The organism is Phytohabitans maris, assembly GCF_031085175.1.
In the GTDB taxonomy this organism is placed as follows: Bacteria; Actinomycetota; Actinomycetes; order Mycobacteriales; family Micromonosporaceae; genus Phytohabitans; species Phytohabitans maris.
The window spans coordinates 1-115,343 of record NZ_JAVHUY010000012.1 but is presented as its reverse complement, the minus strand read 5'-3'; the positions used below and the strand labels follow the sequence as shown (position 1 = coordinate 115,343).

Sequence of the window (115,343 nt, the reverse complement as noted above, 5' to 3'; positions counted from 1 at the left end):
TGGCCAGCGCGCTGGACCCCGGCGCCCGCCCGTCGTGACCCGCCGCCTCCTCGCCCTCCTGGCCGCGGTGGCGCTCGCCGCCGGCTGCGCGCCGGACCCACCCACCGACCTGCGCGACCGCCACCTCGTGCTCGGCACCGGCAACACCAGCGGCGTGTTCTACCAGGTCGGCGGCGCGTACGCGGACGTCATCACGACCCACCTGCCCGGCTACGAGGCGATCGTCGCGCCCACCGCCGGCTCGGCCGACAACCTGCTGCGCCTCGGCCGTGGCGACGTCGACGTCGCGCTGACCTTCGCCGACGTGGCCGCCGACGCGGTGCGCGGGCGGGGCGCCTTCGCCGACGGCACCCGGCCGCTGCGCGCGCTCGCCGTGGTCTACCACAACTACACCCACCTGGTCGTGCGCGCCGACGCCGGCATCCGGACGCCGGCCGACCTGCGCGGCAAGCGGGTCTCCACGGGAACCGTCAACTCCGGCACCGAGTTTCTCGCGCTGCGCCTGATCCGGGCCGCCGGCCTCGACCCCGACCGCGACATGGAGCGTTCCAGCCTCTCGCTCGCGGCCACCACGCGCGGGCTGGCGGACGGCACGCTGGATGCCACGTTCTGGTCCGGCGGCCTGCCGACGGTGGGCATCACCGAGCTGATGGGCGCCAAGGCGAAGATGCGCTTCCTGCCGCTCGACGGATTGCTGCCCGAGCTCGACCGGCTCTATCCCGCGACGTACGTGGCGGGCAGGATCCCGGCCTCGGCGTACGGGCTGCCCGGCGACATCCCGACCGTGACCGTCGGCAACCTCGTGGTCGTCGAGGCGGACATGCCCGACGATCTCGCCCACGACCTGACCGCGCTGATCTTCAAGTACCGGCAGGAGTTGGTCAACGGCCACCCCGAGTGGGGCTCGATCGACCGGGGCGGCGCCGGACGCACCGGCGTCGTGCCGCTGCATCCCGGCGCCCAGCGCTACTACCAGGACGGCTGACCGCGGCCCGCCAGGGTCCTTTCACGCCAGCAGACCGTCCAGGAGCCGCCCCAGGCCAAACCCGAACCATCCGTCGAGGTCCGCCTCGACATTGGCCGGGTCGGCGCGGCGGGCCGCCGCCAGCCACGGGCGCCCCTCGGTGCGGCCGGTGCGCTCCAGCCGGTCGAGGGTGGCCGACCACCACGCGCGGTACGTGGTGCCGGCCGGCTCCCGCTCGATCAGCAGCGCCATGCCCTGCACGTACCCGCTGAGCACCAGGTATCCGTTGAACGCCGCCCGCTCGTCGCGCCCGGCGCGGGTCAGGGCGGCCACCGTACGGTCGACCATGGCCAGCACCGCCGGGCCGGTGGGTGGCCGGTTGGTGGCGAGGATGCCCAGCAGCCAAGGGTGGCGCCGGTACATCGCCCACTCCTCGCGGGCCAGCCGCTCCAGCTGCTCGCGCGGATCGGGCGGCGCTTTCGCGCGAGCCGGCCGGCGGGCCGCGATCACCCGCTCGGCCATCGCGGCGAGCAGGTCGCTCCGGTTGCGCACGTGCCGGTACAGCACGTGCGCGGGCAGCCCGGCGCGCTGCGCGAGCGCGCTCATCGAGACCGCGTCGAGGCCGGCGCCGTCGGCGATCTCGACGGCGAGGCGGACCAGGTGGTCGCGGGGATCGCCGGTGGCCGCGGCGGGCCGGCGTCCGGCGGAGGCGCGCGGAGCGGTCCGGCCGGCAGAGCCGCGGTCGCGGCGCCGCCGGTACGCCCTCGCCTGGCAGCCGCGCGAGCAGTAGCGCCGCGGGCGTCCCCGGCCGGTCGCCGGTGGCAGGCCGCCGCCGCACTCCGCGCACCGCACGGCACACTCCTTTTCCTCACGCGAGGTCGTGTGACGAAAGTACTCCCGGGCGCGCCGCGTGCGAGCGCAGGCTCGGGAGCATGGGACAGCACACACGCCGGGCGCTCATCCGCGCCGGGGCGGTCGCCTCGGCCGCCGCCCTCTATCCCGCGCCCGCCTCCGCCGCCGCGCCCGCCTCCTGCCCACCGCCGCTCGGCCCGGTCTCCGTGCGGCCCGGCGACCCCCGGTACGCGGACCTGGTCCGCCGGGGCAACCGCCGCTTCGTCGGTACCCCCGACGAGGTACGGGTGGTTGGCTCGACCGGCCAGGTGGTCGAGGCGGTGCGTGACGCGGTACGGCAAGGGTGGCGGCTCGCCGTGCGCGGTGGCGGCCACTGCTTCGAGGGTTTCGTCGACGACCCGGCCGTCCGCCTGGTGATCGACCTGTCCGGGCTGACCGGCGTCTACCGCGACCCGGCGCGGTCGGCCTTCGCCGTCGAGGCGGGCGCGACGCTCGGCGAGGTCTACCGCCGGCTGTACCTCGGCTGGGGCGTCACCCTCCCCGGCGGCTCCTGCCCCGGAGTGGGCATCGGCGGCCACGCGGCGGGCGGCGGCTACGGGCGCCTGTCCCGGCTGCACGGACTGGTCGCCGACCACCTGTACGCGGTGGAGGTGGTCGTGGTCGACCAGGCCGGCACCGCCCGCGCGGTGGTCGCCACGCGCGAGCCCGGCGATCCGCACCGCGACCTGTGGTGGGCGCACACCGGCGGGGGAGGGGGCACGTTCGGCGTGGTCACCCGCTACTGGTTTCGGTCGCTGCCGCGGCCGCCGGCGCGGGTGCTCACCTTCACGGTCACCTGGCCCTGGGAAGGGCTGGACGAGCCGGGCTTCCACCGCCTCGCCGCCAACTTCGGCGCCTGGTGCGCCCGGCACAGCACGCCCGGCGCGCCCGAGAACCGGCTGTACAGCGAGCTGATCCTGTCCCGCCGCACGCTGGGCGGGCACACGCTGGTCGGCCAGGTGGCCGGCGGCGACGAGCGCCTCTTCGACGCACACCTGGCGGCCCTCGGCGCGGGCGTCGGCGTCACCCCGTCGGTCACCCGGGAGACCCTGCCGTGGCTGGCGGCCACGCTCGGCAGCGAGAGCGACGACGGCAAGGGCTGGCGGCTGAAGGTGAAGTCCGGCTTCCAGCGCGGGCCGCTGACCGGGCGCCAGATCGCCGCCGCGTACCACCACCTGACCCGCACCGACTACGACGCGCCGGCCGGGTCGCTGAGCCTCAACACGTACGGCGGGGCGGTCAACGCGGTCCCGCCCACCGCGACCGCCAGTGCCCAGCGTGACGCCACGATGCTCCTCTTCTACCTCGCCGGCTGGACCGACCCCGCCGAGGACGACCGCCACCTGGCGTGGATCCGCGAGTTCTACGCCGGCATGTACGCCGAGGAGGGCGGCGTGCCACCGGCCGGCGCGTACATCAACTACCCCGATGTCGACCTCGCCGGCGGCAGCACGCCGTGGCCGGATGTCTACTTCGGACCCAACGCCGCCCGGCTGCGCCGCGTGAAGGCCCGCTGGGACCCGCGGAACGTCTTCCACCACGCCCTCTCCGTACCCTCGGAGGGGTGATCTGGCCCGAGGGGCAGGCGCTGCCGCACTTCCAACACCCGGACCGGCTCGACGTGGTCGACCTCCGGGCCGCGCCGGCGGCCGACACGCTGCTCGCCCTCACCACCCAGGGCATCGTGAACCGGAGCCGGCCGCGGATCTGGCTGCTGCGCGACGCCGACGAGGGGAGCCACACCTGGCTCGACACGCTCGCCCTCCCGAGCGCGCCGGTCGAAAGCGTGGACGCCCTGGTCGCCCGGCACCGGCCCGAAATCCGGGGCGCGGTGCTGGCCGACCCGGCCGTGCCCGCCACCGTCAACGTGGCCACCACGCTGGCCGGACTGGAGGACGCCGTCGTCGCCGAGCCGGACGCGGCCGAGCGCCTGGGCCTGCCCGTGGTGGCCGATCTCCGGGGTCGATTCGGTGACGGCGCCGAAGCGTACCGGTGGGGGGTCGAAAGGTTGTGGCCGCGCACGACCCGGCGCATGCTCGTCGGGATCGACCACGACGGGCCGGGTTTTCTGCGGGACTACGCGGTCGCCTGCCGCGCTTTCGTCGTCTGGGCCGACCCGAGCGCCCGCCGGGAGCGCGCGCTGCTGAGGCGGCTGCTCGGGGCCATGCCGGCCAACTCGCCGTACGTGGGCTGGTGGCCGGGCGGCGTCTCCGGCGAGAGCCGCGGCACCGAGCTGGCCTCCCGGCACGCGGTGTACGTGGTGCCGGCCGACTTCGCGCACAACCTCACCGTCTTCGGCGGCGCGCGGTCTCCGATATGGTCCATTGTAGACTCCCACTCGGTGCCGCCGCTGGAGGAGGAGCGTACGTACGTCACGTTCACCATGACCGACGGCGACAATCTCCAGTACTGCCAGCACGCCATGCGCCGCCTCTGGGACCTGCCCGAGCGCGGCCGGGTCCCTCTCAACTGGACGGTCAGCCCGCTGCTGCGCGACGCCGCACCCGCGATCCTGGCGTACTACCAGCGCACCGCGACCCCCAACGACCTGCTCGTGGCCGGCCCATCCGGCGCCGGGTACGCCTACCCGGGGGCGTGGCCGCGCGCCGAGCTTGCCGCGTTCACCCGGCAGACCGGCGAGTACCTGCGCGACCTCGGGCAGCCCGCCGTGGTCAACGTGCTCAACCGCGCGCACCGCATCGACCGCGACCTGACCGCACGCCAGGTAGCCGCGTACGCGCGCGACGTACGGCCGGTCGGCCTGCTCCAGCACTGGACCTATCGCCACCGCACCAGGATCCTCGCCGGCCTCCCGGTCGCGACCGGGCAGCTCGTCTCCACAGTGGACGAGTGCCGCCGCCTGCTCGCGAAGGCAGCGCAGCGCGGCACCAGGTTCGTGTCGATCGGCGTGCTCGCCTGGTCACTCACCCCGGCCGACGTCGCCTCGGTCGCGGCCGAGCTGGACGACCGGTACCGCGTAGTCCGCGCCGACGAGCTCCTCCACCATGTCAGCGAGGCCGCGGTCAGGTCTTCGTGAGGATCGCCCGGACACCGTCCTGAATGGACGACGGAGAGGCAGCGTCGATCGCGTTGACCGGTTCGGCAGGTGTGCCGCCGATCGCGAACTGACGGATCTCGGGAAAGTTCGTCGCCACGGCCGCGGCCGGGCTCGCGGCGGCGGTCGCGGTCGGAGCGCTCTGCGCCACCGGCGTGGGCTGCCTTATCGTGGCGGGCGCAGTCGCCGGCGCGATGGCCTCCGGCGCCGGCTACATGGTGGACGTCGGCCGTGGTGACCAGGAGTTCTCTTGGAGCGGCCTGGCCGGCACGATGATCGAGGGCGGCCTGGACGGCGCGCTCAGCGCCGGTATGAGCCGCTTCACCGGTGGCCTGACCCGCGGCCTCACCTCCCGCCTGCCCACACCTGGCCTGCAAGCGAAGCCCTCCGGCGGTGGCCGGTCACCGGCGGCCACCGGCGGTTCTTCCGGCGGCGGCTCGGGCGGATCCGCCACACGCTCCGGCGGCGGCGGCCCCCGACCGGCCGCCGCGGGTCCGCGGCGCGATAGCGGGGGCGACCCCGGCTGCGTGGACCGGCACAGCTTCGACCCAGCCACCCTGGTGCTGATGGCGGACGGCAGCGCCAAGCCGATCGAGGACATCGGCCTGGGCGACGAGGTCGCGGCCACCGATCCGGAGACCGGGGTGACCGGACCGCGCCAGGTGACGCGCCTGCACATCAACCTGGACAGCGACCTGACCGATGTCACGGTCCGCGCCAGCGACACCGGCGAGACGACGACGCTGGAGACGACGCAGCATCACCCGTTCTGGGACGCCACGGACGGTCGGTTGGTGGACGCGGGTGAGCTGAAGGTCGGGCACCGCCTGCTGGCGCACGACGACAAGCGCTTGGAGGGCGACGGCTCGGGCGCGGGCAGCGGCGGCGGTGGCCCACCAGTCGAGGTGACGGTCGTCGAGGTCGTCACGGTCGCCGGCACCGAGCTGATGCGCGACCTCACGGTCGCCGACACCCACACGTACTATGTGCTCGCCGGTGACACGCCGGTGCTGGTTCACAACAACAACGGCTGTAAGAAGACGGCCGTGTTCGGGGTCCATGACGCAAGTGAAGGCCTTGCTCGGGAGCTGCGCCAAGCAAATCCAGGAAGGGTATTTGAGACCTACTTGACGGCCAAGGAATTCCATTGAATTGTGCGACGTGCTGGGAATTAAGACAGGTCGCTCGAGCGGTAGGTGGTGGCGACCGGGCCGCAGATAGCGTCAGATTCTTCAGTAAAGAGTTTGACCTTACGGACTTTAATCCGTTCGACTAGAGAGTGACGGTGGCCCGCCAACAGAGTTGGCGGACTATCCGAGGTCCGCGCTGGTGAGAGGTGAGTGAGTTGGTGACCTACGCGGTTGAACCGGCAGCGGTACCAGATCCTCTACGCGACGTGCTCGTCGCTAGCTACGGCTGGGCGCACTTTCATGCCTTCACTCGACTCCTGGCAAGTGAGGAAGGCATAGAGCTATCTAGAATGTGGAATTACGGCGGGCATATCCCGTGGACATCGACCGACACACCTCTTCGCCCATTCTTTGATATTGATTGCTTCGAGGACGGCCGATTGCCGGCGGACAAGTGTGATGGGATGCGGTCGCGGCTGCGGGAAGTACTCGGCCTATGGTCTCGCGGCATCTACGCGGGAGATGCGGACGATGGCATGAAGGTTGACCAGTCGATAACCCTCAGGAGTTTGCTGGCTGTAATTGATGCCTGCGTTGAAACCGGACGGTCTTTGCTTCTCCGCTGAGGCGGCTACTGTCTGTATATGCCGCGTTCGCCTACTGTTTGTGAGGGCGTTGCCTCGATCGAGGTGCCTATGAGGAAGACAATCCGGTCGAGGTCAACTCTGTAGGTGAGGCAATTGAGTTGGCGGTAGCGAAACTCGATCAGCGTTGGCGACTCGTCGATGTGCGCGATGGGACGCGCATCGCGGGCGTCAGCGGCCGTCCGCGTAGCCGCGCCGCCAGGACGCGGCCCGTCGGGCAGCTCTCCTGCCCGGCGGGCGTCCCGGAGGTGGCGGTGCAGGTCGAGCCGGAACCGCCGGTCCGGGCAGGGATGGGGATGGTGGCCGCGCGGTCCGTCCCGGCCCCAGAGCGCGAGGCTCATCCGCTGCCCGGCGCTGGCCCAGCCCGGCCGGGTCCGCACCACAGAGGTGCACCCCGCCCGGCTCGTACGTGGCCTGGTAGAGCATGTGCGAGCGCAGCAGGTCGGGGGCGAGGTGGTGCGGGTCGGCCCGGATCCGGGCCGCCAGCTGACGGCCATCGGCCCGGGCGACGGCGCGGTGGTCGAGGTCGACGTGCGCGGCCCGCCAGGTGTCGAGGTGAAGGTCCAGTGTGGAGCCGCTCTTTGCTACACGTGTCGAGCGGGTCGATCGATCATTGACAGGCCAAGTCGAGGCCATTCAAGATGATCAAACCCACGGCTTCGTCGCCTCGACAAACCTCTATCCACAGTGGATGACGGTGCCGTTGCGCTGCAGACGAAAGGTACCAGAATGTCTCCTTCTTCTCAGCCACGATGGCGAAGGGGTCTCGTCGCGGCCATCGCCGCGACGGCCGCCTTCCTCCTGCTCGCCGGTCCGGCCACCGCCGTGCCCGCCCCCGCACCGGCCGGTGCCGGTGAAGCCCCCGCCGCCCTCGAACGGTTCGCCGGCGAGGAGGCCAGCGTCGTCGAGGTGACCGTCGCCGACCGGGACGCGCTGGACCGGCTCGTCGCCACCGGCGTCGACCTGGACCACCACGTCTCCCACACGCAGGCGGGCATCGTGGTCCACGCCGTCGTCACCCCGAACGAGGTCGAGGGCCTGCGGGCGCTCGGCTACTCGGTCGGCTCGACGCTCTTCGACCCGGCTGACAGCGACGACCGGATCGCCGAGCGCGAGGCGACCATCGCCGAGCACAGGGCGGAAAACCAGGCGTTCAGCGCGAGCCTCGCCACGAGCCCGACCGCCTCCGACGTCAAGATCGTCCGGGCCGACTACTACACCTCCGGCACCAGCCAGGTCCTCTCCGTCGAGGCGAAGTGGGCTCAGGGCCAGACCTCGACCAGCACGCTGACGGTCAGCCGGGACAGCGGCCCGGGCACCCCGATCGGCTCCGGCGGCACCCAGACCATCTCCCGGTTCGTGGACGCCGGCGTGTACCTGTACCACCGCGGCGCGTCCACCGTCACCAGCCGGCCCGACAAGATCCAGATCACCAGCCCGACCGGTGACGTCGCGGTCGCCCAGGTCAAGGAGTGGCTGCCGATCGACGGGGAGTCGCCCGAAGGGCCGGGGTACCAGAAGGACTTCGTCACCAGCTACCTCACCCCGACCGAGCTGTACGACCGGATCAAGCGGCTGGCCGCCGAGTACCCGCAGCTCGCCGAGATCGTCGAACTGCCGTACAAGACGAACGGATACCGGCGCAAGGCGCAGGTGGTGCTCGGCTCCGCCAACGCCAGCCGGATCGCGGTCGACTCGCTCGCCTGGGGTCACGAGGGCGGCAACGACATCACCGTCGAGCTGGCCAACCCCGGCGCCGCCAACCAGCCCCTGAACGCCACCGTGACCGGCAAGGCGATCCGGGTGAGCCTGGCCACCGACGCCGCCGGCGCCGTCACGAGCACCGCCGCCCAGGTCGCCGCGGTCGTCAACGGCGCGGCCGGCAGCCTGGTCAAGGCCTACACCTACCGCGGCAGCGCCGGCGACGGCGTGGTCACCCCGGTCGCGGCCACGCCGCTCACCGACGGGCTGAGCGCACCGGCCACCGTCTCCCGCGACCCCCATCCCGTGTACGCCATCCGGATCGGCAAGTTCCGCGACGGCTCGCGGACCGGTGTGCTCGCCTACGCGCAGGAGCACGCCCGGGAGTGGGTGCCGCCGCTGGTGACGATCGAGACCGCCGAGCGGTTGCTGCGCAACCAGAAGCACGACCCCAAGACGCAGGAACTGCTCCGTACGCTCGACATCTGGATCGTCCCGTCGATCAACCCCGACGGCGGGCACTACTCGTTCTACGACTTCAACTCCCAGCGCAAGAACATGACCAACCACTGCCCCGAGGGGGGCGAGACCGACGCGCTGGGCCGCAACTCGTGGGGCGTCGACAACAACCGCAACTACACCGAGTACAGCCTCTTCGACGGTTACTCGGGTGCCTCGTCGAGCTGCACCAGCGGCACGTACGCCGGCCCGAGCGAGCTCTCCGAGCCGGAGGACAAGAACCTGGACTGGCTGGCCAGCCGCCCCAACATCAAGTTCTCGATGAACCTGCACTCCTCCGGCAACTACTTCATGTGGTCGCCGGGCGCCTACTCCCTGCCGGACCGGGTCTCCGCGCCGCGGCCGACGCTGGGCGAGGAGTCGTTCTTCTGGGGTGCCTCGTCGCGGATCCTGACCGCCATCAAGCGCCACCGGAACATGGCGGTCACCCCGGCACGTACCGGCCCGATCGCCGACGTGCTCTACTCGGCGGCCGGCAACTCCGGTGACATGCTCTGGTACAAGTACGGCATCTACGCCTGGAACTTCGAGGTCGGCACCTCCTTCCAGCCGGCCTGGGACGAGGCGCACGCCGAGGCACTGGAGTTCTCCAACGGCCTGGTCGAGCTGATGCGGGTCGCCCGCGACTACGACAAGGACAAGAAGCGCCCGACGAGCACGCTGGTCACCGCGGCCAGCGCGACCGAGGGCATGGTCGACGTCACGTTCGACGTGAGCGAACCGGCCGCCGTCTTCTACACACTCGACGGCAGCAAGCCGACGTTCGAGTCGACCCTGTACGCCTCGGCCGGTGTCCGGGAGGCCGGCGAGACCCTGACCGTGCCGTACGGCACGAAGGTCTTCTGGTTCTCGGTCGACGCCGCCGGCAACATCGAAAACAACTACCGCCCCGACACCGACGCCAAGAACTGGAACCGGGCCTACGCGGTCGTCTCCGACAGCTGACCCGAGGCTCAGCACCACCGCGGGCCGGGGCACTCGCTGCCCCGGCCCGCACTGCTCCTCCGACCTGGGGACTTTGGTCCTGTGGAGGTGGGGAGTTCCGGCTCAGGTGCCGGCGGTCGGTTCGGGTGAGGCTGTGGGTGTCAACGAAACGAAGGCGCGATGAGGCTTCCGGAGGCGGCGATGACCACCACCAACAGTGGTCCGGTGAAGGTGCCGGCCCATGCTCTTGAGACTGCTGAGGCTCCTGGGCACATGCTCACCACGACCGCTGCCCGTGCTTTGGCGGTGTTGCGGGTCGGTACCGGGTTTGTGTTCCTGTGGGCGTTCTTGGACAAGACGTTTGGTCTGGGGTTTTCCACCCCGGGTGAGCGGGCCTGGATCAACGGTGGCTCGCCGACCAACGGGTTCCTGTCCCACGTGCAGGTGGGGCCGTTCCAGTCGATCTCGCATGATCTGGCCGGCCTGTGGTGGGTCGATGCCCTGTTCATGGTCGGGATGGCCGCGGTCGGGCTGGCGTTGATCGCCGGTATCGGTCTGCGGGTCTCGGCCGCCGCCGGTGGTCTGATCATGTTGATGATGTGGGCCGCGGAGTTTCCCCCGGACCGGTACACCGCCGCTGGTGAGGCGTCCGGGTCGACCAACCCGTTCATGGACTACCACCTGGTCTACGCCATCGTGCTGGTCGTGCTCGCCCTCACCTACGCCGGGCACACCTGGGGCCTGGGCCGGATCTGGGCCCGCCTGCCCCTCGTCCAGAAGAACCGCTGGATGATCTGACCCCCCTCCGGGAGCGCGTGCCGGGCCGCCTGTGGCGGCCCAGCCGCGTTTCGCGCGCGGCCCGCGCCCCCATCCGCGTCGATCAGGGAGATCGTGGGCGTGTCGGTCGGCGCGCCGCCTCACCAAGTCCCTGATCGACCGCCCGAGCGGCCGGCCGTCGCCGTGGTATGACGGAGGTTTGATGTACCGGCGTCGATGTGTGGGGCCTAGGCTCGGGGGATGTCGCGCAGGTTCGTTCATGTCGCCGTCCGGTGTCTGGTGGTCGCCGCCGGGCTGCTCGGCGCCGCCGGCCCGGCGTCCGCATCGCCGGCCGCGCCGCAGACCGACGTCTACGGCGGCGACCCGTTCCGGACCGCGGCCGGCGGGCGGTGTGCGGTCTCGTTCACCGTGGAGGGCGGGTTCCTCACCGCGCGGCAGTGCGCCAGCCAGGTCGGCGAGCCGGTGTACACGCCGGGCGGCCAGCGGATGGGCGAGGTCGCCGCGATCGGGCCGGCCACCTCCGACTACGCGTTCGTGCGCCTCGACGCCGGCTGGGCGCCGGTGGGCAAGATCCGCGCCGGCGGGTCGGTCGTCCCGGTGGCCGGCGCGGTGTCCGCCCCGGTCGGCGCCGGCGTCTGCCGGTACGGCAACACGACCGGCTGGCGCTGCGGCACGGTACTGGCCAAGAACGTGACCGTCTCCTACGCCGGCGGCGTCCTGCACGGGCTGACCAGGACCAGCGTCTGCTCGGAGCCGGGTGACTCGGGCGGCCCGTTCATGGCCGGCTCGCAGGCGCAGGGGATCACCTCCGGCGGCTCCGGCAACTGCACCGCCGGCGGCACCACCTACTTCCAGCCGGTCGCGGCCCCGCTCGCCGCTCTCGGGCTGACCCTGCTCACCTCCCCGTAGGGCACCATGGACGCTCGCCGGGTGACCGGCGGCCCTCGGCGGCTGGTCGCCGGAGCCGGCGAAGCCGGTTGGTGGCCACCGCACCGGGCGCCGGCGGCGCAGCGGGTCAGGAGCGGCCCGGGGTCTCGGCCAGCGTGGTCGCGCCGGTCATGATGGCGACCGCCTCGGACATCGTGTGCGAGGCCGGGGTGACCACGCCGGCGCGGCGGCCGAGCCGCTGGATGTGGATGCGGTCGGCGACCTCGAAGACGTGCGGCATGTTGTGGCTGATCAGGATGACCGGCAGGCCGCGCGAGCGCAGCTCCCGGATCAGCTTGAGGACCTGGTTGGACTCCCTGACGCCGAGCGCGGCGGTCGGCTCGTCCAGCACGATGATCCGGCTGCCGAACGCGGCGGCGCGGGCGACCGAGACCGCCTGGCGCTGGCCGCCGGAGAGCGTCTCGACCGCCTGCGACATGTTTTGCAGCGTGCCGATGCCCAGGTCGGAGAGGGCCTGGGCGGCGTCGCGGCGCATGCCCTTCTTGTCGAGCATCCGCAGCGCCGAGCCGAGGAACCCGGGGCGGCGCCGCTCCCGCCCGAGGTACAGGTTGCTGGCGATGTCGAGGGCGGGCGCGACGGCGAGCGTCTGGTACACGGTCTCGATGCCGGCGTCCCGGGCGTCCTGCGGGCGGCGGAAGCGGACCGGCTGCCCGTCGACGGCCATCTCCCCGGCGTCCGGTACCAGGGCCCCGGTCAGGCACTTGACGAGCGTCGACTTGCCGGCGCCGTTATCGCCGATGACGGCGAGGACCTCACCCGGGTACAGGTCGAGGTCGACGCCGTCGAGGCCGACGACGTGGCCGAACGTCTTGACCATGCCGCGGGCGGAGAGGACCGGGGTGGGGGTCATGCCTTCACCTTCCTGATCCACTGGTCGACCGCGACGGCGAGGATGACCAGCAGCCCGACGGCGAGCACCCGGTACTGGTCGTCCACCCCGGCCAGGGAGAGGCCGCTGCGGAAGAAGCCGACGATCAGCGCGCCCAGCAGCGTGCCGAGCACGGCGCCCCGGCCGCCGAAGAGGCTGGTGCCGCCGATCACGACGGCGGTGATGCTCTCCAGGTTGGCGTCGGTGATCGCGTTGGGGCTGGCGGCGCCGGCGCGCCCGACGAGGATCCAGGCGGTGAGGCCGTAGATGGCGCCGGCCACCGTGTAGACGCTGAGCAGCACCCGGTCGACCCGGATGCCGGCCAGCCGCGCGGCCTCCTTGTCGTCGCCGACGGCGTAGACGTGCCGGCCCCAGGCGGTGTTGGCCAGCGCGAAGCCGACCACCACGTAGAGCGCGGCGACCAGCACGACGCCGGTGGTGATCCGGAAGTCGCCGATCCGGAACGACTCGCCGGTCCAGTTGAGCAGGTCCGGCAGGTCGACGGCCTGGACGCTCTGGCCGCGCGAGTAGAGCAGGCCGATCGCGGTGAAGACGCTCAGCGTGCCGAGGGTGACGATGAACGGCGGCAGCTTGATCCGGGTGACCAGCGCACCGTTGAACAGCCCGGCGCCGATGCCCAGCCCGATGCCGACCGCGACCGCGGCCGCTCCGGGCAGGCCACCCCCTTCGGCCAGCTTCGCCGCGACCATCATGGAGAGGATCGTGATCGCGCCGACCGAGAGGTCGATCCCGGCGGTCAGGATGATCAGCGTCTGCCCGACGGCGAGCGCGCCGATCACGGCCACCTGCTGCAGGACGAGCGAGAGCGAGTTGGCCGAGGAGAACCGCGGGTTGATCGCGGAGAAGACGGCGAACGAGATGACCAGCACCAGGAACGGGCTGATCGCCGGGTACGAGTGGAGCAGGTGCTGGACCCGCTGCACCGGCGAGCGGCTGCGCCGGGCGAACTGTTCGGTGGCGGTGGCTGGTGGTGCTGTGGTGGACACTCCGCTCCCTTCCGGCGGCGCCCGGCCGCGGCACCGTCGGGCGCCGCGGCCGGGCGAGGTGGGTCAGGCCGCGCCCCAGCAGATCTTCGCGCCCTCGGTGCTGTCGATGCTCTCCACGCCGGTGGCCGGCTCGTCGGTCACCAGGGCCACGCCGGTGTCGTAGAAGTCCAGGCCGCTGGTGACCGCGGGCTTGGCCCCGCCGGTCGCGATCTGCTTGATCGCCTTGACGCCGAGCTCGGCCATCTTCAGCGGGTACTGCTGCGACGTGGCGTTGATCAGACCGTTCTTGACCTGCTGTACGCCGTTGCAGCCGCCGTCGATGGAGACGACGATGACGTCCTTGCTGCCGGCGGCTTGCAGTGCCTTCTGCGCGCCGACCGCAGCGGGCTCGTTGATGGTGTAGACGACGTTGACGTTCGGGTTCTTGGCGAGGCAGCGCTCCATGGCGGTACGCCCGCCGTCCTCGGCGCCGTCGGTCGGCTCGTTGCAGACGATCTGGTACGTCCCGCCGGAGTAGCTCCCGCTCGGCGCCTCGTCGCCGTTCTTGCGCTTGTCGCCGGTGGGGATGCCCATGCCGGCGAGGAAGCCCTGGTCCCGGTTGTAGTCGACCGAGACGATCTTGTCGTTGAAGAGGTCGAGCAGGGCGATGGTGGCGGCCTTGCCGCCGAGCTGGGCCGCCGTCCACTTGCCGATCAGCTCGCCGGCCTTGAAGTTGTCGGTGGCGAACGTGATGTCCACCGTGTCCGCCGGGTCGGGCGGCGTGTCCAGGGCGATGACGTACAGGCCGGCGTCGCGGGCCTTCTTGATGGCGGGGTTGACGCCGGGGCCGTTCGGCGTGATGAGGATGCCGGCGTCGCCGCGGGCGATCGCGTCCTCGATGGCCTGCACCTGGCCGGCCTCGTCGCCGTCCTCCTTGCCGGCGGCGACGGTGAGCTTGACGCCCTCGCCCTCCGCGGCCTTCCGGGCGCCGTCCTGCATGGTGACGAAGAACGGGTTCGTGGAGTTCTTGGTGATGAGTGAGACCGCCACACCGTCGTCGCCCGCGTCGTCGCCGCCGCAAGCGGTGGCCAGCAGGCTCAGGGCGGCTACGGCGGCGAACAGGCGCGCGGCCCGCCGGCCGGTGCGCTTCCTCATGTCCGCTCCTTCGGTCGGGGTGTCTCGTCGCCGAGGACGGATTCGACAACGATGTCGAGGAGGTTAACCCTTGCGTTCTGGCGTATGTCAATAGTTGAGTACGTGCCGGTACGTTACATCTTGACATCGTTGTCGAGCGCATGGCCGGAGGGATGACCCGTGACGCAGGAACCCGCCCGCGTACCGGCGCGCCGCCCCACGCTGCGCGACGTCGCGCTGCTCGCCGGCGTGAGCACCAAGACCGCGTCCCGGGTGGTCAACGGCGAAGGCGGCGTCGCCGCGGCCAAGGTCGCCGCCGTCCAGCAGGCGGTCGCCAAGCTCGACTACCGGCCCAACTTCACCGCGAGCAGCCTGCGCCGGCTCAACGGCCGGACCGCCGCGATCGCCGCCCTGCTGGAGGACGTCGCCAACCCGTTCTCCTCCGCCCTGCACCGCGCGCTGGAAGACGTCGCCCGCGACCGCGGGGTGATGATCCTCGCGGGCAGCGTCGACGAGGACCCGGAGCGCGAGCGGGCACTGGTCCACGCGTTCACCACCCGGCAGGCCGACGCGCTCGTCGTGGTGCCGGCCAGCGAGAGCCAGCGCTACCTCGCCGGCGAGGTCAACGCCGGCACCCCGGTCGTCTTCGTCGACCGCCCGCCGGTCGGCGTCGACGTCGACGCGGTCCTGGTCGACAACCACGCCGGCGCGGCCGAGGCGGTGCACCACCTCGTCGCGCACGGCCACCGCCGGGTCGCCTACCTCGGCGACCTGCTCTCCATCGCCACGGCCCGGCAACGGTTTCAGGGCTTCAAGGAGGCCCTCAGCGACCACGGCATCCGGCCGTCGCCCGAGCACATCGTGCACGACCTGCACACCGAGGGCGACGCAGAGCGGGCCGCGCTCCGGCTGCTCGCCGGCGAGGCCCCGCCCACCGCGCTCTTCACCGCGCAAAACCTCGTCACCATCGGCGCGGTGCGCGCGCTGCGCGAGCTGGGCCGGCACCACGAGGTGGCGCTGGTCGGCTTCGACGACTTCCCCCTCGCCGACCTGCTCCAGCCGCCGGTGACGGTCGTCGCCCAGGACCCGTCGGCGATGGGGCGGCTCGCCGCCGGGCTCGTCTTCCGGCGGCTCGACGGCGAGCACTGGACACCGACCGTCCACTTCGTACCGACCCGGCTCGTCGTCCGCGGGTCCGGCGAGATACCGGGCCCGGCGCTCAGCCCACCGGCCCGACCCGGACGTTCTGGATGAGCGCGGTTCCGTTGTAGACGTTCAACCCGAACTGTCCACTGGGGATCGTGTCGTCCGTCGCGTCGATCACCGGCGTGGTGCCGCCGTCGAGGTAGACCCGCAGCCGCGGCCCCTCGGCGACCACCTTGAGGTGGTAGGTCCGTCCGATCTGGACGTCCAGCGGGTAGGTGGCGATGTCGCGGCCGGGCCGCCAGAGCTTGACCACCCTGGCGAGGGCGTCGACGTTGGCGGTGTAGTGCCGGGTGGCGTCCCGGTTGGCGCGGAACGTGACGGCCGCCGCGACACCGGAGTCGAGCCGTACGTCCGCCTCGTACGTGAAGTCGTCGCCGCCGCGGGTGTTCAGGTAGAAGGCGTCGCCGCCGCCGGTCCCCTTCTTGCCGCCGGTCGCGTCCGACCAGACCCCCGAGTCCGTGTACCACTGGCCGCCGAGGTTGTCGACCAATGTGGACTCGCCGCCCCAGATCGAGCCGAGCCCGTGGAAGGTCAGCCGCTCCAGCCGCACCCGGCCGCCGGTGAAGAGCTCGACCGCGTCGCCGCCGGGCAGGCTGTCGAAGTTGACGTTGAGGCTGCGGTAGAGCCGGCCGTTGTTGCCGAAGATCTCGACCTGGCCGCGGTCGACCAGCAGCCGGAGCGTGACCCGCTCGTCGATCGGCGGCATCGGCACCCCGTCGAGCGTCCCGGCCGCGGCGTCGTAGGTGACCTCGTGGTCGTACCAGCCGTCCTGCCCCACCCCGAGCCGGAAACCGAACCTCGGCCCGGTGCCGCGCGGGATCCGGAACTCGGCCTTGATCTCATAGGTGTCCGCCTCGACGCCGTCGAGCAGGGCGCGGGCGCTCGCGGTGTCGAGCGTGCGCCCGGTCCAGGTCCTTGTCGAGGTGCGCAGGCGGTCGATCTCGGCGATCGGGGTGCTCAGCACGCGCGGCTCCCCGTCGACCGTCACCAGGCGCATCTCCACCGGGAACGTGAGGTTGCCGGTCCAGATCGTGCCGGCGTTGCCGGGCTGCCACGCCATCGACACGATCCGGTCGTCCGGCAGGTTGGTGAACGTCAGGCCGGCGTAGTAGCTGCCGTCGCCCGAGTTCTGGCCGTGGTTGAACCTGCGCGGCTGGGTCCAGTCGGTGCTGAACCGGGTGCCGTCGAACGTCCCGACCACGTACTCGCCGCTGGCGTCGCTGAGCACCCAGCGCGGCTTCGACGGGTCGCCGTTGAGCGGCATCGCCACCATGTCCGGGCATTCGAAGAGCCAGCCCGCCTGGTACCGCGAGGCGAACGTCCAGTGCAGCAGGTCGGTCGAGGTGTAGAAGTCGACGCCGTTGCCGCCGTGGTCCGACCAGACGACCATGCCCCAGCGGCCGGAGGCCTCGTCGCGAAACACCTTCGGGTCACGGCTGGTCCCCTGTGGAACGACGACCGGCCGGCCGCCGCCGTACGTCTTGAACGTGTATCCGCCGTCCGTGGAGTAGAACACCGTGACGCCGTCGGTGCCGGAGTACACGACGATCGGGTCCTGGTCGCCGTCCTTGAGGCCGCTGACGTTTCCGGTGTCGACGACGCCGCCGCCGGACCAGAGGTTGCCGGGGTGCACGCCCGGTTCGAGCGCGATCGGCTTCTGCTGCCAGTGCACCAGGTCGGTGCTGGTCGCGTGCCCCCAGTGCATGGTGTCCCAGCGCAGCCCGTGCGGGTTGTGCTGGTAGTACAGGTGGTAGACGCCGTCGTGGAAGAGCGGCGCGTTGACGTCGTTGATCCAGCCGCCGCGGGCGCTGAAGTGGTACTGCCCGCGGTTGTCCTCCTGGTAGTTCGTCACCGGGTAGGGGAACTCCGGGTAGTCCTGCGGCGTACCGGCGGACGCACCGTGGACCGCCACCGCGGCCAGGCCCGCCGAGACGGCCAACACTGACACCGTTGTCATCGCGGTGCTTCGAACTCTCCTGAGCATTCGTCTCAGCTCCCATACGGGTAGTCGACGGAGACGGAGCGGATCGTGGTCGGCGCCGGGGCCACGTTTGACAACCTTGTCGGATGAGTCTGAGCGATGGTCAGCTATGTGTCAACGCCTGGTTTCCACCTTGTTACGGCGCGTCGGCGTGCGCCCGCGCGGGCGTGGCGCTGACAAGCTTGTCAGAATGTTGTGGTGACACAGAGCGATCCGGTCGCCGCGCCGTACCGGCAGCGGGCCACCCTGCGCGACGTCGCGGCGATGGCGGGCGTCAGCATCAAGACCGTCTCCCGCGTCGTCAACGGGGAGAGCGGCGTGACTCCGGCGAAGGTCGCCGCGGTCACCCGGGCGATCCACCAGCTCGACTACCGGCCGAACGTCTCGGCCAGCGCGCTGCGCCGGGCCAACCGCCGCACCGCCGTCATCGGCATGGTGCTCGAAGACCTCGCCAACCCGTTCTCCAGCGCGCTGCTCCGCGCGGTCGAGGACACCGCCAACGAGCGGCAGGTGCTGATCCTCGCCGGCAGCGTGGACGAGGACCAGGGCCGCGAGCGGACCCTCGTGCGCGCGTTCAGCGAGCGGCGGGTGGACGGCCTGATCGTCGCGCCGGTCGGCGAGGACCAGGGGTACCTGCGCGCCGAGATCGAGGCCGGCACGCCGACCGTCTTCGTCGACCGCCCGCCGCAGGGCATCCGCGCCGACTGCGTGCTCTGCGACAACGAGGGCGGTGCCCGGACGGCGGTGCACCACCTCGCCGACGCCGGCCACCGGCACGTCGGGTACCTCGGCGACCTGCGGATCATCCCCACCGCGCAGCAGCGCTTCGCCGGATACCAGCGGGCCTGCCTGGAGCGCGGCCTGCCGTGGCGCCCCGCCGACCACGCGCACGACCTGCACACCGTCGAGGAGGCGACCGCGGCGACGGTACGGCTGCTGCGCTCCGCCGACCCGCCCACGGCGCTGTTCGCCAGCCAAAACCTCGTGACGATCGGCGCCATCGCCGCGCTGCAGCGCCTCGGGCTCGAAGGCACGGTGGCGCTCGTCGGCTTCGACGACTTTCCGATGGCCGACCTGCTCAAGCCCCGGGTGAGCGTCATCGCCCAGGATCCGGCGCGGATGGGCCGGGTCGCCGCCGAGCTGCTCTTCCAGCGCCTCGACGGCGACCGTAGCGGCCCGCGCCGGACCGTGTTGCCGACCACGACCATCCCGCGCGGCTCCGGCGAGATCCGGCCGCCGTCGGGGGCGCGCTGACCGGCGCGGCGGCCGCACCGCGACCGCCGCGCCGTTTTCGGGAGGATCAGGCGATGATGCGGTTGTACGTGTTCCAGCCCTGGCCGATCTGGCGTACGTCGCTGTAGGGCCGCCCGCCGTCGCGGACGAAGTTGTTGGAGTAGAGCCACATCGTGCCGTCCGGCTTGAGCGCCACGAGATCGGTGAACCCGTCACCGGTGGCGTCCGAGGCGACGATCCGGTCGAAGCCGTTCCAGCCCTGGCCGATCTGCCGCACATCGCTGTAGGGCCAGCCGCCGTCGCGCTCGAAGTTGTTGGAGTACAACCACATCGTGCCGTCCGGCTTCAGCGCCACCAGGTCGGCGTACCCGTCACCGGTGGCGTCCGAGGCGACGATCCGGTCGAAGCCGTTCCAGCCCTGGCCGATCTGCCGCACATCGCCATAGGGTTGGCCGCCGTCGCGGACGAAGTTGTTGGAGAACAACCACATCGTCCCGTCCGGCTTCAACGCCACCAGATCGGTAAACCCGTCACCCGTCGCGTCGGCCGCGATGATCCGGTCGTACGCGTTCCAGCCGTGGCCGATCTGCCGCACGTCGCCGTACGGCCAGCCGCCGTCACGGACGAAGTTGTTGGAGAACAACCACATCGTCCCGTCCGGCTTCAACGCCACGAGGTCGGTGTAGCCGTCGCCGGTAGCGTCGGCGGGGACGAGCCGGTCGTACGCGTTCCAGCCGTGGCCGATCTGCCGCACGTCGCCGTACGGCCGGCCACCGTCCCGGGCGAAGTTGTTGGAGTACAGCCACATCGTCCCGTCCGCCTTCAAAGCGGCCAGGTCGGTGTACGTGTCGCCGGTGATGCTGTGCCCGACCTGCGGCTCCGGTCCGGTGATGGCCCAGACCGCGTTGGCGATGGCGATGCCGTCGTTGGTCGCGGTGTAGTACCGGTCCGGGAAACCGGAGCGCTGCACGTCCTGGCAGATCCGGCCGATCGGACCGGTGCGCCAGTCGCTGATGCCGAGCATCGCGTCGATGAAGCGGTTGGTCGCGTAGACCGGGTTCATGATCTGTTCCGGGGTGCCCCAGCCCTGGGACGGCCGCTGCTGAAACAGGCCCAGGCTGTCGCGGTCGCCGGCCGTGTAGTTGTGGATGGTGGACTCGACGACGGTCGTCGTGATGGCGATGTGGGCGGCCCGCACCGGCAGGCCGCGGCCGTTGATGACGGTGGCGATCGTCCTGGCGCACGAGACGTTGTAGGCGGTCATGTTGCCGCGCATCCCGCCGGTCAGGGTCTGGTTGAGGCGGCGGGCGACGTTCGCGTCGCTCGCGGTCGTGCCGTTGGGGTCGCAGGGACGGGTGCTCAGCGCGTGGGCCGGGGAGCTCACCAGCACGATCGAGGCGAGCACCATGGACGCGGTGACACCGAGGTAGCCGAGAAGTCTTCTGATACGCACAGCGATTCCTGTCAGATAGGGGAGGTCGGCGGGGTACGCCGGCCGCCGCGCGGCCCGCGCTTCCCGAGGGGAGGGATCAGGCGACGATCCGGTTGAAGGCGTTCCAGCCCTGGCCGATCTGGCGCACGTCGCCGTAGGGCCGGCCGCCGTCACGGGCGAAGTTGTTGGAGTAGAGCCACATCGTGCCGTCGGCCTTGAACGCGACCAGGTCGACGTAGCCGTCGCCGGTGGCGTCCGAGGCGACGATCCGGTTGAAGTTGTTCCAGCCCGTACCGATCTGGCGCACGTCGCCGTAGGGGCGGCCGCCGTCACGGACGAAGTTGTTGGAGTACAGCCACATCGTGCCGTCCGGCTTGAGCGCCACCAGGTCGGTGAAGCCGTCACCGGTGGCGTCCGAGGCGACGACGCGGTCGAAACCGTTCCACCCCGTGCCGATCTGCCGCACGTCGCCGTACGGCTGCCCGCCGTCACGGACGAAGTTGTTGGAGAACAACCACATCGTCCCGTCCGGCTTCAACGCCACCAGATCGGTAAACCCGTCACCCGTCGCGTCGGCGGCGACGATCCGGTCGTACGCGTTCCACCCGTGGCCGATCTGCCGCACGTCGCTGTAGGGGCGGCCGTCGTCGCGCTCGATGTTGTTGGAGTAGAGCCACATCGTGCCGTCCGGCTTGAACGCGACCAGGTCGGCGTACCCGTCGCCGGTCGCGTCGGCCGCTATGACGCGGTCGAAGCCGTTCCAGCCCTGGCCGATCTGCCGCACGTCGCTGTAGGGCCAGCCGCCGTCACGGACGAAGTTGTTGGAGTAGAGCCACATCGTGCCGTCCGGCTTGAACGCCACCAGGTCGGTGAAGCCGTCGCCGGTCACGTCGGCGAGGCCGTGGTCGTCGGGCGGAGTCGCCTCCACGCCGGGCGGGGTGACGTAGCCGGAAATCAGCACGTCGCGGGCACCGGCCCGGGCGGTGACCGGGTCGATGGTCCGGCGGGCCACCCGGTTGTTGTAGTTGCCGTCGATCGTGGTGATGCTGCCGTTGGGGTTCACCGAGTACACGATGGACACATGGCCGCCGGTGCCCGAGCCGGGCGCGCCGTAGACCACGATGTCGCCCGGCAGGGGCTGCCCGCGGCCCCCGGCGGGGCGTGGCTTGAACAGCCCGCGGTCGGCACCCCACCGGCCGACCTCCGTCGCCACATACGTGCCGCGCGGGGCGCCCACGACGCCGGCGCGCTCCCACACCCAGGTGACGAACATCGCGCACCAGTCGGCGCAGAGCGGCCCGTACTTCTGGCACTGGTTGCCGTCGCCGGTCGTACCCACCTCGGCGTTCGCGGTGGCCGCGATCGCCGACCGGGTCGGCGCGGCGTACGCGTACCGGGCGCCGCCCGCGACGTCGTGGACGGCACCGGCCGCCACGGCGGTGACGGAGAGCGCCGCCGCGGTCGCCGCCGCGCCGAGCAGCCGGCGGATGGTCCCGGGCGGCCGCCTGCGAGGCGGGCTGGGTCTGCTGGTCATGTCGTTTCCTCCCGTGAATGCGCGACGATGCGGTTCGTCGCGCACCACAGTGGAGCCCGCTGCTGCAGCCGCGCTGTACCGCGCCTGCATTCCCGCCGCACCGGCCCGCGTGCGGCTCAGGACGCCGGCCGGGCCGCCAGCTCGTGCCGCTCGCGGCTGCCGTACCGCTGGAAGGTGGCCAGCGCCCGCGCGTGCAGTTCGCCGGCGGTGGCGAGGTCGCCGCGGCGCCGGTGGACCTCCGCGAGGTCGCGGTCGGTGCGGGCCCGGAAGAGGTCCAGGCCCATCGCCACCCAGTGCTCGCGGGCCTCGCCCAGCCGCGCCTCGGCCGCCTCCAGGTCGCCGGCGGCCAGGTGCAGCTCGCCGATGGTACGGGTGACCAGCGCCGCGCCGAAGCGGTCGCCGAGGTCGGCGCAGACCCGCAGCGCCGCGCGCAACGGCTCCTCGGCCAGGCCGGGCCGCCCCTGCCTGATCCGCACCTTCGCCAGGCACTGCTGGCCGTACGCGGCGAGCAGGTCGTCGCCGATCTCCTCGAACACCGCCACGGCCCGGGTGGCGAGCGGCTCGGCCGCGTCGAGCTCACCCCGGGCCCGGTGGACCATCGCCATCGACCGCAGCGTCAGCCCCTCGCCACGCCGGTCGCCGATCCGGCGGTAGGCGGCCAGCGCCCGGCGCAACGCCGCCTCGGCACCGGCGAAGTCGCCCACCTCGCGGTCGACGTACCCGATGCCGTAGGCGCACTCGGCCAGCCCGGCCGTGTCCTCCAGCCGGGCGCAGGCGCGGCTGGCCTCGTCGAGCAGCCGCAACGCCTCGGGAAACCGGCCTTCCTCGCGGTGCGTGGAGGCCAGCCCGATCAGGCAGTCGGCCTGGCCGCGCAGGTCGCCCAGCTCGCGGAACGCCTCCAGGGCGCGGCCGTAGAACTCGGCGGCGTCGTCCAGCCGGTCCTGCTCGTACCGGAGCTGGCCGAGCCCGCGCAGCAGGTTGGCCTCGCCGAGCCGATCGCCGGCGGCCCGGGCCGCGCCGAGCGCGGCCTGGTGGGTGCGCCACCACGCCTCGAACGCGTTGCGCAGCCGGAACGAGACCCGTACCGCCGTGCAGAGCTCGCCGGCGAGCCGGTGCAGGCCGAGCCGGCTGGCCCGTTCCACGGTCTGGACCAGCAGCCACCGCTCCTGGTCCAGCCACGCCTGCGCGTCCGCCGCCGGCCCGCCGCCGCTCGGGACGCGGGCGCGCAGGTCCGCGATGGTGGCCAGCAGGCGCCGGCCCAGCCGCTCGACGGTGTGGCGCTGGTCGGCGGTCGGCTCCTCGGCGTCCGCCCGCTCCTGGGCGAAGAGCCGGATGAGGTCGTGTACGCCGTAGCGCACCTGCCCGTCGAGCCCGACCCCGGTGGCGTCCACGAGCTGCGCGTCGGCCAGCCGCTCCGCGAAGTACTCGGCGCGGGACTCGGCGACGTCGAGCAGCGGCTCGAGCAGCCAGGGCGAGAACTCCCCCACCCCGGCCACGCCCAGCCGGCGGAACGCCAGCCGGGTCGGGTCGGGCAGGCCGGAGTAGCTCAGCTGGAGGCTGGCCCGCACCTCCAGGTCGCCGGCGACCAGCTCGTCGAGGCGGCGGTGCTCGTCGCGCAGCCGGGCGGCGAGCACGCTCAGCGGCCACCGCTGCCGTACCGCCAGCCGGGCGCCGGCGGTGCGCACGGCCAGCGGCAGACCGCCGCAGAGCCGGACGATCTCGTCGGCCGCCGCCGGCTCGGCCGCCACCCGTTCGGCGCCGACCAGCCGGGCCAGCAGCAGCAGCAACGCGTCGCCGGGCTCCAGCACGTCGAGGCCGAGTGTCCCTTGTGGATCCAGGCCCATCAGCGCGGTACGGCTGGTCAGCAGCACCGCGGACCCGCCGTGCGCCGGCAGCAGCGGCCGGATCTGGGCTTCCGGCCCGGCGTTGTCCAGCAGGATCAGGATCCGCCGCCCGGCGATCCGGCTGCGGAACAGGCCGCTGAGCTCCTCCACCGACTCCGGCAGCCGGGACGCGGGCTCGCCCAGCGCGCGCAGGAACGCGGCGAGGATCTCGCCGCTCTCCCCGGCGTCCGCGCTCCGGAAGGCCGCGTAGAGGTGCCCGTCGTCGAACACGTCGCCGGCCGCGTGCGCGGCCGCGACCGCCAGGGCCGTCTTGCCGCTGCCCGCCTTCCCGGTGATGGCGCAGCAGACCGGCTGGCCGGCCGCGGGCGCGCGGCGCAGCAGCTGGCGGAGCCGCTCGATCTGCCGGTCGCGCCCGATCAGCTCACCGATCGCCGGCGGCAGCTGGCGGGGGACCGCCTCCGCCGCCGGCTCCGGGCCGGGGGCGGGCTCCGGGCCGGTGACCGCGACCGGGTCGCTCGGCGGTGGGCGCAGCGCGGGGTCGCCGGTCAGGATCGCCTGGTGCATGCGGCGCAGCTCCGGGCCGGGATCGATGCCCAGCTCCGCGCGGAGCAGCTCGCGCGCCTGCCGGTACGCCTCCAGGGCGTCCGCCTGGCGGCCCAGCCGGTACAGCACGAGCATCTGCTGCGCGCGCAGCGTCTCCCGCAGCGGGTGCGCCCCGACGAGCGTGGCCAGCTCGGCGGCGAGCGAGCCGGACCGGCCCAGCCGCAGCTCGGCGCCGATCCGCTCCTCGACCATGCCGAGCCGCTGCTCCTCCAGCCCTTCCGCGGCCTGCCGCAGCACCGGCGTACGCAGGCCGTCGAGCGCCGGGCCGCGCCAGATCGCCAGGGCCTGCCCCAACGTCCGTACCGCCTCGCGGTCCTCCCCCGCGGCGGCGGCCGCCCGGCCGGCGGCGGCCAGCGACTCGAACCGGCTGACGTCGAGGTCGTCGTGCCCGACGTCGAACAGGTAGCCCGGCGGGCGGGTGAGGATCACCGGCCGGCCACCGGGCAGCAGCGCCCGGCGCAGGTTCGACACGTACGTCTGCACCAGCGCGGCCGCGGTCGCCGGTGGCGCGTCGCCCCAGACGGCGTCGACGAGGACCGATGTCGACACCACGCGGTTGGCCCGCAGCAGCCCGGCGGCGAGCAGGGCCATGGGCTTGCCCGCGGTCAGCTCCACCTGCCGGCCGTCCACCCAGACCTCGGGTGCGCCAAGGAGACGGAATTCCACCGAGCCCCCCGTGAGACGATCCCCTTGCCTCGGGCGTCCGGGAGATCGGGCGTCCCGGGAGATCAGTGTGATTGACGGACGCGGAAAATATCAAGCGCGCTCGATCGGCCGGTCAGTGCGGCAGCGGACCGTACCGGGCCGCCGCGCCGCCGGTGACGAATGCCCAGTATCGGTCCCCGACCGACCAGTGCCACCACTCGGTCGGGTAGTTGACGAAGCCGGCGCCGGTCATCGCCGAGCGCAGCGCCGCCCGGTTGCTCCGGGCCTCGCCGGAGATGTTGTCCGCGTCGGTGTAGCAGGCGCAGTCGCTGTCCTCGGGCGAGGCGTTCACCTCGGTGCCCATCCAGCACAGCCGGCCGTCCGGGCCGCGCAGCGTCAGGTCGAGCGCGCCACCGGTCACGTGCGGCGCCACCGCCGGCGGGGAGATGTACCGGCTGGCCTCCCGGCGCAGGCGGGCCGCCGGCCAGTCCGGGTGGCGCCCGCGCAGGAGGGCGACGTGCTCGTCGAAGTAGCGCGCCTGCAACGCCGGCGGCCGGTACCCCTCGACCACCACCATCCGGTACCCGGCGGGCAGCGCGCGCTGGGCCCGTAGCAGCAGCCGCGCGGCGCCCGCCCGGACCCGCGCGTACGCCCCGGCCGCGTCGGCCTGCCGGCCGTCCACCTCGACGCCGGCGACCGTGCGCAGGTCCACCAGCGGTTCGCCGCAGTCGCTGACCGGCACCGCGGAGATCCGCTCGTCAGCCAACAGCACCACCTCGGCCACCGGCCCTCCTGTCCCACTCGGCGCGCCAGTCCGGCGATGCTCGCGCCGGCCGCTGCAGTACCGCTGTAGTTCCCCTTCAGCGCCGCCCGGGATAGGCGTGCAATTACGCTGCGTTACAGAATCGCTACACATATACCCCGGCCTTCTCGCACCGACAAACGCCAATGTAACCAGGCGAAGCTTCGCCATTACGTAGCGTATATTTCGACAATCGGCACTGCGAGATTTTCCGACCCGGTGACCGTTTTTCGCGGCCGCCGATCGAACGCCACGATTGCTGTGATCGAAACCACGGCGCCCTCCCAACTGTCCCATGCGGCCCCGGCAAGCGCAGGAGTACGCCCAGGTCACGGGTGGTTTGCGGAGTGGCGTACCGGATCGGGCGCCACGCATCGGCGGTGACGGCTTTCGGCCCGGGTGCGCCAAGAGTGCCGCGCTGGTGATCGCCGTCCGAATTAGCGCTGCGTATACAGCCGCACTCGACCTCTCGGCCCGGTGCGGCAGGCCCTTTGGCCCGAGTCCGAGGCGACAAATACGCGCAATTCTTGCTTCAGCGAGATTTCTCAGACCATGTCGGAACCAATCCGCTTGATCGTGAGAAAGGCAATTTTGCGCCTTTTTCGGGAGGGCCGATCAAATGACCACATCACCTGTTCACGGCCGTGGCCGGCCAGCGCGCCGGCCGTCGGTCAGCGTCGTCGTCCCCACGCTCAACGAGGAGCGAAACCTGCCCGCCGTGTTCGCCCGGATCCCGGCCGACGTCGAGGTGATCCTCGTCGACGGCGGCTCCGTGGACCGGACCGTCGAGGTCGCGCGGGAACTGCGTCCGTCCATCGTGATCACCCAGCAGACCCGGGCCGGCAAGGGGAACGCGCTCGCCTGCGGGTTCGCCGAGGCTCGCGGCGACATCATCGTGATGATCGACGCGGACGGCTCGACCGACCCGGGCGAGATCGACCGGTTCGTGGCGGCCGTCCACGGCGGCGCCGACTTCGCCAAGGGCTCGCGCTTTCGCGAGGGCGGCGACAGCTACGACATCACGCCGCTGCGCCGGCTCGGCAACCGCGGCCTCAACGGCCTGGTGAACACGCTCTTCGGGACCAGGTTCACCGACCTGTGCTACGGCTACAACGCGTTTCACCGCTCGGTGCTCGACCACCTCGACCTGCCGTCGATCGACGCGCCGGCGCCGGCGGGGGGCCGGCTCTGGGGTGACGGCTTCGAGATCGAGACGCTGATCAACATCCGGGTCGCCGCGGCCGGGCTGCGGGTGACCGAGGTGCCCAGCGTCGAGGCGCCCCGCCAGTACGGCGAGAGCAACCTCAACACGTTCCGCGACGGCATGCGGGTGCTGCGCACCATCGTGTCGGAGTACCGCCGCAACGCCAAGCGGTCCCGCGTCGCGACCCCGGCTCCGGTCGAGGCCCCGGTGCCGCTGCCCGTCCGCCCGGCCGGCGCCGCCGAGCCGGCCGGCGAGAGGCGGGCGGCATGAACACCTACATGGCCCCGGTCAGCGTGGTCATCCCCACGCACGACGAGCGGCGCTGGGCGCGGCTCGTGGCCACCGTACGGTCGGTGCGGGAGCAGTCCCCCGCCCCGGCGAAGGTCGTCGTCGCCGTCGACCACAACCCGGAGCTGCTGGCCCGGGTCCGGCGCGAGCTGCCCGGCGTGACCGCGGTCGGCAACGAGCACGCCCGCGGCGTCTCGGGCACCCGCAACACCGGCGTCGCGCACACCGGTACCCCGGTCGTCGCGCTCCTGGACGACGACACGGTCGCCCACCCCGGCTGGCTGGCCGGGCTGGTCCGGCCGTTCGCCGACCCGCGCGTGGTGGGTACCGGCGGGGCGATCATGCCGGGCTGGCAGCGCCGCCCGGACTGGTTCCCGGACGCGTTGCTCTGGGCGGTGGGCGCGTCGGAGACCGGCGTCTCGCCGATCCCGGCGACCGTCCGCAACGTCTGGTCCGGCAGCATGGCCGTGCGCCGCGAGGTCTTCACCGCGGTCGGCGGCTTCCGGGTCGGCTTCGGCAAGGTCGGTGGCCGGTCCCGGCCGGAGGACACCGAGCTCTGCCTGCGGATGAGCCGGCACACCGGCGGCCACTGGGTGCACGTGCCGCTGGCCCGCGTCGACCACTCCATCCCGGACGGCACGGTCAGCCTCCGCTACCTGCTGCGCCGCTGCTACCACGAGGGGCGCGGCAAGGTCGAGATGTCCCGGCTGCTCGGCGGGCGGGACAGCCTCTCCTCCGAGCGGGAGTACCTGCGCCGCACCGTCCCGCTCGCCGTCGGGCGCGACCTGGCCGGCGCGGTGCGCGGGACCGAGCGCCACGGCCTGGCCCGCGCCGGCACGGTCGTCGCCGGCCTGGCCGCCGCGGCCGCCGGCGGCGCGGTGGAGTGGCTGTCCAGCTCCGGTACGCGTACCCGGAGGACACCGTGACCACGATCGAGAGCACCTTCACGATGAGCGCGCCCACCGGCGTGGACCGGATCCCCGCCGTGGTGCGGGACGTGGACGTCGCCGGCCCGCTGCCGACCATCCCAGGGTCCACATCGGACGGACACCGGGTCGAGCGGGTCTGGCTGCTGGTCCGGGCCTTCACCGAACCGGTCGGCAGCCTCGACCTCGCGCTGCCCGCGTGGGGCCTGGCGCCGGACCGGCTGGCCGCGGCGATCGACCGCGACCTCGGCCCGGCGATCCGGGAACGGGTCCGGGCCGGCGGCGGCGACCTGGACGGCCCGCTGACCGCCGCCGGGGTACGGGTGCCGGGGCAGGCGCCGTTCCTGGCCGGCCGTGCCCGGGTGCTGCGGGACGCGCCGCCGATCACGGTGGTGGTCTGCACCCGCGACCACCCCGAGGAGCTGGCCCGCTGCCTGGACAGCCTGCTCGCCCAGGAGTACCCGCGGTTTCGGGTCCTGGTCGTGGACAACGCGCCGAGCACGAACGCCACCGCCCGCGTGGTCGCGGCGGCCGCCCGCCGCGGCCCGGTCGACTACCTGCTCGCGCCCGAGCCCGGCCTGTCCCGGGCCCGGAACGCGGCCGTGGCCGCCGCCCCGGGCGAGATCCTCGCCTGGACCGACGACGACGTGGTCGCCGACCCGCACTGGCTCGCCGAGGTGGCCCGCGCGCTGGCCGAGCACCCGGAGGCCGGCGTGGTCTCCGGCGTGGTCGTCCCGGCCCAGCTCGCCACGCCCGCCGAGGTCTGGTTCGAGCAGTACGGCGGGCACAGCAAGGGGCGCGGCTTCACCCCGGCGGTCTTCTCGCCGGCCACCGCGCACGAGCAGAGCCCGCTCTACCCGCTGCCGCCGTTCGGCGTGGGGGCGAACATGACGTTCCGCCCCGGCGTGATCGAGTCGATCGGCGGGTTCGACCCGGCGCTCGGCGCCGGCAGCACGGCCATGGGCGGCGAGGACACGCTGGCCTTCACCCGGGTGCTGCTCGACGGCGGCACGATCGCGTACCAGCCGACCGCGCTCGTGCGCCACTACCACCGCCCCGACCTGGAGGGGCTGCGCCGCCAGCTCGTCGGGTACGGGACCGGGCTCACCGCCGCGTACACCAGCCTGCTGCTGAGCCGGCCGCGGACGCTCGGGGCGCTGCTGCGGCTGGCGCCGACGGCGCTGCGGGACATCCTCGGCCCGTCGCCGGCGCGCGAGGTGGGGCTGCGCGACGACTTCCCCCGCGAACTGCTGAGCGCCAACCGGCGCGGGATGGTCCGCGGCCCGCTGGCGTACCTGCGGGGGCGCCGCCGGGAAAAATCCGGACAGGGGTGAGCCGGATGGTGCGCAACGCGTCCGCACTCATGGCGTCCACAGTGGCCACCGCCGCGGCGGGGTTCCTGTTCTGGGTCGTCGCGGCCCGGTTCTTCCCCGCCGCCACGGTCGGCCGGGCCTCCGCGCTCATCTCCGCGATGACCCTGCTGGCCGCCCTGGCGCAGCTCAACCTGGTCAGCCTCTTCGCCCGCTTCCTGCCCACGGCGGGGCACCGCACCCGGTGGATCGTGTTCGGCGGGTACGCCGCCTCGGCCGGGATGGCGCTGCTGATGGCCGCCGGATACCTCGGCTTCGGCCTGGGCACCGGGACGGCCGGCACGTCGGTGCCGCTCTTCGTCCTCGCCGTCGTCGCCGGCGCGCAGCTGTTCATCCAGGACGGGGTGCTGGCCGCGCTCGGCAAGGCGGTCTGGGTACCGGTCAAGAACGCGCTCCTCGCCGGGCTCCGGCTCACCCTGCTGGTGGCGCTCGCCAGCGGCGCGACGGCCGGCCGGATCTTCGTCGCCTGGGCCGCCCCGGCCATCGCGGTCGCGCTGGTGGTCGTGTACTGGGTGGTGTTCCGGCTGGTGCCGGCGCACGGGCGGACCCCGGCCGGCCCGGCCGGCGGCGGGATCGCCAGCTTCGTCAGCGCCGAGTACGTCAACGGGCTGATCTCCAACGCGGTCTCCTTCGTGCCCCCGGTGCTCGTCGCGACCGCGCTCGGCGACGTCGCCAGCGCCCACTTCTACCTGCCGTGGATCATGGGTGTCTCGGTCACCACGCTGCTCTGGAACCTGGTCACGTCCTATGTGGTCACCGCGTCCGGCTCGAAAGCCGCCTCCGGCGCCCACAACCCCCGCGCGCACCTCGACCGGCTGGTCCGGCTCGGGCTGCTCGTGGTGGTACCGAGCGCGCTGGTGCTGACCCTGGCGCCCGGCCCGCTGCTGCGGATCTTCGGACCGGAGTACGCGGCCGAGGGCGCCACCGCCCTGCGGCTGATCGGGCTGGCGCTGCCGTGCACCGCGGTCGTGCTGCTCTACGCCGCGTTCGCGACGATGGCCAAGCGGATGTGGCCGCTGGCCGCCGTGCAGCTCACCGCCGCGACCGTGTTCCTGGCCGGCGCGGCGCTCGGCGTGGGCCCGCTCGGCACCACCGGGCCGGCCCTGGCCTACCTGGTCGCGCAGGCCGGCGCGGCCCTGCTCGTACTCCCCGCGGTGGTCCGGCACCACCGCGCCGCGACGGCGGCGACCGCCGTGACGCCCGTACCGGTAGTGGCTGGAGGGACGCCATGAACCGATCGATCACCATGGTCCGCTCGGCGCGCCCCGCGCCGCACGACGTCCGGGACCGCCGGGTCCCGCTGGACACCCGCCTGCCGTACGCCGGGCTGATGCTCTCGGTCGCCTTCGCGGCCGCGGTGGCGGTACCGGCCCCGACCGCGCTGCGCCTGCCGCTGGTGCTCGCCTTCGCCTGCCTCGCGCCGGGCGCCGCGCTGGTCGGACACGCCCGGATCGCCGAACCGGCGCTGCGCTGGGCGATGGCCGTCCTGCTCAGCCTCGCCACCACGGTCGCCGTCGCGTGCGGCGCGATCTGGCTGCACGCCTGGCACCCGGTACCGGTGGCGCTCGGCACCGCCGCGGTGGCCGCGCTCTCCTGCGCGGCCGCGCTGGTCCGGGCCCGGGCCGTCCCGGCGCCGGAGGCGGCCCCGGCCGCGCGCCGCCCGGTGCGGTGGCGGCTCACCCTCGCCGACGCCGGCGTGCTCGGCGGGGCGCTGGCCCTGTGGGGGTACGCGGTGGCGCACACCGACGCCGCCGGGGTCGGGCAGTTCGGCCTGCTCGCCGGGATCCACCCCGCGTTCTTCGCCGCGCTGCTGCTGTGCTGCGCCGGCTTCGTCGCCGAGATCGTGCGCGGGGCCCGGCGGATCGGCGCGCTGGCCGGGTACACGGTGGTGCTGATCCTGCTCCTGCACGCCACCGCGCCGCTGCTGCTGCCGGAGCCGGAGTACGCGTGGACGTTCAAGCACGTCGGCGTGATCGACCTCTTCCAGCAGTACGGGCGGGTGCTCGACTCCGGCGACCTGTACCAGCGCTGGCCGGGCGTCTTCGCGGCCACCGCGCAGATCTCGGAGCTCTCCGGCGTCTCGGCGCTCTCGCTGGCCCGGTTCGCGCCGGTGCTGTTCAACCTGCTCGACGTCGTGGTGCTGCTGGCCATCGCGCGCACGCTCACCACCGACCGCCGGGTGGCGGCGCTGACCGTCTTCCTCTTCGTCTGCGCGAACTGGATCGAGGAGGACTACCTGTCGCCGCAGGCCCTGGCGCACGTGCTCGCCCTCGGCGTCATCCTGGTCGCCCTGCGCTGGCTGCGCTCGCCGGGGAAGCCCGCGCCAACCAACCGGTTGCTTTCCTGGTTGCGGGCCGGTGAGCCCGGCGCTCCGGCAGCGGTCTCCACCGCCGGGACGGCCGCCGCGCTGGGCGCGCTGGTGCTGCTGGACTTCGCGCTGACCGCCACCCACCAGCTCTCGCCGTACCTGGTCGCCGCCCAGGTGGTGCCGCTGGTCCTGCTCGGCCTGGTCCGTCCACGGTGGACGGCGCTGGTCGTGGTCGCCGTCCCGGTGCTCTTCCTGGTGCCCCGGTACGGGCTGGTCTCCGGCTCGTTCGACATCTTCGAGAGCCTGGACGTCTTCGGCAACGCCAGCGGCAACGCCGACGGGTGGGGCACCACCGGCCAGGCGTTCTCCGCGATCGTCGTACGCCTGCTGGCGCTCGGCGTGTGGGCGGCGGCCGCCGTCGTGGTCTACCGGGCCGCCCGGCGCGGTCGGGCCGGTGCGGTGCTGATCACCACGGTCCTGGCCGCGGCGCCGTTCGTGCTGCTGTTCGCGCAGAGCTACGGCGGTGAGGCGATCTACCGGGTGTACCTGTTCTCCGCCCCGTGGTGCGCGCTGCTGATCGCCGGCGCGGCGGTGCGGCTGGGGGCCCGCTGGGCGGGCGGCCGGCACCGGCTGGACCGGCACGTCCCGCCGCGCCGCCGGGCGGTGCCGGTGCTGGTCGGCGGGGTGGTGCTGGCCATGCTGGCGCTCGCCACGCTGCAGGGGCGCCAGGGGCAGTTCATGGTCAACCGGCAGGACCCGGCCGAGGTCGCCGCCGCGGAGTACCTGTACGCGCACGCCGAGCCGGGCTCGGTGATCGCGCTCGCCGCGCCGAACTTCCCGAGCCGGCTCACCGCGGAGTACCGCGAGTTCAACCGGAGCGTGCCGGTCGGCGAGCCGGACCTGGTCCAGGGCGCGGGGCTCAAGCACGTCTGGCTCAACGACGCGTACCTGCCGAAGATCGACGAGTTCGTCCGGTCGTTCGGCGGCGACGGCACGTCGTACCTGGTGGTCAGCGACGGCATGCGCCGGTACGCGGAGTACTTCGGCCACCTGCCGGACGGGTCGCTCGACGCGCTGGACCGCACACTCGCCACCGCACCGGGCTGGACGCTGTTCTACCGCGCCGGTGGCGTGAGCATCTACCAGACGGCCGGCGCCACGAATCCCTCCTCGTGACGCCGGTCATCCGGGCTTCTCGCTGCCCGGATGAGGGTCGCGCGGCCCACCCCGGGATCGGGCCGCGCGACCCGCTCGCCGCCTGCGTGTGATCGAAGCTCCCCTCACGTCGCTAGAACGACTTGGGGGGAGCTTCGATCACCGGCGGACCCTGCTTGTAACCGGGGGTTGACCGTCCCGTAGCCGCGCGCTAGCGTGTGCACGACCTTAGAAAACCGATTTTCTAAAGGGAACGACGGAGGTCACCATCCCACGAAGGAGTCAACGATGACGGCACGGCGATCCCCGCGCCTTTTCGGGCGCAGGGGAGTCATCGCGAGCCTTGCGCTTTTCGTCAGCACGGCCGTGCTCGCCACCGCCTGCGGTGGCGGGGACAGCGGGTCGAGCGACGCGGTACGCCTCACGGTGTGGACGTGGAGCAACGAGGCCGCAACCGCCTTCAAGGACCGCATCGCGGATGCGTTCGAGAAGGCTCACCCGGATATCGAGGTCGAGGTGGTCGCCCAGCTCGACAAGAACTACGAGACGCTGCTGACCACCGGGCTCGCCGGGTCGCAGAGCCCTGACGTCGTCGCGTTGCGCTCCTACGGTGTGCTGTCCAGCTTCGCCGACAGCGGCAACATCGTGCCGCTCGACGACGTCGTCAAGGACTGGAGCGGCTTCAGCAAGCCGGCCCTGGCCGGCGCGAAGCGCAAGTCGGACGGCAAGCTCTACGCCGTGCCGCAGGGCATCCAGACGGCACAGGTGTACTACAACAAGAAGGTCTTCGCCGACCTCGGGCTGGGCGTGCCGGCGACGTGGGACGAGTTCCTCGCGGCCGCGCAGAAGATCAAGGACTCGGGCACCGCACCGATCGTGGTCCCCGGGGCGGTCGCCGCGCAGATCTCCCTCGCGTCCGAGATCCTGGGCAACGCGCGGCGCGGCGCCGGCGACTTCCAGCAGGCGTTCCTCGCCGGCCAGAAGAACCTCACCGACCCGGACAGCGTCGCCGCGATCGGCCTGACCGAGCAGGTCAAGCCGTTCCTGGTCGACAACGTCACCTCGGTCAGCCTCGACGAGGCGGTCACCCTCTTCGCGACCGGCCGGGCCGCCATGTTCCCGTCCGGGACGTGGCAGGTGACGACGTTCAAGAACCTCGGCGCGAAGATCGACTACGGGACGTTCGACGTGCCGGCCAACCCGGACTGGCCGTCCAAGGCCGTGACGGTCAGCTACGCCGACGGCGGGTGGGCGCTGGCCAAGCGCAGCCAGCACCCGGACGAGGCGGCGACGCTGCTCAACTGGCTCGCCGGCACCGAGTTCGGCAACCTGTACGCCAACGCGATGGGCACGATCCCGGCGCGCGACGGGGTCACGCTGGAAAACCCGCTGCTGGCCGAGATGTACCAGCGGTACCAGGCCACGCCCTCGGCGTACCTGGGCGCCGCGTACCTGCGGTACGGCTCGCCGTCCGGCACCGATCTGCTCGGCGAGCAGGTCCAGAAGATCTGGCTCGGCGAGACCACGCCCGCCGACGCCGCGAAGAGTGTCCAGACCGGCATCGACGCGTGGTTCAAGCCGGCCGACTTCGCGCACGAGTAGCGACGTGCGGGCCTCCCGCCTTCCGGTGGGAGGCCCCGCACGCACCCGACCCAGGAGCCCACCACCCATGGCACGTACCGCGAGGAAGGCGTCCAGCGTGCAGCGCGCGCCCGCGACGGCCGTCCTGCTGTTCATCCTCCCGGCCTTCGCGTTGTTCGCGGTCGTCCTGCTCTACCCGATGGTGAGCGCGCTGGGCTACTCGCTGTTCGAGTGGCGCGGCGGCACGAACCTCGCCGGTTTCAACTGGTTCGACAACTTCGTGGTCCTCTTCACCGAGCAGCCGTTCGTCGAGCAGATGCCCCGCGCCTTCCTGCACAACCTGGCGATCTTCGCCGGCACGCTCGTGCTGCAGAACTCGATCGGCCTGTTCCTGGCGGTACAGCTGCACCGGCTGGGGCGGATGCGGCGGGTGTTCCAGGTCCTCTACACCACGCCGTACCTGGTCAGCCCGCTCGTCGTCGGCTACCTGTGGACGCTGCTGCTCTCCCCCACGTTCGGCCCGGTCAACGCCGGCCTCCAGGCCGCCGGCCTCGACTCGCTGGCCCTGTCCTGGCTCGGCGACCCGACGACCGCCCTGCCCGTGCTCATCCTGGTCAGCGTCTGGCAGTGGATCGGGTTCCCGGTCCTGCTGTACGGCGCGGCGCTGGGCGGCATCCCGCCGGAGCTCGACGACGCGGCCAGCGTCGACGGGGCCACCGGGTGGAGCCGCTTCCGCCGGATCACGCTGCCGCTGCTCACCCCGGTCATCGGCACGGTGTCGATCCTGACCTTCATCGGCGCGATGGAGACGTTCACCCTCCCGTACGCCTTCGGCGGCGCCACCGGCTCGCCGGCCGGCGCGACCGACGTACTGAGCCTGCTGTTCTTCCGGGTCTCCTTCCAGTCCGGGGCGAGCAACGCGCTCGGCGTCTCGTCGGCCCTCGCCACGCTGCTGTTCCTGTTCATCCTCGGCGGCGCGCTGCTCGGCCGGCGCCTGCTGCGCGCACAGGAGGAGAGGCTCTCGTGACCAGCACCGCACTCGCCTCCGCACCCGCCACGCCCGCGACCGGTGGCGCCACCCCGCCCCGCCGCCGGCGCCGGCGCTGGAGCGCGGAGAAGGTCGTCGTGATGACCGTGCTGTGGCTGTACGCCGCGATCTGCGTCGCGCCGCTGATCACGATGGTGCTCAACTCGTTCCGCACGCACCTGCAGATCGCCAGCGACCCGTGGCCGTTCCCCACCGATCCGACGGTGGAGAACTACGTGAGCGCCTGGACCGAGGCATCCTTCGGCCGGTACGCGCTCAACTCGATCCTGATCACGGTCGGCTCGGTGGCCATCTCGACGGCGGTCTCGCTGCCCGCCGCGTACGCGATCGCCCGGTGGCGCTTCCCCGGCCGCGGCGCGCTGGAAGGGCTGTTCATGTCCGGGCTGCTGATCCCGTTCATGCTCGCCATCCTGCCGATGTTCTACCTGATGGACGCGTTGCGGCTGATCGACTCCCCGCTGAGCCTGATCCTGATCTACTCGGCGAACGGGGTCCCGTTCACCATCTTCGTGCTCGTCTCGTTCTTCCGGCAGCTCCCCGCGGAGCTGGAGGAGGCCGCGTTCCTGGACGGCGGCGGCCATTTCACGGTGTTCCTGCGGGTCATGATGCCGCTGGTGCGGCCCGCGATCGCGACCGTGGTGGTCTTCCGCTTCGTGCCGATCTGGAACGACTTCCTGATGCCGCTGGTGATGCTCCGCAACCGGGAGAACTACACGCTCGGCGTCGGCCTGACGACGTTCTTCGGCGAGTACCAGAACGACTGGGCCTCGCTCTTCGCCGGGCTCGTCATCGCCACCGTGCCGCTGCTCGTGCTGTTCGTCTTCGCCACCCGCCAGATCATCCAGGGGCTCACCGCCGGAATCGGCAAGTAGCGGCCCACGTATGAAGGAACCTCAGAACCAATGACCACACCACAGGACGTCGACGCGCTCGTCCGTGACCAACTCCCACCGCTGGCGGGCGTGAGCCCGATGGGCCGGGTCGCGATCACCCGGCCGACGGCGGAGATCGCCTCCTCGCGACTGGGCATCGGCTTCGAGACCCTCGACCGGTGGATGTTCACCCCCGAGCCGGTCTACCCGCACCTGGCCCGGCTGGGCGCCACCTGGGCGCGGGTGCAGACCGGCTGGAGCCGCTGCGAGACCGCCGAGGGCCGGTACGACTTCGAGTGGCTCGACTCCATCGTGGACAGTCTGGCCGGCGCCGGGGTGCGGACGATGTTCAGCGTCACCTTCGGCAACAAGCTCTACATGCCGGACGCGCCGCACGAGTCCGCCGTCGGGTACGTGCCGACCTACTACGAGCGCGCGCTGCCGGCCTGGACCGCGTACGTGCGCGCGCTCGCCGCCCGGTACCGCGGCCGGGTCACCCACTGGGAGGTGTGGAACGAGCCGAACATCCCCCAGTTCTGGCAGCCCCGCCCGGTCAGCGGCGCCGACTACGCCGAGCTGGTCCGGGTCACCGCCGAGGCGGTCCGGGCGGAGATCCCGGACGCCACCGTCATCGGCGGCGCGACCTCCCTCGTCGACCCGGCCTTCCTCGTGGGCGCGCTCCGCGCCGGGCTCGCCGGGTCGATCGACGCGTTCTCGTTCCACCCGTACCAGATGGTGCCGGAGCACAACCTGCGCAACATGCGCGACCTGCTGCGCCGCCTCCTCGACGAGCACTCCCCCGACCGGCGCATCGCGCTCTACCAGGGCGAGAACGGCTGCCCCTCCCAGCTCTCCGGGCACCACGACGACTGGCTCGGCATGTACACGATGGACCAGGTCGTGCAGGCCAAGTGGATCGCCCGCCGGTTCCTGGCCGACCTGGAGCTCGGCTTCGACAAGATCTTCTACTTCCACGCCGTCGACCTGATGGAACGCCCGTACCGGCAGGCCGGCGACAAGGTCAACGCGCCGGTGATGATGGGGCTCATCCACGGCGGCAGCTACACCCCGAAGGTCTCGTTCGAGGTGGCCCGCCGGGTCTGCCACCTCTTCGACGAGCGGACCCGGCGCACCGAGCTGATGTGCCTGTTCACCGAGCGCGACCCGGCCGCCCCGCAGCGGGCCACGCTGATGGCCGCGCCGCACGTGGCCACGTTCGAGCGGGACGGGGCGCCGCTGTTCGCGTACTGGCTCGCCGAGGACCCGCAGCAGCGGGCCGGCCACGCCACGATCGACGCCGAGCTGTGGTGGGACGACCGGCTCGCCATGCCCGAGCCGGTGCTGCTCGACCTGCTCACCGGCGAGGTGTACGCGGTCGAGCGGCCGCCCGAGCTCACCCACACCGACTGGCGCACCCGCGGCCTGCGGTACCGGCTGCCGCTCACCGACTACCCGCTGGTGCTCACCGACGCCGCGGTCGTGGCCGGGCTCGGGTTCGAACGGCGGGAGCCGTGAGGCTGCGCGCGCTCACCACGTACGTCGCCGACGCGTACCGCACCAACTGGGTGCTCGTGCGGCTGGAGACGGACGAGGGGATCGACGGCTGGGGCGAGGCCACCCTGGAGTACCGGGAGCACACCGTCGAGGCCGCCGTCCGGGCGCTGGAGCACGGGCTCGCCGGCCGGGACCCGCGCGACATCCAGGGCTGGTGGCAGGACGCCTACCGGGACGCGTACTGGCGCGGCGGCCCGGTGCTGACCAGCGCCCTGTCCGCGGTCGAGATGGCGCTCTGGGACATCAAGGGCAAGGCGCTCGGCGTACCGGTGTACGAGCTGCTCGGCGGCCGGGTCCGCGACTCGGTCGAGTGCTACGCCAACGGCTGGTTCGCCGGCGCCAAGCACCCGCGCGAGTTTGCCGACAAGGCCCGCGAGGCGGTCGAGTGGGGGTACCGCGCGCTGAAGTGGGACCCGTTCGGCTCGGCGTTCCGCACCCTGCCCCGGGCGGCGCTGCGGGACGCGCTCGCCGCCGTTGAGGCCGTGGCGGAGGCGGTCGACGGCCGGGCCGAGGTGATCGTGGAGGCGCACGGCCGCTTCGAGCTGCCCGCCGCGCGGCAGGTCGCCAAGGCCCTCGAACCGTACGGCGTGCTCTGGCTGGAGGAGCCGCTCATCCCCGGCAACCTGGCCAACTACGCCACCCTGCGGGAGAGCACCTCCACCCCGATCTCGCTCGGCGAACGCCTCTACACCCGGTGGGACTTCCGGGAGGTCTTCAGCCGCGGCTGCGCCGACGTCGTACAGCCGGACGTCTCGCACGCCGGCGGCATCTGGGAGACCCGGACCATCGCCTCGCTCGCCGAGCTGTGGCAGGTCTCCGTCGCCCCGCACAACCCCTCCGGCCCGGTGGCGAACGCGGCGACCCTGCAGCTGGCCGCCTGCACCCCCAACTTCACCTACCTGGAGACCATGGCGACCGACGTGCCGTGGCGCGCCGAGATCGCCACCGAGGGCTGGAGCGTCGTGAACGGCGTCGCGCGCGTCCCGGACCAGCCGGGGCTCGGCGTCCAGATCGACCCGGAGGCGCTGCGCCGGTACCCCTACGTCCGCCACGACCTGCGCCACTACACCGGCGCCCTGACCGAGATCCGGCCGCCGCACGAGGTGGCGCTGCACACGAAGGACAACGGATGAGCCGCCCCCGCACCGCCCTCGTCACCGGCGCGAGCCACAACCTCGGGTTCGCGATCGCCCGGCAGCTCGCGGCGGACGGCAACCGGGTGGTCGTACACGGCCCGGACGAGGCGGCCGCGGCGGCGGCCGCCGCCATCCTCTGCGCCCAGATCCCCGGCGCCAGCGTCCACTCGATCGGCTTCGACCTGGCCGATCCCGGGGCGATCGAGGCCGGCTTCGCCACCCTCGCCGAGCGCGGCCTGGCCCCGACGGTCCTGGTCAACAACGCCGCCCACCTCGGCCTCGGCCCGGACGACGTGCTGGACGAGACGGCGCGCTTCTTCCGGGACGTCTTCGAGGTCAACCTCTTCGCCGTCCACCTCTGCTCGATGCTCGCCGCCCGGCACATGGCGGCGGCCGGCGGGGGCGTCATCGTCAACATCTCCTCGCTCGCCGGCGAGCGGGCCATCCCCGGGCGGACCGCGTACAACGCGAGCAAGGCCGCCGTCGACGGGCTCACCCGCAGCCTCGCGGTCGACCTGGCGCCGCGCGGCATCCGGGTCAACGCGATCGCCCCCGGCTTCGTCTGGAGCATCCGCTGGAACGGGATCAGCGACGGCGAGGCGAGCGCCCGCCGGCACCGCATCCCGGCCGGCGAGCCGACCGCCCAGGAGGAGATCGCGCACCTCGTGGCGTTCCTGGCCGGCGGGGAGACGCCGACGCTCACCGGTGCCCGGATCGTCATCGACGGCGGCATGAACGCCCTTCAGGTCCCGCCCGACTTCGGCTGACTACGCTCACGTGTGCGCCGCTGGGTTGTCTGGGAGGGAGGGCAGGTGAAACGCTCCGCGCCTGACCGGGTGCGCCTCATCGACGTCGCCGCCGCCGCCGAGGTCACCAAGAGCATCGCCTCGCGGGTGCTCAACGGCGACCCGACCGTGGCGGTACGCCCGGAGACCCGCCGGCGGATCCTCCAGGTCGCCCGCGACCTCGGCTACCAGCCGCACGCCGGTGCCCGGGCGCTGGCCAACTCGCGCACGATGGCGCTGGCCCTCATCGCCCCCTCCACCGACAACCCGCCGTACATCACGATCGCCCGTGGCGCCTACCGCCGGGCCGGCGAGCACGGGTACCTCGCGCTGCTCGCCGAGGACTTCGAGGAACAGCCGGCCGGCCGATCGCTCGTCGACGGCGGCCGGGTCGACGGGCTGCTCATGGGTTCGGCCGTGCCCGGCCACCCGCTCGTGGCGCACCTGGACAGGACGTCGTTCCCGCACGTCTTCGTCAACCGCGCGGTCCCCGGCTCCAACCGCAACATCACCATGAACGTGGGCCGGGCCGGCGAGCTCGCGGTGGAGCACCTCACCGGCCTCGGCCACCGGCGGATCGCGCACCTGGCCGGCCCGGCCGAGGTGGAGCAGAGCTCGGACCGCCTCGCCGCCCTGGACCGCGCCATCCGCGACCGCGGCCTGCCGGTGATCCCCCCGCTCTTCGGCGACTTCACCGAGGCGACCGGCTTCGCCTGCGCCCCCGCGCTGCTCGCCGCCCGGCCGACCGCCGTCTTCACCAGCTCGCCCGGCCAGGCCATCGGCGTGATCCGCCACCTCAGCGACGCCGGCGTCCGGGTGCCGGAGGAGATCTCGGTCATCGCGTACGGCGACTTCCCCTCGGCCGGCTTCACGGTCCCGAGCATCACCACGATCGCCCTGCCCCTGCTGGAGCTCGGCGCCGCCGCCGTGGACGAGCTCGTCGCCCAGCTCGACGGCGAACCCCCGCGCGACCTGGTCATCCCCGACGCCCCCCGCCTCCACCCCCGGCAGTCGACCGGCCCCGCCCCCGCCGCGGACTGATCCGGGCGGCGGCCGTTGAGATCGTGGTACCGAGGTGCCCTCGGAGGGGCACTGGATTACCACGATCGGCGCGGGCTGACCAGCGTTGCGTCGCCACCGCTGGCGGCGGGGTTACGTACGCTCGTCCTGGCGGGGTTCGGCAGGCAGGGGGCACCGATGCGGATCCGGGACAGTGTCGCGCTGGTCACCGGCGCCTCGTCCGGCATCGGGTGGGCGACCGCGGTCCGGCTCGCCGGGGCCGGGGCGCGGGTGGTCGTGCACGGGCGCGACCGGGAGCGGCTCGCCGCGCTCGCGGACGCCGTCGGTGGCGTGCCGCTCGCCGGCGAGCTGGCCGATCCGGACCAGGTCGAGCGGCTCGCCGCGGCGGCACTGGAGGTCGCCGGGCGGGTCGACGTCGTGGTGCACAGCGCGGGCGGCGGCTGGGCCGGCCCCTTCGACCGGATGCCGGCACCGGAGATCGGCCGCCTGGTCGCCGTCAACCTCGCCGCGCCGATCGGGCTGACCCGGGCGCTCCTGCCGGGGATGCGGGCCCGGGGCAGCGGATACCTGATGTTCGTCACCTCGATCGCCGGCCGCCTGGGCGTGGCCGGCGAGGCGGTGTACGCGGCGACCAAGGGCGGCCTCGACGCCTTCGCCGAGAGCCTGCGGCTGGAGCTGCGCGGCACCGGCGTCGGCGTGGGAGCGCTCGCGCCGGGCGTGGTGGAGACCCGCTTCTTCGAGCGCCGCGGGCAGCCGTACGGGCGCGGCCGCCCCCGCCCCATCCCGGCGGAACGGGTCGCGGACGTCCTGGTCCGGTCGATCGCGGCGGAGCGGGACGACCGGTACGTGCCGGGGTGGCTGCGCCTGCCGGTCGCGGTCCGGGCCACGGCGCCCGGCCTCTACCGGCGGCTCGCCGGCAGGTTCGGCGGGAGCTGACGCCCGGATCGCGGGGCCGGGTCGTGGAAGGATCAGGACCGTACCCGTCGCCTAGCCTCTGGGGACCGCCGTGCCGCTCGCCGTCAGCCTGAGCCTGGTGGCGGCCTTCCTCTTCGCCGCCGCCGCGTCCCTGCAGCAACACGGCGCCCAGGCGGCCAACAACTCACTCGAGCCGCCGCGCACCCGCGGCCGGGTCCGCGCGACGCTGGCGCCCCTGCCCGCCCTGGCGCGCCGCCTGGTCCGCAGCCGGGTCTGGCTGGCCGGCTGGGTGGTCAACCTGGTGGGCTTCCTGACCCAGGCGGCGGCCCTGCACTTCGGTTCGGTGGCGCTGGTCCAGCCGCTGCTGGTGACCCAACTGCTGTTCGCGCTGCCGCTGGCGACCGCGTGGAGCCGGCGGATGCCCAGCCGGCTCGCCTGGTCCTCCGCGGCGGCGATCACCGGCGGCGTCGCGCTCTTCCTGGCGGTACGCGGCGCCGCGCCGGTTGAGGGGGACCCGAACCGGGAACACATCATCTTGTCGGGGCTCGCCACGGTCGTGGCCGTCGCCGGGCTGGTGCTGGCCTCGGCCGGCCGGCGGGCGCTGGTACAGGCGACGTTGCTGGCGGTCGCGGCCGGGCTCTGCTTCGCGATGAGCGCGGTCCTGATGAAGTTGACCGCGGCGGACCTGATCGAGCGCGGGGTCGGCGCGACGGCCCGGGACTGGGTCGGGTACGCCCTGGCCGGCTCGACACTGGCCGGCCTGCTGCTCGGGCAGTGGGCGTTCGCGACCGGCTCGCTGGCCGCCGCGGTCGCCGCGATGACCATCACCAACCCCATAGCCAGCTACCTGGTCGGGGTGTTAGCGTTCCACGTCGCGCCGCCGACGAGCCCCGGCGCGCTGGCCGCGGTCGCCGGCGCCGGAGCACTGATCAGCGCCGGCGTGTTCGGGCTGTCGCACTCCTCGATCGTGCGACCGGCCCGGGAGCGGACGCCGGCCATGGCCGCACGGGAGCCGGACCGGATCACCCAGGACGGATGATGACGCAGACCCACCCGCACGTGGTTATCGAGATCGGCGAGCTGCGCCCCGCGCTCGGCCGGGCCGCCCGGCTGTTCCTCGAGACGGTGCTCGTCCCGACCGCCCTGCTGTACGTGCTGCTGCACACCGCCGGGCTCGCGGCGGGGCTGGGCGCGGTGCTCGGCTGGTGCGCGCTGACGGTCACGGTCCGCTGGGTCCTCGGCCGGCACCTGCCCGGCACACTGCTGCTCTGCGTCGGCATGCTCTGCGGCCGGGCCTGCGTGGCGCTGGTCCTCTCCAGCGCCTTGGTGTACGTGCTGCAGCCGGTGGTCGGCTCGATCTTCATGGCCCTGCTCTTCCTGGGCAGCGCCGCCGTGGGCCGCCCGATCACGATGCGGCTGGCCCGGGACTTCGTCACGCTCCCCGCGCACCTGTTCCACCGCCCCGGCGTGCGCCGGATGTTCACCCAGGTGGCGCTCCTCTGGGGCGGCTCCCGGCTGCTGGACGCGGCGCTGACCCTGACCCTGCTCCGCTTCGGGCTGGACGCCGGCCTGCTGTCCCGCGGCGTGTTCAGCGGCCTGCTGACCGTCCTGACCATCCTCGCCTGCACCGGGTGGGGCTGGCGGTGCCTGCGCCGGCTGCCGGGCATCTCGGTCCACCTCCGCGCGCCCGTACCGGCCGCCTGACGGCGGCGTCACGCCCGATACCGCCGGGCGTGTGCCGCAAAACGTGCTAGAAGTCTGAAGGTGACCATCGGGGGCAAGCCGGAGCGCCCGCCGTGGGTCCGGGAAATCGCGATCGGGCTGGCGGTCTTCGCCGTCTACGCGATCGCGGCCGGCCTCGACTGGCCGGGCCGGCGGGCCACGGCCATGGCGCACAGCCGGCGGATCTTCGACCTGGAACGCGCCCTGCACATCGACGTCGAGCCGGCCCTGAACCGCTGGCTGGTGCCGCACGACACGCTGCGCGTGATCGCCAACTACGAGTACGCCACCACGTACGTGATCAGCGCGTTCGCCCTGCTCTTCTGGCTCTACCTGCGCCGGCCGGCGGTCTACCGCTGGGCCCGGAACTCGTTCATCCTGGTCAACCTGCTCAGCATCGCCTGCTTCGCGGTGTATCCGGTGGCGCCGCCGCGGCTGGTCGGCGACCTCGGCTTCGTCGACACGGTACGCCTCGGGCACACCTGGGGCTCGTGGGGCTCGCCGATGGTCGCCCACGCCAACGAGCTGGCCGCCATGCCGTCGCTGCACTTCGCCTGGGCGGTGTGGGTCAGCGCGATGCTCGCCGCGTACGCCGGCGGCCGCCTGGTCCAGGGGGTCAGCGCGGTGCACGTGGCGGTGACCGCGCTGGTGATCATGGCGACGGCCAACCACTATCTCCTCGACGCCGTTGCCGGCACACTCGTGGTCGTGCTGTGCGTGACGGTGACGAGACCCCGGACCCCACCCCGGCGGGGCGAGCGCGTCGCCGCGCCCGACGCCTTCTTCCTGCACGTCGAGTCGGCCGCCGCGCCCCAGCACGTCGGCGGGCTGGCGGTGCTGGACGGCGGTGACCGGACCGACCTGCGCGACGCCGTCGAGGCCGTGGTGCGGGCGCACCTGCACGAGCTGCCCCGGTTCCGGCAGCGGCTGTCGGCGCCCTCGCGCTGGCGCCGCCCGCGCTGGGTGGACCACCCCGACCTGGACTGGGCCTGGCACGTGCCGGAGCGCCGGCTCGACGGGGCGGAGGGCGACGCGGCGCTGGACGCGCTGGTCGCCGAGATCGCGCAGACCCCGCTGCCCCGCGACCGCCCGATGTGGCGGTTCTTCGTCGTCTCCGGGCTGGCCGGCGGGCGGGCCGCGGCGATCCTGGTGGTGCACCACGTGGTGGCCGACGGCATCGGCACCGTCGCGCAGGCGCTCAACCTGCTCGAGCCGGTGCTCCCGCCGCGGGCGGTCGGCCCGGCAGCGGGCGGCGGGCGGAGCCCCGGCCGGGTGCGCACCGCCTTCGGTACCGCCGCCGGCCTGGCCCAGCTCGCGACCGACGGCCGGCCGGCGAGCCGCTACCCGACCAGCGACACCGCGCGGCGGCGCTTCGGCACCGTGGAGCTTCCGCTCGACGCGGTCCGCTCGGCCGCCGCCCGGCACGGCGCCCGGGTCTCCGACGTGCTGCTCGCCGCGGTCGCCGGCGGGCTGCGGCGGGTGCTGCCCGACCCCGACCACGCCGGAACGCGGCTGCGGGTCGCCGTGCCGCTGACGGTGCGCGAGCCGGGCACCGCCGCGGAGGGGAACACCACCGCGGCGGTGATGATGGACCTGCCGCTCGGGCCGCTGCCGGAGGCCGAGCGGCTGGCCGGGGTCGCGGCGGGCAGCCGCCGGCTGCGCACCGGCACCCGGGCGCTGGCCTCCCGGTTCGTGATGGGACGGCTGGCCGGTCTGCTCCCCACGCCGGCGCACGCCTGGTTCGCGCGGACCGTCTACGGCGCGCGGTTCTTCCAGGCGATCGTCTCCAACATGCCGGGTCCGCCGATCCAGCTCAGCCTGGCCGGCGCGCCGGTCGTGGCGGCGTACCCGATCCTGCCGCTGGCCCCCGGCGCGCCGCTGGCCGTCGGCGCGCTGGGCTGGCACGGCTCCCTCTGCATCGGGGTGAGCGCCGACCCGGCGCTGGTCGACGACGCCGAGCGGCTGGCCGCCTCGGTCGGGGCGGTGATCGAGGAGCTTCGCGGCCCGGTGGCGCCCACGCCGGTCGCCCCGGCGGCCGACTCAGTCACCCCGGCAGGTGACCCGGCCGCGGACCGGAGCGGCGCCGCCGGCCGCTGACCCGCCGCCGGCGGCCTCGTCGGCCTCCTCGACGCCGTCGACGCCCCAGGCCAGGGCGAGGGTCAGGCTGGCCCGGCCGGCCGGGTCGTCCAGCGTGGCGCCGAGCAGGTCGTGCAGCCGGGCCATCCGGTACCGGACGGTCTGCGGGTGGATCCGCAGCTCGGCGGCGACGGCTTGGCGGTCGCCGAGGTGGCGCAGCCAGGCCGCGAGCGTCTCGGTCAGCCGCTGCCGTACGGCCGGGGTCAGGCCGGCGAGCGGGGCCAGGCACTGGCGGCGCAGGGCCTGGAGCAGCCGGGCGTCCCGGTGCACGATGATCGCGTCGAGGTGCTCGGCCACGAACACCGGGTCGTCGGTCAGCGTGCCCGCGCGGGAGAGCCGCAGCGCGATCTCGGCGATCTCCACGCTGGCCGGGAGCTGCTCCGGGCGTACCGGATGCCCGACGACCGCGCCGGCGCCGCTCAGCTTCGCGGCCAGCCGCTGGCGGCGGCCGGGACGGACCGGGTCCGGTATCACCGCGCCGGTCAGCTGCCGGCGCCGGATGAGCAGGCAGGAGGCGTCCAGCCGGGCCAGCATCGCCTGCCCGACGGGGTTGTCCGGGTCGACCAGCACGACGGCGACCTCGCGCGGCAGCGGCCAGCCGGCCCGGGTGGCGGCGGCGCGCACCGCGGCGCTGTCCGAGCGGTCCGACAGCAGCAGCTCGACCAGGTCGTCGCGGAGCCGCTCGCGGTCGGCGGCGGCCTCCGACTGCTCGGCGACGTACCCCCGGGCGGAGGCCGACGAGAGCCGGTCGACGTAGGCGAAGACCGCCTCGGCCAGCGCCGCGAGCGCGGTGGGGGCGACGCCGGTCTGTAGGGCGGTGCTGGAGACCTCGTGCCAGGCCACCCGGGCACCGAGCTGGTACGCGGACAGGAGCGCGGAGAGGTCCCGCCCCTCCCGCCACTGCACGCGGCCGATCTCCTCGAACAGCGCCACCGGCGTGCTCGGCGTGGGTATCAGGTCACCGGGCGGCTCGGACAGGTACTGCTCGGCGAACTCCACCAGCCACCGGATGAAGCCCTCCGCCGCGGCCTCGACCTCGGTCTGCTCCTCGGCGAGGAACTGGGCGTAGTCCGGCCAGTCGGCGGTGAGCAGCCGGCGGACCTCGTCGAGCAGGTGTGGCAACCGCCCGATCAGTGCGGGAACGAGCGCCTCCAGCGAGGCATCCCCTGCCCGATCGCGTGATCGCATCGTTTCCGGTTTACCTCATCTTTGTGTCGGGGGTACATGCTTGCGGCGCTTTTGTACGCGCGTGACAACTCAGCATGTACCGAGTTACTCGTTTTGTCGCAGACTTATCGCGGCTCGAAGTGCCAGCATCGAAATCATGGCGCATCCGGGTTCCGGATCGGCAGGGGCGTCGCGAGCGGGGGCCGCGCGGAGTACGCCCGGGGACGGCTATCTGCGTCACCGGGAGCAGTCCGAAAACTTCCCGGTCGCGCTGCGGGTGCTGCCCCGGGAGCCGCGTACCCACCTGCGGGCCGTCTACGACGTGGCCCGGGTGATCGACGACCTCGGCGACCGGGGCGACGGTGACCGCACCGCGGCCCTGCTCGCCTTCCGGGCCGACCTGGCGACCGTGTGGCGCGGTGGCACCCCGCGGGCGGACGTGCTGCGCCGGCTCGTGCCGACGGTAAGGGCATGCGACCTGCCCCAGGAGCCGTTCGACGACCTGGTCCGGGCCAACCTGCAGGACCAGCGGGTCGACCGCTACGCCACCTACGCCGACCTGCGGGCGTACTGCACGCTCTCCGCCGACCCGGTCGGCCGGATCGTGCTGGCCGTCTTCGGCGCCGGCACGCCGCGGGCGGTCGAGCTCTCCGACCGGGTCTGCACGGCGCTGCAGCTCGTCGAGCACTGGCAGGACGTCGCCGAGGACCGCCGGGCCGGGCGGGTCTACCTGCCGCAGGAGGACCTGGCCGCGTTCGGGGTGCCGGAGTCCGACCTGGACCTGCCGCAGACCTCACCCCGGCTGCGCCGCCTGATGGCGTACGAGACCGACCGCGCGGAGGCGCTCCTGGACTCCGGCACCCCGCTGCTGGGGCTGCTGCGCGGCTGGGCCCGGCTGGCGGTGACCGGATACGTGGCCGGCGGGCGGGCCGCGATCGACGGGCTCCGTAAGACCAATTGGGCGATTATGTCTGGAAGCCCGGGCACATCACGGTTAGCTGTACTTCGACACCTTTCCAGGGGGCTAGTGAGAAGGGTGGTGCCATGACGGGCACTCTCGACGAGGCCTACGCGCACTGCGCGTCCATCACCCGGCAGCGGGCGCGCAACTTCTACTACGGGATCAGGCTGCTGCCCGGGCCCAAGCGGGCGGCGCTCTGCGCGGTGTACGCGCTGGCCCGGCGGATCGACGACATCGGCGACGGCGACCTGCGCCCGGTGGACAAGGCCTCCGGGCTCGCCGCGCTGCGGGCGGCGCTGCGCGACATCGACGCCAGCACCGACCCGGTCCTGCTCGCGGTCGCCGACGCGGCCCGGCGGTACCCGATCCCGCTCGGCGCGTTCGAGGAGCTCGTCGACGGCGTGGAGATGGACGTCACCGGCCGCAGCTACGACACCTTCGAAGACCTCGTGGAGTACTGCCGCTGCGTGGCCGGCTCGGTCGGGCGGCTCTGTCTCGGCGTGTTCGGCAGCCGGCCCGACCCGGAGGCCTCCGGGTACGCCGACGCGCTCGGCATCGCCCTCCAGCAGACGAACATCCTGCGCGACATCCGCGAAGACCTCGGCAACGGCCGGGTGTACCTGCCGCAGCGGGACCTCGACCGGTTCGGCGTGGACCTCACCCTGGACGAGCGAGGCGCGTTGGTCGACAAGGACGGCGAGCTCGCCGCGCTGATCGACTTCAGCGCCACCCGGGCCCGCGGCTGGTACCGGGACGGGCTGCGCCTCGTCCCCCTGCTCGACCGGCGCAGCGCCGCCTGCTGCACCGCGATGTCCGGCATCTACGTGCGGCTGCTGGACCAGATCGCGCAGCGGCCGGCCGCCGTCTACGACCAGCGCCTGTCCCTCTCCGGCTGGCAGAAGGCCGGCGTCGCCGCCCGCGCTCTCCTGGGCCGGGCCTCATGAACGGGCCACGCCTCATGAACGGGCCACGCCTCATGAGCGGGCCACGCCTCGTGAACGGGCCGGGTCCCGTGAACGGGCCGGGTCCCGTGAGCGGGCCGGGCCCCGTGAACGGCCGCACCGCAGGCCTGCCCGCCGCGGAGCGAGGAGCGGCATGAGCGCGAGCGTGGGCGTCGTCGGGGGCGGGCTGGCCGGCATCACCGCGGCCCTGCGCTGCGCGGACGCCGGCCGCCAGGTCACCCTCTTCGAGTCCACCCCACGGCTGGGCGGCCTCACCTACTCGTTCCGCCGGGGCGACCTGGACGTCGACAACGGGCAGCACGTCTTCCTCCGCTGCTGCACCGCGTACCAGGCGCTGCTGGACCGGCTCGGCGTCGCCGACCGGGTCACGCTCCAGCCGCGGCTCGACATCGCCGTCCACTGCCCCACCTCGACCCGGCCGGCCCGGCTGCGCCGCTCGGGGCTCCCCGCGCCGCTGCACCTGTCCGGGGCGCTGGCCCGGTACAGCCCGCTGTCGCCGGCGCAGCGGCTCGCGTTCGTCCGGGCCGCGCTGGCCCTGCGCCGGGTCGACCCGGCGAGCCCGGCGACCGACGAGCAGAGCTTCGGCGCCTGGCTGGCCGCGCACGGGCAGGGCGAGCGGGCGGTCAGCGCGCTCTGGGACCTGGTCGGCGTGGCCACCCTGAACGCGCGGGCCGCCGACGCCTCCCTCGCCCTGGCCGCCACGGTCTTCCAGATCGGACTGCTCACCGACACCGCGGCCGCCGACATCGGCTGGTCCGCGGTACCCCTGTCGCGCCTGCACGGCGAACCGGCGCTGGCCCGGCTCGCCGCCGCCGGCGCGCGGGTGCTGACCGGCGCCAAGGTGACGGCCGTCGCACCCAAGGGCGAGGGCTGGCTCATCCGGTCACGAGAGGAGGACCACATGGTCGACCAGGTCGTGCTCGCCGTCCCGCCGGACGCCGCCGAGCGCCTGCTGCCACCGGGCAGCGTCCCGTTACCGGACGGATGGGCGCGCGGGCTGGGCAGCACGCCGATCGTCAACGCGCACGCCGTCTTCGACCGGCCGGTGATGTCCGCGCCGTTCGTGGCCGGGATCGACACCCCGATCCAGTGGGTGTTCGACCGTACCGCCCAGTCCGGCCTGGCCACCGGGCAGTACCTGGCGGTCTCGCTGTCGGCCGCCGACGACCTCGTCGACCTGCCCACCGCCGTCCTCCGCGAACGGCTGCTGCCGGCGCTGGCCGCCCTCCTGCCGCGGGTACGCGAGGCCGGCGTCACCGACTTCTTCGTCACCCGGGAACGGCACGCCACGTTCCGCCCGGCACCCGGCAGCGCGCGGCTGCGCCCCGGCGCCACCACCGCCGTGCCCGGGCTCTTCCTCGCCGGAGCGTGGACCGCGACCGGCTGGCCGGCCACGATGGAGGGCGCGGTGCGCAGCGGCGACGCGGCGGCCGGCGCGCTGCTGGCCGAGCACTCCCCCAGCTCGCGCCGAGGAAAGGTCACGACGCCATGACCGCGACACCGACCACGCTGCGGCGCAGCCGCGACATCGTCACCCCGGCCCTGCGCGCCGTGCTGGACCGCCTCGACGAGACCAGCCGCGCCCAGGCCCGGTACCACCTCGGCTGGACCACACCGGACGGTGAGCTCGCCGCCGTCGAGGGTGGCAAGGCGGTGCGGCCGGCGCTGGCCCTGCTCTCCGCCCGGGCCGCCGGCGCCCCCGCCGAGGTGGGGCTGCCCGGCGCCGTCGCGGTCGAGCTGGTGCACAACTTCTCGCTGCTGCACGACGACGTGATGGACGGCGACACGCTGCGCCGCCACCGCCGTACCGTGTGGGCGGTCTGGGGTGTGCCCAGCGCGATCCTGACCGGCGACGCGCTGCTGGCGCTGGCCCAGGAGGTGCTGCTGGAGTCCGGCTCGCCGAACGCGGCCGCCGCCGGCACGCTGCTGGCCACCGCCACCCGTGACCTGGTCCGCGGGCAGGTGCAGGACCTCGCCTTCGAGCAACGCACCGCCGTACCCCTGGACGAGTGCCTGGACATGGTGGCCGGCAAGACCGGTGCCCTGCTCTCGGCCAGCGCCTCGATCGGCGCGGTGCTGGCCGGCGCGCCGGCGGGCACCACGGCCGCGCTCGCCACGTTCGGCGCCCAGGTGGGCATCGCCTTCCAGGTCGTCGACGACCTGCTGGGCATCTGGGGCGACCCGGCGGTGACCGGCAAACCGGTCTACTCCGACCTGCGCTCGCGCAAGAAGACCCTGCCGATGACGTACGCGGCCAGCCAGCCCGGTGCCGCCGGCGAGCGGCTCGCCGCCTGGCTGGCGGGCACCGACCCGGTGGACGAGGCGGCGCTGCCCGAGGTCGCGGCGATGGTGGAGGCGGCCGGCGGCCGGGACTGGGCGACCGAGGAGGCGCGGCGGCGGATGGAGCTGGCCGAGTCGGCGCTCGCCACCGTTCCCATGCCGGACCCGCCCCGCGACGAGCTGGTCGCGCTCGGCCGTTTCCTCGTCACCCGGGAGGCGTGATGACCCAGGGCAGCGCGGCGACTCGACACGAGGAACGGCGACCGGCGCGGGCCGGCACCCGGGCGGGCGACCGCACCGCCGAAGCGCTGGACCGGGCGGTGGCCCACCTGCGCGGGTTGCAGGACGAGCGCGGCTGGTGGAAGGGGGAGCTCGAGACCAACGTCACCATGGACGCCGAAGACCTGCTGCTGCGCGAGTTCCTCGGCATCCGCGGCGAGCAGGAGACCGCGGAGGCGGCCCGGTGGATCCGCTCCCAGCAGCGCGACGACGGCACCTGGGCGACGTTCCACGGCGGCCCGGCCGACCTCTCCACCACCGTCGAGGCGTGGGTGGCGCTGCGGCTCGCCGGCGACCCGGCCGACGCGCCGCACATGGTGGCGGCCCGCGACTTCGTCCTCGCCTCCGGCGGGCTGGAGCGCACCCGGGTGTTCACCCGGATCTGGCTCGCCCTCTTCGGCGAGTGGTCGTGGGACCGGCTGCCCGAGCTGCCACCCGAGATGATCTTCCTGCCGAAGTGGTTTCCGCTCAACATCTACAACTGGGCCTGCTGGGCCCGGCAGACGGTGGTGCCGCTGACCGTCGTCGGCTCGCTCCGCCCGGTGCGGCCGCTGCCGTTCAGCGTGGCCGAGCTGCGGACCGGAAGGCACGCGCGCCGGGACCGGCCGTGGAGCGCAGCCGGCGCGTTCCAGCGCCTCGACCGGGTGCTGCACGCGTACGGCCGGCGCCCGGTCCGGCCGCTGCGCGAGCTGGCGCGGCGCCGGGCGGCGGAGTGGATCCTGGCCCGCCAGGAGGCGGACGGGTCGTGGGGCGGCATCCAGCCCCCGTGGGTGTACTCGCTGCTCGCCCTGCACCTGCTCGGCTACCCGCTGGACCATCCGGCGCTGCGGGCCGGGCTGGCCGGCCTCGACCGCTTCACCGTCCGCGAGCGGACCCCGGAGGGCTGGGTACGCCGGCTGGAGGCGTGCCAGTCGCCGGTCTGGGACACCGGGCTGGCGATGACCGCGCTGCTCGACGCCGGCGCGCCGGCCGACGACCCGGCGCTGGTACGCGCCGCCGGCTGGCTGCTGGACGAGGAGATCCGGGTACCCGGCGACTGGGCGGTGCGCCGGCCGGGGCTGGCGCCGGGCGGCTGGGCGTTCGAGTTCGACAACGACGGCTACCCGGACACCGACGACACGGCCGAGATCGTGCTGGCGTTGCGGCGCACCGCGTACCCGGACCGGGACCGGCTCCGCGCGGCGATCGACCGGGGCGTGGCGTGGACGGCCGGCATGCGCTCGCGGGACGGCGGCTGGGCCGCGTTCGACGCCGACAACACCCGGACGCTGGCGAACAAGCTCCCGTTCTGCGACTTCGGCGAGGTGATCGACCCGCCCTCCGCCGACGTCACCGCGCACGTCGTGGAGATGCTCGCCGCCGAGGGGCGGGCCGGCAGCGCGGCGTGCCGGAGCGGGGTGGCCTGGCTGCTGAAGGCGCAGGAGCCGGACGGGTCCTGGTTCGGCCGCTGGGGAGCCAACCACGTGTACGGCACCGGCGCCGCCGTGCCGGCCCTGGTGGCCGCCGGCACCGACCGGCGGGCCGCGCCGATCCGCCGCGCCGTGCGCTGGCTGGAGGCGCACCAGAACCCGGACGGCGGCTGGGGCGAGGACCTGCGCTCGTACGACGACCCGGCCCTGGCCGGCCGCGGCACCTCGACCGCGTCGCAGACCGCCTGGGCGCTGCTGGCCCTGCTCGCCGCCGGCGAGGAGTCGTCGTCCACAGTGGAGCGCGGGGTCCGCTTCCTGGTCGACACCCAGCGGCCGGACGGCACCTGGGACGAGCCGCAGTTCACCGGCACCGGGTTTCCCGGCGACTTCTACATCAACTACCACCTGTACCGGCTCGTCTTCCCGATCTCAGCGATCGGCCGGTACCTGGCGGGGCGCCCGTGACCGGCGCCACGGTCTACACCCCGCTGCTGGTCGAGCGGGCGGCCCTGCTCGGCGCCGCGCCGGACCTGCGCGTCGTGCGTACCGGCATGGGTCCTTCCAAGGCGCGGGCGGCGGCCGCGCGGGTCGGCCCGGGTCCCGCCGTCGTGGCCGGCGTGGGTGGCGGCCTGGCACCCGGCCTCGCGGCCGGCGACCTGGTGGTCGCGAGCGAGGTGCGCGACGAGGACGGCGTCCGGCCCTCCCCCTCCGCGCCGCTGCTCGCCGGCGCGCTGCGCCGCCTCGGCCTGGACGTCCACATCGGACCCGTCCGGTCCAGCGCGCGGCCGCACAAGGGTCCGGGGGACGGGCTCGCCGTCGACATGGAGTCGGCCTGGCTCGCGCCGGGCGGGGAGGCGCCGTTCGCCGTCGTACGCGCCGTCGTCGACACTCCGGACCATCCACTGTGGAGCCTGGGCACCCCGGCGCGCGGCGTCCGGGCGCTGCGCGCGCTGCGCCGGGCGGCACCGGCGCTGCGGCAGTGGGCGGCCGCCACCGGACCCCGGGAGCTGCTGCTGGCCAGCCCGCGCTCGTTCTGCGCCGGCGTGGAGCGCGCCGTCGACATCGTCCGCCGGGCGCTGGACCGGCACGGCCCGCCGGTGTACGTACGCCGGCAGATCGTCCACAATGTACACGTCGTCCGGGAGCTGGAGGAGCGCGGAGCCGTCTTCGTCACCGAGGTCGACGAGGTGCCCGAGGGCGCCGTGGTGGTGCTCGCCGCGCACGGCGTCGCCCCGGCGGTGCGCGCGGAGGCGGAGGCCCGCCACCTGTCGGTGATCGACGCCACCTGCCCTCTGGTCGCCAAGGTGCACGCGGAGGTGCGCCGCTACGCCGGCCGGGGCAGCACGGTCTTCCTGATCGGCCACGGCGACCACGAGGAGGTCGAGGGTACGGTCGGCGAGGCCCCCGAGCACGTGGTCGTGGTGGAAGACCTCGCCGCGGCGGCCACCGTCACCGCGCCCGACCCGAGCCGCGTCGCGTACGCGATGCAGACCACCCTCGCCGTCGACGAGGCCGAGGGGATCGCCGACGTGCTGCGCGGCCGCTTCCCGGCGCTGGACGGCCCGCGCCGCGACGACATCTGCTACGCCACGACCAACCGCCAGCGGGCGGTGGCCGCCGTCGCGCGGGAGGCCGACCTGGTCCTGGTCGTCGGTTCGGAGAACTCGTCCAACTCGCGGCGCCTGGTCGAGGTCGCCGAGCGCGCCGGCGCCCCGGCGCACCTGGTGGACGACGTCGGGCAGGTGGACCTGCGCTGGCTGGCCGGCGCCCGCCGGGTGGGCATCACCGCCGGGGCCTCCGCGCCGCCCCATCTCGTCGACGACCTCGTGCACTGCCTCTCCGGCCTCGGCCCGGTGACCGTGCGCGAGACCGAGACCACGCGCGAGGACGTACGTTTCACGCTGCCCCGGGAGGTGAGCTGACCATGGCGATGCCGCTGCGTCAGACGATTCGGCTCGGAAGCTACCTGCTCAAGCAGAAGCTGCTGCGCAGGGAGAGGTTCGCGCTGCTGGTCGAGCTCGAACCGCTCTTCGCCTGCAACCTCAAGTGCGCCGGCTGCGGCAAGATCGCACAGCCGGCGTCGCTGCTCAAGCAACGGATGCCGGTGGAGCAGGCGGTCGCCGCGATCGAGGAGAGCGGCGCGCCGATGGTCTCGATCGCCGGCGGCGAGCCGCTGATGCACCCGCAGATCGACGAGATCACCCGCCAGCTGCTGGCCCGCAACAAGATCGTGTTCCTCTGCACCAACGCGCTGCTGCTCCCCAAGCACCTGCACAAGTTCAAGCCGCACCGCAACTTCGCCTGGATGGTGCACATCGACGGGCTGCGCGAGCGGCACGACGCGTCGGTGGCCAAGGAGGGCGGCTTCGACGGGGCGGTCGCGGCGATCCGGCAGGCGAAGGCGGCCGGCTTCCGGGTGATGACCAACACGACGTTCTTCAGCACCGACACCCCGCAGGACGTCGTCGGCGTGCTCGACTATCTCAACGACGAGCTCGGTGTCGACAACATGCAGATCTCCCCGGCGTACGCGTACGAGAAGGCGCCCGACCAGGAGCACTGGCTCGGCGTCGACCAGACCCGGGCGCTGTTCCAGAAGGCGTTCGCCGACGGGCGGCGCAAGCGGTGGCGGCTCAACCACTCCCCCGTCTTCCTCGACTTCCTGGAGGGGCGGCGGGAGCTGTCCTGCACGGCGTGGGGCATCCCGTCGTACTCCCTGCTCGGCTGGCAGCGCCCCTGCTACCTGCTGGACGACGGGTACGCCAAGACGTACCGGGAGCTGATCGAGGAGACCGACTGGTCCGCGTTCGGCCGCGGCAAGGACCCGCGGTGCGCGAACTGCATGGCCCACTGCGGGTACGAGCCGACCGCGGTGATCGCGACCATGGGGTCGCTGCGGGAGTCGCTGCGCGCCGCCGTCGGCGGCTGACCGGGCCGCGCCGGTTCGCTCCCGCGCCGTCCGGCGTCGTTCCACGGCCCGGGCCGGCTCGGGCGGTCACCGAGATCGTGGTACTTAGGTGCCCCGGGAGGGGCACCGGAATACCACGATCACCGCGGTCGAGGTCGGCGCCGCCGGCGGCGGACTCCGCGGCGGGCGGCCCCGCGGCTTGTGGGCTCCGCGCCGTGCCGCCTCCACAGTGTGCGGCCTCTGCGGCGGGCGGCCCTCCGCGGCGGGCGGCCCCGCAGCTTGTGGGCTCCGCGGCGGGCGGGCTCCGCGGCGGGCGGGCTCATGCCCGGGCCAGGTCGAGGCCGAGCTCGGCCAGGACCGCGTCGGTGTGCTCGCCGAGGGCCGGGATGGGGCCGAGCGGCGGCTCCAGCCCGTCCGGCAGCGCCGGGGGAAGCAGCTGGCGGAGCATGCCGACCGGGGAGCCGACGTCGCGCCACCGGTTCCGGGCCAGCAGCTGGGGGTGCCCGGCCAGGCTGGACAGCTCCCGGAGCCGGGCGTTGGCGATCCCGGCCGCGTCGAGGCGGGCGGCCACCTCGTCGGCGGAGAGGGCGGCGAACCGTTCCTCGATCACGGCCGTCAGCTCCGCCCGGCGCTCGACCCGCCGCATGTTCGCGGCGAACCGCTCGTCGTCCACAAGGGAGGGATCACCGAGCACCTCGCGGCAGAACGCGGACCACTCCCGCTCGTTCTGGACCCCGAGGAAGACCTGCCCGCCGGCGCAGCGGAACGGCCCGTACGGCGCGATGGCCGCGTGCGAGGCCCCGGTGCGGGCGGGCGCGACCCCGCCGTACATGGTGAAGTTGAGCGGGAAGCCCATCCACTCGGCCAGCGCCTCCAGCATCGACACCTCGACCGTCGCGCCCTCGCCGGTGCGGCCACGGCGGACCAGGGCGGCGAGCGCGCCCGCGTAGGCGTACATCCCGGCCGCGATGTCGGCGACCGGGATGCCGACCTTGCTGGGCGTCTGCGGCGTACCGGTGATGGAGACCAGCCCCGCCTCGCACTGGACGATCAGGTCGTACGCCTTCCGGTCCGAGTACGGGCCGTCCGGGCCGAAGCCGGAGACGCAGACGTGCACCAGGGCGGGGTGCGCCGCGCGGAGCGTGGCCGCGTCGAGCCCCAGGCGCGCGGCGGCCCGCGGGCCGATGTTGTGCACGAACACGTCCGCCCGGGCCGCGAGCGCCTGGATCGCCCGCCGGCCGGTGCCGGACTTCAGGTCCAGGACCACGGACTCCTTGCTGCGGTTGAGCCACACGAAGTGGCTGGAGAGCCCCTGGACCGTCTCGTCGTACGCGCGCGCGAAGTCACCCGAGCCGGGCCGCTCGATCTTGATCACGCGCGCCCCGAGGTCGGCGAGGTGCCGGGTGGCCAGCGGCGCGGCGACGGCCTGCTCGATCGAGACCACGGTCACGCCGTCCAGCGGGCGCGGCGTCACGCCGCCGCCCCACCACGACGGCGAAGCACTCGCACTCCGCTTCGCTCCGCGCTCATGCCGCCTCCAGGATGCTCACGTAGTTGGCCACGGCCAGCCCGCCCATGTTGTGTACCGCCGCGCGGTCGGCCCGGTCCAGCTGGAGCGCGCCGGCGGTGCCGGTGAGCTGCATGGCGGCCAGCACGTGCTGGCTGACGCCGGTGGCGCCGACCGGGTGCCCCTTGGACTTCAGCCCGCCGGAGGGGTTGACCGGCAGCGCCCCGTCCCGGTACACGACGCCGTCGGCCAGCAGCTGGGCGCCCTTGCCGGGGGCCGCGAGCCCCAGCGTCTCGTAGAGCACCAGCTCGGCGATGGTGAAGCAGTCGTGCACCTCGAGGAAGGAGAGGTCGCGGGTCCCGGTCCCGGCCATCGCCATCGCCCGGTCCCAGGCCACCCGGCTGGCGGCGAACGCGACCGGGTCGCGGCGGCCGGCGGGCAGGTAGTCGTTGGCCTGCCCCACGCCGAGGAAGCGCACCGCGGGATGGCGGGCCGCCGCGGAGCGTTCCCGGCCGAGCACCAGGGCGGCCGCGCCGTCCGAGATCGGTGAGCAGTCGGTGCGGCGCAGGATGCCGGCGACCCGCGGGTTGGCCGGCGACTCCGTGCGGCAGAACGCCTCGTCGAGCGGCTTGCGCAGGTGCGCGTACGGGTTGTCGAGCGCGTTGCGGTGGCTCTTGGCGGCGATCGTCCCGAGCGTGTCGGCGCAGTCGCCGTAGCGGCGCGCGTACTCGTCGGCCACCTCGGCGAAGAGCCCGGCGAAGCCGGTGGACGAGGCGCGGCCGGCGGTGTCGTAGTCGGCGCCGAGCAGGCTCGCCCCCACGACGTCCGCGCCGGCGTGGGTCATCTTCTCGGCGCCGACCACCAGGACGTTGCGGGCCGCCCCGGCGCGGAGCGCCAGCAGTCCACTGTGTACGGCGGCGGCACCGGAGGCGCAGGCGTTCTCCACCCGGGTCGCCGGCTTGCCCCACAGCCCGTCGTCGGCCTGCAGCGCCAGCGACGACGCGAACGCCAGCGGGTGCATGCCCGCGTTGAACTGGCCGTAGTAGATGGCGTCGATCGCCTCGGGTTCGAGCCCGGCCGCGGCGATCGCCTCGGCCGCCACGCCCACGACGAGCGCCTCGATCCCCTCGTCGAGCTTGCCGAACCGCGAGTGCGCCCAGCCAGTGATCAGTACGTCCGTGGTCATCCGTCGCCTCCCATGTCGATCTCGAACGCAGCGGTGATCTCCGTCAGCTCCGCCGCGGTCACGCCGGGCGCGAGGGCGGTCAGCACCAGCCGCCCGTCGCGTACGTCGAAGTCGGCCCGGTCGGTGATCACCCGGTCGACCACGCCGGCCCCGGTCAGCGGGAGCGTGCAGCGCTCGACCACCTTCGGCGTACCATCCTTGGCCACGTGGTCGGTCAGCACCAGCACCCGCTTTGCGCCGGCGACCAGGTCCATGGCGCCGCCCATGCCCTTGACGAGCCGGCCCGGGATCGTCCAGTTGGCCAGGTCACCCCGGCTCGACACCTGCATCGCGCCGAGGATGGCGAGGTCCAGGTGACCGCCGCGGATCATGGCGAAGGAGTCGGCGGAGTCGAAGAAGCTCGCCCCCGGCCGCGCGGTCACCGTCTGCTTGCCCGCGTTGATCAGGTCCGCGTCCTCCTCGCCCTCCCACGGGAACTCGCCCATCCCGAGCATCCCGTTCTCGCTGTGGAAGGTGACCCGGACGCCCGCCGGCACGTGGTCGGTGACCAGGGTCGGTATCCCGATGCCGAGGTTGACGTAGGCACCGTCGCGCAGTTCGGTGGCGGCGCGGGCGGCCATCTCGTCACGCGTCCACATGCTGAACCTCCGGGCGGCGCCGCACGGTGAGCTGTTCGATCTCGGGTGGCCGCGCGGGGGCGAGCACCACGTGGTCCACGAAGATGCCCGGGGTCCCCACGCTCTCCGGGTCGAGGTAGCCGCCGGAGACGCGGTCCACCTCGGCGAAGGTGGTGCGCCCGGCGGTGGCGACGAGCGGGTTGAAGTTGCGCGCGGTCCGGCGGTAGGCGAGGTTGCCCTCGGCGTCGGCGAGGTGGGCCCGGACCAGGGCGACGTCCGCGACGATGGCGCGCTCCAGGACGTAGGTGCGGCCGTCGAACTCGGCGTGCGGCTTGCCCTCGGCCACCACCGTCCCCACGCCGGTGCGGGTGTAGAACGCCGGGATCCCGGCGCCGCCGGCGCGGAGCCGCTCGGCCAGGGTGCCCTGCGGCGCGAACTCGACCTCGAGCCGGCCGTCGAGGTACCGCCGGGCGAACTCGCGGTTCTCCCCCACGTACGACGCGACGACCTTGACGACCTGGCCGTTCTCGATGAGCAGGCCCAGGCCCTTGCCGTCCACGCCCATGTTGTTGGAGACGACGGTCAGGCCGCGTACGCCGAGGTCGCGGACGGCCTCGATGAGCCCGAACGGGTTGCCGCAGAGCCCGAACCCGCCGACCGCGAGCGTGCCGCCGTCGCGCAGGACGGCGGCGAGGCTCTCGGTGACCGACGCGCGGAGCTTGGTGGAGGTCACGGTCACACCTTCGTGTGGATCGGGGCGCCCAGCCAGGCGACGCAGTCGGCCAGCGCCGCGGGCCGGTCGACCGCCGTACCGGTCAGCTCCCCGTAGGCACTGTGGACGTTCAGCACGAAGCGCTCGGGGTCGAGCAGGTGCCGGAACTCGGCGAGGTCCGCGCTCCTGGCCACCTCCAGCGGGGTCAGGCCGGCGGCGACACCGCGCTTCCCCTCGGCCAGGACGAAGCGGTAGTAGCGCTCGTGGTCGGCCAGCACCTCGCCGAGCTGGGCCGCGTCGAGCACCGGCCCGTGCCCGGGTACGACCTTGTCGGCCGCGAAGGAGGCCATCCAGTCCAGGCTCCGGATCGCGCCGGTCGGCTCCCCCGCCATGATCATCGGCGTGTGTCCCGGGAAGAGCAGGTCGCCGGCGAACAGCACCCGCACGTCGGGCACCCAGGCGACGGCGTCACCGGCGGTGTGCGCGGTGAAGCCGGGGTGCACCAGCCGCACCTCCCGGCCGCCGAGATGCACGGTGAGCTGGGACTCGAACGTGAGGTCGGGGGCGCGCCGGCGCAGCTGGCCGAAGTCCGGCCGCGGCGACCAGAACGGCGGGAAGGTCTCCAGCGTCGTGTCGGCCAGGAACCCCTCGCGCATCCGGGCGTGCCCCACGACGCAGGTCGACGGCGGCAGCATCGAGTTGCCGAACGTGTGGTCGCCGTGGTGGTGGGTGTTGACCGCGTGCGTCAGCGGCGTCTCCCCGCGCACACCGTCGACCGCGTCGAGCAGCCGCCGGGTACGCCGCTCGGTGGTGCACGTGTCGACCAGCAGCGCCCGCTCCCGCCCCACGACGAGTCCGGCGTTGTTGATCCACCAGGTCCCGTCCGGCTGGAGCCACGCGTACACCCCCTCGGCCACGGATACCAGCTCGGGGTCGCTCTCGTGTTGTGTGCTCATCGTTCCCTTTCGGCTGGCGGGCGGCGCCCCTGCGGCTTTGGCGGTGACCGCCGGGCTGGCGGGCGGCGCGCCTGCGGTTGTTGGCGACGGTGCGCCTGCGTTTCTCTCGCGACGACCGCCGCGCTAGCGGGCGGCGCGCTTGCGTTTCTTGGCGATGACCGCCGCGGCGGAGACGGCGAGGACGACGGCGGCGCCGTTGAAGACCGGCTCGACCCAGTCTTCGGCGCCGGCGAGGGTCAGGCCGTTGATGCTGACCGCGACGAAGAAGACGCCCACGAGCGTGCCGGCGACCGTGAACCGGCCGGGGCGGATCGTCGTCGAGCCGAGGAAGATCGCGGCGAGCGCGGGCAGCGTGTACCCGGTCCCGACCCCGGCCGCCGCGCTGCCGGTGCGGGCCAGGAGCAGGACACCGGCGACGCCGGCGACCGCGCCGGAACAGGCGAAGGCGAGCATGACCGTGCGGGAGACCGGCATGCCGACCAGGCGCGACGCGGGCTCGTTCGAGCCGATGGCGAGCAGCCGCCGGCCGAACATCGTGAACCCGAGCAGGAAGGCGACGGCCAGGGCGGTGGCGGCCAGCAGCCACACCGGCCGGGGGATGCCCAGCCAGGAGAGGTTGCCGAAGTCGAGCAGCGGCTGGGGGACGCCGAGCAGGGTCTGGTACCCGGTCCAGAGCACCCCGATGCCGGCCAGCAGCGTCGACATGCCGAGCGTGATGACCAGGGAGTTGGCGTTGAAGTAGGCGATGAGGAAGCCGTTGACCAGGCCGATGGCGGCGCCGACCAGGACGCCGCCGGCGATCGCCAGGACGAGCGGCAGCTCCCACTCGGTGGCGATCTTCGCGGTCGCGATCGACGTGGTCGCGACGATCGCGCCCACCGAGAGGTCGAACCGCTCGGCGACGAGGGGGATGAGCGCGGCCAGCGCGGCGATCACGAGGATCGACTCGTTCGCGGCGATGTTACGGACGTTGGCGACGGTCGGGAAGACGTCCGAGGTCGCCGGCCACAGGCAGAAGAAGACGACGATGCCGCCGAGGAGCAGCACCAGCCCGAACCGCTCCACGAGCTCCAGCGGCCACGCGGTGGTCCGCCGGGACCGGCCCGCCGGCGGCGGCGCGCCGTCGTGCGGGGCCTGGACCTGGTCGTCACGGGTACCGGCGCTGAGTGTCATGGGATCTCCTGGGGAGCGTCGAACATGCGGGTCGCCACCCACTCGCGGGTGACGTCCCGCTGCCGGGCGGTGTCGGTGACGCGGCCGTTGGCGAGCACCACCACGCGGTCGGCGAGGTGCAGCAGCTCGTCGAGGTCCGAGGTGACCAGCAGCACCGAGGTGCCGCCGTCGACCGCCTTCTCGATCTGGGTGTAGATCTCCGCGCGGGCCCCGACGTCCACGCCCTGGGTGGGCTCGTCGAGCAGCAGCACGGCGGGGCGGGTCCGCAGCCAGCGGGCCAGGATCGCCTTCTGCTGGTTGCCGCCGGAGAGCTGGCCGAGGGCGGCGCGCGGGCCGGGGGCGCGGATCGAGTACCGCCGGATGTCCTCGGCCGCGTCGCGCAGCTCCGGCCCGCGCCGCAGCCAGCCGCGGCGGTACCGGCGCAGGCTGGCCGCGGACAGGTTCATCTCCAGGCCGAGGTTGGTGAACGCGGCGTGCCTGGCCCGGTCCTCCGGCACGTAGGCGAGGCCGGCGGCGACCGCGTCCGGGACGCTGCCCGGGCGCAGCCGGCGGCCGTTGACCTCGACCCTGCCCCCGGCCGGCCGGTGCACGCCGAAGATCGTCTCCACGAGGGACGTACGCCCGCTGCCGACGAGGCCGGCGACGGCCAGGATCTCGCCGCGGCGTACGTCGAGGTCGATCCCGCGCAGCGGCCCGCCGCTGAGGCCGCGTACGGTGACGGCGACCTCCGGGGCGATCGGCCGGGGCTCGCGCTTTTCCACCAGGTCCCGCTGCTGCCCCACGATCAGCCCGGTGAGCTGGGCGCGGTCCAGGCCGGCCACCGGCCGGGTCGCCACGTGGCGGCCGTCGCGCAGCACCGTCACGGTGTCCGCGTGCTCCAGGATCTCGTCCAGCCGGTGCGAGACGTAGAGGATGCTCTGCCCGTTCGCGGCGTACTCGTCGAGCCGGCTCAGCAGCTCGTCCACCTCGGCCTGCGGGAGCCGGGCCGTCGGCTCGTCCAGGACCAGCAGCGACACCTCGCCGCCTGCGCTGTCGAAGAGGCACCGCGCGATGGCGACCAGGGTCTGGTCCGCCGGGCGCAGGCTGCCGACCGGGGTACGGGCGTCGACCGGTACCCGCAGCCGGTCCAGGCACTCCTGCGCCGCGCGGCGCATCGCGGTCCAGGCGATGGCACCGGCGGTACGCGGGTAGCGGCGCCCGACGAACAGGTTCTCGGCCACCGTCATCGTGTCGAAGAGCCCGAGGTCCTGGTGGACGAAGCGCACCCCGGCCCGGTGGGACCAGGACGGCGTGACGGAGTCCGCGGCCGACGCCGACCCGCCGCAGCGGACCTCGCCCTCCGGGTCGGCCTGGTACACCCCGGCCAGGATCTTGATCAGCGTCGACTTGCCCGACCCGTTGCCGCCGGCCAGCGCGTGGAAGCTGCCCGGGCGGACCGCGAACGACACCTCGCTCAGCGCGCGCGTACCCGGGAAGGTCTTGCTGACCCGGACGAACTCGAGCGCCGTACCCATGTCAGGAGACGCCCCAAATCCGGCGGTAGTTGTCCTGGTAACTGGGCGAGTCGGCGTTCCCGTCGTAGACGTCGCCGGCCGGGAGGTGCTCGGCGTCCATCGCGCCGAAGCCGAAGCCCGGGTCGACCTGCGGCGCGCCGGCGAAGTGGCGGTTGAGCGCGTCGGCGGTGGCCCAGCCGGTCCACGGCCACGGGCGGCCGAGGGCGAACGACTGCTGCCCCTTCCTGATCAGCTGGATCGAGGAGGGTACCCCCTCGTGGCCGACCAGCAGGAGCTCGCGGCCGCCGGCCCGCGCCTGCTCCACGGCGGCACCGGCGCCGAGCGAGATGGCCGCGTCCGCGGGGACCATGACGACGTCCGCGTCCGGGTGCCGCTGCAGCGCCGCGCTCAGCTTCGCCTGGAGCTTGCCGCCGAGCAGGTCCGCGCCGGTGTACGGGACGGTGTCGACGCGGCAGCCGCCACACTCGCTCAGCGCCTTGAACTCGGACTCGCCGGTGTGCCGGGTGGTGGCGCTGTCGTCCTGCCGCATCTGCAGGACCTTGGCCTTGCCGCCGGTCTCGGCGATCACCCAGGCCGCGATCGAGGTACCGACCTGCTCGTCCAGGAAGCGGCCGTAGTCGGTGCCGGCGGTGCCCCAGATCAGGCCGCCGTCGAAGATCGCCTCGCCGCCGCCGGCGTACGTGTCGTCGCAGTCCAGCGCGTTTCCGGCGAACACGAGCGTGCCGGCCTGCCGCGCCGACTTGATGGCGCCCTCGGCGGCCGCGCAGTCCACGCCGAACAGCGCGACGGCATCGGCTCCGGCGGTCGCCGCGGCCCGGATCTGCGTGTTGTACACGGACGGGTCGAGCTTGCCGTCGACCAGCCGGGCGGTCCAGCCGAGCGCGGTCGCGGCGTCGACGAAGCCCTGGGCCGGGAGCGCGCAGCCGGGGGCGGTCGCCGAGCAGGCGAGCGCGACGACGTTCTTCCCCTTCACCGCGGCCGGGCCGCTCGCCGGCAGGTCGCGGTCGGTCCCGGCGAAGTTCGCCGCGACCAGGGTGCGCGCCTTCTCCAGTACGGCGTCGGTGGTGGTCCGGCCGCCGGTATCCGCCGACCCGGCCTCGCCGCAGCCGGCGAGCAGGGCGCTGAGCGCTACCACTGCGACAAATGGGCGCAGTCGAGATATGGACATGGTTCTCCTCGGCATCGTTCGGTGGGATCAGGTGCCGGCGTTCGACAGGCGGTGCTCGGCCGGCGTGCCCATCCACTCGGGCTTGTCCGGCCGCCAGCCGCCGCCTTCGCGGATGGCCGCGTCGAGCCACGCGCCGGACTCGTCCAGCGCGCGTACGGCCGCCGAGCGGAGGTCCTCGCGGAGCCGGCCGCCCTGCTTGACCACCTCGCCGCCGACCAGCACGGTGTCGACGTCGCCGGCGCCGACGTGCATGACGATCGCGTTGACGACGTCGGTCACGGCCCGCAGGCGCGGCGTGTCGGTGCGGATGAACAGCAGGTCGGCGGCCTTGCCGACCTCGATCGAGCCGCAGACGTCGCCGAGCCCGAGCCCGCGCGCGCCGCCCAGCGTGGCGAAGTGGAGCACGTCCTCGGTGCGCAGGGCGACCTCGCCCAGCGCGGAGGTGCCTTCGGCCTCGATCACCGGCTGGTGGTACCGGCCACGCTCCGCCGCGATCGCGATCCGCATGGCGGTGAACAGGTCGGGGCTGTTGTTGGACTGGATGTCCGCGCCGAGGCCGGTGGTCACGCCGGCCCGGTCCGCCGCCCGCACGATCAGCTGCCCGAGCCCCATGCCCAGCTCGGTCTCCGGCGTCGAGCTGACCGCCGCGCCCGCGTCGGCGAGGATCCTCAGGTCGTCGGCGTCGGCCGTGTTGCAGTGCGAGTGCAGCTGCTTGGCCCAGATCAGGCCGGCGTCGTGCCACTGGCGGATGTCCGAGGGGTACCCGGGCCGGAAGCGGGTGTTGGTGTGCGGGTGGATCAGCGCGTCCAGCTCCCGGCCGACCCGGATCTCGGTGGCGATCTGCTCGAAGGGCACGCGCACCATCTCGGTGGGCGAGATCCCGAACCGGACGCGGCCGTCGTCGCCGGCGAAGTGGGTCGCCCGTACCCGCCGGGCGTCCGCGTGCCGCTCCTCCGGCTTCTTGAACCACGGGTCGTCCATCGGCTGGTGGTAGAAGCCGTAGCACCACACGCCCCGGATGCCGGCCGCGCGGAAGCCGGCGACACCGGCGTCGGCGTGCTCGGGGGTCAGGACGCAGTGGGAGAAGTCGACCGTGCAGGTGGTGCCCGCCTCGAGCAGCCCGACCGCCCCGCCCAGCGTGCCGTTGTGCACGTCTTCGGCCCGGTGCCGGGCGGAGTGGTTGCGCCGGATCGTCCAGAAGTAGTCGTCGAGCGTGAAGTCCGAGGTGAACGCCCGCATCGTCGACTGCCACAGGTGGTGGTGGGTGTCGACCAGGCCGGGCATGATCCAGCCCCACGAGACGTCGACCGACTCGGCGTCCGGTGCCTCCAGGTCCGGGCCGAGCCGGGCGATCAGGCCGTCCCGGACCTCGACGTCGACGCGGCGGACGTCGCGCCGGCGCGGGTCGCCGACGAGGACCTGCGCGCCGCGGTAGACGGTGCTCTTGCTCACGGGTCTCTCCTAGTCAGTGATGGTGGTGGCGCGCGTCGTGGCGGCTTCCCGCCAGGACACCACGGGCGGCGGCGGCGCGATGGTCGTCTCGATGAGGCCGAGCGGTCCGGCGTCGAGGCGTACCCGATCGCCGGCCCGGAGCCAGCCCCGGAAGTCCGGCTCGGCGGAGTGCTCCATGAGGCAGCCCCCCGGGACGGTGCCGGAGGCGACGACGTCGCCGGGCAGGACGTCCGCGCCGACGGAGGCGTAGGCGACCAGCTCCTCGAAGGACCAGTCCATGCCGAGGAACCGGGTGCGGACCAGCGGCTCGTCGTTGATGTGGACGCTGACCTCGATGTCGAGGCCGTCGCGGCGGCGCAGGCCGGCCGCCTCGTCGGCGGTGAGGATCCACGGGCCCAGGGAGACCGCGCAGTCCTTCCCCTTCCCCTGCCCGATCTGCATGGTCCGCTCCTCGGACTGCACGTCCCGGGCGCTCCAGTCGCAGTACAGCACGTAGCCGGCGATCCGCCCGGCCGCCTGCTCCGGCGTCAGGTCCCGGCCCGGCCGGCCGATCACCGCGCCGACCTCGAGCTCCAGGTCGAAGGCGGCCGTGCCGGGCGGGAGCGCCACCGGGGCGGTCGCGGCGAGCAGGGACCGGGGGTTGGCGAAGTAGAACGCGGGCCGCGCGGCCCAGGCCGGGGGAAGGGGCTCGCGGACCCCGCGGGCGCGCCGCGCGTTGCGGACGTGGTCGAGGAACCCGACGCAGTCGCGCAGGCTCACCGCCCCGGCCAGCGGAGCGAGGTACTCCCCCGGCGGCGACGGCTCGGCGCCCTCCGGCACGACGGCGCCCAGCGCGGCCAGGACCGAGGTGCCGCGCGGGTAGAGGCGCAGCCCGTCGTCCAGGACGGCGCCGACCCGCCAGCCGCCCGCTCCTTCGGGTACTCGCACGACCCGCATCGACCGACCCACAATCTGCACTGGAAGGTGTGGTTACACCCGAGTGTATGTATCGTTGTGGCTGCGGTCACAGCTTGTCAAGGGTCGTTTCGGATTTGTTTCCACGACAACACGGGCGCATCAGACCCGCTTGACGTGCACCGTATGCTTACGCTTCGATAAAACGTTGCACCCGAGTGAAAGGTTGAGGGCATGGCAGGAGACGTGAAGCTCGATGTCCCGGACGACCGGCGGCAGCGCCGCTGGCGGCAGCTTCACGACTCCATCTACGAGGCGGCCCGCGAGCTCTTCCTGGAGAACGGCTTCAGCTCCACCTCGGTCGACGACATCGCCGTCCGCGCCGACGTGGCCCGCAAGACCGCCTTCAACCACTACCCGCGCAAGCGCGACTTCATCCGGGAGTGGGGCGAGCGCCGCCGCAACCGGGTCCACCAGCGCCTGTCCCGCAGCGTCCTGGCCGAGCCGCAGCTCGCCGTCGTGCTGCGCCACTACTTCGACGAGCTGGCGAAGCTCAACGTCGAGGACCGCGCGCTGACCCGCCGGATGCTCATGGGGTGGCGCGAGTGCGGCGGCCCGTTCGACGCCGACCCGCACGCGCTGATCGGCGTCTTCGCCGGCCTGCTCCGGGCGGCCGCCGACCGCGGCGAGCTGACCGCGACGGTCGACCCCGACCGCATCGCGACCGTCCTCTACAGCAGCTACTTCGGCCTGCTCTACGACTGGTGCGAGGGGACGGACGAGGAGCCGCCGTTCGACCTGCAGGTCGCCTTCATGCAGTTCCTCGACGTCGTGCTCAGTGGACTCGGCGTCCGGTCCTGAGCCCGCGGCGCGTGTGCCGGTGCCGCGTCGGGGGTAGCGTCGACCCGGGCCGACGAGGGGAGGCACCGTGTCGCAGCCGGTCACGCGCCGCGTCGCGGTGGCGCTGCTCGCGGCCGCGGTCGCCGGCTGCGGCAGTGAGCCAGGTCCACCCGCGGCGGGGCCCACGAGCGCTCCCCCGCCCAGCGCCGGCCCCACCGCCGCGCCGTCCACCGCGCCGCCCGCGCCGCCGCCGGCCGCGTCCGAGCTCCCGCTCGGCGGGCGCCGCATCTTCCCGGCGTACCGGGTGGTGGCGTACTACGGCACGGCCGGCAACCCGGCGCTGGGCGTGCTCGGCGAGTCCTCGCCGGAGGGGATCCTGCCCCGCCTGCGCGGCGCGGCCCGCGGGTACGGCGCCGGCGGCCGGCCGGTCCAGGTCGCGTACGAGCTGATCGCGACCGTCGCCCAGGCCAGCCCCGGCAAGGACGGCCGGTACCGGCGCACCATCGACCTCGCCCGGATCCGCCAGTACGTCGAAGCGGCCCGCCGGCACCGGCTGCTGGTCGTCCTGGACGTCCAGCCGGGGCGCAGCGACTTCCTCACCGAGGTCGCCAAGCTGCGCCCGTTCCTGGAGCAGCCGCACGTGGGGCTCGCGCTGGACCCGGAGTGGCGGATGGCGGCCGGGCAGGTACCCGGCCGCACGATCGGCCGGGTGAGCGCCGCCGAGGTCAACCTCGTGTCGGCGTACGTGGCGGGCATCGTCCGCGAGCGCGGCCTGCCGGAGAAGCTCTTCGTCCTGCACCAGTTCCGCGCGTCGATGATCCCGGACATCACCCGCGTACAGGCCCGGCCCGGCCTGGCGATGGTGCAGCACGTCGACGGTTTCGGCACCCGCGCGGAAAAGGACGCCACGTTCGGCCGGCTGCGCCGGCCCGGGCAGTTCCACATCGGATACAAGCTCTTCTACGACGAGGACGTGCGGATGTACACGCCTCGCGAGGTGCTCGCCTTCCGCCCCTCCCCCGAGTACGTCAGCTACCAGTAGCGCCCGCCCGGTCCAGCTCGGCGCGGAGCCGGGGCGCGAGCGACCGCGCGTAGGTGGCGGTCAGGTGGTTGGTGTCGCGGAAGACGATCACCTGGCCGATCACGGCCGCGCAGGGCGAGGTCGGGCAGATCGCGTCGCTGAGGTCGACGAAGCGTACGCCGGGCAGGTCCCGCACGGCCTCCGCCTGGGCGGCGCCGGCGCCGCCGAGGGCCGCCTCGCGGGGGTACGCGCAGCGGGTGAGCCGGTCGACGTTCGCCGACACGCAGGCCGCGGTGTCGGTGCCGGGGTACGGCGTGTCGCGCAGCGCCGCCACGCGGAGCCCGGCCGCCGCGAGCTGCCGCCACCGGCCGCGCAGCCCTTCCACGTACGCGGTCCAGCCGTCTGCCGCGTCGAGCAGGTCGCCGTCCCGGATCACCCGGTAGTACGAGCTGGTCACGACGACCAGGTCGGGGCGGTCCGGGCCGGTCAGGGCGGCCAGCACGTTGTCGTTCCAGCGGGCGCAGCTCTCGTACGGCCGGTTGGTGCGGCCGATCGCCACCCGCATGTCGGCGAGGGGGCAGGACGACTTGGTGTACGTGGTGACCCGCCAGCGGTGCTCCTCGGCGAGCACCTCGAACGCCGGTACCCACTGGGTCGCGTGCGAGTCGCCGACCAGCGCGACCGACACCTCACCGTCGTCGGGGCCGAAGACGCAGGTGAGCGCCGCGTCCTCGGACTCCTCCTGGTGGCAGCCGAGCGCGTAGGAGCTGGGCACGTCCTCGCGTACGGCGCCCGGGTCGGGCTGGATGCCGTCGACCCGGTCGGTCGCCGCGCCCTTGGGGTCCCCGGCCGGGCGGGCGCGCAGCACGGCGGCGCCCAACGTGGACGCGGCGTCGGAGCCGCCGGCGGCGGTGTCGGTGCCGGTGAGCGCGGTCGAGCCGGTGACGGTCGGGCGGTTCGCCGGCCAGCCGACGAGCTGGAGGAAGAGCAGGGCGACCACGGCCGTCGCGACCGTCGCCAGCGCGCCGGAGCGGACCGTGACGGCCGGGCGGTGGCGCAGGTGGCGGGAGCGGCGGATCGGGTTCTCGACGAACCGGTAGGTCAGCCACGCCGGTACCGCGGCGGCGGCCACGACCGCGACCGCCGGGCCGGGCCGCAGCGGGCCCCAGGCGGACTCCGCGACGACGAGCGCCGGCCAGTGCCACAGGTACAGCGAGTAGGAGAGCGCGCCGACGGCCCGGGCCGGGCGGGTGTCGAGCAGGACGCCCGGTCCCGCCCGCCCGGCGGCGTGCCCGCCGACGACGACACCGGCCGCGCCGAGCGTCGGCAGCAGCGCCACGTACCCGGGGAAGGGTTCCGACGTGCTGGTCACCACGACCGAGACGGCGACCGCGGCGAGCCCGGCCCAGCCGAGCGCGACGGCGGCGGCGCGCGGGAGGCGCGACAGGTGGGCCCAGGCGACGGCGACGACCGCGCCCAGCGCCAGCTCCCAGCCGCGCGTGGCCGTCGCGAAGTAGGCCCCCTCGGGGTTCACGGTGGACTGGTGCACCGAGACGGCGAACGACCCCGCCGCGATCACGAGGATGGCCGGCAGCAGCAGGCGTTTCGGGTCGCGGCCGCGGCGGGCGCCGAGGAGGCACGCGGCGAGGACCAGCGCCGGCCACACGAGGTAGAACTGCTCCTCGACCGAGAGCGACCAGTAGTGCTGCACGATGCTCGGCGCCTCGCCCTGGGCGAGGTAGTCGGTCGCCTGGTGGGCCAGCCGCCAGTTCAGCAGGTACACGGCGGCGGCCGCCACGTCACCGGCGGTGTCCGACCAGCGGATCGGCGGGAGGAAGGCGTACGTGGCGACCAGCGAGACCAGCAGCACGACGCAGGCCGCGGGGAGCAGGCGGCGGGCGCGGCGGGCGTAGAAGTCGAGCAGCGAGACGCGGCCGTTCGCGCGCACCTGGTCGAGCAGCATCCGGGTGATCAGAAACCCGGACACGACGAAGAAGACGTCCACGCCGACGAAGCCGCCGCCGATGCCCGGTACGCCCGCGTGCCAGAGCAGCACCGCGACGACCGCGACGGCGCGCAGGCCCTCGATGTCTCCACGAAAACCCTGGCGTGTCATCGACGACTCCCCTCCGGTACCGCGGCGACGGTGGACGGCGCGGGCCGCTCGCGGCCGCCCCCGACGGCGACGAGTACCACGGCCGCGAGCGGCATCACGTGCTTCAGGCAGAACCAGACCAGGTTGTCCGCGTCCCAGGAGAGCGCGCTGATGGCGATCACGGTCACCGAGGGCGCGAGCAGGCGGCGGGCGAGGTCGGGCGAGGAGCGCGCCGCCGTACAGAAGCGGCGCGCGGCGCGGACGACCAGGCCGAAGAGGGCGAACGAGAGCAGCCCGCCGAGCGGCCCGAAGTTGAGCACCGCCTCGCCGGTGATCCCGTACACCCGGGACGAGCGGAGCCCGGCCTCGTAGGCGCCGCTGCCGAAGATCGCGTCGGTGCCCGCCTCGACCTTGCCGGGCGGCGGATCGGGCGCCAGCCACTGCGGCACCGCGAACGCCGGCGCGGTGAGATAGGTGGCGCCCATGGCGGGTGCGGCCTGGCCGGTGCGGATGCGTTCGAGGACGAGCGCCTGCACGTCGGCGCGGGCCAGGTCGCCGAGGAGCATCGTGGGCAGGTCCCGCCCGGTGCGGTCGGAGATCTCGGCGACGGTGCGCTGCCCGCGGGCGATGTCGAGCACCTGCGTGCCGGCGCCCTTGTAGAGGCCGTAGGCGTACATGAAGGTGACGAAGACCAGGGCGAACCCGACCAGCGTGCGGCGCCGCACCTGGCGTACCAGGTAGTGCACCAGGATGAGGCCGGCGAGCACCGGCCAGACGGTGTTGTTGCGGCTGCCGCGCGCGCCGGAGACGACGAACTGGGCGGCGGCGAAGACGAGCAGCAGGAGCGGTACGAGCGCGGGGTGGCGGGCCAGCACCTCGCGCCACCGGAACGTGACGAGCGCGAACGCCACCAGCGGGAACGACTCGGCGACGATCAGCACCCAGCCCAGGCCCTCCAGGTCCGCGCGGTTGCCGGTCATCGTCGAGACGAAGCCCTGCCAGCCGCCGAGCAGCGCCACCTCGACGGCGAAGGCGCCGACGCCGACCGCGACCGCCGCCAGCCCGGCCGCGTAGAAGGTGCCCTGGCGCAGGAGCATGGCACGGGTACCGCGCCGCGGGCGCACCGCCAGGACGGCGCGGTAGACGGCCAGGCCGGCGGCGTTGAGCAGGGCCATGGCGCCGAGGGCGTCCCGCCAGTCCCCGGCCGGAAACGACTCCCGCATCCAGTAGTCGCAGAGCACGTGCAGGATCGGCGCCAGGTAGAAGAAGTGCAGGCCGAGGAGGCCGACCAGCGCCTGCGGGTCGAGCACGTCGCGCCGGCGGCGGAGCCAGTCGACCACGTCGACACCCACGAGTACGCCGCAGACGGTGACCGGCACCAGAAACCAGTGGCCCAGGCGCGGGTCCACCACGGCGAGCACCAGGCTCGCGGCCGGTACGACGGTGGCGGAGAGCGCCGCGCTGAGGTGGCGCGCGTCAGCGAATGGCGAGGTCATCGTCGCGGCTCGCGTCCACGGTCGCCCGGACCGCACGGTAGAAGCTGGTCCGGCGGGGGGTGAGCCGGTCGGCGGCGAAGTCGCGGGCCCGGCGCAGGTTTCGCTCGGCGGCCGCCTGGCACCGCGCCTCGTCGCCGAGCAGGTCGGCGATGCGGTGGGCCAGCGCGTCGGGCCGGCCCGGCGGGACGAGGAAGGGCGGGTCCAGCAGTTCCGGGATACCGCCCACGTCGGAGCCGACCGCCGGCAGGCCGCGGGCCATCGCCTCGATGAGGGCGCGCCCCTGGCCCTCGGTGCGCGACGGCATGACGAAGAGGTCGGCGCCGTCGAGCAGGGCGCGGACCGGGGCCCCGGCCGGTACCGTCCCGGCGAACCGGACCCGGTCGGCGACGCCGCGTTCGGCCGCCAACCGGGCCAGCGCCGCCCGGTGCCGCCCGTCGCCGACGTGCAGCAGGCTCACCTCGCGGTCGGGCAGCAGCGCGAGCGCCTCGACGAGCGTGTCGATCCCCTTGTACGGCTGGTCCAGCGAGCCGACGGAGACCAGGCGGCGGCCGCCACCGGCCCGGACCCGGTCCGCGAACGCCGCCGCGGGAAGCTCCACACTGGAGTAGCTGGCGGTCACCGCGCCGGCGCCGGCCGGGTAGCGGGCCTGGAGCACGTGGTCGGTGACGTAGGCGACGGCGGCGGCGGTGCGGCACATCCAGCGCAGCCGCCGCGTGTACCACCAGCGCAGTGCCGGGCGCAGCGGGTGCCGTACGGCGCCGGGGGCGAAGACCGTGTCGGGGTCCCCGACCACCTCCAGGGCGTACGGCCGGCCGGCCCGGTGCCGGGAGCGGGTGAGCATCGCGCCGAGCGCCGAGGGTACGCGCGCGACGACCGCGTCGCCCGCCCCCGCGGCCCCGACGACGGCCCGCCGTACGGCGGCGGCGCGGGCGGCGAACCGCGCCGGGCCGACGTACCACGGGACCGGCCAGACCTCCACGCCGTCCCCGTCGACCCGGGCGGCGCCCGCCGGCGGGGCCGGGACGTCGCGGACCCGGGCCACCACCCGGACCGTGTCGAAGGCGGTGAGGTACCGGTCCCAGAACGAGCGCGTGGGCGGGGTGCGGCTCCACACCTTCCCGTCCGGCGTGCGGTCGAACCGGGCCTCGACCGACACGACGACGCGGCTGCCCGTCATCGCGCGGGCACGCCCTTCACATCCACGAAACCGCCTCCGTGTCCGCCCTTGTGACCCCGCATCTTAAACACGGACATAGCGGTATTTTGGAGGTTTCAGCCGAACACGCGTGGATCAGTACCTTTCCGGGTGGTCACGGCGTGGAGCGGGCACGGCGGAGGACCTCGGCGGCGGCGCGGACGACCGCCCGGTCCAGGAGCCGGCCGTCGGCGTCGGTGGCCACGCCGGAGCCGTCGCGTTCGGCCCGTTCCATCGCGTCCAGTGCCCGCCGGGCGGCGGCGACCTCGGCGGCGTCGGGGGTGAAGGCGGCGTTGATGGTCGCCAGCTGTCCGGGGTGGACGGCGCTGCGGGCCCGGAAGCCCTGCCGCAGCAGGATTCCGGTGGTCCGCGCCAGCCGCGCGGTGTCGCGCAGGTCGGTCTCGACCGGGCCGACCGGTGCGGTGATGCCGGCGGCGGCCGAGGCGACGACGACCCGGGAGCGGATCGCGGCGAACTCGGTGCGGTCCGGGTCCGGCCGGATGCCGAGCTCGCCGGCGAGGTCGGCCTCCCCGATCCCGAGCCGCAGCACCCGCGGCGCGGTGGCGACCCGCGCGCAGTCCAGGACGCCGCGCGCCGTCTCGATCAGCGGGACCACCGGGAACGTGCGGTCGGGCAGGCCGAGGCGGCGTTCGGTGTCCCGCAGCGCCCGGTCGAGGTCGTGCAGGAGGTCGGGCTCCGCCTTCGGCAGCCACACGCCGGCCGCGGCCGGGGTCAGCACCCGCAGGTCGGCGTCGAGCCGGTCGGCGTTGACCCGTACCCACAGCGGCACGCCACCCGGCGGCGCGGCCAGGTACCCGGCGACCACCTCCCGGGCCCGCTCCTTGGCCGCCACCGCGACCGCGTCCTCCAGGTCGAGCACCAGGGCGTCGGCGCCCCGCCCCGGCGCCTTGCGGATCAGGTCCGCCCGGTCGCCGGGGACGTAGAGGTAGCTGCGGGCCACCGCCACTAGTGCCCGGCCCGCGGGACGTACCGGCCGTGCGGTGTGCCGGTCACCTTGCCGTCGACCAGCACGTGCTCGCCGCGGACGAACGTGTCGGTCACCCTGGCGGTCAGCTCGAAGCCCTCGAACGGCGTGTACTCCTGTGTGGACTGCGAGTCCTCGGCGCGCACGGTCCAGGTGGCGTCCGGGTCGACCAGGCAGACGTCCGCGTCGTACCCCTCGGCGAGCGCGCCCTTGCCGTCCAGGCCGAAGCGGCGCGCCGGGTTCCACGAGGTCAGCGCGGCGGCCCGGGACAGCGGCAGCCCGCGCCGGCGCCCCTCGGTGAGCAGGCCGGGCAGCAGGTACTCGGCGCCGCCGAAGCCGGACTTGGCCAGGAACACGTCGTCGCGCGGCTCGCCGAACTTGAGCTCGTCGCGGCAGCAGGCGTGGTCGCTGACCACCCAGTCGACCTTGCCGTCGAGCAGGTGCCCCCAGAGCGCCTCGACGTCCTCGCGCGGCCGCAGCGGCGGGTTGACCTTGCCGCCGAGCCCGTGCGCGGTGGTGATGTCGGCGAGCAGGTGGCCGATGGTCACCTCGCGGCGGAAGTCGATGTGCGGGAACGCCTCGGCCATCCGCAGCGCCGCGTCGAGCGCCTTGGCGGAGGAGAGGTGCAGCAGGTTGATCGTGGGCAGCCCGGTCTCGTGGGCCAGGTACGAGGCGATCGAGACGGCCAGCCCTTCGGAGTGCGGCGGCCGGGACGCGTGGTACGCCTCCAGTCCACGCAGGACTCCCGCCTCCTCGACCCGCCGGGTGTACGCGCTCATGATCTCGGCGGTCTCGCAGTGCAGGGAGAGCGAGATGCGGTCGGCCAGCTCGGGGTGGCGTTCCCGGGCGGCCTGCACGCCGCGCATGACGAACTCGAAGTGGGCGTAGTCGTACCGCTCCCCCTCCGGGATCATCAGGAACGAGTTCTGGTCGGCCGAGCGGCCGTGCAGGCCGTGGCTGCCGTAGAACATGAAGATCTTGAACGAGGTGACGCCGTACCGCTCGACGAGCTCCGGGATCTCGTCGATGTGCCCGCTCATCATCGGCGCGAGGTGGAAGCCGTAGTCGATGTACGAGCGCCCCTCGCTCGCGGCGAGCACCCGGGGGAAGAAGTCCGCGTACGGGCCACCCTGGTTGAGGTAGTACTGGCCGGTGCGCATGTACGTCAGCGCGGTGGTCACGCCACCCTGCGCCGACGCGCGGCTCTCCGAGGCGGTGTCCTCGGCCAGCGGGTTGTAGATGCCCCAGTGCTGGTGCGCGTCGACCACGCCGGGAAACGCGAGCCGCCCGCCACCGTCCACGATGGAGGCCGCCTGCGCCGGGTCGATGCCGGGCGCGATCCGGGCGATCCGCCCGTCCGTCACGGCGATGTCGACCGCCTCGGGCTCGGGCCGGTCGTGGTGGACCGCGCGGACGTCGCGCAGCAGCAGGTCGAAGGATGTCATCGCTTACTCCTCGAAGGATCGCAGCAGGCCGGTGAGGCGGCTCACGTCCGGCGCCGAGTCCAGCCGGCCGATCTCCCGTTCGACCAGGGCGGCGGTGTCGGGCGACAGGCGGCCGGAGACGTTGTGGTGGAACTTCAGCGCCAGCTCCTGTGTCGAGAGTGGACGCTGCGGGCCGCCCCGGTTGGCGAGCACCTCCTCCGTCCACTCCCGGCCGTCGCGGGTGGTGATCCGCAGCACCGCCGGGAACTGGTCGGGGAAGATGGCGTCGCAGCGGGCGTCGGGCACCACCTCGACCCGCGCCATCAGGGCACGGCGGGCCGGGTCGTTGGCGAGCGCGTCGGTGAAGTCGTCCGGGCCGACCCCCAGCACCCCGCCGCCGTACAGCCCGGCGACCACCGCGTACGGGCCGCTGAACTGGGCCTCGTACCCGGTGCGCGGGGCGCGCTTGCGGTCGATCGGCTGCCCGATGGTCCGGATGACCGGCGCGGGTACGCCCAGCGTGATCGACTCGATCTCGTCCAGCGGGAGGCCGCGCAGCCGCAGCGCGGTCGCGGCGTCGATGGCGGCGTGGGTGAAGTGGTTGGCCGGGTACGGCTTGAAGAAGATGCCCGGCACCGCCCACGCCTCGCCGAGCCCGTCGACCACCTCCCCCGGCTCGAACTCGCCGCGCAGGAACGCCTGGAAGAAGCCGAACCGTCCCTCCAGGACGGTCGGCGGGCCGCTGATGCCGTGCCGGGCCAGGCTCGCCGCGGCCACGGCGGCGTGCGCCGCCCATCCACAGTGGAGCCGCTTGACGGTGCCGCCGGTGCGGTTGGACTCGATCACGCCGGCGGCCATCGACGCGGCGACGCCGAGCGCGTCCAGGGTGCGCTCGGCGTCGAGGCCGAGCAGCCGGGCCGCGGCGACCGCCCCGCCGAGCGTTCCGCAGATGGAGGTGGCGTGCTGGCCGTGCTCGAAGAAGACCGAGTTGCCGGCGGCCCGGTCGTAGCCGGCCATGCCGAGCCGCACGCACACCTCCAGGCCGACCGCGATGGCGGCCACCGCCTCCGCACCGGAGGCGCCGGTGAGCTCGGCGGCGGCGAGCGCGGCCGGTACGACCGAGGCGCTGGGGTGCAGCACCGACGGCAGGTGGGTGTCGTCGTAGTCGAGCGAGTGGGCCAGCACGCCGTTGGCGAACGCGGCGAGCGCGGCCGGGACCGGCTCGTCCAGGCCGATCGCCCTCGCCTGGCCCCGCCCGCCCTGCTCGCGCACGTACGCCAGGGCCGCCTGGCTGGTCGGCAGCGGGTACGCGGCGACGCAGAGCCCGACCACGTCGAGCACCCGGCGGCGGACGCTGTCGACCACCTCCGGCGGGAGCGCGGCGGCGGGGGTGTCGGCGGCGAACCCGGCGACCCGCCGCCCGAGCGTCGGCTCAGCCACGGGCGACCACCGCCAGCGGGCGTACCGGCGAACCGGTCGCGCCGAAGATCGGCAGCGGCGCCATGATGAACGTGAACTCGTACACCTCGTCCCGGGCGAGCTCGTCCAGCGCCATCGCCTCGACCAGGTAGACGCCGTGCTCCACGATCAGCACCCGGTGCGCGGGCAGCGAGGCGTGCCCCTCGCCGGGACGGAGGCGTTCGAACGCGATCGTGTCCGCGCCGGCGGCGTGCACCTCGCGGGCGGCGAGCCACTGCGCGCCGGCGGTGCTCACCCCGGGTACGCCGGACTCGAAGCCGACGTAGCGGGTGCGGTCCTCGTGGTCGAAGAGCCGGCCCCAGCCGCTGCGCACCAGCGCGACGTCGCCCGGCCCGACCGGAGTGCCCTGCCGGCGCACCGCGGCGTCGAGGTCGGCCGGCGTGATCTCGTACCCGGGCGGGCAGTCCTCGCCGAGCACCGCGGGCACGTCCAGCAGCACGCCGCGGCGCAGCATCGGCGCGACCGTGTGCACCCCGAGGTCGGCGAAGCGGCCGCCGACCTGGGCGTCGGCGGCGTCGGCCCCGCCGTACAGCCGGCCCTCGTGCGAGACGTGCGCCAGCGCGTCCACGTGCGTACCCACGTGGGTGCCCATCACCAGCAGGTCGTTGGCGGCCGAACCGCCGTCGGCCCGGACGCCGTCGCCGTGCCGGCGCGGCATGCTGAGCCAGAACGGCGGGTGGTTCGGCGACTGCGGCATGCCGATCGTCAGCAGCCGGCCGAGGTCGTAGATCTGCGCGCCGCCGCGTACGGCGTCGAGCAGGCGGTCGGCGGGTCTGGCGGTGATGGTCACGGTTCCTCGCGTTTCAGCAGGGTCTCTGCGGCGACGTCAGGCGACGACGCCGCGGGCTCGGAGAGCGGCGATCTCGGCCGGGTCGCAGCCGAGCTCGTCGATCAGCAGGGTGTCGGTGTCGGCGCCGGGACCGCGCCCGGTGAACCGGATCCGCCCGGGCGTCGCCGACATCCGCCACATCACGTTGTGCATCCGCATCGGGCCGAGGTCGGGGTCGTCCACCACGGTGAGCATCCCGGTGGCCCGCACGTGCGGGTCCTCGACGATGTCCCGGGCGTCGTAGATGGGGGCCACGGCCGCGCCCGCCTCGGTGAAGGCCCGGGTCACCTCCTCGCGGGTGCGGGCGCCGATCCACGTGCCCACGTACCCGTCCAGCTCGTCGGCGTGCTCCGCCCGCCCGGCGCCGCTGCGAAACCACGGCTCGTCGATCACCTCGGGGTGGCCGACCAGCTTCAGCACCCGTTCGGCGATCGCCTGGGCGCTGGTCGAGACGGCGACCCAGGCCCCGTCGCTGGTCCGGTACGTGTTGCGCGGCGCGTTGTTGATCGAGCGGTTGCCGTTGCGCCGCTCCACGACGCCGAGCTGGTCGTACACGATGGGGCTCGGGCCGACCGCGGCCATGATCGGCTCCAGCAGGCTCAGGTCGACCACCTGGCCCTGGCCGCCGTGCCGTTCCCGGTGCCAGAGCGCCATCATCACCGCGGACGAGGCGGCGATCCCGCAGATGCTGTCGGCCAGGCCGAAGGCCGGCAGGGTGGGCGGCCCGTCCGCGGCGCCGGTGAGGTGGGCGAAGCCGCTCATCGCCTCCGCGAGGGTGCCGAAACCGGCCCGGGCGGCGTACGGGCCGGTCTGCCCGAAGCCGGTGATCCGGGCGACGACCAGGCCTGGGTTGACCTTGTGCAGCTCGTCCGGGCCCAGCCCCCAGCGCTCCAGCGTGCCCGGCCGGAAGTTCTCCACCAGCACGTCGGCCCGCTCGGCCAGGCGCAGCAGCAGGGCGGCGCCCTCCGGGGCGGAGAGGTTCAGCCCGATCGTGCGCTTGTTACGGGAGATCTCCTTCCACCACAGTGGATGCCCGTCCTTGGACCGGCCGTGGCCGCGCATGCTGTCGCCGGCGGTCGGGTGCTCCACTTTGATCACGTCGGCGCCGTAGTCGCCGAGGATCTGGCAGCAGAGCGGCCCGGCCAGGATCGTGGAGACGTCCAGCACCCGCATGCCGGCCAGCGGCCCGTCACTCACCGGCGCCACCTCCCAGCCGTGGCGGCCGGTAGCCCAGCTCCGCCGAGATCTCCGCGGCGGCCGCGGCCACCAGCGCGCCGTGCGCCGCGCACGCCTCCGGTGTGAACCGGTCCTGCGGCCCGCAGAGCGAGATCGAGCCGAAGACGTGGCCGGTGGCGTACCGGACCGGGGCGGCCACGCTGCCCGCGCCGTTCTGCCGCTCGCCGATACTCACCGCGTACCCGCGCAGCCGGATCCGGGCCAGCTCCTCGCGAAGCAGGTGCGGGTCGGTGATCGTGTACGGGGTGACCCGGGCCAGCGGCTGCCCCAGGTACTCGGCGATCTCGCCGTCCGGGAGCGCCGCCAGGATCGCCTTGGACGACGAGCCGGAGTGCAGCGCGTGCCGGGTGCCCAGCGACACCGACATGCACACCTCGTGCGGGGAGAGCACCTGGTCGATGTAGACCCGGAACCAGCCCTGCCGCACCGAGAGGGTCGCCGTCTCGCCGCTGTCGCGGACCAGCCGGCCCAGGTAGCGCCGGGCGGTGTCCGGCACGTCCAGGGCGCGCAGCGCGGCCAGCCCGACGGCGAGCGCGCCGGCGCCGAGCCGGTAGCGCTTGGTCTCCTCGTTGAAGCTGAGGAAGCCGTCGGCCACCAGCTCCTTCAGGATCCGGTACGCCACCGCCTTGGGCAGCGCCAGCTCCCGGGCGATCGTGGAGACGCCGAGGGTCTCCGGCGCCCGCTCGGCGATGATGTTGATGACGCCCAGGGCCCGGCCGAGGCCGGAGCGGATCCGGCTCTCGTCGCGCTCGGCGAGCGATGTGGTGGTGGTCATGTCCAATCCTCGATCTCAGGAGCGGCCGTCGACCCGGATTGTCACGGGCGTGTTGCCCCGCACGGCGTTGGAGTACGGGCAGAGCCGGTCCGCCGCCGCCACGACCCGTTCCAGCTCCCCTTGTGGACAGTCCGGGGCGGAGACCGCCAGCTCGACCGCGATGGCGTACCGCTCGTCGGCGGTACGTCCCAGCGAGACCGAGGCGGTGACGCTGGTCGGGCCGGTGCTGACCTTCTCCTGCCGGGCGGCCACCGCGAGGGCGCTGTCGAAGCAGGCGGCGTACCCGGCGGCGAAGAGCTCCTCCGGGTCGGTGCCGGGCGCGTCCGGACCGCGCTGCGCCGGGCGGGTCAGCTCCACCTGGAGCGCCCCGGTCAGCGAGCGCGCGCTGCCGCCCCGGCCACCGGTCACCTGGACGGTCGCGACGTACAGGACGTCGAGCGGCACCGCGGTCGGGACGGTCATCGCGCCGCCTCCGCCAGGCCGAGCTGGGCGGCGACCGCGTCGGCGAACGCCTCGGGCTGCTCGCCGGCGACGAAGTCGGTGCCGCCCGGGATGGTGACCAGCGGCGCGTGCGGCAGCGCGGCCCGCACCACCGGACTGAACCGGTGGACCAGGTCGGCGTCGCCGTGCAGCAGCACCGTGGGCACCTTGGCGAGGGCCTCGGTGTCGACCACGTGGTCGAAGACCGCCCGGTACGCGGTGGCGTAGTCCGGGCCGGTCAGCAGGTACTCCACGACCTGCCGGCCCGCCTCCTCCGGGGTGAGCCGCGGGTAGAGGCCGTACACCCGGTCCCAGATCACCCGCAGGTGCTCGCCGTCCCGGCCGGGCGTGTAGCCGGGCGCGTACGACGCCTTCTTCTCGGCCCGCTCCCGCTCGTCGTAGAGGGGGAGCCCCTGCAGGACGAGCCGGCGCACCCGGTCCGGGGCCTGGAGCGCGGCCTCGGCGGCGATGACCGCGCCGGTGTGCTGCCCGAGCAGGTACACATCGGAGAGTCCGAGCGCGTCGGCGGCCCGCCACAGCCCGTCCGCGTACTCGGGGATGCTCCACGGCCGCGGCGGCGGGTCGGACATCCCGAAGCCGGGGGTGTCCACCGCGACCACCCGCAGCCCGCGGGCGGCGAGCGGGGCCAGCGCCGGGTCGTAGGTCGCCGACGACAGCGGCGACTGGTGCGCGATCAGCAGCACCGGCGCGCCGGCCTCGCCCGCCTCCCGGTAGTGCACCTGCCCCCACGGCACGTCCACGTACCCCCGACGCGCGGCCCCCCTCGCGTTCACGCCAGTGCTCCCATCGCCGCCATGACCTCCACCACGTGCCTGATGCCCGCCCGGTAGTCGTCCAGGCGGATGTGTTCGTTGGGACCGTCCACACCGGAGTCGTCGCGGGACACCCCGACGCCGACGATCGGGCGCCCGGCCAGCACGCCCTGGTTGCCGATCCACTGGGTGTACGGCTCGACCACCGGCTCGGTGCCGTAGACCCGGCGGGCGGCGTCCGCGACCAGCGCCACGAACGGGTTGCGGTGGTCGGTGGCGTTGGGGCGGCTGACCGCCATCACCTCGACGTCGACGTCGCCGAAGCCGGTCGCCTTCAGGTGGTCGCGCACGGCGGCGAGCACCCGGTCGGGGTCCTGGCCGGGTACGAGCCGGATCTCCACCTTCGCCGACGCGGTGGCCGGGACGCCGAGCGTGATGTCGTCGCGCATGTCCCCGCCGCCGAACCCGGTGACGGTCAGCGTCGGTACGGTGCGGATCGCGACCGCCGCGGCCGCGTCGTCCAGGTCGCCGGTGAACCGCTCGACCCCGGCCCGGCGGCGCAGGAAGTCGCCGTCGAAGTCCACATCGGACAGCAGCTCCCGCTCCCGCGCGGTCAGCGGCCGTACGTCGTCGGCGAAGCCGGGCACGGTCACCGCGCCGTCCGGCTCCTGGAGCTGGGCCAGCGCGGCCGCCAGCCGGGCCGTCGCGGCCGGCAGCAGCGCGGTGTTCTGGCTGGTCAGGTCGCGCGGCAGGGTACGGGCGGTGAGCCGCAGGTAGAGCACGCCCTTCTCGGCGAGCTTGAGCAGCGGCCGGTCCCGCCGGTCCACCCAGGAGTTCTCCCAGAGCGTCCCGTCGCTGGCCAGCCGGTCGGCGTGGGCGCGCACGAACGAGCCGAGCCCGGGGCTGTGCAGCCACTGCTTCCCCTCGACCAGGAAGCGGCTGGTCACCGGCGGGGTGAGCCCGGCCAGCCGCCAGGCGGCGACCGCGTGGATCCGGGACATCAGCGCGCCCTTGTCGTCGGCGACGCCGCGGGCGTAGAGCCGGCCGTCGCGCACCCGCGGGTCGTACGGCGGGCTGACCCAGTCGGCGTCGTCGCCGGCCGGTTCGACCTCCACGTCGTAGTGGGCGAAGTGCAGCAGCGCCCGCTCCCCCGCGCCGCCGATCTCGCCCAGCACGTACGGGTGGGACTGCTCCCACGGCACGACATCGGCGGTGCCGCCCCACCGGCGTACCGAGCCGGCGATGAACTCGGCGGCCCGGACCATCTCCGCCGGCTCCTGCCGGCGGCTGCGGATGCGGCACAGCTCCCGCAGCTCCTCGACGAACTCGTCGAAGTGCGCGTCGACCGCGGCCAGCGCGGCGGCGGTGTCGGGGTTCGTGGGGTCGCTGGTCGTCATGGAGCTCCTCACGCTCATTGGATGGTCACGCCCCCGTCGACGAAGACCGTCTGGCCGGTGACCATGGCGGCGGCGTCGCTGAGCAGGTAGGCGACCGCGCCCGCGACGTCGGCCGGCTCGGCCATCCGCCCCAGCGGGATGGTGGCCATCTTCTCCGCCATGTACCGCTGGTCGCCGCGGACGTCGGCGGTCATGTCGGTCGGTACGATCGTCGGCCCGACCGCGTTGACCCGGATCCGGTCGGCCGCCCACTCCAGCGCCAGCACCCGGGTCAGGTGCAGCACGCCGGCCTTGCTCACGCAGTAGCCGGCGCTCCCCTTGACCGCGATGTGCCCGTTGGTGGAGCCGAGGTTGACCACCGCGCCGCCGGCCGCCCGCAGCGCCGGGTACGCCGCCTGGCACATCCGGAACGTACCGGTCAGGTTGACGTCCAGCACCTCGGTGAAGTCCACTTCGGACATCGTGGCGGCCGGCCCGCGGCGCACCACGCCGGCGTTGTTGACCAGCAGGTCCAGCCGGCCGTACCGGTCGACCACATCGGAGACCAACGCCGCGCAGGAGGCCGCGTCGCGGACGTCCACCCGGTGCGCGGCGCCCGCGAGGTCGGCGCTGGCCACGGTCGCCCCGCGGCCGGCCAGCGTCGCCGCGACGCAGGCGCCGATCCCCCGCGCGGCGCCGGTGACCACGGCGACCCTGCCGTCGAGCCGGAACGGATCGGTCATGCGCCGATCACCCGGGTGTCCTCGGCCCAGAACGCGAGCCGCCGCTGGAGCAGGCGGATGACGAAGTGCGCGACGAGCCCCATCACGGAGAGCACCACGAGCACCGCGAACATCCCGGAGATGTCGAAGTTGTAGTTGGTCTGCAGCAGCAGGTAGCCCAGCCCCTCCTTGGCGCCGATGAACTCGCCGACGACCGCGCCGAGGATGGCGAAGACGATGCCGATGTCCAGGCCGGCGAAGATGAACGGCAGCGCGGTGGGGAGCCGTACCATCCGGAAGATCTGCGCCCGGCCGGCGCCGAAGACGGTGAGCATCTGGATCCGGTCCGCGTCCGCCGCCCGCAGCCCCTCGATGACGTTGACCAGCATCGGGAAGAACGAGATGACCGCGGCCATCACCACCTTGCTGGTCAGGCCGAAGCCGAACCAGAGCACGAACAGCGGCGCCAGGGCCACCTTCGGCACGGTCTGGAAGGCCACGATGTACGGCATCAGCGTCGCCTCGACCACCTTGACCTGGGAGATGAAGGTGCCGAGCAGGACGGCGGCGCCGACCCCGATGAGGAACCCGAGCAGCGCCTCCCGGCTGGTCACCCAGAGATGGCTCCAGAACAGCCCGTCGCCGAGTTGGCGCCCCAGCGCGTCGAAGATCTGCGACGGGCGGGGCAGGACGTACTCGTCGACGGAGAAGAGCTCGGTGCCGTACTCCCAGGCGAGCACGACCACCACGAACACGGCCGGTACCAGCCACAGCTGCGGCCGCTCGCGCAGGTCGAGCCGGCGGCGGGTGGGCTTCTCCGGCGCGGGCGTACGGGCCCCGCCGACCACCTCGGTTGTCGCCATGGTCTCCCCCTCGTCAGTCGATCACGCTGGCGGCGTTGAAATGGGCGCGGATCCGGTCCACGTACACGCCGGCCCGGTCCGAGGACATGACGCCCAGGTCGCGCGGGCGCTCCAGGTCGATCGGGACGATCTCGGCGATCCGCCCCGGGCGCTGGCTGAGCACCACCACCCGGTCGGAGAGGAACACCGCCTCCGGGATCGAGTGGGTCACCAGCACCACCGTCTGCCCGCTCTCCCGCCAGATCCGCAGCAGCTCCACGTTCATGTACTCGCGGGTCATCGCGTCCAGCGCGCCGAACGGCTCGTCCATCAGCAGCACGGCCGGGTCGTGCACGAGCGCCCGGCAGATCCCGGCCCGCTGCTGCATGCCGCCGCTGAGCTCGTGCGGGTACTTGCGCTCGAACCCGGTCAGCCCGACCATGTCCAGCAGCTGCTGGGCGCGTTCGCGGTGCCGAGCCGGATCCAGCTTCTGGATCTCGGCCGGCACCATGACGTTGTCGAAGATGGTGCGCCAGGGCAGCAGCGTCGGCGCCTGAAACACCATCCCGACCTCGGGAAGGGGCTTGGTCACCTCGCGGCCGGCGATCCGCACCGTCCCGGCGGACTTCGGGCTGAGCCCGGCGAGGATCTTCAGCAGCGTGGTCTTGCCGCACCCGGACGGCCCGACGACGGAGATGAACTCCCCGCGCCGGACGGTCAGGTTGATGTCGACCAGCGCCTGCGTCGGGGCCGACCGGCGGGGCTGGTACCGCTTGTCCAGGGCCGCGACCTCGATCCACGTACCCTCGGACACCTCCGCCGCCGGCGGGCGCGTCCGGCGTCCCATCGCCTTGATGGCCATCGACTTCCCTTCCCCGTCCGCCGCTACTTCGCCGTGTAGCCGGCGGCCTTGTCGACCACCGCGGCCTTGTCGAACTGGTTGGCCGCGCCGAGCAGGCCCGGCTCCCACACCTTCCCCAGCTCGACGTCCCCGGTGATCTGTCCGGCCTGCTTCGTGTACGCCTGGGTCTTGGCCCACTCCTGGTCGCTGATCGCGCCCCAGTCGCCCCACTGCTCGGGCGTACCGGTGGTGGGCGTGGCGGTCTTCAGCCAGGCGGTCAGCACCTTGGTGTCCGTGGCGATCTGCGCGTCGGCCTGCTTGCCGGCCAGGATCTGCGGAAACACCTTGTACCCGATGCGCATCGCCGCCTCCGGGTTCTTGGCGGAGAAGAGCATCGCCTTGTACGAGGCGCGCAGGAACCGGGTGTAGACGTCCCGCTTCTCCTCCAGCGTGCGCGCCCCGACGGCGAAGCTCAGCGAGCGGATGCCGTCGAAGACGTCCGGGTTGTCGAGGTACGTCAGCGTGGTGCCGGCGTTCTCGATCACCGTGTACGCCTGCGTGTAGAGCGCCAGCGCGTCCACCTTGCCGTCGTTGAGGGCGGCGGCGGCCTGCGCGCCGACACCGACCGGCAGCAGCTCGACGTCCTTGGCCGGGTCCAGGCCGGCCTCGGCGACGAACGCCCGCGCGTACGGGGCGGAGCCCGACGCCAGGCTGATCACGCCGATCTTCTTGCCCTTGAGGTCGCCGCCGCCGGCGATCGTGCTGCCCGGCTTGACCGCGATCACCCACGGCCAGTTCTGCACCAGGCCGCCGATCGCCTTGACCGGCACGTTCTTCTCGGTCGCGCCGAGGATCGAACCGGTGTCGGCGGCGGTGACGTCACCGCTTCCGGAGGCGACCGCCTGCAGCGCCGCGACCGAACCGTCGGTGTTGATCGTCTCGACGGTGAGCTTCTCCTCCTCGAAGTAGCCCAGCTCCTTGGCCACCGCGAAGACGGCGACCTCCTCCTTCGGGCCGATGACGGCGGAGGCGATGGCGAAGGTGAGCTTCGCCGGCGCGCCCTGCTCGGCACCCGCGTCGTCGCCGGATCCCCCACATCCAGCCAGTGCCACCACGGCGGCCAACGCCGCCGGCAGCAGACCCGTCTTGTATCTCATGTGGACACCCCTCGAATTGACTCGTCAGATCGGTCGGACCGGGTCGTGGGGAGGCGAGACCGTCAGCCGGTCTTGCCGTGCAGGGCCGCTTCCCACTGGTCGCGCAGCGGGTGCTCGGCGGGGCCCTGTTCGGTGAGGATGCGCATCAGCCGGGCCAGGAGCTGGTCCCGTTCCCGGTCGAGCACCACCTGCTCGTCGTCGCCGGCCGCGAAGCCGTCGACCTCGCCAGCGCCGATGACGCCGTGCCGGACCAGCAGCGCCTCCAGCACGCGCTCGCGCTGCCGGGTCACGTGTACCTCTGTGGACAGTTGCAGCACCAGGTCGAGAAGCTTGCCGAAGCGCGGGTCGCCGAAGTAGTCGAACTCGACGCTCATGCCCGTCCTCGCTTCGCCGCGGGCGGGCATGAGGCTACATACGCGCTGCGCCCGATGATTCGCTCGCTCCGCTCGCTCATGCGGCGGCTCCCGGCTTCGAGGCTTCCGGCTTCGTCGCGGAGAGCACCGCCCACGGGAAGTGCCACTCGGCGCGGTCGCCCCAGCCCTCCGGCTGTACCCCCTTGGTCCGCTCGTCGAACGGGTCCCAGCGCGCGCCGGTGAGGCCGGCCTCCGCGCACATCGCGACCAGGTCGGAACCGAACAGGGCGTGGAAGAAGGGCTCGTTGTTGCGCTCGGCGTGCTCGTACACGGTCGCGTCGCGCAGCGGGTCGCCGGTGAGCTGGAACTCCAGGAAGCGCAGCGCCCCGCCCGGCTTGAGCAGCCGGGCCGCCTCCCGGATCGTCTCCCGGATGGCCTGCGCCGGCATCTCGTGCAGCACCATCGTGCCGGTGACCACGTCGCAGGAGCCCGCCTCCAGCCCGGTCGCCCGGCCGTCGCCCTGGCGGTAGTCGACGGCCAGCCCGGCCGCCTCCGCCTCGGCGTGCGCCAGCCGCAGCCCGGGGGCGGCGAGGTCGATGCCGATGACCTGCGCGGTCGGGTACCGGCCGACCAGCGGGCGGGTGCTCTTGCCGAACCCGCAGCCGATGTCGACCACCCGGGTCGCGGCCGGCATCGACGGCAGCGCGGTCTCGATGAACAGCCGGTGGAACTTGTAGCCGTCGTTGTCGCGCAGCATCACGATCCGGGCGCCGAACTCGTACACGTATGCGGACATGTCGTCGGAGAAGAAGCCGCCCGGCTGGATGTGGATGTCGTAGTCGGTGTACCAGTCCGGCAGCTCCAGGTCGGGGTCGAGCGCCAGCGACCCGGCCGGCTCGGCGGGTACCGACGCCAGCTGCTCGGCCAGCTCCTCGCGGCGGCTGAGCACCGCCTCGCCGGCCACCTTCCAGAGCATCTTCTGCTGCACCCGCTCCAGGTGGCTGAACCACGGGTACAGCGGCAGCTCGCGCAGCACCCGGCCGGCGGCGTCCACAGTGGCCGCCGGCTCGCCCGCGGCGGCGTACTCCCGGGTCAGCGCCGGGTACACGGTGTCCGCCCAGCGCTTGCGCAGGTTGAGGACGAAGTCGACGGCCGAACGCTCGTCGAGCGTCAACCGTTCCTCGATGTCGAGCATTTCCACTCCTTGGGTCAGTAGGCGAGGCTCACCCGCTCGGCGGCGGGTGTGTCGTGGCGGCCGAGGAACGCCCCGGCGAGGCGGCCCTCGTAGACCGCCTCCAGGGCGGTACGCGGGGCGTTGGCGTCCCCGACCAGGTGGACCTCGGGCCCGCCGGGCAGGGCGTCCAGGGCGCGGAAGAGCTCGTCGTCGGCGACCGCCGTGCCGGCGTCCACCACCGCGGTGACGCCGTCGAGCACGATGTCGGCGCCGGCGAGCGGGCCGGTCAGCGCCACCGTCGCTGCGTCCACCGCCCGGACCGTCCGCATTGGATGGACGACGACGCCGAGGTCGGCGAAGCGCTTGAGCAGCGCCAGCCGGGAGTACGTGGTGATCCGGGCGCTGACCGCCGCGGTCGGTGAGACGAGGTGCACCGTGGCCCCGTGCCGGGCCAGGGCTTCGGCCACCGACGCCGCCGCCCAGGTGCCCTCGTCGTCGGTCACGACGAACGTGCCCGCTTCGCGGCTCGCCAGGCCGGCCACCGCCTGCCACAGGTCGCGTACCGGCGGGCCGCCGAGCAGCGGGCGCCGGGCCGGGCGGGAGCCGGTCGCCACCACCACGTCGTCGTACCCGCCGGCGAGCACCTCCTCCACACCCACCCGGTGGCCGAGGCGGACCTCGACCCCGCTGGCCCGTACCTCGGCGGCCAGGTCGTCGGTGAGCAGCCGCAGCCGTACCCGTCCGGGCACGGTCGCGGCCAGCGCGACCTGCCCACCCAGGCTGGGCCGGGCCTCGGCGAGGGTGACCCGGTGGCCGGCGCGCCGGGCCGCCACCGCCGCGGCGAGGCCGGCCGGGCCACCGCCGACCACCAGCACCCGCCGGGAGCGGCCCGCCTGCGCCAGGTCGCGCCACGCGTCCCGCCACTCCCGCTCCGCGCCGACCTCCGGGTTGACCACGCAGGAGATCGGCAGGCTCGCCTCCAGCCGGCCGATGCAGCCCTGGTTGCAGGCCAGGCAGGAGCGGGCCTCGTGCTGGCGCCCCTGCGCCGCCTTGCGCACCAGGTGCGGGTCGGCGATGTGCGGCCGGGCCAGGCCGACCAGGTCCGCCTCGCCGGCCGCGACGAGCTCGGCCGCCTCGGGCAGGCTGTCCAGCCGGCAGACGGCCAGCACCGGCAGGTCGGGGAACTCGCGCTTGAAGCGGGCGGCGTGATGGCGGAACGGGGCGTGGCCGAAGCTCATGTCCGCCATCTGGGTGGCGAGCGAGTAGCTGCCGTGGTAGGCGGAGTGGCTCACGTGGACGTAGGCGAGCGGGAAGTCGGCGCGCAGCCGGGCGACGATCTCCACCACCGCGTCCGGGTCGAGCCCGCCGGGCAGGAACTCGTCGGCGCTGACCCGCAGCCCGACCGGCAGGTCCGCGGCGGCCAGCACGGCGGCGAGCACCTCCCGGGTCAGGCGCAGCCGGTTGTCGAGGGCGCCGCCGTACCCGTCGGTGCGGCGGTTGGTGTGCGGCGAGAGGAACTGCTGGAGCAGGTGGCCGTGTCCGGCGTGGACCTCCAGCCCGTCGTACCCGGCTCGCCGCATGCGCCGCGCCGCCGCCCCGAACGCCTCGACCACGACCGCGATGTCGCGGCGCCCCATCGCGTGCGGTACGTGCGCCCCGGCCGCCCAGGAGACCGGCGACGAGGACCAGGCGGCGGTGCGCGTGGCGTCCCCGTTGGCCTGCCGGCCGGCGTGCATGATCTGCGCGAAGATCCGCGCCCCGTGCTCGTGCACGGCCTCGGCCACGGCCGCGTACGCCGGGATGCTGGCGTCGCCGAAGCTGCCCAGGCTGATGCTGCGCCCCGCGCTGGTCGGGTGGACCCGGATCGCCTCGGTGACGATCAGGCCGACGCCGCCCCGGGCCCGCTCGGCGTGGTACGCCGCCAGCCGCGCGGTGGGCTCGTTGTGGTGGCCGAAGTTGGTGGTGTGGCCGGGAACGAAGACCCGGTTGCGCAGCCGCACGCCGCCCAGCCGCACCGGGGTGAGGAGCGATCCCAGGTTTCCGTCGGCCATGCCCGGCCTCCCCTCTGACGGCACCCTTCGACACACCCGATCGAAGTGTTCGGATGAGCCGTACGCCGTTCGAATGAGAGGAACGCTAGGACCGTCCGGCGAGCGCTGTCAATTGGCTACCAATGAGTAACTTGATCTGTGACAAGCCCTTGACCTGCCGTTTCTCCCAGCGGAACGGCAAGCGCCCGGCCGTTGCGCCCGCGTTTCCGGCCTGTAGCGGGCACGGTCGGGACCTTCGGCGCGGGGCTGGGTCCTTGGGCCCTGCGCGGGGGCCGGGCCCGAGGAGTTGCGTGGGGATGAGGCCGCATCGCGCGGTCTCGCCTGGGCGTTCGGTCGTCCAGGGGTCCTTTCGAGGAGGACGGCATGAAGTACGTCCCGCCGGGGCGGACCGGCAGCATCGTGGCGGTGCAGCCCCGCTACGACAACTTCATCGGTGGCAAGTGGCTACCACCGGCCCACGGCAACTACCGGGTCGACCTGAGCCCGGCCACGGCCGGCGCGATCACGGAGGTGGCCCAGTCGACGCCGGAGGACGTCGAGTGGGCGCTGGACGCGGCGCACGCGGCCAAGGGCGGCTGGGCCGATACGTCGGCGGCCGGGCGGGCGGCGGTGCTCAACGCCGTCGCCGACGCGGTCGAGGCCAACAAGGAGATGCTCGCCGTCGCGGAGAGCTGGGAGAACGGCAAGCCGGTGCGGGAGACCCTCGGCGCCGACATCCCGCTGGTCGTCGACCACTTCCGCTACTTCGCCGCGGCGGCCCGCTCCGAGGAGGGGCGCTCGACCGAGATCGACAAGGACCTGGTGGCGTACCACTTCCGCGAGCCGCTCGGCGTGGTCGGCCAGATCATCCCGTTCAACTTCCCGTTGCTGATGGCGGCCTGGAAGCTCGCGCCGGCGCTGGCGGCCGGAAACTGTTCGGTGCTCAAGCCGGCGTCCCCGACGCCCTGGTCGATCCTGAAGCTGATGGAGGTCATCGAGGGCGTCGTGCCGCCCGGTGTCATAAACGTGGTGAACGGCCCCGGCGGCGAGATCGGCAAGGCGCTCGCGGCCAACCCGCGGATCGCGAAGGTCGGGTTCACCGGGGAGACCGCGACCGGCCGGCTGATCATGCAGTACGCGGCGCAGAACCTCATCCCGTCCACCGTGGAGCTGGGCGGCAAGTCGCCCAACATCTTCTTCGCCGACGTGCTGGCCCACGACGACGCGTTCCTGGACAAGGCGGTCGAAGGGCTCGTGCTGTACGCGTTCAACAAGGGCGAGGTGTGCACCTGCCCGTCGCGCGCGCTGGTGCAGCGGGAGATCTTCGACGAGTTCATGGACCGCGCGATCGAGCGGATCGCGGCGATCCGGCAGGGCGACCCGCTGGACACCGAGACCCAGCTCGGCCCGCAGGTCTCGGCGGCGCAGCTGGAGAAGGTCGAGTCCTATGTGGAGATCGGCCGGAAAGAGGGCGCCGAGGTGCTCATCGGCGGCAAGCGCGCCGACGTCAAGGGCGAGTTCGCCGGCGGGTACTACTTCCAGCCGACCGTCCTCAAGGGAAACAACCGGATGCGCGTGTTCCAGGAGGAGATCTTCGGCCCGGTGCTCGCGGTGACCTCGTTCGCCGACGAGGCGGAGGCGCTCTCCATCGCCAACGACACGCTCTACGGCCTCGGCGCCGGCGTCTGGACCCGCGACGGCACCCGCGCGTACCGCATGGGGCGCGGCATCAAGGCCGGTCGCGTGTGGACCAACTGCTACCACCAGTACCCGGCGGGAGCGGCGTTCGGCGGCTACAAGATCTCCGGCATCGGCCGCGAGAACCACCGGATGATGCTCGACCACTACAGCCAGGTCAAGAACCTGCTGGTCTCCTACAGCGACCAGCCGCTCGGCCTCTTCTAGATCGAAGCTCCCCTGACGTCGTTCCAACGGCGTGAGGGGAGCTTCGATCACCCTGACCGCCCGAGGGGTCAGGCGACCGCGCCGTGGAACACCACGTCCTCGGGCGGCTCGCCGCCGAACACCACGTCGCCGTGGAAGGTGGCCCAGCCGGACCGCCCGCCGAGGGTGAACTCCGCCCGCTCGAACCGGCTGCCGTCGAACCGGGTCGTGCCGTGGAACTGGGCGCCCGTGAAGTCCGCGTACCCGGCTTCGCAGTCGCGCAGGTCGAGGTCGACCAGCGTGGCGCCGCAGAGCCACAGGTCGACGTCCTTCCACTGCCCCGGGCCGGGCCGCAGCCGCGAGGCCAGCAACTGCTGCGCCTCCTGCCTCGGCCGCAGCCACCCGGCCTGGTCGGCGGTGCGCTCCGGCGCGCGCAGGTCGAACGGTACGGGCACGCGCAGGAACGCGCAGAGCGTCGCCACCACCCGCTGCCGCAGGTCGGGCCGGTCGTCGCCGAGCTGGGCCAGGATCTGGAGCCCGGCCGAGCGGACCGTCGGGTCGGGGTCGGCGAGCTGCCGCGCGTACGGCGCCACCGAGGCGTCCGGCACCAGGTCGCCGCCCTCGGCGCCGGCCGGCCGCACCGTCCAGCCCAGCGGCCACTGCGACTCGCCGGCGTCGGTGCCGCCGGCCCAGTGGGCGCCGGTCAGGTCGACCGCGGACTGGTCGAGGTGGACCCGATCGGTGAACCGCGCACCGGTGAACGCGGCCGCCGCCCCGAACCGGGCGTTGTAGAACCAGGCCGGGCCTTCGAAACGGGCGTCCACAAAGGACGCGTCAGCGCCGAAGCGGGCGCCGTCGCCCCCCTCCTCCCAGGACTGGTAGTCCTCGATGAGGACCGCGACGGGCCACTCCGGGTCGTCCTCGTTCGGCTCGTCCCAGGGCGCCGGGTCGATCTCCTCGACCGTGTCCCACGCCTCGTCATCCTCCCACCAGGTGTCGGTGCCGCGGCCGAACCAGGCCAGCCCGCCGAACACCGCACCGGTGAACTCCGCCCGCCCGCGAAAGCGGGTCATGCCGAACTCGGCGTCGCCCGCGAACCGCACCCCGGCGAAGAGCGCGTCGCCGTAGAAGACCGCGCGCTGGAACTCGGTGTGGTCCTCGAAGGTGGCGCCGGCGAAGACCGTCATGCCGTGGAACCGGGTGTCGGCGAACCCGGCGCCGTCGAGCCGGCAGCCGCCGAAGTCGGCGTCGGTGAGCGTCGCCCCGGACAGGTCGAGGCCGATGCCGTCCCACGCTGCCGCCGCGCCGGGACGCAGCCGGTCGGCGAGCAGGGCGAGCACGGCGCCGCGCTCGCCGGGCGTGCCGCCGTCCGGCTCGGCCGGGGCGCGCAGCCAGTCGCAGATCGCGTCGGCGGCCGGCTGCCGCAGGTCGGGATCGGCCACCGCGAGCGCGATCAGGGCTTCGGCCGCGGCGCCCGCCGTGCCGGGTGCGGCCGCCGCGAGCCGCTCCGCCGCCGCCCGCAATGCCGTCGAGGTCTCGTTCACGGCCGCAGAGCCTAGCGGATCGTTTCAAACCCAGATTCCGAGCTACCGCGGCGTCCGCCGTGGTCCGGACCGTTGCGCGGGGTCCCCGGGGAAACGTGGAGCGCAGCGGAGCGTTTTCTTGGGGTGCGTTCCCGCGGCGTTGCTCTCCGCGGTGGTTTCACCAGCCGGGCACGACCGTGCCTCAGTCGCTCTTCGGGAGGTCGGAGAGGGTCGGCCAGGTCGTCGCCGGGGCGTCCGGTTCGCGGTACGGGTCGGCGACCGGGGCGGCCCGGGCGCGAAGCACGAGCCGGAGCCGGAACACCAGCAGTACCAGGGCGGTCAGCATGACCAGCGCCATGGCCACGAGGGCCACCACGCGGCCGCCGCCGGGCCCGCCCACCGGGTCCGGCGCGGTCACTCCGCGCGGCGCGGGGCCCGTCCCGCGCGCCGGCCGCTCGTCCGGAAGCTCCGTGTGCACCGACGCGAACGGGTCGATCATCCCGTGGCCCCACCCGGCGCCGGCGGCGGTGTCGGTGGGCTTGCGGGCGGTCGCCTTGACGCGGTGCACCACCTGGTTCGCCGCCAGGTCGGGGAACGCCGAGCGGACCAGTGCCGCCTGCCCGGCCGCGTACGCCACCGCGTACTGGGTGCCGCTGCCCACGAACCCGCCCGCGCCGGCCACGCCCAGGCTGGTGACGTCGACGCCGGGCGCGACGACGTCCACGCCGCCCGGCCGGTACCGGACCGCCGGCTGGCCGTTGGCGCCGACCGCACCGACCCGCAGCACGCCGCCGGCGGGCAGGACGGCCGCCGCGTTCACCGGTGTCCCGTCCGGTGCGGCGCCGGCGACCACGACGACGTCGTTCGCGGTGGCGGCGGCGATCGCCTCGGCCACCGCCGTCTCGTTGGTGTCCACATAGGAGCCGAGTGCGATGACGGTCGCGCCGGCGGCGGTGGCCTGCCCGATCGCGGCCGCCTGGTCGGCCGGGCGCGCCGTGGGCGCACCGGTGACCAGCCGCACCGGCAGGACGGTGGCGTCGGGTGCCACGCCGGCCGGCCCGCCGCCCTTGCCGCCCTGCCCGACGAGGATCCCGGCCATCGCGGTGCCGGTACCGAGGCAGTCGACGTCGCCGCGCCCACCGGCCGTCACGACGTCGACGCCGACCGTCACGTGCCCGGCGAGCTGGGGCAGGCTACCGTCCACACCGGAGTCCACGACGGCGATCAGCTGCCCCTTGCCCCGACCGCGGGACCAGGCCCGGTCGGCGGCGAGCCGCCGGGTGGCCCAGTCCGGGCCGGCCGCGCGGGTGGCCTTGGGCGGCGCGCACCCCTTGGCGGCCGGCGGCCTGGGGGCGGTGGTCGGCCGCACCCCCTGCTGCGGCGCCGCTGCGCCACCCGGCACCGCTGCGCCACCCGGCGCCGGCTTGCCGCTCGCGGCCGGCGGCGCGGGCGTCCCCTTCGGCGGTGACGTCGGGGCGGCCGGGGGCGGTGCGGGCGCCAGCGTGCCGTACTGGACGCCGGCGCCGACCGCGTCCCAGGGCAGCACCAGGCGCCAGCCCGGCCGCAGCCTGGCCGGGTCGGTCAGCGTGCCGCCGTCCGGCTGCGGCCGGCCGAGGTTCAGGTGGAAGACCTCGTCGGCGCGGTCGGTGGCGCCGAGGAAGCGCTCGGCGATCCCGGCGAGGCTCTCCGGCGCACCCTGGTACGCGGTGTTGACCGTGTAGAACTTGACGTACGCGGAGTCGTCGGCGCGGGCCGGCGCCGGGGCGAGGGCGGCGAGCAGGCCCAGCGCGGCGGCCAGGCCCCACCGCCCGAGCGTCCTGATCGGACTGTCCATGTTCACCTCACCGGTACCAGGCGCCAGAGGTGGTCGACGGTGCCGTTGTCCGGGTGCTGAAACAGGCGGGTGCCGTCGGTGTCCACCATGTACTGGAGGGCCAGCAGCAGGCCGCTGCCGGTGTTGTGGAACTGGTAGAGGCCGCCGCCGATGTCCTCGAGCCGCCACCGGGTGGCCGGGGAGCTGGCGTCCGGCACCTGCGCGACGAAGGCGTACGGCTCGGTGGAGCCGTCCAGCGGCGAGAGCACCATGCCGTTGTAGGCGCTCTTGACCCGTACCGTGCCGTCGCGCTCCTTGACCAGCAGCCAGCGCTGGCCCGGGTCGCCGTTGTCGGGCTGCTGCACGATGATCTCGTTCGGCGACTTCGACCGGTTCGGCACGGTCATCGCCTTTCCACTGTGGACGTTGAGGAGCTTGTACCGGGTCGGCCCGGCCGGCGACGGGCTGGACGTCCGGGAGGGCCGGGCCGGGGGCGCGGTCGGCTTCGGCGATCGCGGGCTCGCCGAGGGGGTGGGTGACGGCGACGGGCTCGCGGCCGGCGCCGCCCTGCCCACGCCGGCGTAGAAGTCGACCAGCGCGGTGGCGCGGTCGACGAACGCCACGGCCGGCGGTACCGGTGGCACCCCGCCGGCGGCGCGCACCGCGTCGGCGCCGAGGCGGAACGCGGCCAGCGCGTACCGGTAGCTGTCCCCGCCCATCGGCGCGAACGTCGCGACCAGGTCGCACATCGCGTACCCCAGCACCCCGACAGCCGCCACCGGGTCCCAGGGCGAGCCGGCCGGCGGAGCGTACTCGGCCCAGGCGTCCGTGCGGAACTGGGCGATGCCCATCGCGCCGTCCGCGGAGCGGAGGTTGGGGTCGAAGCCGGAGGCGGCCATGAGCTGGGCGGCGATCCGGGCCGGAGTGACCGGCGCGCAGACCGAGCCGGCCGCGCGTACCGCCGGGAGGTACTGCGCGGGCACGGCCTCCGGCGGTGCCGGCGCGGCGGCGGAGGCCACGGCCGCCCCGCCGAAGACGGCCTGGTCCGCGTACCAGGCGGTATAGCCGGCCACGAGGTCGACGTACCGCGCGGCGCCGGCCGGTACGCCCGCCGCCGCCTTGACCGCGTCCGTCCCCGAGCGGTACGCGGCGAGCGCGGCCCGCCACCGGTCGCCGCCGACGCCGGCCTGCCGCACCTGGCCGACGAGGTCGCACATGTGGTGGGCGAGCGCGTGGACGCTCGCCGCGGTGTCCCGGGGCTCCGCCCGCGGCCAGGGCGCCCAGGTCTTGAACGTCTCGGCCGGCAGCGCCGCGACACCGGCGGCGCCGGGCTCGAAGCCGGAGTTCGCCATCACCTGCCCGGCCAGCCGGGGGCCACTCAGCGCCGGGCAGGAGAGCGCGGCGAGGGAGAGCGTCTGGGCCATGGCGGCGTCGATCGGCCGGCCCGCGGTCCGGGCCGGGTCGGCCAGGGCGAGCTCGCGCCCGGCCACGCCGGTCAGCACGCAGACGAGCGCGAGCACCAGCGAGGTGACCGCCGCGCCGCGCCGGCTCATCCCCTTCCACCAGGCCACCAGGGCACGCGGGTGCGGCTTCTTCACGGCGGTCGTCTCCTCGTCGCGGCGGTGGCTCCGGTCCCGGGTACCGGAGGCTGACCGTTGCACGACGGGCGGGAGGGCGGTCCCGTTCATGGGTCCGCTCTGGGTCTTTCGACTCAGGATCGGTGGCCGATCGGGCAGCTACCGTCGGGCCGTGGCCGCGGGCGGTGGATCGCCCCCGGAACGGCGGCGACCTGCCACATCGGCAAATTTCCATCCGACGACACCTCGCCGGCCCCTGATGTCGGCGAGGTAACGATTGGTTGAAGATTCAATCCCATGGACGGCTATCGGTGAGCGTTGTGTAGATTCTCCCCGTGCCTGGGGTGACGAATCCGGTTCGTTGTTCACGCGGCGGGGTGGAGCGCGGTGTCCACTGACCCCGTCCCGGAGGCTCCCGACCCGGTCCGCCAGCTGCTTCACCCGCCCGCGATACCGGCTCGCTCGCTCCGCGCACCGCACTGGGCCGGGATCGGCGGGCTGGCCGGCGCCATCGTGCTGGCGGCGATCGCGATACCGCCGATGATCTCCCCGGCCGGCGAGAGACCGGCCGCGTTCCCGGCCGGCGCCACGCCGCCCGGCACGTCGAGCCCGCCCGCCGAGGCGGGGTCGCCGGCCGCCGGCGCCGCGCCCCGGCCGAGCCTGAGTCCGACCGCCCCGCCCGCCGAGCCGGGCCGGCTCACCGCGCCCACCGTGCCGACCGGCGACCCGGACACCGCGGCCGCGCCGTCGCCGCGCGGCACGCCGGCCGGGCCGACCGCGACGGTCAAGCGGTTCACCGCGGTGAGCGTGCAGGCCGAGGACCCCGGAAACCTGCTCGCCGACGGCGCCGGCGTCACCTCCTGCGCCACCTGCGAGGGCGGCGGCCGGGTCCGGTACCTCGGCAAGCTCACCGTCTACCTCGACCTGCCGAGCGCGGGCAGCCGGACCGTCACGGTCACCTACGAGTCGGACGGCGACCGGCAGATCCAGGTGTCCACAACGGACGGCCGGAGCTGGTCGTTCGACACCCCCGGCGCGGGCTGGGAGACACCCAGGACCTTCACCTTCAACGCGTACCTTCCGGCGGGCCGGGTCGCCCTGCTCTTCCACAACGACAACCACCCGGCCGCCGACATCGACAAAGTCACGATCAGCTGACCCCGCCGATGAGCCGGTTCGTCGCGTACGCCGCCGTGTGCCGGGCCCTGCTGCTCGGGCGGCTCGCCGTCACCCTCGCCGCCGTGGTGGTGGGGCTCGGGCTGGTCGACGCCGGGCGCGCGGTCGGCACGCTCGCCGTGATCACCGCGGCCACCGCCGTCCAGGTCGCCGTGCAGAGCCGCTGGCCGGCCGTACTCCGGTGGCGGCTCGGCGTCCTCGTGGTCGACGCCGCCCTGATGATCGGGGTACTGGTGCTCAGCGAGGGCGGGGTCGCCTACTTCTGCTACGCCGCCGGCTGGGCCGCGCTCACCGGTGCGCTGCTGGGCCGGCGCGCGTTTCCACTGTGGATCGTCAACGCGGTGCTCGGCCTGGCCGTGGCGACCCAGCTGCTCCGGGTGGACGCCGGCGCCGGAAGCTCGCTCGCGGCGCCGTTCGTGCTCGCGTTCCCGATGATCGACATCGTCTGCGGGTTCGGCGCGGCGGTCATGACCGCCGCGCTGGCCCGGTACATCGAGGTCTCCGTGGCGGCGGTGGCGTCCGCCCAGCGCTCGGCGGCCGCCTCGGAACGGGCCCGGCTCGCCCGCGAGCTGCACGACTCGGTCTCCAAGACGCTGCGCGGGGTCTCCTTCGCCGCCGTCGCGCTCCCCTCCCTGCTGCGCCGCCAGCCCGACCTCGCCGAGCAGCTCGCCGCGACCGTCTCGGAGGGGACCGACGCCGCGGTACGGGAGGCCCGCGAGCTGCTCACCGCCCTGCGCCTGGACGTGCCGGACCGGCCCTTCGCGGAGAGCGTCGAGCGGGTCTGCCGAGTGTGGTCGGACGGCACCGGCATCCCGGTACGGGTCGAGGTGTCCACCGTGGAGCCTCCGCTCGCGGCCCGGTACGAGCTCACCCGGATCCTGGACGAGGCGCTGCACAACGTGTCCCGGCACGCGCGCGCGACCCTGGTCCAGGTCGGCCTCCACACGCCGGACGGCGCCGTGGAGCTCACCGTCCACGACGACGGCGCCGGCTTCGCGATGCCCGGCGAGCTGTCCCACCTGTCGGCCGCGGGGCGGTTCGGCATCGTCGGGATGGTCGAGCGGGCCCAGGCGGCCGGTGGCACCCTGCGGGTCGACTCGGTCGCCGGCGTGGGCACGACGGTGGTCGCCCGGGTGCCGCTGCCCGGCGCCCCGGTCGCCGCCGCGCGCCAGCGGTGGGCGGTGACCCGGTGATCGACGTACTGATCGTCGACGACAACCCGATCGTGCGCGGGGCACTGCGCGGCTACCTCGCCGGCGCCGACGAGGTACAGGTGGTCGGCGAGGCCCCGGACGGGCGGACCGCCGTGACCGCCGCGCAGCGCCTGCACCCGCACGTGACCCTGCTCGACCACCGCATGCCGGTCGCCGACGGGCTCAGCGTGGTCGGCCGGCTCGCCGAGCACACCGCCGTGCTGGTACTGACCAGCGACGCCGCCGAGGAGCTCATCAGCGCGATGCTGCGCGGCGGCGCCAGCGGCTACCTGGTACACGGCGAGTTCGAGCCGCCCGAACTGCTCCGCGCGGTCCGGGCGGTGGCGGCCGGCCAGGGCTGGCTCTCGCCCCGCGGCGCCTCGGTCACCATCGCGGCGCTGCGCGACCAGGCCGCCCGCGCCGGCGACGTACGGCAGCGGCGGCGCGCCTTCGGCCTGACGCCGCGCGAGGAGGAGGTCATCGAGCTGCTCTGCGCCGGCCACTCGAACGCGGCGATCGCGCGGCGCCTGCTGCTGACCGAGAAGACGGTCAAGAACCACCTCCACCACATCTTCACCAAGCTCCAGGCCGCCAACCGCACCGAGGCGGTGGTGCGCTGGTCGGGGCGTTGAACGCAGCGGACCGGCCAGCCGTCGTACTGGGGGTGGGGCGGGGAGCCGCCCGCCACCGCGGCGGAGCGAGGAGCGGCCGTGATCAGCGTATTGATCGTGCACCCGGACCCGCCCGAGCGGGTGGCGATGCGCGCCATGCTGGACGCCTCCGGCCGGGTACGGGTGGTCGGGCTCACCGGCGACCGCGACGAGGGGCTGGCGCTGGCGCACCGGCTGCGGCCGACCGTGACCCTGCTCGACGAGCGGGTGCTGCCGGCCGGTACCGACGTGATGCACACCCTGGCCCGGTGGTCGCTGGTGATCGCGCTGACGTTCGCGACCGAGCGCCGCGCCATCACGGCGCTGCTGCGCGCGCCGGTGCGGGGCTGCCTCGTCTACGGCCACTTCGAGCCGGCGGACCTGGTCCGCGCCGTCTACGCCGTCGCCGAAGGGCTGGGCTGGCTCTCCCCCGTCGCGGTGGCGGCCGTGACCTGGGCGCTGCGCGAGGCGGCGCGGGCGAAACAGCCGGAGACCGCGCCACGGCCCCCGGACCCGGCGCCGTCGTGGTAGCCATGAGCGGCGCTCTCGGCGCGGCCGCGGGCGGCACTGTCGGCATGGCCCCGGGCGCCGCCGTCCAGGTGGTTGCGGACGGCGCTGCCGGCGTGGCTCCCGGCGGCGCTTTCCAGGTGGCCGCGCGCGGCGCGCAGGGCGTAGAAGGAGCGGGACCGCACGGTCCCTTCCGGGATGCCGATCCGGGCAGCCACCTCCGCCACGGAGGCGCCGCCGAAGTAGAGCTCGACCAGCACGGCCCGCTGCTCGGCGGTGAGGCCGCGCAACGCGTCCACCACCGCGAACCGGTCGAGCAGCCCGTCCACCGCGTCGTCCGGCGCGCGCACCCAGCTCAGGTCGACGCCGTACACCTCCGGCGGGCGGGCCTGCCGGGCCCGGGCCGAGTCGACCGCCAGGTGCCGGGCCACGGTGAACAGCCAGCGGCGTACGGTGGGGGGCTCGGCCGGCAGCTCGGCCAGGTTGCGCCAGGCCCGCAGCATCGTCTCCTGCAGCAGGTCCTCGGCCAGCTCGTACTGGCCGTGGGTCAGCCGGAGCAGGAAGTAGAACAGCGGCTGGCCGTTCGCCGCCACGAGCGCACGCATCCGGCGCTCGAGGTGGGGGTCCACCGTGGTCAGTCCGGCCTCGCGAACACTCATCCCGCGCCCTCCGTCCGTCCCCGCGTCCCACCCGCGGTTAGCGACGGACGGTAGTGAAGCGCCCCACCGGGACGCCTGAGCCGAAGGACCCAGCCGGACCCAGGCCCACCCGGTCAGGCGCTCCAGGCGGCCACGCGCTGATCGGGCCAGGCGGCGCCGGAAGCGCGGACGATGACGCCCAGCACGCCGGTCGGCCCGAAGAGCCCGTCCGTGGCGATGGTCCACTCGTCCGTCGGGCCCAGCCACGGCTCCGCCCCGGCCGGGGTGCCGGCGAGGGGCTCCAGCACCCGCTTGAGGGACTCCAGCTCGGCGAGCACCTGGCTGGCCGTACCGGCGACCACCGCCGCGGGCGGGACCGGCGGACCCTCCGGTGTGGACCGGCGGTCCAGCGCCGCGGCGATGTCGTCGAGCGCGTCGGTGAGCATCCGCGTGTACACGTCGTACGCGGTCAGCAGCGCGTCGAACCGCGCCGTGGGCAGGTCCAACCCGTCCGGGTCGAGGCCGGCGAGGTACCGCCCGAGCTGTCCGAGCCGGCGCTCGATCTCGGCCGCCGCGGCGCGGCTGCGGTCGGCCGCCTCCGTGGCGTACTCGGGCGGCATCGCCGCTTCGCTGACGTCCTCCACCTGTCGCATCCGGCGCGCCGCCTTTCTCGTCCGTCCCACCCCGTGCACCCTCCTCAATACGTTGCGGGGCCGGCGGTTGTTCACGGTGATCCTGAACCGGTCGGCGCGCGTAACCGTCGTGAAGGAGATTGGACGGGGCCGACCGCGGAGGTACACAGTGGATGAACAGCCGGTGCCGCCGGCCCGCTGGCACGGGCTCCGGTGGCTCCCCGAGCGGCCGTACGTGAACCCGGCGCCGGTGCGGCTCTTCGTCGGGTGTGCCTGGCCGCCGGAGCGGGTCGCCGTCGAAGGGCTGCCCAGCGCCGAGCTCTTCCTGGTCGGCTGGCCGGACGCCGAGCGGGCGGCCCGCTCCGGCGCCCACGTCGTCGCGGTACGGGTGGAGCGCGGCGCGGCGGTGGACCTCACCCTGGCCGCCGGGCACCTCCCCGACGAGCTGCGGCACCTGGCCGGCGTACCCGGCGCCTACCTGCTGCCCGGCGGCTGGCTCGACGGCACCCGCCTGGTCGAGGGGTACAGAGTGGACGGTGCCGGCGAGGTCACCTCCGCCGGGGCGGTACCGGCGATCCCGCTCACCCTCCGCTGCACCGGCGCCCGGCACGGCACCGACGGCCTCCCCGACGACGTCGTGCGCTGGCCCCGCCTGGCCCGGACCGCGTACGCGGTGGTGTCCGGGCCGCCGGTCACCGACTTCCTCCCGATCCACACCCGCCGCCCGCCGGTACGCCCGGGGCACCGGCTGGTGCGCTTCCGGGTCGAGCCCGGGTACGCGATCGACGTGGCGGCCACCGCGGACCGGCTCACGCCGCTCGCGCCGGTCCGGTCGCGCCTGCCCGACCTGCGGGCCAGCGGGGTGGAGCTGATCCTGCCCCGCCGCGCGTTCGGGCAGGTGCCGATCACCCGGGTCTTCGAGCCGAACGGCCGCGGCTGGCGCCGCTTCGGCTAGGCTCAGCGCACCTCGAGCTCCCACAGCGAGTACCCGTACTGGTTGGACCGGGCCAGGCCGAGCACCCGGACGTGGCGGGCGACCACCGGGCCCGTGTCGATCCGCACCGTGCCCTCCCGCCCGCCACGGGTGGCGTACACAGTGGACCAGCGACGGCCGTCGAGCGAGACGTCGACCTGGTACCGGGTGGCGTGCGCGTGCTGCCAGGCGAGGACGACCTCGCCGACCCGCCAGTTCGCGCCGAGGTCCACCGATATCCACTGTGGATCGCTGAACGCGCTGGACCAGCGGGTCCGGGTGCTGCCGTCGACCGCGTTCGCCGGCGCCCAGGGCCGACCCTCCACACTGGAGGCCCGGACCGGGCGGCCGCGGGCGAGGTTCGTCCGGGACGGGTTCGACCGGCCGGTGACCGCGGGCCGGGTGGTCCTGGGCGCGGTGGGCCGGGACGCGGCCGGCTTGGACGGGCGCGGCGACACGGGTTTCGAGGTGGCGACGGTCGGTGCCGGCGCCGACTCCTCGGGGACGGCGAGCGGGGTGGCCGCGGCGGGTGCCGCGTCCGCCGGCGACGGTGTGGCGGTGGCGGCCGGCCGCTCGTCACCGCCGCTCACCAGGTACGCCGAGCCGGCCGCGACGCAGAGCACGGCGGCGACCGCGACACCCAGCAGGACACCGCGCCTGCCGGGGCGCGGGCCGGCCTCGGCGGCGGGCGGGGCGGAGCCGGGCGTCAGCGCCGCCATCCAGCCGGCCGGGTCCGGCGGCGTACCGGAGCCGTCCGCGGGCCGACCGGTCGAAGGATCCCGCATCAGCTTCCCCATCCCGTCCCGTACTCGCCGGTGAGCACCGCGGTCGCCAGCTCCACTCTGGACCGGCACCCGGCCCGGGCGAACAGCCGGCTCAGCCGCCCCTCCACGCTCTTCTCGCTGGTGCGCAGCACCGTGGCGAGCTCCCGGTTGGAGGCCCCTTCGGCGACGAGCGTGGCCAGCAGCCGCTCGTTCTCGACGACGGTCTCCGCCCGGCCGGGCACCGGCACGTCGTGGGCGCGCATCAGGTTGCGTACCCAGCAGCGGTGCAGCCCGGCGTCGAGCGCGCCGTACAGCTCGTACGCCTCGCCGAGCAGGCGGCCGGCGTCGCCACCCGCGGCTACCGCCCGGTGCAGCGTGCGGGCCAGCAGGAACGGCTGGTCGAGCCGGCGCGCGAGCTGGACCGCCTCGGCCCCGGCGGCGGGGTCGCGGTCGGCGGCGACCCGGGCCAGGAGGTGGTGCACGGCGGTGTACGCCGAGCCGGTCGCCGCCGCCAGCCGCCCGGTCTCCACGACGCCACGCCCGGCCCCGTCCCGGTCGCCGCGCGCCGCCGCCAGCTCGGCGTGGAGCAGCCACAGCTCCTCCGTGCCCGGCACGGCACCGGAGGCGGCCGCGCCGGCCAGGCCGGCGGTGACCCGCGCCGCGGCCGCGTCGGCGGCGCCGAGGACCAGGTCGATCTCCGCTTCGGCGAGGTCGAGCAGGTGCGGCAGGGCGGCCCGGCCGGCCCGCGCGGCGGCGAGCGGCGCCCGTGCCCGGGCGGGGCGGCCCCGGCCGAGCTGGATGACCGCGGCGGCGTGGCACAGGGCGGCGTACCCCGGCTGGTACCCGGTGAAGGTGCCGGCCGCGAGGCCGAGCCGGGCCAGGTCGAGCGCCTCGTCCCAGCGGCCGTGCCGGAAGGCCAGCAGCGCCTGGTCCAGCTCGGGCAGCCGGGCGGCGGTGAGCCCGCGGTCGCTGAGCAGCCGCTCGGCGGGGCCGGCGTCGCCGAGCATCGCCAGGGCGCGGACCTGCGTGGCGACCAGCCAGGGCGACGGCTCGCCGGGCCGGTCGGCGAGGGTGCGCAGCGGCTGCGGGCGGCCCAGCAGCGCCGTCGTGGTCGCCGCGACGACCGCCACCGCTTCCGGCACGCCGCCCGCCGCTTCCGCCGCGGCACCCGCCGCTCGCGCCGCCGCGTCGGGGAAGGCCGCCGCGTCCGGGAACGCCGCAACGTCCGGGAAGCCCGCCGCGTCTGGGAAGGCCCCATCGGGCGCGGCACGGGGCAACGGCACGGTGCCTGGGAGCGGGGCGGCACCGGCCAGCAGCCGCTCGGCCTCGAGTGGACAGTCCAGCATGGACAGTGCGGCGGCGCGGGCGGCGGCGGCCGGCGCGGCGGGGCCGGGGAGCCGGTCGGTGCCGGCGGCGACCCGTTCCACGGCGGCGACGTCGCCGGTGCCGCGCAGGCCGGTCACGTACACCTGGAGGGCCTGCGCCCAGCCGTCCGGGGTCAGGTCGGCGGGGTGCTCCTGGAGCAGCAGCCGGGCGTCCCGGAGCGCGGCCGGAAAGTCGCCGCGCAGGGCGTGGGTGGTGGCCCGGGCGAGCACTACCCGGGCCCGTTCGCCCCGCTCGGGGGTGAGCTCCGCGGCGGCGGAGAGCCAGCGGACCGCGGCCGGCCCGTCGGCGACCGCGGCCGAGGCGCCGTGGGTCACCAGCTCGTGCCGGGCGCGTCCACTGTCGACGAACCGGCCCGCCTCCGCCAGCCGGTCGGCCAGGTACGCGCGGTCGGGGCAGCGGGCGGCTCCGGTCCAGAGCGCGTCGACGGCGGCGCGGGCGAGGCTGCGCCGCTCGAACGGGCCGAGGTGGGCCCGGAGCGCCGGCGCGAGCAGCGGGATCACGAAGCGCCACGAGGGCTGCCCACCGGTCCGGCGGGCCCGCAGCACCCGCGCCTCGACGAGGTCGGCCAGCGCCTGGGCGACCCGCTCGGGCGGCAGGTCGAGCGCGGTGGCGGCCAGGTCCGGCACCGGGCCGTCCAGCGGGTACAGCACCGCGACCGCCTTCGCCACCGGCCAGGCCGGCGCCGGGAGGGCCCGGATCGGCGCGAACAGGTCGTCGCCCTCGGGCAGGTCGAGCGCGGGTTCGGCGCCGGCGAGGTGGGCCCGGTGCTCGACCACGCGCAGCGTCCCGGACCGCCGGTGGCCCTCCACCGCCGCGCGCAGCGCCGCCGGTACGCCCCGGCTGACCTGGTGCAGGTAGCGGCTGTACGACGGGTGCGGCCGGGCCCGGACCAGCTCGGCCACCACCCCGTCGGTCTCCACCGTGGACAGTGGCCGGAGGGTGACCACCCGGGCGAGCCCGTCCGCGCGGAGCCGGTCCAGCAGCGCGCGAGCGGCCGCGGCCGGCCCGGCGACCACTGGCGTCCGTACCGCGCAGACCAGCCGGGCCGCGGACTCCGGCAGCACCCGGACCGCCCGGTCCAGCACGGCCAGCGACCCCTCGTCGATCCACTGCGCGTCGTCGAGGAAGACGGTCAGGCCCGGCTGCGCGGCCAGGGTCGCGGCCAGCGCCGCCGCCTGCCGCTCCACCGGCGTACGACCGGCCCTTGAGTGGTCCACTGTGGATCCGGGCAGCGCGCTGAGCTCGCTCGCCAGCCGGTAGCTCAGGTGAAAGGGGAGCCCGCTCTCCGGCTGGGCCAGGCGCAGGCCGACCGTGGGCGCCCCCTGCTCCCCCGCCGCCGCGCGGAGCCGGTCCAGCGCCGTCGTACGCCCGATGCCGGCCGGCCCGGCGATCACCGTGACCGGCGGGCTCTGGGTGGGGCGGCTCACCGGCCGGTCCCCTTGGCCGGGGCGAACGGCAGGTCCTCGACCGTGAGCAGGGCCAGCTCGGCCGCGCCCACGTCCGGGGCGACCGCGAGCCGGGAGGCCTGCCGGTCGGCCATCCGCTCGAAGACCTTGCGGGCCTCGCGCCCGTTGCCGAACGTGCCGTCCTTGGGTATCTCGTCGAAGTACGCCAGCAGGGCGGTGCCGGCGGCCTCGTCGAGCCGGTAGTCGTGGCGGGCGCAGTGGTTCTCCACGATGGTCACCAGCTCCGCCGGGGTGTAGTTGACGAACTCGATGGTCCGGCTGAACCGGGACTCCATGCCCGGGTTGGCGGCCAGGAAGCGTTCCATCTCGGCGGAGTAGCCGGCGGCGATCACCACGACGTCGTCGCGGTGGTCCTCCATCAGCTTGACCAGCGTGTCGATCGCCTCCCGCCCGAAGTCCGGGCCGGTGCCGCCGCGGCTGCTGCTCAGCGTGTACGCCTCGTCGATGAACAGCACCCCGCCGAGCGCGGAGTTGAACGCCTCGGTCGTCTTGATCGCGGTACCGCCGATGATCTGCGCGACCAGGTCGGCGCGGGCGACCTCGACGAGATGCCCTTTGCGCAGCACGCCCAGCTCGGCGAGGATCGCGCCGTACAGCCGGGCCACGGTCGTCTTGCCGGTGCCGGGCGCGCCGGCGAAGACCAGGTGCCGGGCCATCGGCGGGGCGGAGAGCCCGGCCTCCTTGCGGCGCTGGGCCATCTTGTTGAGGTTGACCAGCGAGGTGACCTCCTGCTTGACGCCGTCCAGGCCGACCAGCGAGTGCAGCTCGCGCAGCGGGTCCGAGCCGCGGGCGACGGCCGCCCGCTGCCCCTCGGGACGGGCGGCGGGGGCCGGCTCGGGTGCGGCGGCGGCCACCGAGCCGTACGCGTCGGGCAGCCGGTTGCGGGTGCTGGTCAGCGCGTCGACCCGTACCGCGCCGCCGGGTACCACCTGGCGGAGCCCGGCGCCGCCGTTGTCCCGTACGGTGCAGCCGGTGATCCGCACGGCGTCGGCGGTGTGCAGCTCGATCCCGTCGCCGCCGTTCGCGGAGAACTCGGAGTCGGTGACCGTCCCGGCCGACTCCGGGTCGAACCGGCAGCCGGCGCCCTCCGCGTCGTGCACCCGGCAGCCGACCAGGGAGACGTCCGCGCCGGCGCCGGCCCGCACGCCCTCGGCCCCGGCGTTCGCGATCTCGCAGTCGGTCAGCGAGGCCGCGGCGCCGGTCACGTGTACCCCCGCGGCGGCGCTGCCGCGCAGGCTCAGCCCGCTCAGCGACGGGCGGGCACCGCCGCTGACCGAGACTCCGACGGCGCCGCCGCGCTCGACCGTGACGTTCTCGAACCGGCCGCGCGCGCCGTCGACGGCCTCGATGGCGGCCCCGTCGCAGCCGAGCACCTGGAGCCGGTGGAAGAACGGGTCGGCGCCGCCGTCGAGGTGCACCCCGGCGCCGGTGCAGTCGCTGACCACCAGGTCGGTGAACTCCGGGGTGCCCCGGTCGCCGACGCTCACCCCGACGCCGGCCACCTTGTGCGCGGTGCACGACTCCAGCTTCCCGCCGGCCCGGCCGGCGAACCGGTAGCCGGTGCGCCGCGCACCGGTCACCCGGCAGCGGCGCAGGGTCGGGGCGCACCGCTCGCCGGTGAAGACGCCGTCGGCGGCGCTGCCGTCCACTGTGCACTCCTCCAGCGTCGCGGTGCCGGTGGTGGCGAGGTACACGCCGACGCCGTTGGTGCCGGTGACGGTGAGCCGGCGTACCGTCGCCGCGGACTGCTGCTCGGCCGCGAGCGCCGGCTTGCCCGCCCCGCTGACCTCGGTGTCCTCGATGGTGATCCGGCCGTGGCCGTTGAGGCAGATGCCGTTCCCCTTGGCGTCCCGGACCGTGCAGGCGCGCACCCGCACCACGCCGTGCTCGGCGACCACGACGCCGGAGGTGCCGAGCCGCTCGATGCGGCAGTCGTCGAGCACGCTGCCGGTCGCCGAGGTGACCACGACGCCCGCCCCGACCCGGTTGCTGACCCGGCTGCCGCGCATCGTGAGCGAACCCCGGTCGCGGACGAAGACCGCCGCCCACGAGGCCGCGCTCAGCTCGCACTCGGTGACGCTGAGCTGGCCGGCGGTGAGCGCGAGCGCGGGGCTCTCCGCGTCGCTGGCCTGGATCGCCAGGCCGGAGAGGGCGGCGGACTCGGCGGCCAGGATGAGCGGTACGCCGGCCGGCGGGGTGAGCCGCACCGTGCCCGGACCGTCCGCCGCGGTGATCGTGACGATCTTCGTGAGCACGAGGTTTTCCGGGTAGCTGCCGGGGCGTACGGCGATGGTCGCGCCGTCGGTGGCGGCGGCGAGCGCCTCGGTCAGCGTCCGGTAGCCGGCGCCCCCCGACTGGGTGACGGTGATCCTGTGCTGGTTCACGCTGGTGGTACCTCCGGTGCGGTGGGTCAGGACGCCATGCCGAGCCGCGCCGTGCCGGGTTCCGGCCCGGGTGGCGGCGCACCGCCCGGCACCGCCTCCAACGCCTGCCCGGACAGGCTCGCCGCCGCCAGCTCCACCCGGGAGCGGCAGCCGGTGCGGGCGAACAGCCGGGTCAGGTGGTTCTCCACCGTCTTCTCGCTGATCCGCAGCGCGGCCGCGATCTGCCGGTTGGTCCGGCCGTCCCGGATCATCTCGACCACCTGCCGCTCCACTGTGGACAGGCCGGCGCGGTGCGGTCGGGCCCGGGGCACCGGGACGTCCCGCTCGCGCATCAGCGCGACGACCCGGGACCGCAGGTGCGGTGCGGGGAGGCCGGCGCACGCCTCGTACGCCTGGCGCAGCCACGGCCGGGCCTCGGCGGCCAGCGCGCCGACCGCGAGGTAGGTCTCGACGAGGTCGGGCCGGTGGCCGCGGCCCCGGGTCAGGGTGGCGCCGGCCCGCGCCGCGACCGGATCCCGGCGCACCAGCGCGCGGACCAGCAGCGCGGTCTCCCGGGTGATCCACGGGTCGGGGCGCATGCGCAGCCGCTCCGCCTCCGCGAGCAACCGGTCGGCCAGCTCCGGCCCGCCGGCGCGGGCGGCCAGCCCGGCCAGCCTCGGCAGCAGCTGCTCGACGCCGATCCGCCCGCCACCGGCGCGCTGCCGCTCGACCGCCGCCCACCCGTCGCGCAGCGCGGCGCGGGTGTCGCCGGTGAACCGGTCGGCCAGCCCGCACGCCACCCAGGCGCGCAGCGCCACTGTGGACGGTCGCGCGGGCACGTCCGCCAGGCAGGCGGCCGCCTGCCTGGCGTCGCCGAGCAGGGCGTGTGCCTCCGCCGCGAAGAGCCCGGCCAGGTCGGGCACGAGACCGCCGCCGGCGCCGGCCCGCACCTCCCGCGCGGCGGAGAGCACCGCCGGCAGGTCACCGGCCGCGAAGCGGTCCAGCAGCCGCCGGTACGCCGCGAGCGGTCCGCTCCCCGGCGGACCGTAACGGGGGCCGAGCACGATCTGGAAGACGGTGACCAGGTCACCGGCGGAGCCCGCCGCCAGCAGCCGGTCGTCCGCCCGGGTCGCCGGCCGCTCCGCCCCGCCCCGCAGCGCCGACCGGATCCGTGCCAGCTCGGCCGCGCTCACCAGCGCCGACCCGCCGTCCGGTGCGGCTCCACTCTGGACCGGCGCGGCGCCCGGCTCGCCGAACCACCACGCGTACGGGTCGGCGGTACCGCCGTGCGGCGCTCCCCTGTGGACGGCCGCGAGCGCGGCGGCGACGGCCAGGTCGCCGGGGACCGGCCCGGCGCCCGGTGCCACAGCGACCACCTCGGCGAGGTCGTCGTACCGGCCGGCGCGGACCAGCAGGCTCAGCAGCCGCGCGCGGGTCCGCTCCCACTCCTGGCCCCGCCGGCCCGCCCGCTTCCGCCCGGGGCCGGCCTCGGGGGCGGTGCTGGCGTGCCACAGCGCGGCCCGCAGCCACCGGATCGTCCGGTCGGAACCGCCCTCCTCGTACCGGTCCGCCATCGCCGACAGCCACGCGGCGCTGCGCCCGTCCGGCGGCATCGCGCGGCCGGCCAGGGCGATGTGGTCGGCCAGGGCCGCCCGGTCGGCCGCGTCACCGTGCCCGACCCGGCGCAGCAGCGCGGCGGCGAGGGCCCGGTGCAGCCGCCCCACCCCGGCCGGCCCGGCGTCCTCCACCAGGCGGGCGGCGAGCGCGGCGCAGCGCGGGTGGAGCCGGCCGCCCGCGTCGACGACGAGCACGCCGGCGTCGACGAGCCGGTCGGCCGCGCGGCCGTAGTCGTCCAGCCGGTCCCGGGTGGCCTCGGCGAGCACCGGCAGGTCGTCCACCGGCAGCGGCGCGACCGCGACGGCCGTGGCCAGGCACCGCGCCGCCGGGCCGAGGGCGCGGGCCCGGGCGACGAGCTCGTGGCCGGCCGGGAGCGCGATGGGCGCCGCCGGCCCGACCAGGCACAGGTGGCCGCCGCGCACGGCCAGCCGCCGCCTCCGTTCCAGGTCGTCCAGGGTGGACAGCAGCGTGCCGGGGTGGCCGAGCAGCGGCCCGAGCGCGCCGCGCAGCGCGGGCAGCAGCGCGCCGTCCGGCGGTATCCCGCGGGCCCGGGTGAGCAGCGCCTCGACCGTCTCCTCGGGCAGCGGCGCCAGGTCGAGCACGAGGTCGGCGCGGGCCGCGAGCTGGACCGCCGCCGGGTGCCGCCCGTCCCGGCAGGCGGCCACGACCAGGCAGCCCGGCCGGGCGGCGGCGCCGAGCGCGAGCACCGGCGCGGTGACCCCGTCGACGTCGTCGGCGACCAGGACCACCGGCCGCCGCCGGCTGATCAGGTCGAACGCGGTACCCGCCGCCAGCACCAGCCCCATCGCCGCGCCGTCCCCCGCCGGCGACCCGCCGAGCACGCCGAGCGAGGCGGCCAGCCGCGGCTCGCCGATCCGCTCGAACTCGTCCCGCACCGCGTCGGCCAGCCGCCGGAACCCGTACGGGTCGGCGGTGTCCGCGCCGGCGAGGCTCACCCGGATCACCTGTACGCCGGCCTTGCGCCAGGCCCGCGCGGCGGCGTCCAGCAACGCCGACTTGCCGACGCCGGCCGTCCCGCGCACCAGGACGAGCCGGCCCCGCCCGGCGGCGTCGCGCCGGGCGGCGTGCAGGGCCGCCAGCTCCTCCCGCCGGCCCGCGAAGACGGTGCGCAGGCGCACCCGATCCCGCAGATCCACGCCACTCCCCAATCCGCCCGCTTCGCCTCCACTACGGGCCGGATGGCGATCGCGTTCACGCCGTTCTCCGCGCCCGCGTCACGCGAGGCTGGGCGCGGGCCCGGTGGGCGGCGCCCCGACGGGCAGCGGGCCGTGGGGGTGGCGGCCGCGCAGCACGCCGTGCACCAGGCGGAGCCGGGCCCCGGTCAGCTCGCCCAGGCCGTACACCCGGGCGGCCGCGTACGCGACCGGCAGCAGCTCGCGCCGGGGCTCGCCGAGCCGGCCGGCCAGGTCGTCCAGCGCCGCGACGAGCCGGTCCGGGTCGCCGTCGGCCGGGTCGGCGCCGGCCAGGTCCAGCAGCTCGTCCACCAGGTGGTACGCGGTGAAGCCGAGCTCCCGCCGCGACGGCCCGGCCTGGTCGTCGCCGGCCGGCGGGTCGTACCGGTACCGGGCCGGGTCGACCGCCCGCCCGGCGCCGAAGGCCCGCTGGAGCAGCTCCTCGTCCCGCGCGTCGACGGCGTGGACGACCTCCGGGTCCGGTACCGGCACGGGCGGCGGCGACGGGGCCGGCCGGTGCACCCGGACGAACCCGGCGTCGGTGGTGGTCCCCCGGTGGCTGGCGAGGTCGCGGGCCACCCACAGCCCGTGCTGCCAGACCGTCCACGGCGTGTCGCGGTGCATCGTGCCGATGACCACCGGCGGGTCGTCGTCCTCGATGGACGGTTGCTCGCCGGCCGGCCCGATCCACACCCGCTCCCCTACGACGACCGCGTGCCAGCCGGGCAGCAGCTCGTACCGCTCGCCGCCCTCGGCGTACAGCCCGACCCGGGTCAGCCGCACGAGCGGGCTCTGCGGTGTCGCGTGGACGGTGTGGTAGTGCGCCGCCGGCCGCAGCGTCGGCGCGTGCCCCCGGCTGTACGGCACGAAGTGGTCGACCAGCGCCCCGGCCGGGCTGACCCGGTCGGCGGCGATCGCCAGGACGTGCCCCTCGCCCAGCGCCTCGGCCAGCTCCACCGCCCGTTCCGCGGTCACCCGCTCGGGCAGCAGCGGCTCCACCAGCGCCCCGGCCGGCAGCCGGTCGCGCAGCTCGCGCAGCACCCGGCCGGCGTCGGCGGGATCGGCCACCGGCACCACCACGAGCGGGCGGTCCGGATGGGACAGCCGCTCCGGCGGCTCCAGAGTGGACCCCGCCGGGCGCAGGAAGCTGCCGGCCGTGCCGAGCGGCGTCACGTCGTACCCGTCGATCCCGCCGGGTACGAGCGCGCCCGGCATCCGGGTCCAGTCCAGCACCGAGCCGCCCGCCGCGAGGTCCACGACGTACATGAAGGCCTGCGCCTCCATGAGCTGCGCGGTGTAGAGGGAGTCGGCGTCGGCCGCCAGCAGCCGGGCGGCGGCCTGGCCCCGTTCGAACCGGGCCAGGAGGCGCTCGCCGGGACTCCCGGTCGCGCGGGCGGCGGCCAGCCGGTCGTTGGCGTCGCGGGCCAGCTTCGCGATGCGGTTGTGCACGCGGTTCACGGCGCGCGCCTCGGGGCGGTCGAGGTCGTACGTCCAGAGGTTCGCGGCCGCCGGGTACCGCTCGTCGTCCGCCGGCCGGCGTCGCGGGTCCCAGAGGTCGAGCTGGACGTCGCGGTTGTCGGTGAACGTGGCCAGCACGGCCGGGTCGCCGGTCTCGTTGGCCCGCCACTGGCCGGTCACGGCGCGCTGCTCGCTGTGGAACATCTCGTGTCCCATGGTCCGCAGCACGTGATCGACCGGCTGGTCCGGGTCGACCGCCGCCTTCCAGGTGCGGCCGAGGAACCAGCCGGCGCAGCCCGAGTCCGGCTCGGGCCGGTCCACCGGGAACGGACCGCGCAGGGCCGGCGTCCCGGCCTCCCAGGCGGTGCGCCGGGCGACGATGCCGAGGGCGCTGTATACGTCCTGCTCGTCTCCGGTCAGCCTCTCCTGGAGCTGGTGCGCCCACCGGCGCAGGGTCGGGAGGATCTGGGCGCCGCGGAACGTCCGGTACTCCATCGCGAGGTGCGGCGGGGCGTCCGGGCCGGTCGCGATCGCGTGCGCCGCGGCCAGCGTGGTCCAGGCGGCGGTGCTGTGGAAGTCGAGGGTGATCCGCCGCGCGTCCGGGTCGACGGTGCTGGCGTGGCCGGCCCGCACCGTCCAGCCGCCCGCGCCGAGCAGCTCGGCCAGGACCGAGTCGTGGTCGTGGCCGCGCAGTTCCTCGTCGAGCCGGGTCGCCGGCCGGGCGCTGACCACGTGCCCGGCGCCGTCCACCCGGGCCCGGAGCACGACCGGCCGCCCCTTGACCGTGGCCCGGTACAGCCGGTGCCCGCCGAGGTCGAGCTGGTCGAGGGCCCGCTGGACCGGCTCGGTCTCCCGGTGCTCGGCGACCACGTGCGCCACGAACTCGCGGGCCTTGTCCCTGGGGGTACGGGTGCCGAGCCCCTTCTCCACCCGGTGCCTGGCCCGCTTCAGCCGGTCCTCACCCGCGGCGTCCCAGCCGACGCTCTTGGCGAGCTGGTAGAAGTGGTCCGCGTCGCGGTCGGAGAGGCCGGTCCCGCCGCCCGCGACGGCCGGGGCCTCGCCCTCGGGGTGCACGGTCCAGCCGAGCCGCGCCAGCTGCTGCCGCGCGGTCCGGTTGGCCGCCTCCCGCGACATCCGGTAGTGGTGCACGTCCGGCGTCGACCCGGGGAGCAGCTGCGCGCCGTACACGTCCCGGAGGATCCGCCGGGCCGGCTCGGCGGTGAGGCCGACCAGGTCCAGGTGTTCCCGGTCGCTCTGCTCGGTCGCGAAGAGGATGTTGAGGTGGAAGGCGCCCGGCAGGTCGGTGTGGGTGTGCATCCGCGCGGCGGCGACGTGGTCGGCGCGGACCAGCCGGCGCGCCTCGTAGCCGCCCCGGGGCGTGCCGTCCGGCCAGAAGATCCGGACGCCGACCGCGTGCCAGTCCGGGGCGCCGGCCGGCGGTCGCTTCGCGATGGCGTACGAGCCGTCGGTGAAGGTGGCCATCACGGTGCTTCCGGTCTCGGCGGCGCCGGTCTCGTCCCCGCCGGTCCGCGCGGGGGCACCGTCCCGAGGCGCCGTGCTCGGGCCCGCCGCGGCTCCGGTCAGGAAGAGCGCCAGGTCGCTGCCGACCGGCTCGCGAGGCGGCTCGGGCCGGGCCGCCGGCGGGCCGGCGTCCATATCGGAGGGAGGCTCGACGTCGTCACTGTCCAGGTCGGACAGTTCCGAGCTCTCCGACCCGGCGTCAGGCATCTCGGTGTCCGGAGCGGGTTCGATCGGCACCCACGCCCCCCGCGGCCCCGGCCGGAACGACCCGATCGGCGCGCCGGTCTCCGGGTCGATCGCGACGAACTCCGCGCGGTCCGGCGCCCGGTAGCCGGCGTAGGTGAGCGGCTCCCCCCGCCCGTCCGGCGGCCGCACCTCGACGGCGTCCACGGTCCAGCCGGCGTACGGTCCGGAGCCGACGACCTCGGCCGCGCCCCGGCGGCCCGCCCGCGCCGACCGGGTCGACCCGGTGGCCCGGCTGCTGGAGGGCACGCCGCTCGGCTCCGGGCTCCCGGCCGGACGCACCCGCACCACCCGGCGGCCACGACCCGCACCGGACCCGCCACGAGCGGTGCCGGCCGCGCCCCGACCCTCGCCGCCGCGCCGGCGGGGACGGACCGGGGCGGACTCGGCGCCGGACGTGGTCTCCTCCCGATCCGACTCCGCGTTCGACGTACTCTCCGCCGCGGAATCCACACCGGACGGCGACTCGGCGCTGGAGGGCTCCGGCGAGGTCGCCTCCGGCTCGGACTCGGCGGCCCGCCGCTTCCCGCCCCGGCGGACGGCGACCCGGCCCCGTTCCGGCCCGGCACCGCGCGCGGCGCCCTGACCGCCCCGGCCACCGCGTCCCGCCCGGCCGCCGCGCGCCCCGCCGGCGGCGCCACCGCGGCCACCCCGCCG

General features: G+C 74.3%; 92 protein-coding genes and 1 pseudogene (1 of these 93 running past the window's edge). 43 read left to right on the top strand and 50 right to left on the bottom strand.

What is annotated here, in order from left to right; translation table 11 throughout:
- Together RB614_RS14900 and RB614_RS14895 are read left to right on the top strand one after the other, a co-directional pair.
- Positions 1–38 carry the end of a roadblock/LC7 domain-containing protein gene (locus RB614_RS14900; protein WP_308713078.1) on the top strand. It extends 382 nt beyond the left edge of the window, so the window shows 38 of its 420 coding nt (coding positions 383–420); its start codon lies beyond the left edge, outside the window; the stop codon is at positions 36–38.
- A complete protein-coding gene (locus tag RB614_RS14895) occupies positions 35–985 on the top strand; it encodes a TAXI family TRAP transporter solute-binding subunit (protein WP_308713077.1) in 951 nt (316 codons plus the stop codon). Before RB614_RS14900 ends, RB614_RS14895 begins: the two co-directional genes overlap by 4 nt.
- Positions 986–1,006: 21 nt before the next feature.
- Here the strand turns inward: RB614_RS14895 and RB614_RS14890 are convergent, their stop codons facing one another.
- Complete coding sequence (locus RB614_RS14890) at positions 1,007–1,816, bottom strand: TetR/AcrR family transcriptional regulator (RefSeq protein WP_308713076.1); 810 nt, start codon at positions 1,814–1,816, stop codon at positions 1,007–1,009.
- Between the two features lie 80 nt (positions 1,817–1,896).
- On the opposite strand from RB614_RS14890, the gene RB614_RS14885 reads away from it, so the two are divergent.
- On the top strand, positions 1,897–3,423 hold the full coding sequence (locus tag RB614_RS14885; RefSeq protein WP_308713075.1) for an FAD-binding oxidoreductase: 1,527 nt from the start codon (positions 1,897–1,899) through the stop codon (positions 3,421–3,423).
- Positions 3,420–4,892 carry a GxGYxYP domain-containing protein gene (locus RB614_RS14880; RefSeq protein ID WP_308713074.1) on the top strand — a complete coding sequence of 491 codons (1,473 nt, stop codon included), beginning with the start codon at positions 3,420–3,422 and terminating at the stop codon, positions 4,890–4,892. The genes RB614_RS14885 and RB614_RS14880 overlap by 4 nt, the downstream gene beginning before the upstream one ends.
- On the opposite strand, the gene RB614_RS14875 is transcribed toward RB614_RS14880, so the two are convergent.
- Entirely contained in the window at positions 4,879–5,061 is a 183-nt protein-coding gene (locus tag RB614_RS14875) for a hypothetical protein (protein WP_308713073.1), read from the bottom strand. The two genes, RB614_RS14880 and RB614_RS14875, sit on opposite strands and share 14 nt — an antisense overlap.
- Before the next feature lie 43 nt (positions 5,062–5,104).
- On the opposite strand from RB614_RS14875, the gene RB614_RS14870 reads away from it, so the two are divergent.
- The 5 genes from RB614_RS14870 (at position 5,105) to RB614_RS14845 (ending at position 11,514) form a co-directional block, all read left to right on the top strand.
- Positions 5,105–6,061, top strand: coding sequence for a polymorphic toxin-type HINT domain-containing protein (locus RB614_RS14870; protein WP_308713072.1), 957 nt, complete (start codon positions 5,105–5,107; stop codon positions 6,059–6,061).
- Positions 6,062–6,258: 197 nt separating this feature from the next.
- Positions 6,259–6,666, top strand: coding sequence for a hypothetical protein (locus RB614_RS14865; protein ID WP_308713071.1), 408 nt, complete (start codon positions 6,259–6,261; stop codon positions 6,664–6,666).
- A 747-nt stretch (positions 6,667–7,413) separates the two neighbouring features.
- Positions 7,414–9,849, top strand: coding sequence for a M14 family metallopeptidase (locus RB614_RS14855; protein WP_308713070.1), 2,436 nt, complete (start codon positions 7,414–7,416; stop codon positions 9,847–9,849).
- 180 nt (positions 9,850–10,029) lie between these two features.
- Positions 10,030–10,626 carry a hypothetical protein gene (locus RB614_RS14850; protein WP_428983011.1) on the top strand — a complete coding sequence of 199 codons (597 nt, stop codon included), beginning with the start codon at positions 10,030–10,032 and terminating at the stop codon, positions 10,624–10,626.
- Between the two features lie 219 nt (positions 10,627–10,845).
- Positions 10,846–11,514 carry a S1 family peptidase gene (locus RB614_RS14845; protein ID WP_308713068.1) on the top strand — a complete coding sequence of 223 codons (669 nt, stop codon included), beginning with the start codon at positions 10,846–10,848 and terminating at the stop codon, positions 11,512–11,514.
- 106 nt (positions 11,515–11,620) lie between these two features.
- Here the strand turns inward: RB614_RS14845 and RB614_RS14840 are convergent, their stop codons facing one another.
- From RB614_RS14840 to RB614_RS14830, 3 genes are all read right to left on the bottom strand, one after another.
- The gene (locus RB614_RS14840) at positions 11,621–12,403 is read right to left on the bottom strand and encodes an ATP-binding cassette domain-containing protein (RefSeq protein ID WP_308713067.1); all 783 of its coding nucleotides are present in this window, start codon (positions 12,401–12,403) and stop codon (positions 11,621–11,623) included.
- Entirely contained in the window at positions 12,400–13,428 is a 1,029-nt protein-coding gene (locus tag RB614_RS14835) for an ABC transporter permease (protein ID WP_308713066.1), read from the bottom strand. The genes RB614_RS14840 and RB614_RS14835 overlap by 4 nt, the downstream gene beginning before the upstream one ends.
- Before the next feature lie 63 nt (positions 13,429–13,491).
- Positions 13,492–14,562, bottom strand: a complete 1,071-nt coding sequence (locus RB614_RS14830) for a substrate-binding domain-containing protein (RefSeq protein ID WP_308713065.1) — start codon at positions 14,560–14,562, stop codon at positions 13,492–13,494.
- A 159-nt stretch (positions 14,563–14,721) separates the two neighbouring features.
- Between RB614_RS14830 and RB614_RS14825 the strand changes: the two genes are divergently transcribed.
- Entirely contained in the window at positions 14,722–15,795 is a 1,074-nt protein-coding gene (locus tag RB614_RS14825) for a LacI family DNA-binding transcriptional regulator (protein WP_308713064.1), read from the top strand.
- Here RB614_RS14825 and RB614_RS14820 read toward each other — a convergent pair.
- Positions 15,761–17,695: a glycoside hydrolase family 32 protein gene (locus tag RB614_RS14820; RefSeq protein ID WP_308713063.1), complete on the bottom strand. Its 1,935-nt coding sequence runs from the start codon at positions 17,693–17,695 to the stop codon at positions 15,761–15,763. The genes RB614_RS14825 and RB614_RS14820 overlap by 35 nt on opposite strands.
- 231 nt (positions 17,696–17,926) lie before the next feature.
- Between RB614_RS14820 and RB614_RS14815 the strand changes: the two genes are divergently transcribed.
- Positions 17,927–18,982, top strand: a complete 1,056-nt coding sequence (locus RB614_RS14815; RefSeq protein WP_308713062.1) for a LacI family DNA-binding transcriptional regulator — start codon at positions 17,927–17,929, stop codon at positions 18,980–18,982.
- 46 nt (positions 18,983–19,028) lie between these two features.
- On the opposite strand, the gene RB614_RS14810 is transcribed toward RB614_RS14815, so the two are convergent.
- The 4 genes from RB614_RS14810 to RB614_RS14795 all read right to left on the bottom strand — a co-directional run bounded on the left by RB614_RS14810 (position 19,029) and on the right by RB614_RS14795 (position 25,803).
- Positions 19,029–20,414 (bottom strand): RCC1 domain-containing protein, encoded by a 1,386-nt coding sequence (locus tag RB614_RS14810; RefSeq protein ID WP_308713061.1) that lies wholly within the window; start codon positions 20,412–20,414, stop codon positions 19,029–19,031.
- A gap of 76 nt (positions 20,415–20,490) precedes the next feature.
- Positions 20,491–21,927, bottom strand: coding sequence for an FG-GAP-like repeat-containing protein (locus tag RB614_RS14805; RefSeq protein WP_308713060.1), 1,437 nt, complete (start codon positions 21,925–21,927; stop codon positions 20,491–20,493).
- Positions 21,928–22,043: 116 nt separating this feature from the next.
- On the bottom strand, positions 22,044–25,040 hold the full coding sequence (locus RB614_RS14800) for an AfsR/SARP family transcriptional regulator (protein ID WP_308713059.1): 2,997 nt from the start codon (positions 25,038–25,040) through the stop codon (positions 22,044–22,046).
- 112 nt (positions 25,041–25,152) lie between these two features.
- Entirely contained in the window at positions 25,153–25,803 is a 651-nt protein-coding gene (locus RB614_RS14795; RefSeq protein ID WP_308713058.1) for a M15 family metallopeptidase, read from the bottom strand.
- 637 nt (positions 25,804–26,440) lie between these two features.
- Here RB614_RS14795 and RB614_RS14790 point away from each other — a divergent pair.
- The 16 genes from RB614_RS14790 (at position 26,441) to RB614_RS14715 (ending at position 45,802) form a co-directional block, all read left to right on the top strand.
- Positions 26,441–27,295, top strand: a complete 855-nt coding sequence (locus RB614_RS14790) for a glycosyltransferase family 2 protein (protein ID WP_308713057.1) — start codon at positions 26,441–26,443, stop codon at positions 27,293–27,295.
- Positions 27,292–28,239: a glycosyltransferase family 2 protein gene (locus RB614_RS14785; RefSeq protein WP_308713056.1), complete on the top strand. Its 948-nt coding sequence runs from the start codon at positions 27,292–27,294 to the stop codon at positions 28,237–28,239. Before RB614_RS14790 ends, RB614_RS14785 begins: the two co-directional genes overlap by 4 nt.
- Positions 28,197–29,573 carry a glycosyltransferase family 2 protein gene (locus RB614_RS14780; protein ID WP_308713055.1) on the top strand — a complete coding sequence of 459 codons (1,377 nt, stop codon included), beginning with the start codon at positions 28,197–28,199 and terminating at the stop codon, positions 29,571–29,573. The genes RB614_RS14785 and RB614_RS14780 overlap by 43 nt, the downstream gene beginning before the upstream one ends.
- A 5-nt stretch (positions 29,574–29,578) precedes the next feature.
- Positions 29,579–30,841 carry a lipopolysaccharide biosynthesis protein gene (locus tag RB614_RS14775; RefSeq protein WP_308713054.1) on the top strand — a complete coding sequence of 421 codons (1,263 nt, stop codon included), beginning with the start codon at positions 29,579–29,581 and terminating at the stop codon, positions 30,839–30,841.
- Positions 30,838–33,093 carry a hypothetical protein gene (locus RB614_RS14770; protein ID WP_308713053.1) on the top strand — a complete coding sequence of 752 codons (2,256 nt, stop codon included), beginning with the start codon at positions 30,838–30,840 and terminating at the stop codon, positions 33,091–33,093. The genes RB614_RS14775 and RB614_RS14770 overlap by 4 nt, the downstream gene beginning before the upstream one ends.
- Positions 33,094–33,360: 267 nt before the next feature.
- Positions 33,361–34,674, top strand: a complete 1,314-nt coding sequence (locus RB614_RS14765; protein WP_308713052.1) for an ABC transporter substrate-binding protein — start codon at positions 33,361–33,363, stop codon at positions 34,672–34,674.
- A gap of 67 nt (positions 34,675–34,741) precedes the next feature.
- On the top strand, positions 34,742–35,680 hold the full coding sequence (locus tag RB614_RS14760; protein WP_308713051.1) for a carbohydrate ABC transporter permease: 939 nt from the start codon (positions 34,742–34,744) through the stop codon (positions 35,678–35,680).
- Complete coding sequence (locus tag RB614_RS14755; RefSeq protein ID WP_308713050.1) at positions 35,677–36,573, top strand: carbohydrate ABC transporter permease; 897 nt, start codon at positions 35,677–35,679, stop codon at positions 36,571–36,573. Before RB614_RS14760 ends, RB614_RS14755 begins: the two co-directional genes overlap by 4 nt.
- Positions 36,574–36,603: 30 nt before the next feature.
- On the top strand, positions 36,604–38,088 hold the full coding sequence (locus RB614_RS14750; protein ID WP_308713049.1) for a GH39 family glycosyl hydrolase: 1,485 nt from the start codon (positions 36,604–36,606) through the stop codon (positions 38,086–38,088).
- Complete coding sequence (gene dgoD / locus RB614_RS14745; RefSeq protein WP_308713048.1) at positions 38,085–39,260, top strand: galactonate dehydratase; 1,176 nt, start codon at positions 38,085–38,087, stop codon at positions 39,258–39,260. The genes RB614_RS14750 and dgoD overlap by 4 nt, the downstream gene beginning before the upstream one ends.
- Complete coding sequence (locus tag RB614_RS14740; RefSeq protein WP_308713047.1) at positions 39,257–40,030, top strand: SDR family NAD(P)-dependent oxidoreductase; 774 nt, start codon at positions 39,257–39,259, stop codon at positions 40,028–40,030. The genes dgoD and RB614_RS14740 overlap by 4 nt, the downstream gene beginning before the upstream one ends.
- A gap of 45 nt (positions 40,031–40,075) precedes the next feature.
- Positions 40,076–41,089, top strand: coding sequence for a LacI family DNA-binding transcriptional regulator (locus RB614_RS14735; protein WP_308713046.1), 1,014 nt, complete (start codon positions 40,076–40,078; stop codon positions 41,087–41,089).
- A gap of 156 nt (positions 41,090–41,245) precedes the next feature.
- Positions 41,246–42,004 carry an SDR family NAD(P)-dependent oxidoreductase gene (locus RB614_RS14730; RefSeq protein ID WP_308713045.1) on the top strand — a complete coding sequence of 253 codons (759 nt, stop codon included), beginning with the start codon at positions 41,246–41,248 and terminating at the stop codon, positions 42,002–42,004.
- A 70-nt stretch (positions 42,005–42,074) separates the two neighbouring features.
- Entirely contained in the window at positions 42,075–43,022 is a 948-nt protein-coding gene (locus tag RB614_RS14725; RefSeq protein WP_308713044.1) for a DMT family transporter, read from the top strand.
- The gene (locus RB614_RS14720; RefSeq protein ID WP_308713043.1) at positions 43,022–43,687 is read left to right on the top strand and encodes a DUF3159 domain-containing protein; all 666 of its coding nucleotides are present in this window, start codon (positions 43,022–43,024) and stop codon (positions 43,685–43,687) included. Before RB614_RS14725 ends, RB614_RS14720 begins: the two co-directional genes overlap by 1 nt.
- A 60-nt stretch (positions 43,688–43,747) precedes the next feature.
- Positions 43,748–45,802 carry a bifunctional phosphatase PAP2/O-acyltransferase family protein gene (locus RB614_RS14715; RefSeq protein ID WP_308713042.1) on the top strand — a complete coding sequence of 685 codons (2,055 nt, stop codon included), beginning with the start codon at positions 43,748–43,750 and terminating at the stop codon, positions 45,800–45,802.
- Here RB614_RS14715 and RB614_RS14710 read toward each other — a convergent pair.
- Positions 45,746–47,029 (bottom strand): PucR family transcriptional regulator, encoded by a 1,284-nt coding sequence (locus tag RB614_RS14710; RefSeq protein WP_308713041.1) that lies wholly within the window; start codon positions 47,027–47,029, stop codon positions 45,746–45,748. The genes RB614_RS14715 and RB614_RS14710 overlap by 57 nt on opposite strands.
- 136 nt (positions 47,030–47,165) lie before the next feature.
- Between RB614_RS14710 and hpnC the strand changes: the two genes are divergently transcribed.
- The 8 genes and pseudogenes from hpnC (at position 47,166) to hpnH (ending at position 55,828) form a co-directional block, all read left to right on the top strand.
- The gene (gene hpnC / locus RB614_RS14705) at positions 47,166–48,056 is read left to right on the top strand and encodes a squalene synthase HpnC (protein WP_308713040.1); all 891 of its coding nucleotides are present in this window, start codon (positions 47,166–47,168) and stop codon (positions 48,054–48,056) included.
- On the top strand, positions 48,053–48,913 hold the full coding sequence (gene hpnD / locus RB614_RS14700; protein ID WP_308713039.1) for a presqualene diphosphate synthase HpnD: 861 nt from the start codon (positions 48,053–48,055) through the stop codon (positions 48,911–48,913). The genes hpnC and hpnD overlap by 4 nt, the downstream gene beginning before the upstream one ends.
- Positions 48,914–49,064: 151 nt before the next feature.
- Positions 49,065–50,423, top strand: a complete 1,359-nt coding sequence (gene hpnE, locus RB614_RS14695; protein ID WP_308713038.1) for a hydroxysqualene dehydroxylase HpnE — start codon at positions 49,065–49,067, stop codon at positions 50,421–50,423.
- Positions 50,420–51,433: a polyprenyl synthetase family protein gene (locus tag RB614_RS14690; protein WP_308713037.1), complete on the top strand. Its 1,014-nt coding sequence runs from the start codon at positions 50,420–50,422 to the stop codon at positions 51,431–51,433. Before hpnE ends, RB614_RS14690 begins: the two co-directional genes overlap by 4 nt.
- On the top strand, positions 51,433–53,364 hold the full coding sequence (shc, locus tag RB614_RS14685) for a squalene--hopene cyclase (protein ID WP_308713036.1): 1,932 nt from the start codon (positions 51,433–51,435) through the stop codon (positions 53,362–53,364). Before RB614_RS14690 ends, shc begins: the two co-directional genes overlap by 1 nt.
- Positions 53,361–53,591: pseudogene (locus RB614_RS44295) on the top strand (phosphorylase family protein); the annotation flags it as partial. The gene shc and the pseudogene RB614_RS44295, both read left to right, overlap by 4 nt.
- A gap of 279 nt (positions 53,592–53,870) precedes the next feature.
- The gene (gene ispH / locus RB614_RS14680) at positions 53,871–54,821 is read left to right on the top strand and encodes a 4-hydroxy-3-methylbut-2-enyl diphosphate reductase (RefSeq protein WP_428983009.1); all 951 of its coding nucleotides are present in this window, start codon (positions 53,871–53,873) and stop codon (positions 54,819–54,821) included.
- Between the two features lie 2 nt (positions 54,822–54,823).
- Positions 54,824–55,828, top strand: coding sequence for an adenosyl-hopene transferase HpnH (gene hpnH, locus RB614_RS14675; RefSeq protein ID WP_308713034.1), 1,005 nt, complete (start codon positions 54,824–54,826; stop codon positions 55,826–55,828).
- A 298-nt stretch (positions 55,829–56,126) separates the two neighbouring features.
- On the opposite strand, the gene RB614_RS14670 is transcribed toward hpnH, so the two are convergent.
- The 10 genes from RB614_RS14670 to RB614_RS14625 form a co-directional block, all read right to left on the bottom strand.
- Positions 56,127–57,281 carry a CaiB/BaiF CoA transferase family protein gene (locus RB614_RS14670; protein WP_308713033.1) on the bottom strand — a complete coding sequence of 385 codons (1,155 nt, stop codon included), beginning with the start codon at positions 57,279–57,281 and terminating at the stop codon, positions 56,127–56,129.
- A 52-nt stretch (positions 57,282–57,333) separates the two neighbouring features.
- Complete coding sequence (locus tag RB614_RS14665; protein WP_308713032.1) at positions 57,334–58,500, bottom strand: thiolase domain-containing protein; 1,167 nt, start codon at positions 58,498–58,500, stop codon at positions 57,334–57,336.
- Positions 58,497–59,138, bottom strand: coding sequence for a CoA transferase subunit B (locus RB614_RS14660; protein ID WP_308713031.1), 642 nt, complete (start codon positions 59,136–59,138; stop codon positions 58,497–58,499). The genes RB614_RS14665 and RB614_RS14660 overlap by 4 nt, the downstream gene beginning before the upstream one ends.
- Positions 59,125–59,850, bottom strand: coding sequence for a CoA transferase subunit A (locus RB614_RS14655; protein ID WP_308713030.1), 726 nt, complete (start codon positions 59,848–59,850; stop codon positions 59,125–59,127). The genes RB614_RS14660 and RB614_RS14655 overlap by 14 nt, the downstream gene beginning before the upstream one ends.
- A 2-nt stretch (positions 59,851–59,852) precedes the next feature.
- Entirely contained in the window at positions 59,853–60,785 is a 933-nt protein-coding gene (locus tag RB614_RS14650; RefSeq protein WP_308713029.1) for an MBL fold metallo-hydrolase, read from the bottom strand.
- A gap of 123 nt (positions 60,786–60,908) precedes the next feature.
- Positions 60,909–61,958 carry an ABC transporter permease gene (locus RB614_RS14645; RefSeq protein ID WP_308713028.1) on the bottom strand — a complete coding sequence of 350 codons (1,050 nt, stop codon included), beginning with the start codon at positions 61,956–61,958 and terminating at the stop codon, positions 60,909–60,911.
- Positions 61,955–63,472, bottom strand: a complete 1,518-nt coding sequence (locus RB614_RS14640; protein ID WP_308713027.1) for a sugar ABC transporter ATP-binding protein — start codon at positions 63,470–63,472, stop codon at positions 61,955–61,957. The genes RB614_RS14645 and RB614_RS14640 overlap by 4 nt, the downstream gene beginning before the upstream one ends.
- 1 nt (position 63,473) lies before the next feature.
- Positions 63,474–64,640 carry a sugar ABC transporter substrate-binding protein gene (locus RB614_RS14635; protein WP_308713026.1) on the bottom strand — a complete coding sequence of 389 codons (1,167 nt, stop codon included), beginning with the start codon at positions 64,638–64,640 and terminating at the stop codon, positions 63,474–63,476.
- Between the two features lie 27 nt (positions 64,641–64,667).
- Positions 64,668–66,092, bottom strand: a complete 1,425-nt coding sequence (locus RB614_RS14630; RefSeq protein WP_308713025.1) for an amidohydrolase family protein — start codon at positions 66,090–66,092, stop codon at positions 64,668–64,670.
- A gap of 9 nt (positions 66,093–66,101) precedes the next feature.
- Positions 66,102–67,028, bottom strand: a complete 927-nt coding sequence (locus tag RB614_RS14625; protein WP_308713024.1) for a fumarylacetoacetate hydrolase family protein — start codon at positions 67,026–67,028, stop codon at positions 66,102–66,104.
- A gap of 192 nt (positions 67,029–67,220) precedes the next feature.
- Here RB614_RS14625 and RB614_RS14620 point away from each other — a divergent pair, with 192 nt between their 5' ends.
- Together RB614_RS14620 and RB614_RS14615 are read left to right on the top strand one after the other, a co-directional pair.
- On the top strand, positions 67,221–67,847 hold the full coding sequence (locus tag RB614_RS14620; protein ID WP_308713023.1) for a TetR/AcrR family transcriptional regulator: 627 nt from the start codon (positions 67,221–67,223) through the stop codon (positions 67,845–67,847).
- A gap of 67 nt (positions 67,848–67,914) precedes the next feature.
- Entirely contained in the window at positions 67,915–68,868 is a 954-nt protein-coding gene (locus RB614_RS14615) for a hypothetical protein (RefSeq protein ID WP_308713022.1), read from the top strand.
- Here RB614_RS14615 and RB614_RS14610 read toward each other — a convergent pair.
- The 19 genes from RB614_RS14610 to RB614_RS14520 all read right to left on the bottom strand — a co-directional run bounded on the left by RB614_RS14610 (position 68,855) and on the right by RB614_RS14520 (position 90,130).
- Entirely contained in the window at positions 68,855–70,963 is a 2,109-nt protein-coding gene (locus RB614_RS14610; RefSeq protein ID WP_308713021.1) for an acyltransferase family protein, read from the bottom strand. The genes RB614_RS14615 and RB614_RS14610 overlap by 14 nt on opposite strands.
- Positions 70,960–72,438 (bottom strand): hypothetical protein, encoded by a 1,479-nt coding sequence (locus RB614_RS14605; protein ID WP_308713020.1) that lies wholly within the window; start codon positions 72,436–72,438, stop codon positions 70,960–70,962. Before RB614_RS14605 ends, RB614_RS14610 begins: the two co-directional genes overlap by 4 nt.
- Positions 72,419–73,615, bottom strand: a complete 1,197-nt coding sequence (locus RB614_RS14600; protein WP_308713019.1) for a glycosyltransferase family 4 protein — start codon at positions 73,613–73,615, stop codon at positions 72,419–72,421. Before RB614_RS14600 ends, RB614_RS14605 begins: the two co-directional genes overlap by 20 nt.
- Positions 73,616–73,748: 133 nt before the next feature.
- On the bottom strand, positions 73,749–74,594 hold the full coding sequence (locus tag RB614_RS14595) for an HpcH/HpaI aldolase/citrate lyase family protein (protein ID WP_308713018.1): 846 nt from the start codon (positions 74,592–74,594) through the stop codon (positions 73,749–73,751).
- 5 nt (positions 74,595–74,599) lie between these two features.
- Entirely contained in the window at positions 74,600–76,063 is a 1,464-nt protein-coding gene (locus RB614_RS14590; protein ID WP_308713017.1) for a dihydroorotase, read from the bottom strand.
- Between the two features lie 3 nt (positions 76,064–76,066).
- On the bottom strand, positions 76,067–77,482 hold the full coding sequence (locus RB614_RS14585; protein WP_308713016.1) for an MmgE/PrpD family protein: 1,416 nt from the start codon (positions 77,480–77,482) through the stop codon (positions 76,067–76,069).
- Positions 77,475–78,311, bottom strand: a complete 837-nt coding sequence (locus tag RB614_RS14580) for a cyclase family protein (RefSeq protein ID WP_308713015.1) — start codon at positions 78,309–78,311, stop codon at positions 77,475–77,477. Before RB614_RS14580 ends, RB614_RS14585 begins: the two co-directional genes overlap by 8 nt.
- Positions 78,312–78,347: 36 nt before the next feature.
- Complete coding sequence (locus tag RB614_RS14575; RefSeq protein WP_308713014.1) at positions 78,348–79,547, bottom strand: CaiB/BaiF CoA transferase family protein; 1,200 nt, start codon at positions 79,545–79,547, stop codon at positions 78,348–78,350.
- Positions 79,540–80,361 (bottom strand): IclR family transcriptional regulator, encoded by an 822-nt coding sequence (locus RB614_RS14570; protein WP_308713013.1) that lies wholly within the window; start codon positions 80,359–80,361, stop codon positions 79,540–79,542. The genes RB614_RS14575 and RB614_RS14570 overlap by 8 nt, the downstream gene beginning before the upstream one ends.
- 15 nt (positions 80,362–80,376) lie before the next feature.
- Positions 80,377–80,823, bottom strand: coding sequence for an Ohr family peroxiredoxin (locus RB614_RS14565; protein ID WP_308713012.1), 447 nt, complete (start codon positions 80,821–80,823; stop codon positions 80,377–80,379).
- Positions 80,820–81,635, bottom strand: coding sequence for an alpha/beta fold hydrolase (locus tag RB614_RS14560; protein ID WP_308713011.1), 816 nt, complete (start codon positions 81,633–81,635; stop codon positions 80,820–80,822). Before RB614_RS14560 ends, RB614_RS14565 begins: the two co-directional genes overlap by 4 nt.
- Entirely contained in the window at positions 81,632–83,011 is a 1,380-nt protein-coding gene (locus RB614_RS14555; protein ID WP_308713010.1) for a M20/M25/M40 family metallo-hydrolase, read from the bottom strand. The genes RB614_RS14560 and RB614_RS14555 overlap by 4 nt, the downstream gene beginning before the upstream one ends.
- A 14-nt stretch (positions 83,012–83,025) precedes the next feature.
- Positions 83,026–83,733, bottom strand: coding sequence for an SDR family NAD(P)-dependent oxidoreductase (locus RB614_RS14550; RefSeq protein ID WP_308713009.1), 708 nt, complete (start codon positions 83,731–83,733; stop codon positions 83,026–83,028).
- Entirely contained in the window at positions 83,730–84,575 is an 846-nt protein-coding gene (locus RB614_RS14545) for an ABC transporter permease (RefSeq protein WP_308713008.1), read from the bottom strand. Before RB614_RS14545 ends, RB614_RS14550 begins: the two co-directional genes overlap by 4 nt.
- A 13-nt stretch (positions 84,576–84,588) precedes the next feature.
- The gene (locus tag RB614_RS14540) at positions 84,589–85,401 is read right to left on the bottom strand and encodes an ABC transporter ATP-binding protein (RefSeq protein WP_308713007.1); all 813 of its coding nucleotides are present in this window, start codon (positions 85,399–85,401) and stop codon (positions 84,589–84,591) included.
- A gap of 38 nt (positions 85,402–85,439) precedes the next feature.
- A complete protein-coding gene (locus RB614_RS14535; RefSeq protein ID WP_308713006.1) occupies positions 85,440–86,552 on the bottom strand; it encodes an ABC transporter substrate-binding protein in 1,113 nt (370 codons plus the stop codon).
- 62 nt (positions 86,553–86,614) lie between these two features.
- Positions 86,615–86,926, bottom strand: a complete 312-nt coding sequence (locus RB614_RS14530; protein WP_308713005.1) for a hypothetical protein — start codon at positions 86,924–86,926, stop codon at positions 86,615–86,617.
- A 76-nt stretch (positions 86,927–87,002) separates the two neighbouring features.
- Positions 87,003–88,100 carry a class I SAM-dependent methyltransferase gene (locus RB614_RS14525; RefSeq protein WP_308713004.1) on the bottom strand — a complete coding sequence of 366 codons (1,098 nt, stop codon included), beginning with the start codon at positions 88,098–88,100 and terminating at the stop codon, positions 87,003–87,005.
- 14 nt (positions 88,101–88,114) lie between these two features.
- Complete coding sequence (locus RB614_RS14520) at positions 88,115–90,130, bottom strand: oxidoreductase (protein ID WP_308713003.1); 2,016 nt, start codon at positions 90,128–90,130, stop codon at positions 88,115–88,117.
- Between the two features lie 363 nt (positions 90,131–90,493).
- Between RB614_RS14520 and RB614_RS14515 the strand changes: the two genes are divergently transcribed.
- Positions 90,494–92,014: an aldehyde dehydrogenase family protein gene (locus RB614_RS14515; RefSeq protein WP_308713002.1), complete on the top strand. Its 1,521-nt coding sequence runs from the start codon at positions 90,494–90,496 to the stop codon at positions 92,012–92,014.
- A gap of 68 nt (positions 92,015–92,082) precedes the next feature.
- Here RB614_RS14515 and RB614_RS14510 read toward each other — a convergent pair whose 3' ends face one another.
- The 3 genes from RB614_RS14510 to RB614_RS14500 all read right to left on the bottom strand — a co-directional run bounded on the left by RB614_RS14510 (position 92,083) and on the right by RB614_RS14500 (position 97,017).
- The gene (locus tag RB614_RS14510; protein ID WP_308713001.1) at positions 92,083–93,537 is read right to left on the bottom strand and encodes a pentapeptide repeat-containing protein; all 1,455 of its coding nucleotides are present in this window, start codon (positions 93,535–93,537) and stop codon (positions 92,083–92,085) included.
- A 181-nt stretch (positions 93,538–93,718) separates the two neighbouring features.
- Entirely contained in the window at positions 93,719–95,350 is a 1,632-nt protein-coding gene (locus RB614_RS14505) for a S8 family serine peptidase (RefSeq protein WP_308713000.1), read from the bottom strand.
- Positions 95,351–95,352: 2 nt separating this feature from the next.
- Positions 95,353–97,017, bottom strand: coding sequence for an RICIN domain-containing protein (locus RB614_RS14500; RefSeq protein ID WP_308712999.1), 1,665 nt, complete (start codon positions 97,015–97,017; stop codon positions 95,353–95,355).
- A 276-nt stretch (positions 97,018–97,293) separates the two neighbouring features.
- Here RB614_RS14500 and RB614_RS14495 point away from each other — a divergent pair, with 276 nt between their 5' ends.
- From RB614_RS14495 to RB614_RS14485, 3 genes are read left to right on the top strand one after another with little or no spacing between them, the layout of a single operon-like run.
- The gene (locus RB614_RS14495) at positions 97,294–98,064 is read left to right on the top strand and encodes a carbohydrate-binding protein (RefSeq protein WP_308712998.1); all 771 of its coding nucleotides are present in this window, start codon (positions 97,294–97,296) and stop codon (positions 98,062–98,064) included.
- 8 nt (positions 98,065–98,072) lie between these two features.
- Positions 98,073–99,275, top strand: coding sequence for a sensor histidine kinase (locus RB614_RS14490; RefSeq protein WP_308712997.1), 1,203 nt, complete (start codon positions 98,073–98,075; stop codon positions 99,273–99,275).
- Positions 99,272–99,907, top strand: a complete 636-nt coding sequence (locus RB614_RS14485) for a response regulator (protein ID WP_308712996.1) — start codon at positions 99,272–99,274, stop codon at positions 99,905–99,907. Before RB614_RS14490 ends, RB614_RS14485 begins: the two co-directional genes overlap by 4 nt.
- Before the next feature lie 413 nt (positions 99,908–100,320).
- On the opposite strand, the gene RB614_RS14480 is transcribed toward RB614_RS14485, so the two are convergent.
- Both RB614_RS14480 and RB614_RS14475 read right to left on the bottom strand, forming a co-directional pair.
- Positions 100,321–101,091, bottom strand: coding sequence for a sigma-70 family RNA polymerase sigma factor (locus tag RB614_RS14480; RefSeq protein WP_308712995.1), 771 nt, complete (start codon positions 101,089–101,091; stop codon positions 100,321–100,323).
- 113 nt (positions 101,092–101,204) lie between these two features.
- On the bottom strand, positions 101,205–101,723 hold the full coding sequence (locus tag RB614_RS14475) for a hypothetical protein (protein WP_308712994.1): 519 nt from the start codon (positions 101,721–101,723) through the stop codon (positions 101,205–101,207).
- A 148-nt stretch (positions 101,724–101,871) separates the two neighbouring features.
- On the opposite strand from RB614_RS14475, the gene RB614_RS14470 reads away from it, so the two are divergent.
- Positions 101,872–102,657, top strand: a complete 786-nt coding sequence (locus RB614_RS14470) for a hypothetical protein (RefSeq protein ID WP_308712993.1) — start codon at positions 101,872–101,874, stop codon at positions 102,655–102,657.
- A gap of 2 nt (positions 102,658–102,659) precedes the next feature.
- Here the strand turns inward: RB614_RS14470 and RB614_RS14465 are convergent, their stop codons facing one another.
- The 5 genes from RB614_RS14465 to RB614_RS14445 all read right to left on the bottom strand — a co-directional run bounded on the left by RB614_RS14465 (position 102,660) and on the right by RB614_RS14445 (position 114,833).
- Entirely contained in the window at positions 102,660–103,460 is an 801-nt protein-coding gene (locus RB614_RS14465) for a discoidin domain-containing protein (RefSeq protein ID WP_308712992.1), read from the bottom strand.
- Entirely contained in the window at positions 103,460–106,252 is a 2,793-nt protein-coding gene (locus tag RB614_RS14460; protein ID WP_308712991.1) for an AAA family ATPase, read from the bottom strand. Before RB614_RS14460 ends, RB614_RS14465 begins: the two co-directional genes overlap by 1 nt.
- Positions 106,249–108,675 carry a right-handed parallel beta-helix repeat-containing protein gene (locus tag RB614_RS14455; RefSeq protein WP_308712990.1) on the bottom strand — a complete coding sequence of 809 codons (2,427 nt, stop codon included), beginning with the start codon at positions 108,673–108,675 and terminating at the stop codon, positions 106,249–106,251. Before RB614_RS14455 ends, RB614_RS14460 begins: the two co-directional genes overlap by 4 nt.
- 26 nt (positions 108,676–108,701) lie before the next feature.
- On the bottom strand, positions 108,702–111,428 hold the full coding sequence (locus RB614_RS14450; protein ID WP_308712989.1) for a helix-turn-helix transcriptional regulator: 2,727 nt from the start codon (positions 111,426–111,428) through the stop codon (positions 108,702–108,704).
- Positions 111,429–111,506: 78 nt separating this feature from the next.
- Positions 111,507–114,833, bottom strand: coding sequence for a hypothetical protein (locus RB614_RS14445; protein ID WP_308712988.1), 3,327 nt, complete (start codon positions 114,831–114,833; stop codon positions 111,507–111,509).
- On the opposite strand from RB614_RS14445, the gene RB614_RS14440 reads away from it, so the two are divergent.
- On the top strand, positions 114,784–115,272 hold the full coding sequence (locus RB614_RS14440; RefSeq protein WP_308712987.1) for a hypothetical protein: 489 nt from the start codon (positions 114,784–114,786) through the stop codon (positions 115,270–115,272). The two genes, RB614_RS14445 and RB614_RS14440, sit on opposite strands and share 50 nt — an antisense overlap.
- The last annotated feature ends 71 nt before the right edge of the window (positions 115,273–115,343 follow it).

Excerpts from the sequence above, each read along its gene's own strand:
- RB614_RS14885 (WP_308713075.1), top strand. The coding sequence starts at position 1,897 with ATGGGACAGCACACACGCCGGGCGCTCATCCGCGCCGGGGCGGTCGCC.
- RB614_RS14870 (WP_308713072.1), top strand. The coding sequence starts at position 5,105 with ATGGCCTCCGGCGCCGGCTACATGGTGGACGTCGGCCGTGGTGACCAG.
- RB614_RS14855 (WP_308713070.1), top strand. The coding sequence starts at position 7,414 with ATGTCTCCTTCTTCTCAGCCACGATGGCGAAGGGGTCTCGTCGCGGCC.
- RB614_RS14850 (WP_428983011.1), top strand. The coding sequence starts at position 10,030 with ATGACCACCACCAACAGTGGTCCGGTGAAGGTGCCGGCCCATGCTCTT.
- RB614_RS14845 (WP_308713068.1), top strand. The coding sequence starts at position 10,846 with ATGTCGCGCAGGTTCGTTCATGTCGCCGTCCGGTGTCTGGTGGTCGCC.
- RB614_RS14840 (WP_308713067.1), bottom strand. The coding sequence starts at position 12,403 with ATGACCCCCACCCCGGTCCTCTCCGCCCGCGGCATGGTCAAGACGTTC.
- RB614_RS14830 (WP_308713065.1), bottom strand. The coding sequence starts at position 14,562 with ATGAGGAAGCGCACCGGCCGGCGGGCCGCGCGCCTGTTCGCCGCCGTA.
- RB614_RS14805 (WP_308713060.1), bottom strand. The coding sequence starts at position 21,927 with ATGACCAGCAGACCCAGCCCGCCTCGCAGGCGGCCGCCCGGGACCATC.
- RB614_RS14790 (WP_308713057.1), top strand. The coding sequence starts at position 26,441 with ATGACCACATCACCTGTTCACGGCCGTGGCCGGCCAGCGCGCCGGCCG.
- RB614_RS14785 (WP_308713056.1), top strand. The coding sequence starts at position 27,292 with ATGAACACCTACATGGCCCCGGTCAGCGTGGTCATCCCCACGCACGAC.
- RB614_RS14775 (WP_308713054.1), top strand. The coding sequence starts at position 29,579 with ATGGTGCGCAACGCGTCCGCACTCATGGCGTCCACAGTGGCCACCGCC.
- RB614_RS14770 (WP_308713053.1), top strand. The coding sequence starts at position 30,838 with ATGAACCGATCGATCACCATGGTCCGCTCGGCGCGCCCCGCGCCGCAC.
- RB614_RS14765 (WP_308713052.1), top strand. The coding sequence starts at position 33,361 with ATGACGGCACGGCGATCCCCGCGCCTTTTCGGGCGCAGGGGAGTCATC.
- RB614_RS14760 (WP_308713051.1), top strand. The coding sequence starts at position 34,742 with ATGGCACGTACCGCGAGGAAGGCGTCCAGCGTGCAGCGCGCGCCCGCG.
- RB614_RS14750 (WP_308713049.1), top strand. The coding sequence starts at position 36,604 with ATGACCACACCACAGGACGTCGACGCGCTCGTCCGTGACCAACTCCCA.
- RB614_RS14740 (WP_308713047.1), top strand. The coding sequence starts at position 39,257 with ATGAGCCGCCCCCGCACCGCCCTCGTCACCGGCGCGAGCCACAACCTC.
- RB614_RS14730 (WP_308713045.1), top strand. The coding sequence starts at position 41,246 with ATGCGGATCCGGGACAGTGTCGCGCTGGTCACCGGCGCCTCGTCCGGC.
- RB614_RS14720 (WP_308713043.1), top strand. The coding sequence starts at position 43,022 with ATGACGCAGACCCACCCGCACGTGGTTATCGAGATCGGCGAGCTGCGC.
- RB614_RS14710 (WP_308713041.1), bottom strand. The coding sequence starts at position 47,029 with ATGCGATCACGCGATCGGGCAGGGGATGCCTCGCTGGAGGCGCTCGTT.
- hpnC (WP_308713040.1), top strand. The coding sequence starts at position 47,166 with ATGGCGCATCCGGGTTCCGGATCGGCAGGGGCGTCGCGAGCGGGGGCC.
- hpnD (WP_308713039.1), top strand. The coding sequence starts at position 48,053 with ATGACGGGCACTCTCGACGAGGCCTACGCGCACTGCGCGTCCATCACC.
- hpnE (WP_308713038.1), top strand. The coding sequence starts at position 49,065 with ATGAGCGCGAGCGTGGGCGTCGTCGGGGGCGGGCTGGCCGGCATCACC.
- RB614_RS14690 (WP_308713037.1), top strand. The coding sequence starts at position 50,420 with ATGACCGCGACACCGACCACGCTGCGGCGCAGCCGCGACATCGTCACC.
- shc (WP_308713036.1), top strand. The coding sequence starts at position 51,433 with ATGACCCAGGGCAGCGCGGCGACTCGACACGAGGAACGGCGACCGGCG.
- hpnH (WP_308713034.1), top strand. The coding sequence starts at position 54,824 with ATGGCGATGCCGCTGCGTCAGACGATTCGGCTCGGAAGCTACCTGCTC.
- RB614_RS14665 (WP_308713032.1), bottom strand. The coding sequence starts at position 58,500 with ATGACCACGGACGTACTGATCACTGGCTGGGCGCACTCGCGGTTCGGC.
- RB614_RS14660 (WP_308713031.1), bottom strand. The coding sequence starts at position 59,138 with ATGTGGACGCGTGACGAGATGGCCGCCCGCGCCGCCACCGAACTGCGC.
- RB614_RS14650 (WP_308713029.1), bottom strand. The coding sequence starts at position 60,785 with ATGAGCACACAACACGAGAGCGACCCCGAGCTGGTATCCGTGGCCGAG.
- RB614_RS14645 (WP_308713028.1), bottom strand. The coding sequence starts at position 61,958 with ATGACACTCAGCGCCGGTACCCGTGACGACCAGGTCCAGGCCCCGCAC.
- RB614_RS14640 (WP_308713027.1), bottom strand. The coding sequence starts at position 63,472 with ATGGGTACGGCGCTCGAGTTCGTCCGGGTCAGCAAGACCTTCCCGGGT.
- RB614_RS14635 (WP_308713026.1), bottom strand. The coding sequence starts at position 64,640 with ATGTCCATATCTCGACTGCGCCCATTTGTCGCAGTGGTAGCGCTCAGC.
- RB614_RS14625 (WP_308713024.1), bottom strand. The coding sequence starts at position 67,028 with ATGCGGGTCGTGCGAGTACCCGAAGGAGCGGGCGGCTGGCGGGTCGGC.
- RB614_RS14620 (WP_308713023.1), top strand. The coding sequence starts at position 67,221 with ATGGCAGGAGACGTGAAGCTCGATGTCCCGGACGACCGGCGGCAGCGC.
- RB614_RS14610 (WP_308713021.1), bottom strand. The coding sequence starts at position 70,963 with ATGACACGCCAGGGTTTTCGTGGAGACATCGAGGGCCTGCGCGCCGTC.
- RB614_RS14605 (WP_308713020.1), bottom strand. The coding sequence starts at position 72,438 with ATGACCTCGCCATTCGCTGACGCGCGCCACCTCAGCGCGGCGCTCTCC.
- RB614_RS14600 (WP_308713019.1), bottom strand. The coding sequence starts at position 73,615 with ATGACGGGCAGCCGCGTCGTCGTGTCGGTCGAGGCCCGGTTCGACCGC.
- RB614_RS14590 (WP_308713017.1), bottom strand. The coding sequence starts at position 76,063 with ATGACATCCTTCGACCTGCTGCTGCGCGACGTCCGCGCGGTCCACCAC.
- RB614_RS14570 (WP_308713013.1), bottom strand. The coding sequence starts at position 80,361 with ATGACCACCACCACATCGCTCGCCGAGCGCGACGAGAGCCGGATCCGC.
- RB614_RS14565 (WP_308713012.1), bottom strand. The coding sequence starts at position 80,823 with ATGACCGTCCCGACCGCGGTGCCGCTCGACGTCCTGTACGTCGCGACC.
- RB614_RS14555 (WP_308713010.1), bottom strand. The coding sequence starts at position 83,011 with ATGACGACCAGCGACCCCACGAACCCCGACACCGCCGCCGCGCTGGCC.
- RB614_RS14550 (WP_308713009.1), bottom strand. The coding sequence starts at position 83,733 with ATGACCGATCCGTTCCGGCTCGACGGCAGGGTCGCCGTGGTCACCGGC.
- RB614_RS14545 (WP_308713008.1), bottom strand. The coding sequence starts at position 84,575 with ATGGCGACAACCGAGGTGGTCGGCGGGGCCCGTACGCCCGCGCCGGAG.
- RB614_RS14540 (WP_308713007.1), bottom strand. The coding sequence starts at position 85,401 with ATGGGACGCCGGACGCGCCCGCCGGCGGCGGAGGTGTCCGAGGGTACG.
- RB614_RS14535 (WP_308713006.1), bottom strand. The coding sequence starts at position 86,552 with ATGAGATACAAGACGGGTCTGCTGCCGGCGGCGTTGGCCGCCGTGGTG.
- RB614_RS14530 (WP_308713005.1), bottom strand. The coding sequence starts at position 86,926 with ATGAGCGTCGAGTTCGACTACTTCGGCGACCCGCGCTTCGGCAAGCTT.
- RB614_RS14525 (WP_308713004.1), bottom strand. The coding sequence starts at position 88,100 with ATGCTCGACATCGAGGAACGGTTGACGCTCGACGAGCGTTCGGCCGTC.
- RB614_RS14520 (WP_308713003.1), bottom strand. The coding sequence starts at position 90,130 with ATGGCCGACGGAAACCTGGGATCGCTCCTCACCCCGGTGCGGCTGGGC.
- RB614_RS14515 (WP_308713002.1), top strand. The coding sequence starts at position 90,494 with ATGAAGTACGTCCCGCCGGGGCGGACCGGCAGCATCGTGGCGGTGCAG.
- RB614_RS14505 (WP_308713000.1), bottom strand. The coding sequence starts at position 95,350 with ATGGACAGTCCGATCAGGACGCTCGGGCGGTGGGGCCTGGCCGCCGCG.
- RB614_RS14500 (WP_308712999.1), bottom strand. The coding sequence starts at position 97,017 with ATGAACGGGACCGCCCTCCCGCCCGTCGTGCAACGGTCAGCCTCCGGT.
- RB614_RS14490 (WP_308712997.1), top strand. The coding sequence starts at position 98,073 with ATGAGCCGGTTCGTCGCGTACGCCGCCGTGTGCCGGGCCCTGCTGCTC.
- RB614_RS14480 (WP_308712995.1), bottom strand. The coding sequence starts at position 101,091 with ATGAGTGTTCGCGAGGCCGGACTGACCACGGTGGACCCCCACCTCGAG.
- RB614_RS14475 (WP_308712994.1), bottom strand. The coding sequence starts at position 101,723 with ATGCGACAGGTGGAGGACGTCAGCGAAGCGGCGATGCCGCCCGAGTAC.
- RB614_RS14465 (WP_308712992.1), bottom strand. The coding sequence starts at position 103,460 with ATGCGGGATCCTTCGACCGGTCGGCCCGCGGACGGCTCCGGTACGCCG.